General features: G+C 66.4%; 102 protein-coding genes (2 of these 102 cut by a window edge). 54 read left to right on the top strand and 48 right to left on the bottom strand.

Features of this window, described 5'->3' with window-relative positions:
• Both KW836_RS16870 and KW836_RS16865 read left to right on the top strand, forming a co-directional pair.
• A protein-coding gene (locus KW836_RS16870) for a LysR substrate-binding domain-containing protein (protein ID WP_218344120.1) crosses the window boundary here: on the top strand, positions 1–116 show its 3' end. The gene continues 802 nt to the left of window position 1, outside the view; the window shows 116 of its 918 coding nt (coding positions 803–918); the start codon falls outside the window, past its left edge; its stop codon occupies positions 114–116.
• Between the two features lie 78 nt (positions 117–194).
• Positions 195–989 carry a DUF169 domain-containing protein gene (locus tag KW836_RS16865; RefSeq protein ID WP_218344119.1) on the top strand — a complete coding sequence of 265 codons (795 nt, stop codon included), beginning with the start codon at positions 195–197 and terminating at the stop codon, positions 987–989.
• Here the strand turns inward: KW836_RS16865 and KW836_RS16860 are convergent.
• A complete protein-coding gene (locus KW836_RS16860) occupies positions 986–1,897 on the bottom strand; it encodes a LysR family transcriptional regulator (protein WP_218344118.1) in 912 nt (303 codons plus the stop codon). The two genes, KW836_RS16865 and KW836_RS16860, sit on opposite strands and share 4 nt — an antisense overlap.
• A 106-nt stretch (positions 1,898–2,003) precedes the next feature.
• Here KW836_RS16860 and KW836_RS16855 point away from each other — a divergent pair, with 106 nt between their 5' ends.
• Both KW836_RS16855 and KW836_RS16850 read left to right on the top strand, forming a co-directional pair.
• Positions 2,004–3,206, top strand: coding sequence for a CynX/NimT family MFS transporter (locus tag KW836_RS16855; RefSeq protein WP_218344117.1), 1,203 nt, complete (start codon positions 2,004–2,006; stop codon positions 3,204–3,206).
• Positions 3,207–3,315: 109 nt separating this feature from the next.
• Positions 3,316–3,984 carry an HAD family phosphatase gene (locus tag KW836_RS16850; protein WP_218344116.1) on the top strand — a complete coding sequence of 223 codons (669 nt, stop codon included), beginning with the start codon at positions 3,316–3,318 and terminating at the stop codon, positions 3,982–3,984.
• 14 nt (positions 3,985–3,998) lie between these two features.
• Here KW836_RS16850 and KW836_RS16845 read toward each other — a convergent pair whose 3' ends face one another.
• The 4 genes from KW836_RS16845 to KW836_RS16830 all read right to left on the bottom strand — a co-directional run bounded on the left by KW836_RS16845 (position 3,999) and on the right by KW836_RS16830 (position 8,515).
• Positions 3,999–5,156 (bottom strand): nitronate monooxygenase family protein, encoded by a 1,158-nt coding sequence (locus KW836_RS16845; protein WP_218344115.1) that lies wholly within the window; start codon positions 5,154–5,156, stop codon positions 3,999–4,001.
• Between the two features lie 126 nt (positions 5,157–5,282).
• A complete protein-coding gene (locus KW836_RS16840; RefSeq protein WP_218344114.1) occupies positions 5,283–6,668 on the bottom strand; it encodes a tripartite tricarboxylate transporter permease in 1,386 nt (461 codons plus the stop codon).
• On the bottom strand, positions 6,665–7,156 hold the full coding sequence (locus KW836_RS16835; protein WP_218344113.1) for a hypothetical protein: 492 nt from the start codon (positions 7,154–7,156) through the stop codon (positions 6,665–6,667). Before KW836_RS16835 ends, KW836_RS16840 begins: the two co-directional genes overlap by 4 nt.
• A 69-nt stretch (positions 7,157–7,225) precedes the next feature.
• Entirely contained in the window at positions 7,226–8,515 is a 1,290-nt protein-coding gene (locus tag KW836_RS16830; RefSeq protein ID WP_218344306.1) for a hydroxymethylglutaryl-CoA reductase, degradative, read from the bottom strand.
• 130 nt (positions 8,516–8,645) lie between these two features.
• On the opposite strand from KW836_RS16830, the gene KW836_RS16825 reads away from it, so the two are divergent.
• Complete coding sequence (locus KW836_RS16825) at positions 8,646–10,064, top strand: PLP-dependent aminotransferase family protein (protein ID WP_218344112.1); 1,419 nt, start codon at positions 8,646–8,648, stop codon at positions 10,062–10,064.
• Here KW836_RS16825 and KW836_RS16820 read toward each other — a convergent pair.
• The 4 genes from KW836_RS16820 to KW836_RS16805 form a co-directional block, all read right to left on the bottom strand.
• Entirely contained in the window at positions 10,055–10,882 is an 828-nt protein-coding gene (locus KW836_RS16820; protein WP_218344111.1) for an anaerobic ribonucleoside-triphosphate reductase activating protein, read from the bottom strand. The two genes, KW836_RS16825 and KW836_RS16820, sit on opposite strands and share 10 nt — an antisense overlap.
• Positions 10,848–11,030 (bottom strand): anaerobic ribonucleoside-triphosphate reductase, encoded by a 183-nt coding sequence (gene nrdD / locus KW836_RS16815; protein ID WP_175121277.1) that lies wholly within the window; start codon positions 11,028–11,030, stop codon positions 10,848–10,850. The genes KW836_RS16820 and nrdD overlap by 35 nt, the downstream gene beginning before the upstream one ends.
• Before the next feature lie 94 nt (positions 11,031–11,124).
• Entirely contained in the window at positions 11,125–13,119 is a 1,995-nt protein-coding gene (locus tag KW836_RS16810; protein WP_218344110.1) for a ribonucleoside triphosphate reductase, read from the bottom strand.
• Between the two features lie 216 nt (positions 13,120–13,335).
• Positions 13,336–13,686, bottom strand: a complete 351-nt coding sequence (locus KW836_RS16805) for a DUF3325 domain-containing protein (protein ID WP_175121279.1) — start codon at positions 13,684–13,686, stop codon at positions 13,336–13,338.
• Between the two features lie 284 nt (positions 13,687–13,970).
• Here KW836_RS16805 and KW836_RS16800 point away from each other — a divergent pair, with 284 nt between their 5' ends.
• The 3 genes from KW836_RS16800 (at position 13,971) to KW836_RS16790 (ending at position 17,661) form a co-directional block, all read left to right on the top strand.
• A complete protein-coding gene (locus KW836_RS16800; protein WP_175136306.1) occupies positions 13,971–14,585 on the top strand; it encodes a hypothetical protein in 615 nt (204 codons plus the stop codon).
• 13 nt (positions 14,586–14,598) lie between these two features.
• Positions 14,599–16,965 carry a catalase gene (locus KW836_RS16795; protein WP_218344109.1) on the top strand — a complete coding sequence of 789 codons (2,367 nt, stop codon included), beginning with the start codon at positions 14,599–14,601 and terminating at the stop codon, positions 16,963–16,965.
• 117 nt (positions 16,966–17,082) lie between these two features.
• Complete coding sequence (locus KW836_RS16790) at positions 17,083–17,661, top strand: YSC84-related protein (RefSeq protein ID WP_175121282.1); 579 nt, start codon at positions 17,083–17,085, stop codon at positions 17,659–17,661.
• Between the two features lie 49 nt (positions 17,662–17,710).
• On the opposite strand, the gene KW836_RS16785 is transcribed toward KW836_RS16790, so the two are convergent.
• Positions 17,711–18,679: a tripartite tricarboxylate transporter substrate binding protein gene (locus tag KW836_RS16785; RefSeq protein WP_218344108.1), complete on the bottom strand. Its 969-nt coding sequence runs from the start codon at positions 18,677–18,679 to the stop codon at positions 17,711–17,713.
• Between the two features lie 17 nt (positions 18,680–18,696).
• Positions 18,697–20,118, bottom strand: coding sequence for a M20 family metallopeptidase (locus tag KW836_RS16780; RefSeq protein ID WP_218344107.1), 1,422 nt, complete (start codon positions 20,116–20,118; stop codon positions 18,697–18,699).
• A gap of 113 nt (positions 20,119–20,231) precedes the next feature.
• Here KW836_RS16780 and KW836_RS16775 point away from each other — a divergent pair, with 113 nt between their 5' ends.
• Positions 20,232–21,158, top strand: a complete 927-nt coding sequence (locus tag KW836_RS16775) for a LysR family transcriptional regulator (protein WP_175136309.1) — start codon at positions 20,232–20,234, stop codon at positions 21,156–21,158.
• 10 nt (positions 21,159–21,168) lie between these two features.
• On the opposite strand, the gene KW836_RS16770 is transcribed toward KW836_RS16775, so the two are convergent.
• From KW836_RS16770 to KW836_RS16740, 7 genes are all read right to left on the bottom strand, one after another.
• A complete protein-coding gene (locus KW836_RS16770; RefSeq protein ID WP_175136310.1) occupies positions 21,169–21,666 on the bottom strand; it encodes a transporter suffix domain-containing protein in 498 nt (165 codons plus the stop codon).
• A gap of 55 nt (positions 21,667–21,721) precedes the next feature.
• The gene (locus KW836_RS16765) at positions 21,722–22,795 is read right to left on the bottom strand and encodes a DUF2955 domain-containing protein (protein ID WP_218344106.1); all 1,074 of its coding nucleotides are present in this window, start codon (positions 22,793–22,795) and stop codon (positions 21,722–21,724) included.
• On the bottom strand, positions 22,785–23,993 hold the full coding sequence (locus KW836_RS16760; protein ID WP_218344105.1) for an HlyD family secretion protein: 1,209 nt from the start codon (positions 23,991–23,993) through the stop codon (positions 22,785–22,787). The genes KW836_RS16765 and KW836_RS16760 overlap by 11 nt, the downstream gene beginning before the upstream one ends.
• Positions 23,986–25,539, bottom strand: coding sequence for an efflux transporter outer membrane subunit (locus KW836_RS16755; RefSeq protein WP_218344104.1), 1,554 nt, complete (start codon positions 25,537–25,539; stop codon positions 23,986–23,988). Before KW836_RS16755 ends, KW836_RS16760 begins: the two co-directional genes overlap by 8 nt.
• Before the next feature lie 264 nt (positions 25,540–25,803).
• Entirely contained in the window at positions 25,804–28,866 is a 3,063-nt protein-coding gene (locus tag KW836_RS16750) for an efflux RND transporter permease subunit (RefSeq protein ID WP_218344103.1), read from the bottom strand.
• Positions 28,863–31,943 carry a multidrug efflux RND transporter permease subunit gene (locus KW836_RS16745; protein ID WP_218344102.1) on the bottom strand — a complete coding sequence of 1,027 codons (3,081 nt, stop codon included), beginning with the start codon at positions 31,941–31,943 and terminating at the stop codon, positions 28,863–28,865. The genes KW836_RS16750 and KW836_RS16745 overlap by 4 nt, the downstream gene beginning before the upstream one ends.
• Positions 31,940–33,127, bottom strand: a complete 1,188-nt coding sequence (locus KW836_RS16740) for an efflux RND transporter periplasmic adaptor subunit (protein ID WP_218344101.1) — start codon at positions 33,125–33,127, stop codon at positions 31,940–31,942. The genes KW836_RS16745 and KW836_RS16740 overlap by 4 nt, the downstream gene beginning before the upstream one ends.
• A gap of 151 nt (positions 33,128–33,278) precedes the next feature.
• Here KW836_RS16740 and KW836_RS16735 point away from each other — a divergent pair, with 151 nt between their 5' ends.
• Positions 33,279–34,235: a molecular chaperone DnaJ gene (locus KW836_RS16735; RefSeq protein ID WP_218344100.1), complete on the top strand. Its 957-nt coding sequence runs from the start codon at positions 33,279–33,281 to the stop codon at positions 34,233–34,235.
• A gap of 6 nt (positions 34,236–34,241) precedes the next feature.
• On the opposite strand, the gene KW836_RS16730 is transcribed toward KW836_RS16735, so the two are convergent.
• The gene (locus tag KW836_RS16730; RefSeq protein WP_218344099.1) at positions 34,242–35,492 is read right to left on the bottom strand and encodes an NnrS family protein; all 1,251 of its coding nucleotides are present in this window, start codon (positions 35,490–35,492) and stop codon (positions 34,242–34,244) included.
• A 242-nt stretch (positions 35,493–35,734) separates the two neighbouring features.
• Here KW836_RS16730 and KW836_RS16725 point away from each other — a divergent pair, with 242 nt between their 5' ends.
• From KW836_RS16725 to KW836_RS16655, 15 genes are all read left to right on the top strand, one after another.
• Positions 35,735–36,994 carry a nitrate/nitrite transporter gene (locus KW836_RS16725; protein ID WP_239212686.1) on the top strand — a complete coding sequence of 420 codons (1,260 nt, stop codon included), beginning with the start codon at positions 35,735–35,737 and terminating at the stop codon, positions 36,992–36,994.
• A 26-nt stretch (positions 36,995–37,020) separates the two neighbouring features.
• Entirely contained in the window at positions 37,021–38,406 is a 1,386-nt protein-coding gene (locus KW836_RS16720; RefSeq protein ID WP_175136319.1) for a NarK family nitrate/nitrite MFS transporter, read from the top strand.
• A gap of 208 nt (positions 38,407–38,614) precedes the next feature.
• Positions 38,615–42,358, top strand: coding sequence for a nitrate reductase subunit alpha (locus KW836_RS16715; RefSeq protein ID WP_175136320.1), 3,744 nt, complete (start codon positions 38,615–38,617; stop codon positions 42,356–42,358).
• Complete coding sequence (narH, locus tag KW836_RS16710; protein WP_218344098.1) at positions 42,355–43,920, top strand: nitrate reductase subunit beta; 1,566 nt, start codon at positions 42,355–42,357, stop codon at positions 43,918–43,920. Before KW836_RS16715 ends, narH begins: the two co-directional genes overlap by 4 nt.
• Positions 43,921–43,935: 15 nt before the next feature.
• On the top strand, positions 43,936–44,583 hold the full coding sequence (gene narJ / locus KW836_RS16705) for a nitrate reductase molybdenum cofactor assembly chaperone (protein WP_175121298.1): 648 nt from the start codon (positions 43,936–43,938) through the stop codon (positions 44,581–44,583).
• An 18-nt stretch (positions 44,584–44,601) separates the two neighbouring features.
• Positions 44,602–45,285, top strand: coding sequence for a respiratory nitrate reductase subunit gamma (gene narI / locus KW836_RS16700; RefSeq protein ID WP_175121299.1), 684 nt, complete (start codon positions 44,602–44,604; stop codon positions 45,283–45,285).
• A gap of 22 nt (positions 45,286–45,307) precedes the next feature.
• Positions 45,308–46,069: a peptidylprolyl isomerase gene (locus KW836_RS16695; protein WP_218344097.1), complete on the top strand. Its 762-nt coding sequence runs from the start codon at positions 45,308–45,310 to the stop codon at positions 46,067–46,069.
• Complete coding sequence (gene moaA, locus KW836_RS16690) at positions 46,066–47,064, top strand: GTP 3',8-cyclase MoaA (RefSeq protein ID WP_218344096.1); 999 nt, start codon at positions 46,066–46,068, stop codon at positions 47,062–47,064. The genes KW836_RS16695 and moaA overlap by 4 nt, the downstream gene beginning before the upstream one ends.
• Before the next feature lies 1 nt (position 47,065).
• Positions 47,066–47,731 carry a carbonic anhydrase gene (locus KW836_RS16685; protein WP_175121302.1) on the top strand — a complete coding sequence of 222 codons (666 nt, stop codon included), beginning with the start codon at positions 47,066–47,068 and terminating at the stop codon, positions 47,729–47,731.
• A complete protein-coding gene (gene mobB / locus KW836_RS16680; protein ID WP_218344095.1) occupies positions 47,728–48,225 on the top strand; it encodes a molybdopterin-guanine dinucleotide biosynthesis protein B in 498 nt (165 codons plus the stop codon). The genes KW836_RS16685 and mobB overlap by 4 nt, the downstream gene beginning before the upstream one ends.
• 93 nt (positions 48,226–48,318) lie before the next feature.
• Entirely contained in the window at positions 48,319–50,256 is a 1,938-nt protein-coding gene (locus KW836_RS16675) for a type IV pili methyl-accepting chemotaxis transducer N-terminal domain-containing protein (RefSeq protein ID WP_175136325.1), read from the top strand.
• A 14-nt stretch (positions 50,257–50,270) separates the two neighbouring features.
• A complete protein-coding gene (locus KW836_RS16670; protein ID WP_175121305.1) occupies positions 50,271–50,933 on the top strand; it encodes a response regulator transcription factor in 663 nt (220 codons plus the stop codon).
• 81 nt (positions 50,934–51,014) lie between these two features.
• Positions 51,015–52,031 (top strand): peptidase U32 family protein, encoded by a 1,017-nt coding sequence (locus KW836_RS16665; RefSeq protein ID WP_218344094.1) that lies wholly within the window; start codon positions 51,015–51,017, stop codon positions 52,029–52,031.
• Positions 52,022–52,921 (top strand): U32 family peptidase, encoded by a 900-nt coding sequence (locus KW836_RS16660; RefSeq protein WP_255595817.1) that lies wholly within the window; start codon positions 52,022–52,024, stop codon positions 52,919–52,921. Before KW836_RS16665 ends, KW836_RS16660 begins: the two co-directional genes overlap by 10 nt.
• Positions 52,918–53,385 (top strand): SCP2 domain-containing protein, encoded by a 468-nt coding sequence (locus KW836_RS16655; RefSeq protein WP_218344093.1) that lies wholly within the window; start codon positions 52,918–52,920, stop codon positions 53,383–53,385. The genes KW836_RS16660 and KW836_RS16655 overlap by 4 nt, the downstream gene beginning before the upstream one ends.
• A gap of 42 nt (positions 53,386–53,427) precedes the next feature.
• On the opposite strand, the gene KW836_RS16650 is transcribed toward KW836_RS16655, so the two are convergent.
• Both KW836_RS16650 and KW836_RS16645 read right to left on the bottom strand, forming a co-directional pair.
• Positions 53,428–55,539: an ABC transporter permease subunit gene (locus KW836_RS16650; protein WP_255595813.1), complete on the bottom strand. Its 2,112-nt coding sequence runs from the start codon at positions 55,537–55,539 to the stop codon at positions 53,428–53,430.
• A 262-nt stretch (positions 55,540–55,801) separates the two neighbouring features.
• On the bottom strand, positions 55,802–56,824 hold the full coding sequence (locus KW836_RS16645) for an amino acid ABC transporter substrate-binding protein (protein WP_218344091.1): 1,023 nt from the start codon (positions 56,822–56,824) through the stop codon (positions 55,802–55,804).
• A 168-nt stretch (positions 56,825–56,992) separates the two neighbouring features.
• On the opposite strand from KW836_RS16645, the gene KW836_RS16640 reads away from it, so the two are divergent.
• Together KW836_RS16640 and KW836_RS16635 are read left to right on the top strand one after the other, a co-directional pair.
• Entirely contained in the window at positions 56,993–58,132 is a 1,140-nt protein-coding gene (locus tag KW836_RS16640; RefSeq protein WP_218344090.1) for an aminotransferase class V-fold PLP-dependent enzyme, read from the top strand.
• 36 nt (positions 58,133–58,168) lie between these two features.
• Positions 58,169–59,464 (top strand): O-acetylhomoserine aminocarboxypropyltransferase/cysteine synthase family protein, encoded by a 1,296-nt coding sequence (locus tag KW836_RS16635; RefSeq protein ID WP_175121311.1) that lies wholly within the window; start codon positions 58,169–58,171, stop codon positions 59,462–59,464.
• Between the two features lie 37 nt (positions 59,465–59,501).
• On the opposite strand, the gene KW836_RS16630 is transcribed toward KW836_RS16635, so the two are convergent.
• Positions 59,502–60,431: an AraC family transcriptional regulator gene (locus KW836_RS16630; protein ID WP_218344089.1), complete on the bottom strand. Its 930-nt coding sequence runs from the start codon at positions 60,429–60,431 to the stop codon at positions 59,502–59,504.
• A gap of 134 nt (positions 60,432–60,565) precedes the next feature.
• Here KW836_RS16630 and KW836_RS16625 point away from each other — a divergent pair, with 134 nt between their 5' ends.
• The 5 genes from KW836_RS16625 to KW836_RS16605 are packed head-to-tail and all read left to right on the top strand — an operon-like array spanning position 60,566 to position 65,109.
• Positions 60,566–61,123 carry a carboxymuconolactone decarboxylase family protein gene (locus KW836_RS16625; RefSeq protein WP_175121313.1) on the top strand — a complete coding sequence of 186 codons (558 nt, stop codon included), beginning with the start codon at positions 60,566–60,568 and terminating at the stop codon, positions 61,121–61,123.
• A 53-nt stretch (positions 61,124–61,176) separates the two neighbouring features.
• On the top strand, positions 61,177–62,265 hold the full coding sequence (locus KW836_RS16620) for an acyl-CoA dehydrogenase family protein (protein WP_370633044.1): 1,089 nt from the start codon (positions 61,177–61,179) through the stop codon (positions 62,263–62,265).
• Positions 62,262–63,059, top strand: a complete 798-nt coding sequence (locus KW836_RS16615) for an ABC transporter ATP-binding protein (protein ID WP_218344088.1) — start codon at positions 62,262–62,264, stop codon at positions 63,057–63,059. Before KW836_RS16620 ends, KW836_RS16615 begins: the two co-directional genes overlap by 4 nt.
• Positions 63,060–63,082: 23 nt before the next feature.
• Positions 63,083–64,273 carry an ABC transporter substrate-binding protein gene (locus KW836_RS16610; protein ID WP_175183628.1) on the top strand — a complete coding sequence of 397 codons (1,191 nt, stop codon included), beginning with the start codon at positions 63,083–63,085 and terminating at the stop codon, positions 64,271–64,273.
• Entirely contained in the window at positions 64,270–65,109 is an 840-nt protein-coding gene (locus KW836_RS16605; RefSeq protein ID WP_370633036.1) for an ABC transporter permease, read from the top strand. The genes KW836_RS16610 and KW836_RS16605 overlap by 4 nt, the downstream gene beginning before the upstream one ends.
• A gap of 31 nt (positions 65,110–65,140) precedes the next feature.
• On the opposite strand, the gene KW836_RS16600 is transcribed toward KW836_RS16605, so the two are convergent.
• Entirely contained in the window at positions 65,141–65,602 is a 462-nt protein-coding gene (locus KW836_RS16600; protein ID WP_255595811.1) for a surface-adhesin E family protein, read from the bottom strand.
• A 150-nt stretch (positions 65,603–65,752) separates the two neighbouring features.
• On the opposite strand from KW836_RS16600, the gene KW836_RS16595 reads away from it, so the two are divergent.
• Positions 65,753–67,171, top strand: coding sequence for a hypothetical protein (locus KW836_RS16595; protein ID WP_218344087.1), 1,419 nt, complete (start codon positions 65,753–65,755; stop codon positions 67,169–67,171).
• 88 nt (positions 67,172–67,259) lie between these two features.
• Here the strand turns inward: KW836_RS16595 and KW836_RS16590 are convergent, their stop codons facing one another.
• A complete protein-coding gene (locus KW836_RS16590) occupies positions 67,260–67,949 on the bottom strand; it encodes a GntR family transcriptional regulator (RefSeq protein WP_175121319.1) in 690 nt (229 codons plus the stop codon).
• Between the two features lie 137 nt (positions 67,950–68,086).
• Between KW836_RS16590 and araD the strand changes: the two genes are divergently transcribed.
• From araD to KW836_RS16570, 4 genes are all read left to right on the top strand, one after another.
• A complete protein-coding gene (gene araD / locus KW836_RS16585) occupies positions 68,087–69,820 on the top strand; it encodes an L-arabinonate dehydratase (protein WP_175183625.1) in 1,734 nt (577 codons plus the stop codon).
• Positions 69,821–69,871: 51 nt separating this feature from the next.
• Positions 69,872–70,582: a ribonuclease activity regulator RraA gene (locus tag KW836_RS16580; RefSeq protein ID WP_218344304.1), complete on the top strand. Its 711-nt coding sequence runs from the start codon at positions 69,872–69,874 to the stop codon at positions 70,580–70,582.
• Positions 70,583–70,644: 62 nt separating this feature from the next.
• Positions 70,645–71,634: a tripartite tricarboxylate transporter substrate binding protein gene (locus KW836_RS16575; protein ID WP_105239161.1), complete on the top strand. Its 990-nt coding sequence runs from the start codon at positions 70,645–70,647 to the stop codon at positions 71,632–71,634.
• Between the two features lie 145 nt (positions 71,635–71,779).
• On the top strand, positions 71,780–72,592 hold the full coding sequence (locus KW836_RS16570) for a class I SAM-dependent methyltransferase (protein ID WP_218344086.1): 813 nt from the start codon (positions 71,780–71,782) through the stop codon (positions 72,590–72,592).
• 13 nt (positions 72,593–72,605) lie between these two features.
• Here the strand turns inward: KW836_RS16570 and KW836_RS16565 are convergent, their stop codons facing one another.
• Both KW836_RS16565 and KW836_RS16560 read right to left on the bottom strand, forming a co-directional pair.
• Entirely contained in the window at positions 72,606–73,217 is a 612-nt protein-coding gene (locus KW836_RS16565; protein WP_218344085.1) for a TetR/AcrR family transcriptional regulator, read from the bottom strand.
• Between the two features lie 23 nt (positions 73,218–73,240).
• Positions 73,241–73,849 carry an NAD(P)H-dependent oxidoreductase gene (locus KW836_RS16560; protein ID WP_218344084.1) on the bottom strand — a complete coding sequence of 203 codons (609 nt, stop codon included), beginning with the start codon at positions 73,847–73,849 and terminating at the stop codon, positions 73,241–73,243.
• 181 nt (positions 73,850–74,030) lie between these two features.
• On the opposite strand from KW836_RS16560, the gene KW836_RS16555 reads away from it, so the two are divergent.
• Entirely contained in the window at positions 74,031–74,984 is a 954-nt protein-coding gene (locus tag KW836_RS16555; protein WP_218344083.1) for a cation diffusion facilitator family transporter, read from the top strand.
• Between the two features lie 21 nt (positions 74,985–75,005).
• On the opposite strand, the gene KW836_RS16550 is transcribed toward KW836_RS16555, so the two are convergent.
• The 3 genes from KW836_RS16550 to KW836_RS16540 are packed head-to-tail and all read right to left on the bottom strand — an operon-like array spanning position 75,006 to position 78,844.
• A complete protein-coding gene (locus KW836_RS16550) occupies positions 75,006–75,347 on the bottom strand; it encodes a hypothetical protein (protein ID WP_218344082.1) in 342 nt (113 codons plus the stop codon).
• Between the two features lie 3 nt (positions 75,348–75,350).
• The gene (locus KW836_RS16545; protein ID WP_370633035.1) at positions 75,351–77,885 is read right to left on the bottom strand and encodes a cbb3-type cytochrome c oxidase subunit I; all 2,535 of its coding nucleotides are present in this window, start codon (positions 77,883–77,885) and stop codon (positions 75,351–75,353) included.
• Complete coding sequence (locus KW836_RS16540; RefSeq protein ID WP_218344080.1) at positions 77,882–78,844, bottom strand: c-type cytochrome; 963 nt, start codon at positions 78,842–78,844, stop codon at positions 77,882–77,884. The genes KW836_RS16545 and KW836_RS16540 overlap by 4 nt, the downstream gene beginning before the upstream one ends.
• Before the next feature lie 171 nt (positions 78,845–79,015).
• On the opposite strand from KW836_RS16540, the gene KW836_RS16535 reads away from it, so the two are divergent.
• The 4 genes from KW836_RS16535 (at position 79,016) to KW836_RS16520 (ending at position 80,824) form a co-directional block, all read left to right on the top strand.
• Entirely contained in the window at positions 79,016–79,441 is a 426-nt protein-coding gene (locus KW836_RS16535) for a cytochrome c family protein (protein ID WP_218344079.1), read from the top strand.
• Entirely contained in the window at positions 79,438–80,286 is an 849-nt protein-coding gene (locus KW836_RS16530; protein WP_218344078.1) for a c-type cytochrome, read from the top strand. The genes KW836_RS16535 and KW836_RS16530 overlap by 4 nt, the downstream gene beginning before the upstream one ends.
• A gap of 83 nt (positions 80,287–80,369) precedes the next feature.
• Complete coding sequence (locus KW836_RS16525; protein ID WP_218344077.1) at positions 80,370–80,630, top strand: hypothetical protein; 261 nt, start codon at positions 80,370–80,372, stop codon at positions 80,628–80,630.
• On the top strand, positions 80,627–80,824 hold the full coding sequence (locus KW836_RS16520) for a hypothetical protein (RefSeq protein ID WP_218344076.1): 198 nt from the start codon (positions 80,627–80,629) through the stop codon (positions 80,822–80,824). The genes KW836_RS16525 and KW836_RS16520 overlap by 4 nt, the downstream gene beginning before the upstream one ends.
• Positions 80,825–80,871: 47 nt before the next feature.
• Here the strand turns inward: KW836_RS16520 and KW836_RS16515 are convergent, their stop codons facing one another.
• From KW836_RS16515 to KW836_RS16500, 4 genes are all read right to left on the bottom strand, one after another.
• Positions 80,872–81,348, bottom strand: a complete 477-nt coding sequence (locus KW836_RS16515) for a hypothetical protein (RefSeq protein WP_218344075.1) — start codon at positions 81,346–81,348, stop codon at positions 80,872–80,874.
• A 32-nt stretch (positions 81,349–81,380) separates the two neighbouring features.
• Complete coding sequence (locus tag KW836_RS16510) at positions 81,381–82,859, bottom strand: PepSY-associated TM helix domain-containing protein (RefSeq protein WP_218344074.1); 1,479 nt, start codon at positions 82,857–82,859, stop codon at positions 81,381–81,383.
• Between the two features lie 13 nt (positions 82,860–82,872).
• The gene (locus tag KW836_RS16505) at positions 82,873–84,984 is read right to left on the bottom strand and encodes a TonB-dependent siderophore receptor (RefSeq protein ID WP_218344073.1); all 2,112 of its coding nucleotides are present in this window, start codon (positions 84,982–84,984) and stop codon (positions 82,873–82,875) included.
• A 180-nt stretch (positions 84,985–85,164) separates the two neighbouring features.
• Positions 85,165–85,569, bottom strand: a complete 405-nt coding sequence (locus KW836_RS16500; RefSeq protein ID WP_218344072.1) for a DUF2946 family protein — start codon at positions 85,567–85,569, stop codon at positions 85,165–85,167.
• Between the two features lie 124 nt (positions 85,570–85,693).
• On the opposite strand from KW836_RS16500, the gene KW836_RS16495 reads away from it, so the two are divergent.
• Positions 85,694–86,401: an acetoacetate decarboxylase family protein gene (locus tag KW836_RS16495; protein WP_218344071.1), complete on the top strand. Its 708-nt coding sequence runs from the start codon at positions 85,694–85,696 to the stop codon at positions 86,399–86,401.
• Between the two features lie 7 nt (positions 86,402–86,408).
• Here the strand turns inward: KW836_RS16495 and KW836_RS16490 are convergent, their stop codons facing one another.
• The 4 genes from KW836_RS16490 to KW836_RS16475 form a co-directional block, all read right to left on the bottom strand.
• Entirely contained in the window at positions 86,409–86,948 is a 540-nt protein-coding gene (locus KW836_RS16490) for a PaaI family thioesterase (protein ID WP_218344070.1), read from the bottom strand.
• 57 nt (positions 86,949–87,005) lie between these two features.
• A complete protein-coding gene (locus KW836_RS16485) occupies positions 87,006–90,110 on the bottom strand; it encodes an efflux RND transporter permease subunit (RefSeq protein ID WP_218344069.1) in 3,105 nt (1,034 codons plus the stop codon).
• Positions 90,110–91,216 carry an efflux RND transporter periplasmic adaptor subunit gene (locus tag KW836_RS16480; RefSeq protein ID WP_218344068.1) on the bottom strand — a complete coding sequence of 369 codons (1,107 nt, stop codon included), beginning with the start codon at positions 91,214–91,216 and terminating at the stop codon, positions 90,110–90,112. The genes KW836_RS16485 and KW836_RS16480 overlap by 1 nt, the downstream gene beginning before the upstream one ends.
• A 74-nt stretch (positions 91,217–91,290) precedes the next feature.
• A complete protein-coding gene (locus KW836_RS16475; protein ID WP_218344067.1) occupies positions 91,291–91,908 on the bottom strand; it encodes a TetR/AcrR family transcriptional regulator in 618 nt (205 codons plus the stop codon).
• A gap of 89 nt (positions 91,909–91,997) precedes the next feature.
• Between KW836_RS16475 and KW836_RS16470 the strand changes: the two genes are divergently transcribed.
• The 4 genes from KW836_RS16470 (at position 91,998) to KW836_RS16455 (ending at position 95,941) form a co-directional block, all read left to right on the top strand.
• On the top strand, positions 91,998–93,452 hold the full coding sequence (locus KW836_RS16470) for an efflux transporter outer membrane subunit (RefSeq protein ID WP_218344066.1): 1,455 nt from the start codon (positions 91,998–92,000) through the stop codon (positions 93,450–93,452).
• Between the two features lie 98 nt (positions 93,453–93,550).
• A complete protein-coding gene (locus tag KW836_RS16465; protein ID WP_218344065.1) occupies positions 93,551–93,979 on the top strand; it encodes a DUF2231 domain-containing protein in 429 nt (142 codons plus the stop codon).
• Positions 93,976–95,307 (top strand): sorbosone dehydrogenase family protein, encoded by a 1,332-nt coding sequence (locus tag KW836_RS16460; RefSeq protein WP_218344064.1) that lies wholly within the window; start codon positions 93,976–93,978, stop codon positions 95,305–95,307. The genes KW836_RS16465 and KW836_RS16460 overlap by 4 nt, the downstream gene beginning before the upstream one ends.
• Before the next feature lie 67 nt (positions 95,308–95,374).
• Positions 95,375–95,941 carry a type 1 glutamine amidotransferase domain-containing protein gene (locus KW836_RS16455; RefSeq protein WP_175121343.1) on the top strand — a complete coding sequence of 189 codons (567 nt, stop codon included), beginning with the start codon at positions 95,375–95,377 and terminating at the stop codon, positions 95,939–95,941.
• Between the two features lie 101 nt (positions 95,942–96,042).
• On the opposite strand, the gene KW836_RS16450 is transcribed toward KW836_RS16455, so the two are convergent.
• A complete protein-coding gene (locus KW836_RS16450) occupies positions 96,043–96,375 on the bottom strand; it encodes a cupin domain-containing protein (RefSeq protein WP_218344063.1) in 333 nt (110 codons plus the stop codon).
• Between the two features lie 64 nt (positions 96,376–96,439).
• Entirely contained in the window at positions 96,440–97,426 is a 987-nt protein-coding gene (locus tag KW836_RS16445; protein ID WP_175183602.1) for a tripartite tricarboxylate transporter substrate binding protein, read from the bottom strand.
• Positions 97,427–97,582: 156 nt separating this feature from the next.
• Between KW836_RS16445 and KW836_RS16440 the strand changes: the two genes are divergently transcribed.
• A complete protein-coding gene (locus KW836_RS16440; RefSeq protein WP_218344062.1) occupies positions 97,583–98,467 on the top strand; it encodes a LysR family transcriptional regulator in 885 nt (294 codons plus the stop codon).
• A gap of 36 nt (positions 98,468–98,503) precedes the next feature.
• Positions 98,504–99,394 (top strand): LysR family transcriptional regulator, encoded by an 891-nt coding sequence (locus tag KW836_RS16435; protein WP_218344061.1) that lies wholly within the window; start codon positions 98,504–98,506, stop codon positions 99,392–99,394.
• A 112-nt stretch (positions 99,395–99,506) separates the two neighbouring features.
• Here KW836_RS16435 and KW836_RS16430 read toward each other — a convergent pair whose 3' ends face one another.
• The 7 genes from KW836_RS16430 to KW836_RS16400 form a co-directional block, all read right to left on the bottom strand.
• The gene (locus KW836_RS16430) at positions 99,507–100,376 is read right to left on the bottom strand and encodes an alpha/beta fold hydrolase (RefSeq protein WP_218344060.1); all 870 of its coding nucleotides are present in this window, start codon (positions 100,374–100,376) and stop codon (positions 99,507–99,509) included.
• Positions 100,373–100,759, bottom strand: coding sequence for a hypothetical protein (locus tag KW836_RS16425; RefSeq protein WP_218344059.1), 387 nt, complete (start codon positions 100,757–100,759; stop codon positions 100,373–100,375). The genes KW836_RS16430 and KW836_RS16425 overlap by 4 nt, the downstream gene beginning before the upstream one ends.
• Before the next feature lie 13 nt (positions 100,760–100,772).
• Positions 100,773–101,606, bottom strand: coding sequence for an N-acyl homoserine lactonase family protein (locus KW836_RS16420; RefSeq protein ID WP_239212744.1), 834 nt, complete (start codon positions 101,604–101,606; stop codon positions 100,773–100,775).
• Positions 101,585–102,796 carry an ABC transporter substrate-binding protein gene (locus KW836_RS16415; RefSeq protein WP_218344058.1) on the bottom strand — a complete coding sequence of 404 codons (1,212 nt, stop codon included), beginning with the start codon at positions 102,794–102,796 and terminating at the stop codon, positions 101,585–101,587. The genes KW836_RS16420 and KW836_RS16415 overlap by 22 nt, the downstream gene beginning before the upstream one ends.
• A 67-nt stretch (positions 102,797–102,863) precedes the next feature.
• The gene (locus tag KW836_RS16410) at positions 102,864–104,294 is read right to left on the bottom strand and encodes an NAD-dependent succinate-semialdehyde dehydrogenase (RefSeq protein ID WP_218344057.1); all 1,431 of its coding nucleotides are present in this window, start codon (positions 104,292–104,294) and stop codon (positions 102,864–102,866) included.
• Positions 104,295–105,272: a tripartite tricarboxylate transporter substrate binding protein gene (locus KW836_RS16405; protein ID WP_218344056.1), complete on the bottom strand. Its 978-nt coding sequence runs from the start codon at positions 105,270–105,272 to the stop codon at positions 104,295–104,297.
• Between the two features lie 45 nt (positions 105,273–105,317).
• Positions 105,318–106,211 carry an NAD(P)-dependent oxidoreductase gene (locus KW836_RS16400; protein ID WP_218344055.1) on the bottom strand — a complete coding sequence of 298 codons (894 nt, stop codon included), beginning with the start codon at positions 106,209–106,211 and terminating at the stop codon, positions 105,318–105,320.
• Between the two features lie 228 nt (positions 106,212–106,439).
• On the opposite strand from KW836_RS16400, the gene KW836_RS16395 reads away from it, so the two are divergent.
• Genes KW836_RS16395 through KW836_RS16385 form a run of 3 tightly spaced genes read left to right on the top strand, consistent with a single transcriptional unit; the run spans position 106,440 to position 111,105 of the window.
• A complete protein-coding gene (locus tag KW836_RS16395; RefSeq protein ID WP_218344054.1) occupies positions 106,440–107,795 on the top strand; it encodes an MmgE/PrpD family protein in 1,356 nt (451 codons plus the stop codon).
• Positions 107,796–107,830: 35 nt separating this feature from the next.
• Entirely contained in the window at positions 107,831–109,912 is a 2,082-nt protein-coding gene (locus KW836_RS16390) for an acetate--CoA ligase family protein (RefSeq protein ID WP_255595809.1), read from the top strand.
• Positions 109,913–109,953: 41 nt separating this feature from the next.
• Positions 109,954–111,105 carry an acyl-CoA dehydrogenase family protein gene (locus tag KW836_RS16385; protein WP_218344052.1) on the top strand — a complete coding sequence of 384 codons (1,152 nt, stop codon included), beginning with the start codon at positions 109,954–109,956 and terminating at the stop codon, positions 111,103–111,105.
• A gap of 43 nt (positions 111,106–111,148) precedes the next feature.
• Here KW836_RS16385 and KW836_RS16380 read toward each other — a convergent pair whose 3' ends face one another.
• A complete protein-coding gene (locus KW836_RS16380) occupies positions 111,149–112,066 on the bottom strand; it encodes a LysR family transcriptional regulator (RefSeq protein ID WP_191577415.1) in 918 nt (305 codons plus the stop codon).
• A 143-nt stretch (positions 112,067–112,209) separates the two neighbouring features.
• Here KW836_RS16380 and KW836_RS16375 point away from each other — a divergent pair, with 143 nt between their 5' ends.
• Entirely contained in the window at positions 112,210–112,614 is a 405-nt protein-coding gene (locus KW836_RS16375; protein ID WP_175121348.1) for a RidA family protein, read from the top strand.
• 58 nt (positions 112,615–112,672) lie between these two features.
• Here the strand turns inward: KW836_RS16375 and KW836_RS16370 are convergent, their stop codons facing one another.
• Entirely contained in the window at positions 112,673–113,131 is a 459-nt protein-coding gene (locus KW836_RS16370) for a MaoC family dehydratase (RefSeq protein ID WP_218344051.1), read from the bottom strand.
• A 133-nt stretch (positions 113,132–113,264) separates the two neighbouring features.
• Between KW836_RS16370 and proP the strand changes: the two genes are divergently transcribed.
• On the top strand, positions 113,265–114,246 hold the 5' portion of the coding sequence (gene proP / locus KW836_RS16365) for a glycine betaine/L-proline transporter ProP (protein WP_175136364.1). The gene runs 551 nt beyond the window's last position; 982 of the gene's 1,533 nt are visible here — the first part of the coding sequence; the start codon lies at positions 113,265–113,267; its stop codon lies beyond the right edge, outside the window.

Genomic DNA, 114,246 nt, shown 5'->3' with positions numbered 1-114,246 from the left:
TGTACCTAGCCTGGCGCGGCGATCACGACGGGCGGGCGCTGCGCTGGTGGCTGGACCAGTTGCGCCAGCCGCGCATGGCGGCGGCGCTGATGCGGGGCATCGACGGGTTCGCCTGACGCGTTGTAGTCTTGACCCCGTGCGGCAGCGCGGGCCTCCGGCGCGCCAGACCGCGAACAACAGTCCAAAGGACGAACATGGAAGAGACAAGGCAGGAAACCGCGCTCGATTGGGCGTCGCTGGTTGACGACCTGAACCGGCTGCTGCGGCTGAAGACCACCGTCATCGGCATGAAGCTTTACGAGCACGAAGCCGACATGGCGGGGGTGAAGGGCCTGCGCCGGCCCAAGGCCACGCACACCACGGACCAGATCGTGGGCATGGCGGCAAGGCTGGGCTGGACGGTTGGCATCACGGGCGACGATCTGGTCGGCGCGCAATGCCGCGCGGTCATCGGGCTGGGGCCACAGGACGAAGCATGGAAGCGCGGCAAGGAGTATGTGGGGGTCTGGCACGCGACCGAAGCCGATGCACGGGCGCGCCAGGAGGCGCTGACCTGTGTGCCGGCGGACAAGTACCGAGCCATGGTCGTGTCGCCGCTGGCATCGGGGCGCCTGGATCCGCCGGACATCTGCCTCGTGTACGCCACGCCGGGTCAGATGATCATCCTGATCAACGGCTTGCAATGGAAGAACTACCGGCGCTTTGACTGGAGCGTCGTCGGAGAAACCGCCTGTGCGGATTCCTGGGGCAGGGCGCTTGCCACCGGCGAGCCCAGCCTGTCCTTGCCCTGTTTCGCCGAGCGCCGCTATGGCGGCGTGCCCGACGAAGAAATGCTGATGGCGCTGCCTCCCCGCTATCTGCCGATTGCCATCGAGGGCATGAAGGCGCTGGCAGCCAATGGCCTGCGCTATCCCATCGCGCCCTATGGCATCCAGAACGACGTGCGCGCCGGCATGGGGGTGAGCTACGCGCAGCCGCCCAAGACTTAGGGGTGAATGCCGGCGTGCAGCGCCGCGGCCAGCGCGCGCGCGGCCGGTCCCAGCGGCCGGTCGATGCGGTGCGCAAGATACGTTTCGGTGGTGATCTGGCTGTCGCGGCCCAGGCTGGCGGTGGGCACGCGCAGCAGGCGGCCCTCGGCCAGGTCGCGCTCGACCTGCCACAGCGGCAGTCGGCCCCAGCCGAGCCCGGACAGGATCAGCGCGTGCTTGGTGTCCTGGCCGCTGACGCGGCAGGTCTGCGGCGACAGCACGGCAAAGTCGCGGCCCTCCGACAGCGACGAGGGATCGGACTGCACGATCTGAAGGTGATCCGCCAGCTCCGCCGCGGTAAGCGCGCGGCCGGCGCGCGCAGTCTGCGCCAGGGGATGCGAAGCGCCGACCACGGCCACCATCTGGATGGCGCCAAGCGCCTGCACCGCAATGCGCGGATGCCGGAAATGCTCGCCTGCAAGAATGCCCAATGTGTGCGTGCCGGCCAACAGCGCGTCGACCGGTCCGCCCAAGGGCAGCACCGAGACACGCATCGCCACCGAGGGATACGCCGCGCGCATGTGGTTCAGCGCCGCACCAGCCCGTTCGATCGGAAAGAGCGTATCCACCACCAGCGAAAGCTCCAGCTCGACGCCTTCGCCCAGGCCTTGCGCGCGGGCGCGCATCGCATCGACCCGCAGCAGGATGTCGCGGGCATTGGCAAGCAGCGCCTGGCCCTGCGGCGTCATGACGGGACGATGGCCGGTGCGGTCGAACAGCGGTACGCCCAGTTGCGCCTCCATGTTGGCAATGGCGTGGCTGACGGCGGACTGCACGCGGGACAAGCGGCGGGCGGCCGCGCGAAAGCTGCCGGTATCTGCGACGGCGGCGAACACACGCAGTTGGTCCAGGGTCAGCGCGTCAATCATGGGAAGGGTGATCTATTTGTTCGATCAAGATCGTCGAAAGGTTATCACTTCGCGGAATCAATTTTGCGAGGCATGATGCCGGAATCTTGGTGAAAGCGAGGGTGGGATGGACAAGGTCGAAGGGGCGGAACGTGCCATCGGGCACCCGCATTGGGGCGCGGTGCTGGCCATCGTTGGCGCGGGCGTCGTGGCGGCGTTGCAGGTGGGCAAGGTCATCATCGCCGCGCCGCTGCTGCGCAAGGACATGGGGCTGGACCTCGCGTCCATTGGCACGCTGACGGCGGTGTTTTCGATATTGGGCATGGTGGGCGGCATCGCGGCGGGCGGGGTGATCGCGCGCTTTGGCGCCCGGCGCATGCTGATCCTGGGCCTGGCGGCGACCGCGGCGGGCACGGCGGTGGGCGCGCTGGCGCCCGGCTATGGCGTGCTGCTGGGCTCCCGGGTGATCGAGGGACTGGGTTTCCTGATGATTACGGTGGCGGGGCCTGCCGCGCTGCAGCGCATCGTCACCGGCGGCAGGCGCGATTTCGCCTTTGCACTCTGGAGCTGCTACATGCCGGCCGGGATGGCAATCGCGATGCTCGCCTCGCAGGCGTTCGACGACTGGCACGCCTATTGGTGGTGCGCGGGCATCGCTGCAGGCGTGGCGCTTGCCAGCATCGCCGTGCTGGCGCCGCCCACGCCTCGCGGCGCGGCCCTGTCGTGGCAGGGGCTACGACAGGACACGGTCGACACCATGGGCGCGGCCGGCCCGATGTTGCTGGCGCTGTCATTCACGCTCTACAGCCTGATGTTCTTCGCGCTGTTCACCTTCCTGCCGGTGCTGCTCATGGAGCAACTGGGGCTGACGCTGGCGGCGGCCGGGCTGTACAGCGCCATCGCCAGCGCCGCCAACGTGGTGGGCAATCTGGGGGCGGGCGTACTGCTTGCACGCGGCTGGCGGCGGTCCACGTTGATCGCCTGCGCCAGCGCAGTGATGGCGGGCGTGTCGCTGCTGATCTTCGGTTCCGCACTGCCGGCCATGACCACCTTTCTGCTGTGCGTGCTGTTTTCGGCCGTGGGCGGGCTGATCCCGGCGACGCTGCTTGGCACCGCGCCGCAGGTGGCGCCACGTCCGGCGTTGACCGCGGCGTCGGTGGGGCTGGTCATGCAGGGCAGCAATCTGGGGCAGGTCATCGGACCAGTGGCGGTGGGCGGCGCGATCGACCGTTTTGGCTGGTCCTCCGCGTCGTTCATCGTGGCGGCGGCAGGACTGGCGGGTGTGGCCGTCGCCTGGCGCCTGCGGCGCGTCGGGGGCACCAATCTTTGACGAGGCTTGGCAGCGCGCGCCGTCGGTCACTCGGTGCCGGTCATGAGGCGGGCGCTTCGCTGTAACCGGGCTGGCCTATCATGGAGCGGCCGAACACGTTGGAGGTTACATGCACACGCCCGCCCCGCGCCTGGTCATCTTTGATTGCGATGGCGTCCTGATCGACAGCGAAATCATCGCCGCGCGCGCCCAATCCAGCGCCCTGGCCGAGCACGGCATCGCCATCACGCCCGAAGAGGCCGCGCTGCGCTTTGCCGGCATTCCGGATGCGGACATGTGGCGCACGTTGCAGGCCGAGCACGCCTGCGCGTTGCCCGAAGGCTTCGCGCGCCAGTATGCCGACCGGCTGGATCGCACGTTCCGCACCGAACTGCGCCCCTTGCCGCACGTGCACGAGACGCTGAATGTATTGAAGGAACGCGGGCTGGACCTGTGCGTCGCGTCCAGCAGCATGCCGGCCAAGCTGGAGGCGGCGCTCAAGATGGTGGGTCTGTGGGAGACGTTTGCACCGCATGTGTTCAGCACGGCGCAGGTGGCCAAGGGCAAGCCGGCGCCGGACGTTTTTCTGTACGCGGCGCGGCAGATGCGGGCCGCGGTGCTGGATTGCGTCGTGGTCGAGGACAGCGTGCCGGGTGTGCGCGCTGCCCGTGCGGCGCGCATGCGGGCAGTGGGGTTTGTGGGCGCCTCGCACAACGGACCGCAACAGCGGCAGCGGTTGCTGGACGAGGGCGCCTTTGAAGTGATCGATGATCTGCGGCGGCTGCCGGAGATCATCTGAGAGGGGCTGCCGACCTATGCCGCGGCGGGCATCTCGCCGTGCAGCAGGTAATCCATCAGTTCGCGCACGGAACGCATGGCATTGCCGAATGGCAGTTTGGACGCGCCGCGGAAGAAAAGACCGCGGCTGACTTCGCCACGCATGGCGGCCGCGAGCTTCAGGTCGATGCAGAATTGGCCGAACTTGGCGATGCCGTCGCGCAGGCCGCATTGCGTCAGGCAGTCCATACGCTGGCTGCAGCGGCGCGGATCGGCACGGGTGTTGGCTTGCAGCGTGCCTTCCTGGCGAAGGTAGCGCGTCAGCCACGGCGTGGCGACCGCACGTGCCGGCAGGCCGGCCACGCTGGTGAATTCCGCCAGTTCGGCGGGGTCGGCGTCGATCAGGACGCGCTTGAAGTTTTCGTGGGCGTCGCCTTCGTGGGTGACGGCGAACGCGGTGCCGACCTGCACGCCATCGGCGCCGTTGCTGAGCCAGTGGCGGACCTGTTCGTGGCTGCCGACGCCGCCCGCGACGATCAGGCGGGGGGCGTCACGGCCCAGTTGCAGTTCAGTGAAAAGGGCGTGGCAATCTGCCAGCACCTTTTTGAAATCGAAGCGTTCGCTGTGCAGGTCGTCGATTCGTGCCGCGCCCAGGTGGCCGCCCGCGTAACCCGGGTGTTCGATGACGACGGCGTCGGCCAGACGGCCCTTTTTCATCCACTTCTTCAGCACGGCTGCAACGCCGCGCGCTTCGGAGAGAATGGGCACCAGCGCCACTTTGGGGAAGTCGGCCGTCATTTCAGGCAGGTCGAGCGGCAGGCCCGCACCCATGACGATGGCCTCGGCGCCGCTTTCGCAGGCCTGGCGCACCAGCGCGGGATGGTCGCGCACGGCTTTCATGACGTTTACCGCCACCAGGCCGCGCCCTTGCGCCGTATCGAGCGCGGCGCGGACCTCCCGATGCAGGGCCTCGCGGTTTGCGGTGTCGATCGTGTCGCGGTCATTGCATTTTTCGGTTTTTTCCACGAGATCGGCGTGGTGATGGCGCAAATCGACGCTGGCAATGGTGCCCACGGCGTTCTGGCTGGCAACCGCGCCGGCCAGGCGATGGGCGGATACGCCAACGCCCATGCCGCCCTGCACGATGGGCAGCAACTCGCGTCCGGCGAGGGTGAGTGATTTGAACCACGTCATGATATGAGTCTTTCCTCTGGTCAAGAGAGCAGAGGCTAGAGCAACGTGGGGAGCGCCGCCTTGCGAAGGATCAAGTGGTGCGGCAATGGGCGGGGGCCAGACAGCTCCCGCCCATCCGTCACGTTTTTATCCCAGCAGCTTGATCATCGCCGGCACGGACAGCACGGCGGTGTAGTAGCCCTTGAACTGCACGCCGGTATTGAAGCCGAACAGGCGCGACAGCAGGCCGCCGATGAGGCCCATGGTCAGGATGACGAGCAGGCCCAGGAATTGGCCTTCCCAGACGCTGATCACGATGATCAGGCCGACAAACGTGGCGATGATGGCCTCGTGGCTGACGCGGCGCGACACGAACAGCGCGGCGCGGCGCGCGAAGTTCATGGCGAAGGGATAGGACACCACTGCCGCCAGCAGCACCGCCAGCATGCCGTAACCCAGGAATTCCCAATGGTTCAGCAGGTTGTGCAGGTTGTGCGTCTGGCCCGTTGCCGAATCCACCGTGAAGCGGGGCGGGGCGTTGAAGAGCGGCGCGGCCGGTCCCGCCGCCACGGGGCTCAGGGGCAGGCCGAAGGCGATCAGCGGAATCAGGGCCTCGGCGATGTAGGTGGCCTCGGTCACGCCGTTGCGCGCGCTCAGCACCGTCGTCAGCCGGTGATAGGCGTGCTTGACGCGCGAGCCCACCAGTTCGCCCAGCACGACGGTCATGGCGACCGGGCTGAACACGAAGGTGGCGCTGGACACGGCTGCGGTGGCAAGCGTCCAGCGCGTCTGCACCCGGTCCATGACTTTCAGCGGGTTCGGAAAGTAGCCCGACCAGCCTTTTACGTCAGGCGCCAGCGAGAACGTGCGCACCTTGTCGCGCATCATCTTGCCGCGGCCTTGCGGCGACAGCACGGTGAACAGGTCGGCGATCAGCGGTCCGATGGCGATGCCCAGGAAGTAGCTGATGCTGAGCTTGACGCCGTACTTGGCCGTCAGGCTTTGCAGCGCAATGATCACCATGACGAACGGCACCAGCAGCGCCACCGCCGCCCAGCGTCCCGCGGAAAAATACGCGATCAGCAATGCGGCCGCCAGGAAGATCCATGGGGCGGACTTGGTGATGGCGGCGCCGAACGGCGCCAGCAGCACGGCGAACAGCACCGCCAGCGGCACCGCGACAAAGGCGGCGACGATGGCGCCGGACACCATCTTGCGCAGCGCAATGTGCGGCACGCCCAGCTTGCGCAGCATGTTCGCGTCCTGCAGCAGCGGCGTGGCCAGGGTGTCGCCCGGGATGCCCAGCAGCGCGGTCGGCACGGCGTGCGTCATGTGCTTGGCCACCGCGCCCGCTAGAAAGAACGTAAAGACGCCGGCGGGCGGCACGCCCAGCAGCACGACCAGCAGCGTCAGCGGCGCGAGCGTCGTGGTTTCATCGGTGCCGGACACCAGGCCGATGGCCGCAAACACGACCGCGCCCAGCAGGCCCATGCCCGCGGCCACCATGATTTGTTCAAGCAGTTCGGGGCTCATGCCAAGGCCTCCTTGGCGACGCCGCGCCGGGGGTCGGCAACATCGGCGGCAGCGGCAGAGATGGCGGGCGCCGCGGGCTGCGCGAACAGGTCGTACAGGTCCAGTTCCTTCAGCTCGCGCACCACGGCCTCGGGTAGGTCCGCCAGCGTGCCGAGGCCGCCGGGCTGTTCGGCCAACTCGGCCAGCACTTCGGCGCGCCAGGCAGGATCGTGCGTGGCGCTGTGCTCGACGACCTCGCGTTTGGGCGGGAACAGTCGGGCGCAGATCACGCCAGCCAGCACGCAGCCGGCCAGTCCGGCCAGCATCGCGTATGCGTGCGCGAGCTCGGGTGACGCCACCACGCCGCGCAGCCAGCGGCTGGCGGCAAAGAAGCCGGCCACGCTGACCGAGATCCCAATGCCGATGGCCCAGGCCAGATGCCTGAGATCCACGGTGTCGCTCCAGACTTCAGCCAGGCGCGTGGACGGCGCCTGAGGGCTTTGTTTCATGTCTCTCTCCTGTGTTTATCGGACGGCGCGCGGGGTGACCGGCGCCGCCTCGGGTACTCGCCGTGCGGGTTATCGGGACGCGCGCAGCTCCTCCAGCAAGGCCAGCGCGCGGTCGGTGCGGACGTCTTTTTCCGCGGCCATGCGCTTGGCGACCTCGTCGATCTCCGCGCCCGTGGCGCCGGCCACCAGCGCGATGTTGCGGGCGTGCAGCGCCATGTGGCCGCGCTGGATGCCTTCGGTGGCCAGCGCCCGCAGCGCGCCCAGATTCTGCGCCAGACCGACGGCCACGGCGACTTCGCCCAACTCCTGCGCGGAGCGTACGTCCATGATCTTGAGCGCAAGCCGCGCCAGCGGATGGGTCTTGGTGGCGCCGCCGACCAGGCCCACGGGCATGGGCATCTCGATGCTGCCGACCAGTGCGCCCGACGTGTCCTTTTCCCAGTGGGTCAGCGACGTGTAGCGGCCCGACCGGGCGGCGTAGGCGTGCGCGCCGGCCTCGACCGCGCGCCAATCGTTGCCGGTGGCGACGATGACCGGGTCGATGCCGTTCATGATGCCCTTGTTGTGCGTCGCGGCGCGGTACGGGTCGATGGCGGCGAACGTGTACGCGTCCAGCACGCCTTCGATGATCTCGGCGCCGCTGCGCTCCCTGGTGTCCAGCGTCTGCGGCGTCAGGCGCACGCGGGCGCGGGCCAGCCGCAGGTCGGCCAGGTTGGACAGGATGCGCAGGCGGACCGAGCCGCCGACAATTTCCTCGACCAGCGGGGCCACGGCCTCGGCCATGGTGTTGACGGTGTTGGCGCCCATGGCGTCGCGCACGTCGACAATCAGGTGCATCACGATCATCGGGCCGCGCGGCGTGTCCGGGAACACGTGGACCTCGATGTCCTGGCAGCCGCCGCCCAGTTCGATCAGCACCTTGTCGCGGCTGTTGGCCAGCGTCAGGATGCGTTCGCGTTCGCGCAGCAGAGCAAGGCGCGCGCCATGCGGGTCGGTCAGGCCCAGGACCTGCACCTGTGCGCGCATGAGCGGGCGGGTGCTGGACGTCTCGAAGCCGCCGCCTTCTCGCGCCAGCTTGGCCATGAACGAGGCGGCCGCCACCACGGACGGCTCTTCCACGGCCATCGGCACGAGCACGTCGCGGCCATTGACCTGGAAGTTGCCCGCCACGCCCAGCGGCAGCTCGAACGTCCCCAGGACGTTTTCGATCATGCCGTCGGCGCGGGCCAGGTTCAGCGCGCCGGGCTCGGCCAGCATTTGGCGCTCTTCATCGGTAAGCGAGGCGGCGTCGGCAATGAAGGCCAGGCGTTGGGCGGGGGTGAGGGCCCGGAAGTTGGGCAGGCGTGAATCGGCCACGATGGCGTGTCTCCGTATAAGAATCGAGTGGCCTGATTCTAGGTAAACTGTACCGCTATTCAGAGGTACAGTTTGGGCAAACAGTACCATTGCACTGCACCAATTTTGGCAACGACAAGACGGGGATCGCAACGTGGATGACGCCAATTCGCCGGGCAGGCCGCAGCGCGCGGCGCCCATCGCCGAGAGCCTGGCTAACCTGATCGGCCAGCAGATCGCCGACGGCGTCTACCGCGCGGGCGACAAGCTGCCGTCCTTGCGCGAGCTGGCGCAACTGCACCGCTACGCCAAGAACACAGTCGTGGTGGCGTTTGAAATGCTGGTGGCGCGCGGGCTGGTCGAACCGCGGCGCGGCTCGGGCTTCTATGTGCTGGACGTCGATCACGCGCGCCCGGCCGCGGACGAAGAGCCGGGGCAATTGAGCCGGGCGATGGACATCGTGTGGCTGATGCGCGAACAGCTCAAGACCCAACCAGATGCGGTCGCCGTGGGCGACGGCTTTCCGCCGGTGGAGTGGCTGGCGGACATGCGCATGGATCGGTATCACCAGAAGGTGGTGCGCACGGGTTTGGGCGCGCTGTTCCGCTACGGCAGCCGCTTTGGCTATGCGCCGCTGCGCGAAAGCCTGGTCCGCAAGCTGGGCGACGTGGGCATCAACACCGCGCCGTCGCAACTGGTGCTGACGCATGGCGCCAACGAGGCAATGGATCTGGTGATCCGCTACTTCCTGCCGCCGGGGTCGACGGTGCTGGTGGACAATCCCGGCTACTACCCGCTCTTTGGCAAGCTGAAGCTGGCCGGCGTGCGAATGCTGGGCGTGCCGCGCCTGCCTGACGGGCCGGACGTCGTTGCACTGGAATCGTTGCTGCAGCGCGAAAAGCCGCGCCTCTTCTTTACGCAGTCGATCGCGCACAATCCCACCGGCTCGGACATGTCGCCGGCCAAGGCCTACAAGATCCTGCAACTGTCAGAGCGCTACAACCTGATGGTGGTCGAAAACGACCCGCTGGCGGACTTCAAGCCCACGTCGTCGGTCAGGCTGTCGGCGCTGGATCAGCTTGAGCGCACCATCTACATCGGCAGCTTCTCGAAGTCTTTCTCGGCGGCGTTGCGCGTGGGTTTCATCGCGTGCAACGCCGCGCTGGCAAGCGACCTGGCCGATCTCAAGGCGCTGGTGCACGTCAGCAGTTCTGAATATTGCGAGCGCATGGTGGACGTGATGCTGCGCGAGGGCCATTACGAGCGGCATCTGGTGCGGCTGCGGCAGCGGCTGGAAGCTGCGACCGGCCAGGCGTTGCAGGTGCTGGATTCGCTGGGCGCGCAGGTGTTCACGCGGCCGACCAGTTCGTTGTATCTGTGGGCTGCGTTTCCCGGCGTGGCGGATTCGCTGACGCTGGCCGCGGCGCTGATGCCCGAGAAGGTCATCATGGCGCCGGGTCGCGTGTTCAGCGTGGATCCCACGGCGGTGTCGCCGTGGTCCCGCTGCAATGTGGGCGCCGTGGTGTCGCCGCGCTTCCACGCCACCCTGGCTGCGCATCTGAATCAGCGATAGGCGAATTCCTGAAAGGCCTGCCGCAGCTCGGCCTGCGCCTGGTTGCTGAGCGCCCGCGCGACGGGCGTGCCGGGTGCGGCGCGCGCGGCCTGCACCGCAAAGCGACGCACGCCTCGGCGGGCCAGTTCCCGCGCCAGCGCCATCAGCCGCGATTCGTCCAGCCAGTCGGGATGCCACGTGATGCGGCATTCGAAATCCAGTCCGGCGGACAGCAACTGCGTCAGGCACGCCAGCGCCGGTCGCTGGGAATCGCGCCGGCCCGTGATGTCGTCGTAACCCTTGGCGTCCGCCTTGATGTCCATGCCCACCCAGTCCAGATGACGCAGCACGTCGGCAAGCCGTAGCGGGTAGATGCCCGCGGTGTGCAGGCCCACGCGGTAGCCCATGCGCTTGACGTCCCGGATCATGGCGGGCAGGCGCGGCTCGCTCAGCGGCTCTCCGCCTGAGAACACAACGGCGTCCAGGAGGCCCTTGCGGGTTTCGAGGAAGGCGCGGACCTCGCGCCAGTCATAGCGGGCGGCGCGCGTCTGGAGTTCGACGTTGTGGCAATAGTGACAGCGCCACGGGCAGCCCGAAATGAACACGACCGCGGCCAGTTGGCCGGGCCAGTCGACGGTGGAAAAAGGCACCAGCCCGCCCACGGCGGGCGAGTGCCGGGGCAGGGGCTGGATAACCGGCTGCGGCGGTGCGGCATAGGCCGGCCGATCCGCCAGCAGGCGAATGGCCTGGGCGGCGGGCCGGCCGGCGCCGCCGGCCTGCGAGTTGCCCTGGGGCGATCCGCCTTCAGGCACTGCGTTCGACGAAGAAGCGGCGCTCATTGAATTCGCCCTGTTTGCCGGTGTTGAAGGAAGAAACCGGGCGGTGGTAGCCCATCACCCGGGTCCAGACTTCGCAGCGCACGCGCTGGCTGTCGTCCAGTTGGACAGCGGGAGCGGACGCGGCGACGGGAGCGGTCAAGGTTTGCATAGGTTTTCCTCGGAAAGTGATGCCGGACGCTTGCCCGGCGGGTAAAGGACGGCGCGCGCCGGAAGGTTGCGCACCGCCCCGGATTCCGGCAACGCTAGGCCGGGGTGCAGCAAGACGATTGCTTGGCCAGCAGTTCCGCGTCGCACTTGGGGCAGAACTCGTGGTGCCCGGCCAGGTAGCCGTGATTCGGGCAGATGGAGAACGTGGGCGTGACCGTGATGTAAGGCAGGCGGAAGTTGGTGAGCGCGCGGCGCACGAGCTGCTTGCAGGCCTCGGCGGTGGACACGGCCTCGTTCATGTATAGGTGCAGCACGGTGCCGCCCGTGTACTTGCTTTGCAGCGTTTCCTGCAGTTGCAGCGCGTGGAAGGGATCGTCCGTGTAGCCCACCGGCAACTGGCTGGAGTTGGTGTAGTAGGGCTGGGCGTCCGTGCCCGCTTGCAGGATGCCGGGGTAGCGCTTGCGGTCTTCGCGGGCGAAGCGGTAGGTCGTGCCTTCGGCCGGCGTGGCCTCCAGGTTGTAGAGGTGGCCGGTTTCTTCCTGGAATTCGGTCATGCGCTGGCGCACGCGGTCCAGGAGGCGCACAGCAAACGCGTGGCCGGCGGGCGTGGTCACGTCTTCGGCGTCGTCCGTGAAGTTGCGGATCATCTCGTTGATGCCGTTCACGCCCAGCGTGCTGAAGTGATTGCGCAGCGTGCCCAGGTAGCGGCGGGTGTAGGGGTAGAGGCCCTGGTCGATGTAGCGCTGCACTACCTTGCGCTTGGTTTCCAGCACGTCGCGGCCCAGCGCCAGCAGGTGGTCCAGGCGCGCCATCAGCCGCTCCTCGTCGCCGCGGCAGGTATGGCCCAGACGGGCGCAGTTCACAGTCACCACGCCGACCGAACCGGTCTGCTCGGCCGAACCGAAGAGGCCGTTGCCGCGCTTCAGGAGTTCGCGCAGGTCGAGCTGCAGGCGGCAGCACATGGAGCGCACCATGTGCGGCTCCAGGTCGGAGTTCAGGAAGTTCTGGAAGTACGGCAATCCGTAGCGCGCCGTCATTTCAAAGAGGCGCTCGGTATTGGGATGGTCCCAGTCGAAATCGGGCGTGATGTTGTACGTGGGGATGGGGAACGTGAACACGCGGCCCTTCGCGTCGCCGGCCATCATGACCTCGATGTACGCGCGGTTGATCATGTCCATCTCGGCCTGCAGGTCGCCGTAGGAGAACGGCATTTCCTCGCCGCCCACGTAAGGGATCTGGTCCTTCAGGTCGGCCGGGCAGGTCCAGTCGAACGTGAGGTTGGTGAAGGGCGTTTGTGTGCCCCAGCGGCTGGGCACGTTCAGGTTGAAGATGAGTTCCTGGATGGATTGCTTGACGTCCGCGTAGGTCATCGCGTCGCGGCGGATGAAGGGCGCCATGTAGGTGTCGAACGAGCTGAACGCCTGCGCGCCGGCCCATTCGTTCTGCAGCGTGCCCAGGAAGTTGACGATTTGGCCGATGGCGGCCGACATGTGTTTGGGCGGCGTGGATTCGACCTTGCCGGGAATGCCGTTGAAGCCTTCGGTCAGCAACTGGCGCAGCGACCAGCCGGCGCAGTAGCCGCTGAGCATGTCCAGGTCGTGGATGTGGATGTCGCCTTCGCGGTGGGCATGGCCGGCTTCCGGCGTGAAGACGTTGGACAGCCAATAGTTGGCAGTGACCTTGCCGGCGACGTTCAGGATGAGGCCGCCCAGGCTGTAGCCCTGATTGGCGTTGGCGTTGACGCGCCAATCGCGCTGTTCCAGATACTCTTCCATGGCGCTTTCGACATCGACCAGCGTATGGCGCAGCGAACGCAGGCGGGCGTGCTGCTCGCGGTGGACGATGTAGGCGCGCGCCGTGCGCCAGTGGCCTGCCTGGACCAGCACGTCTTCGACGCGGTTCTGGATGGTTTCGACGCCGGGGCAGACGTTGCCGTCCAGCTTTGCGATGACGGTGCCGGTCAGCGCGCGCGCGCCTTGCAGGTCCAACTCCCCGGTGCTTTGGCCCGCCGCCGCCATGGCTTGCGCGATCTTCTCGCTATCGAATGCAACGACGCGGCCGTCGCGCTTGAGGATGTGTTGGATTTCCATTATTGGCACCATATGTAGTGGAGTGCGAAGACTCTATCACCACATATGGTGCTGGAACCGCTGGATGTGGATGCCGGTTGACCCGCATCAAATGGCCGAAAACCGTCGTGAATTTGCGCAATGCGGCGATCGGTCGCACCCGGCGCCTGCCGCCGGCCTGGTACCTGGCGCCTGCGGCCGGCCTGGTACCTGGCGGCCGCGGCCGGCCCGGCCGGATCAGAAGCCGATACTCACGCCCAGCAGGGAAATCGCCACCGCGACCGCCGCCGTGCCGGCGGCCGGCCGCGGGGCCCATGACAGCAGGCCGAACCACAGCAGCGCGCCTGCGGACAGCCAGCCCAGCCAGACCACCATCCCCAGCACGTCGCCCCACAGGCCCACGCAGGGAAGGATGGCCAGCCCCATCAACAGGACCCCGGCGCCGCGCAGGACGCGCGTGTGGCCGGCGTGCGGATTGCGCGTCCAGACCTGGTGATAGTGACGGGGGGTGGCGAGCGCCAGGCAAGCCATGCCGGCGTAGGTCAGCAGCAAGGCCATCGCGATGGCGCAGAGGTCGTTCATGGTCATGCGGCTGCTTTGTTGCGCGGGTCGCTGTGCCTGCCGGGTGGCGCGACGCCCTTGCGCTGTTGTGGGTAATGCCCCCGATTCTACGGGAATCGGCGCGGCGTCCGGCTTTGGAGCGCTTTGTATTTTCTGCACAGCTTCCGGGCCGCCACTGCTCTCAAGGCGGCAATCGCCTGTGCGGTTCGGCGGACGCAGCCTCGGGAACGCGAATTGCTGTGTTCGCGCCTCCATCGGAAGCGATCGCCCGCCGTGCGCATCGTTGATGACCTACGACAAGGAGCCCAACCATGAAACGCAAAGCCGGAAACGCCCGCCAGATCAAGGAGCTGCTGTACCAGGCGCTGGAAACCGAGATCGGCGGCCTTGCCATTTACGAGACTGCGGTCAGCTGTGCCATCAATGAAGACCTGAAGAAAGAATGGCTGGGCTATCTGGAAGAAACCCGCACCCATCGCCGTGTGTTGCTGACGGTGTTCGAACAACTGAAGCTGGACCCGCAGGCCAAGTCGCCGGGCCGCGACGTGGTGCGTCACCTGGGCGAATCGCTGGTGCGGGCGATGAAGATGGCCATCAACGCCGGCGACCCGGCCGCGGCTCAGCTGGTGGCGACCGAATGCGTGGTGCTGGCCGAGACCAAGGACCACGCCAACTGGTCGCTGATCGGGCTGATTGCCGAGCAGCAATCGGGCGAAGAAGCCAAGATCCTGAAGCAGGCCTATGACGCCGTGGCCACCGATGAGGACCATCACCTGTATCACACGCAAGGTTGGTCGCGCGAGTTGTGGATCGAGTCGCTGGGATTCCCGGCCGTGCTGCCGCCGCCCGAAGAGGTAAAGAAGGTGGAAACCGCCATTGGTGCGTCCCGCGCCGAGCAGGCGCGCGAAACGATGCTGACCCATTAAGGAGAAAAAAATCATGGCAAGCAAGAAGCCAGCAAAGGGCGGCGCGCTCGACACCGCCTACATGAATACCGACAGCGGTCCGGCCACCGGTCCCGCCGGCAAGCCGACCCACCCCGCGCTCCAGCGCGCGGCTGCCGTGGGCGCCACCACAGGCGCCATCCCCCATAACGCCAACAAGGAAGCGGAGTACGGCGAGCAGGCCGCGCGCTGTCCCTACGCTGGCGCACACGTGGGCACGGTGGACCCCGCCGTGGGCGCAAGCTCGCTGTCCGAGAAGGAAGTCTCGGACAAGACGGGCGATGCCGCCACGCCGGGCGTAAACCAGAACGACGGTACGTTGCCCCGCGTGCGCGCGGACGGCGGCGGCCAAGCCCTGACCACCAACCAGGGCGTGCGCATCAGCGACAACCAGCACTCGCTGAAAGCAGGGCTGCGCGGGCCGGCGCTGCTGAAGGACTTCATCCTGCGTGAAAAGATCACGCATTTCGACCACGAGCGCATCCCCGAGCGCATCGTGCACGCGCGCGGCTCGGCTGCCCACGGCTACTTCGAGTGCTACAAGCCGCTGACGGACCTGACCGCTGCGTCGCTGTTTGCCGAGGCCGGCAAGCGGACCCCGGTCTTCGTGCGCTTTTCGACCGTGGCTGGTGAGCGCGGGTCCAAGGATACGGCGCGCGACGTGCGCGGCTTTGCCGTGAAGTTCTACACGGACGAGGGCAACTGGGACCTGGTCGGCAACAACATGCCGGTGTTCTTCATCCAGGACGCAATGAAGTTCCCGGACCTGGTTCACGCGGTCAAGCCCGAACCGCACCATGGCATGCCGCAGGCGGCTTCCGCGCACGACACCTTCTGGGACTTCGTGTCGCTCATGCCCGAATCGACGCACATGCTGATGTGGGCGATGTCGGACCGCGCCATTCCGCGCAGCTACCGGATGATGCAGGGCTTTGGCGTGCACACGTTCCGCTTCGTCAACGCGCAGGGCGAATCGCGGCTGGTGAAATTCCACTGGAACCCGATCCTGGGCACGCATTCGCAGGTGTGGAACGAAGCGGTCAAGGTGTCGGGCGCGGACCCGGACTATCACCGGCGCGATCTGTGGGAAGCGATCGACGCGGGCCATGGCCCCGAATGGGAACTGGGTGTGCAGGTCTTCACCGAGGATCAGGCCGAAGGGTTCAGCTTCGACGTGCTGGACGCCACCAAGATCGTGCCCGAGGAACTGGTGCCGGTCGTGCCGATTGGCCGCATGGTGCTGGACCGCAACCCCGACAACTTTTTTGCCGAGACCGAGCAGGTGGCGTTCTGCGCCGCGCACGTGGTGCCCGGCGTGGACTTCACGAATGACCCTCTGCTGGCTGGCCGCATCCATTCCTACGTCGACACGCAGATCTCGCGTTTGGGCGGCCCGAACTTCCACGAGATTCCCATCAACGCGCCGCTGGCGCCGGTGCACAACAACCAGCGCGACGGCATGCACCGCCAGGCCATCCATCGCGGCCGGGTGGCCTATGAGCCCAATTCGCTGGCCGGCGGCTGCCCGTTCCAGGCGGGCATGGACGGCTTCGTGTCGTTCCCGGAACCGGTGACGAGCGATGAATTGCGCGGGCATCCCGAAAAGTTTGCCGAGCACTACAACCAGGCCACGCTGTTCTACGACAGCCAGACCGCCTGGGAGCGCAAGCACATCGTCGATGCCTTCGCGTTCGAGCTCAGCAAGGTGACCGTGCCGCAGATCCGCCAGCGCATGGTGGCGTCCCTGCGCAACGTGTCCGACGAGTTGGCCCAAGGGGTGGCCGATCAGCTCGGCATGGCGCTGCCGGACCCGTTGCCGCGCGCCATAAAGAACCCGCCCAAGCCCGAAGTGCAGGTGTCGCCATCGCTGTCCCTGACCGCGCGGCCGGGCGACGGCAGCGTAGCTACGCGCAAGGTCGCGATCCTGGTGGCTGAAGGCGTGGATGGCAAATCCGTATCCGCGGTGGCCGACGCACTGATTCAGGCGGGCGCCGTCGTGCGGCTGGTGGGTCAGCGCATTGGTCCCGTCCAGACCGTCGACGGCGGCGCGTTCGATGCGGATGCGTCGCTGGACAACCATCCGTCCGGCGTGTTCGACGGGGCGGTGGTGGCGGGCGGCGCGGATGCCGCGGCGCTCCTGGCTGCCGACGGTCGGGCGCTTGAGTTCCTGCGTGATGCCTACCGGCACGGCAAGACGCTGATGGGCATCGGCGACGGCGTGCAGGTCTACGCGGCCGCAGGCATCGATCCCGATCCGAACGATGGCGGTCTGCTGCTGGGCGGGGAAGATCCGCAGGCGTTCATCGCGGCGCTGGGCAAACACCGCCATCCGGAGCGGGAGACCACGCCACCGAAGGTATGAGGACGCGCCCGCACGGGTAAGAACGGATCATTGACACGTGCGGGGCGGCTGCGAATACTGAGCCGGCAGGTCGGACGCGCGCAATGGGCGCGCGTCCTTCTTAACCGGGGAGGCCGTATGAATCGCGCGTCCGTGTTGCCTGTGAAGTTCCTTGGCTGGCTCTGCGCCAGCCTTTTGACTTTTTCCGCCCTGGTCAGCGTCTCGCCGTCCGCGCGGGCCGCGTCGGCGGCGGAGATCGGCGCCGACGCGATGGCGGCGCTGGAGCAGCTTTACTCCCAGGATCCGCGCATGCGTGAACTGGGCAAGCAGGCTGTCGCGGTGCTGGTGTTTCCCGACATCATCAAGGGCGGCTTCCTGGTCGGCGGCGAGCGCGGCTCGGGCGCATTGATCCGCCGCGGGCAGGTCGAAGGGTTTTATTCGATATCTGCACTGTCTTTCGGGTTCCAGGCCGGCGCCCAGCAGTTTTCGTACGCGCTGTTCTTCATGAATGAGCCGGCGCTGGCGTACCTGGATCAGAGCGACGGTTGGAGTCTGGGGGCGGGGCCCAGCCTGGTCGTGGTGGATCAGGGCTACGCCGCCAGCATCTCGACCACCACCTTGACGCAAGACGTGTACGCGGTGCCGTTTGGCGAGCAGGGCCTGATGGCGGGGATGGGTCTGCAAGGATCGAAGATCAGCCGCATGGATCCGAACTGAGTCATTTGCAGAAATGGGGGCGGGACCCCGGTTGGCGTCCCGCCGGCCGTCATTCCAGCGTTATGCCGGCACGCTGGGCGATGGCGCTGAAAGTGGCGATTTCTATCGCAATCTGCTCGCGGAAAGCCTGCCCTGGCAGGAAGACCGGATTCAGTGACAGTTCCGATACGCGCTTGCGCACCTGAGTGTCCTGCATGATTTCCGCCATTACCCGGTTCAAGGTGTGCATGACCGGAGTCGGCGTGTTCGCCGGCGCGACCAATCCGTACCAGCCCACGAACGACACCTCCGGCATGCCCGCTTCGGCGAAGGTCGGCACGTCCGGCAATTGCAGCATGCGTTGCTCGCCGGTGACGGCCAGTGCGCGGATCTTGCCGGCGCGCACGTGGGCGGCGGACGCCGACACCGTATCGACGGCCAGCGCGATCTCGCCGCTGATCAGCGCGGTCATGAGTTGCGCGCTGCCCTTGTAGGGCACTGGCGTCATCTTGGCGCCGGCAGCCTGCGCGAACATCTCGCCGGTGAGGTGGGGGGCGGACCCGGAGCCGAACGTGCCGTACATCAGTCCGCCTTTGGCGCTTTCCTGTCGGGCGAGCTCCGCCGCCTGTTGTGGCGTCGCCGCGGGCAGCGCGTTTTGCGCCAGCAGCACGACGGGCGCCATGGCGACGATGCCAATGTGCTCGAAGCTGCGCACGGGATCGTAGGGCAGCGAGGGTTTGAGTGCGGGCAGGACGCTGTACGTGGTGCTGCCCGACAGCATGAGCGTGTAGCCGTCGGGCGCTGCGCGGGCGACGGCCTCGGCGCCGATAAGCGTGGAGGCGCCGGGGCGATTCTCGACGATGACGGGCTGACCCAGCTTGCCCGACAACTTGGTGGCGAGCAGGCGCGCCACCGCGTCGGTGGCGCCGCCCGGCGTGAACGGGACGACGATCTTGATGGCCTGGTCCGGATACGCGGCGTGGGCATTCGCGGCGGCAAGTGTCAACGCCAACAGGGCGGTGCGAAGTCTGGCGGTCATGATGGGGCTCGGTCGGATCAGGCGTAGGTGGACGATTGGGAGCAGGCTTGTTCGAGCAAGTCGGCGCCCTGGGTGCCGAGGTCCCAGAAAAGGCCGGCCATGATGGCCAGGCCTTCCCGGGCGACGCTGCCCAGCAGATGTTCATTGGGCGCGTGCTGCGCGCAGGCGGGGTAGGAGTGCGGCACCCACAGGGTGGGAAGGCCAAGCTGGTCGGCAAAAATGTCGTTGGGCAGGGAGCCGCCCAGGTTGGGCAAGAGGGCCGGCCGTTTGCCGGTGGTGCGCTCCAGCGAGGCGGCGGCCCAGCGCACCCACGGGGTGTCGGGCGACAGGCGCGTCGCGCCCGCCTGCATGCCGACACGAACCTCGACGTCGTCGAAGCCGCCCTGATGCAGGTGTTCGACCACGTGTTCCTGCAGGGCACGCCAGTCGGTGCCGACCACGAAGCGCAACTGGCACCATGCCGACGCTTCCGGAGGAATGGCGTTCACGGGCTTGGCGGGGTCGCCGGCGCCGAATGTCAGGACGTCGAGACTGTTCCAGCCAAACACCTTTTCCGGCGAGGTCAAGCCGGGTTCGCCCCACCAGTCGTTGATGTCCGGATCGTCGTCGCCACCACCGACTTCCAGGTCTGCCAGCGCCAATGCAACCGCATCGGGGATGGGCGGGGGGCGCAACCCGGGCACGGCGATGCGGCCGTTCGCGTCCACCAGCGAACTGATCGCATGTGTCAGCCGGATGGCCGGGTTGGAAAGCAGTCCGCCCCAGTTGCCGGAATGGTAGCCGCGTTCCCGAGCCCGTACCTTGAGTTCGAAATTGACCGCGCCGCGCGAGCCCATGAACAGCGTGGGCCGCGCGGCGTTCAGGCGCGGCCCGTCGCTGGCGATGAAGACGTCGGCGGCCAGAAGATTGCGGTGTGTCTTGCAGAACGCAGCCAGGCCGGGCGAGCCCGCTTCTTCGCCGGTTTCGATGAGCCAGATCGTATTGAACCCCAGCACGCCGCCGCGGACGGCGATGACGCGCGACAGCGCTTCAAGGTTGATGGAGTGCTGGCCCTTGTTGTCGGCCGTGCCGCGCCCGTACCAGCGGTCGCCCTCGACCTGCAGGCGCCAGGGGTCCCGGCCGGCGTCCCATTTTGGGGCGTTGCCTCGCACCACGTCGCCGTGACCGTACATGAGGACGGTCGGCAACTCGGCCGCTTCGATGCGGCGTGCGACCAGGATCGGCAGGTCCACCCCGGCAGGGTTGCGATGCACTTCACAGGAAAAGCCCAGTGCCGACAGGCGCGGGACCAGTTCGATCGACAGGTAGGCATGCTGCGCCGGGCCCTGGGTGGAGACTTCGCTTTCGGTGGTGTACGCGATGCGGCGCGCGAGGGTGTCCTGAAGGACGCCGCTGTCATACGCTTCTGTCGCGTGGAGAATGGCTTGTTCGCGGGTCATGGCGGTTCTCGGGGCAGTACGGAAAAACAAAAGTATTACGGTTCTACCCGTGCCACAATTAGATATTTCGCACCTTTGCGTTGCCATAAAGGCATCTCATCCAGGAGCCATCCATGATCTCCCTCGGACTCAGATATTTCCTGGAAGTCGCGCGCTGCGGATCGATCGCAGGCGCGGCGGCCAGCCTGCACGTGGCGGCATCCGCCGTCAGCCGGCAGATCGCCAAGCTGGAAGACAGCCTGGGCATCGTGCTGTTCGAACGCCAGGCGCGCGGCATGGCGCTCAGCGAGGCCGGGCTTCAACTCGCGGCATACGCCCGGGCGGCCGCGCTGGAGGCCGAACGCGTCACCAAGGAGATCCGGCGGCGCAGCGCGCTAGGCGACGTCACGATCCGGCTGGCCTGTAGCGAGGGATTCGCACACCGATTCCTGCCGCTATGCATGGCCGACTTCAAGCAGGTCCGGCCCGAGACGCGTTTTCATCTTCAGGTGGACCGGCCGGAGGAGGTGATTCGCCGGATTCTCGAGGGAATGTCCCAGATCGCGCTGCACTACACGGTGGCGCAGGACGATCGCCTGAAGACCGAACTGCTGACGCGCGCGCCGGTTTACGCGGTGATGTGCCGGCAGCATCCGCTTGCCGCGCGCCGTGCGATCAGCTTGCGTGACCTGGCCGACGTGCCGGTATCGGTTGGCGATAAGGGCACGACCGTGCGGCAACTTTTCGATACCGCGTGCGCCAATGCCGGCTTGCATATCGAGCCGGCCTACGTGTCCAACAATTCGGCGGCCTTCCTGCCCATGCTGCCGGGCAGCCGGATCGTGGCGCTGACGGGCTACCTGACGTTGATGGGGGATCCGCAGGGCACCGCGCTGGCCGCAGTGCCGTTCAGCAACCCGGAAATGCGCCAGCGCAGCATCCAGGCCGTGACGCTGCAAGGGCGCACCTTGCCGCCGCTGGCCAAGGAGTTTCTGGAATTCATGGCGGCGCGGCTCACTGCGGCGCCGCGCGCGCCGGATCTGGACAAGGGCGGCGCGTGACGGCTGATGACTAGACCGACCGCACGAACAGGGCGCGCAGCTTGTTCCAGAAATCGCCGCCCAACACGAAGAAGCTGGCCACCAGCATGACGTCGCCCAGCAGTTGCGCCTGCCACAGCCGCGGCCGGAAACCGGGCCAGATCTGGTCGACATAGGGTTCCAGCATCGACGTCAGTAGGGGCAGGATGAACATCACCATGCCGATGGCGTGGCGCACGGGGCCGACCTTCTGCACGGGCGCCAGTTTCTTCGCGTGGCCGCCGATGATGGCCTTGAGTTGCTGGAATCCCTCTTTGCCCATAACGGCGATGCAGGTAATGAGCAGCACCTTGTTGGCGATGAAGATGGCGCCGGTCAGTGCCGCGATGCGCGATCCGGGGATGTCCATCGCGGCGCCGATGGGAATCAGGAACCAGAGCGCGAAGGCCAGGATGAAAATTCCGATTCCGCACTTGAAGCGCCAGCCCATTGCCGGCGCGGGTTGGGTTGGCAGGTCTTGGACACTCATGGCGGTCTCCTTGCAAGGGGTGGAATATGAGGCGGGGGAATTCAAGGCATGTGAATCAAGTTCCGGAAATACGGCGGCGTGAGGAAAATACGCCCGGCTTGCGGGGCGCACGCGGCCGGGGTTCAAGCAACTGCAGCATCAGGCAGGCATACAGGGTGACGGCGATGAACAGCCCCATGCGCACGGCGAAGGCGGTGTAGACGTCCTTGCCCGCCACGCTGTCCTGCACCGACTGGCCCAGCAGGATGATGAGCGTGATCAGGGTGTTCAGCCAGAAAGTGGGCGCATGCGGCGTGGGACTCAGCCGATACAGCTTTCTGGCCATCATCAGCCCGAACAGCAGCATCCACAGGAAGTACATCCACAGGCTGGGAAAGGGCCGCAGGGCGATCCAGAAGCCCACCGCAAGCACGCCGGCCAGCAGCGTCGATCCCAGGATCTCGCGCGCCGCGCCATGCGCCGCTGTGACGCAGCTCTGGCGGCCCAGGCTGACCGCCTTCAGGATGATGGGCATGTAGCCCAGCGGATCGGTCATCGCCAGCAGAAAGGCCGGCAGCACGACCAGCGCCGCGCGCAGGGCCATGCGGCTTGCCTCGGCGGCCGGCAAAACAGGCGGGGGCGGTGGCGCGGGCAGGCCAGGCGGTTCGGGAAACAGCGCGTGGCAGACGCCCAGCACCAGGGCGGCCAGCAGCAGCGCTTTGACCAGGGCCTCGATCACCGTTACCGCCAGGCCGAAGTCCAGTGTGCCTGCCGCAGAAATCATGGTCAGGCCGATGATCAGGAACGTCGACACCAGATTATTGCCGCCGCGCAGCCCGTGGCGAAACGCCAGAAACAGGCACAGGCCGACGATCAGCACCCCGCCGGCCGGGTAGTAGCGAAGCAGCGGAATCAGCAACAGCCCACTGCCCGTGGTGAACATCGCCACCAGGGCCAGGCCCAGGCCGGCTTTCAACGAAAGCGGCCGGTTCATCTGCGCCAGCAGGAACACCCCGAGCACCGGCGCGATCATCGGGATCGGCATGTCCAGCCCGAAGCTGATGGCCAGGCACAGCGCCGTCCCCACGCCCAGGCGCAGGGCGCGCTGGCCGCGGGGGTCGCGAGGGGCGGGGGGCGTGTCAGTAAGCATAGGACAGCCAGCTCATCAGCCGCAGGTACAGGCGGCCCAGGGGGTTGAGCGGATTGCCGGGGTTGGGAAAGGCCATGACTTCGGCCTGGCCGCCCACCCGGATACCGCGAAGGGACGGAAGCTGTCCGGGATCGAGGTCGATGGCGACCGGGAAACGTTGGGCGGGCCGCAGCCAGTCGCGGCTGTTCTGCACTGTGGGTAGGCTGCCGGGCTGCGTGGGCGTGCCGACGCTCACGCCATAGCCCACGCTGCGCACGCGGCCCTCGAACACCTGCCCGGGCAGCGCGTCCAGGATGATGGCGACCGGCGTGCCGGGGTCGACGTGCCCCAGGTTGTTCTCGGTCATTTCCGCGTTGATCCACACGTCGTGAATGGCGATCAGCGTCATCACGGGCTTTCCCGCCGCGGCGAATTGGCCGGCGTCGGTCCGCAGGTCGGTGACGAGGCCTGCGGCGGGGGCGCGCACCTGCGTGTTGGCCAGGTCCAGTTCAGCCTTTTCCACGGCGGCGGCGGCGCTGCGCAGCTTGGCGTTGTCTTCCTCGCTGCCGCCTTCCTGTTCGCGAGCCCGCTGCACCTCGGCACGCGCGGCCGCCACCTGGCTGACCGCCTGCGCCAGATTGGCCCGCGCAATCTCCAGCCGGCGCAGTGATATCGTGCCCTGGTCGTCGCGGTACAGGCGCTCGAGCCGGGTGCTGTCCTGGCGCGCGCGGACTTCATTGGCTTGCGCCGCGCGCAGGGACGCCTGCGCCGCATCGATGCCGGCGGTGCTGGCGCCAATCTGCCGGCGCGTGGCGTCCAGATCGGCCCGGGCGCGGTCGAGCGCAATCCGGTAATGCTCCGGGTCGATGTCGAACAGCACGGCGCCCGACTTCACGTCCTGGTTGTTGCGCACATGTACCTGCGTCACCCGGCCCGCCACTTCGGACGCCACGGGCACCACAAAGGCCTCCACCCGCGCCTGCTGCGTGTACGGCGTGTAGCGGTCCGCCAGCAGATACCAGACCAGGCTGATGACGATGACGACGAGGACCCAGCGGACCCCCTTTTTGGCGGGATCCGCGGGGGGCGGTGGGGCGGCCGGCGGGGCGGGCGGCGGCTCGGACGGCGCGGGGCGTGCCGGCGTATCGCGGGCAGGCGAGCCAGGGCTCGCCGCGGGCGCAGCGCTGGCCGTCGGGGGCGCGGGCCTGGGACTAGTCATCGGATCGCCTCGTGGTCTTGGGAAGCGCCGGCGCGGGCCGCCCGGCCTCGGACAGCAGGTCGCCCCAATTGGTGCGCCGCTGCATCTGTTCTTGCGTGGCCGGATCGATGACCGGCTGGTCGCTGTACCAGCCGCCGCCCACTGCCTTGTACAGGGCGATCAGGTCGCGCACGGCATTGCCCCGGTTCACCAGATAGGTGTCCTGCTGCGTTGCCAGCGCGCGCTGCGCATCCAGCACCCGCTGAAAGTCGGAATAGCCCTCGCGGTAGAGCGCAGTGGCCAGCGTCAACGAGCGCTTGGCCGCCAGCGCCGAGTCGTAGAGGATCCCGTCGCGTTCCAGCGCCTTGACCAGTCCCGTGGCGGCGTCGTCGGCCTCGCGCGCGGCCTGGCGCACGGCGTCCTGGTAGATGACGATAAGCTGCTGCAGCCGCGCGTCCTGCAGGCGCACCGTGTTGGTGATCCGGCCGTGGTCGAACACGTTCCAGGTCAGGCTAGGGCCGGCAAGCAGGGCTGCGCCGCCGGACGTGCCGGCCAGCGACGTGGCGGTCCAGGCGATGCTGCCCAGCAGCGTCAACGAAGGGTAAAGATCCGCCTTGGCTACGCCCACCTGCGCGGACTGCGCCGCGATCCGCAGCTCGGCGGCACGGATGTCCGGTCGCCGCAGCAGCAGGTTGGCCGGCACGTCCTGCAGCACCGCCCGGTCGATCAGCGGAATCACGGCCTCCCGTGTCGCCAGGTCGGGCAGCTCCGGCATCGGGCCCGGCGGCTTGCCGACCAGCACCGCCAGCGCGTTGCGGGTGCGCGCGATCTGGCTTTCGAACTCCGGAATGGTGCTGAGCGTTCCAAGGTATTGCGTGCGCGCCTGCTGCAGGTCCAGTTCGTCGGTCTCGCCGCTTTGGAAAAGGCGCTCGGTGATCTCGTAGCTGCGCTTCTGGATGGCCGCATTGTCGCGGGCGATGCGCAGCCGGGCTTCGGCCGTGCGCAGCGCGTAATAGCTTTCGGCGACCTGCGCGTGTAGCAGCACCAGCACGTCTTCGCGGTTGGCCTCGGCCGAGAAGTAGGCGGCATCCGCGGATTCGATGGCGCGGCTGAAACGGCCCCAGAAGTCCAGTTCCCAGCCGATGCTGAACCCCGCGCTGTATTGCCAGAAGCTGCTGGGCCGCGGATTGCCTTCCGAGGAGCGCGATGACCGATGCTGATAAAGCGCGTCCGCGCCGACGACCTGCGATTGCGGATACAGCCCGCTGCGGGCAATGCCAAGCTGGGCCCGCGCCTCCATGATCTGCAGGCCGGCCACCTGCACGCCGGGATTGTGCGCGTCGGCCTGGGCGATCAGGGATTCAAGAACGGGGTCGTCAAAGATACGCCACCACTGCCGGGCGTCCGGCTGCGAGGCTTCCACGGTGGCTTGTTGCAGCGCCGGCGTGTCCCATTGGCTGGACCAGTCGACACGCTGGGGCTCGAAGTCGGGTCCCACTTGCACGCAACCGGCCAGGCACAGCACGCCGGTCAGCAGCAGTCGATTCAAACAAGTCATCGGCCACATTGGGCACCAGGTCTGTCAGAGGCCAAACTGCAAGTCCCCGGTGACGGCCCGATGGTGCCCGCACCGCGAACGCCGGAAAGCTCGGCAGCGACAACGTGTTGTGTGGTCGCGCCGGCATCGCGGGCAGCAGTCGCGTTCCCGGCGGCGCGAAAAAGCGCCGGACCGGATCGGGCGGTTTGCGTCAGCGTGCCAACCGATTCTATTGAGCTTTTTATTTTCCGGCTAGCGGGAAGATACGGGGGGCGGCCCGGCAGGCCGCGCCGGTCAGGCGGTGCGGCGGCGCCAGCCCAGGCGGCGCAACCGCTCCAGCGCCAGATACACGATCGGCGTCGTATACAGCGTCAGGAACTGGCTGATCATCAACCCGCCGACAATGGCGACACCCAGCGGGCGGCGCAATTCCGACCCTTCGCCCATTCCAAGCACCAAGGGCAGGGCGCCCAGAAGACCCGCCAGGTTGGTCATGACAATGGGCCGCAGGCGCAGCATGGCGGCGCGGTGGATGGCCTGCTCGGGCGTCAGGTTCTCGCGCCGCTCCAGACTCAGGGCGAAGTCGATCATGAGGATGGCGTTCTTCATGACGATGCCCACCAGCAGGAACAGCCCCAGCAGCGCGATCAGCGTGAACTCGATGCCGGCCAGCCGCAGCGCCAGCAGCGCCCCGACGCCGGCCGACGGCAGCGTGGACAGGATAGTCAGCGGATGCAGCGCGCTTTCGTACAGGATGCCCAGCACCAGGTAGATGGCGACCAGGACCCCCAGGATCAGCCAGGGCTGGTCCTGCAGGCTCTGCTGGAAGTTGCGCGCATCGCCGCCCAGGCGGGTCTGGATGTAAGACGGCACCATCAGCTTGGCCGTTGCCGCGTCGATGGCGGCCAGCCCCTGTTCCAGCGACACGCCGGGCGCCAGCGAGAAGCCGACCCACACCGCGGCAAACAGGCCATCGTGAAACACCCGGTCGTTGACCAGCCCGTTGTCGTAGGTGGCAAATGCGGTCAGCGGAACGCGGTTGCCATCGGCAGCCACGACGTGCACCTGTTCCAGGACTTCCGGGTCTTCGGTGTAGCGCGGGTCCAGTTCCAGCACGACGCGGTACTGGTTCATGGCGTCGTACAACGTGGCGACCTGGCGCTGGCTGAACGAATTGCTCAGCACGCTGCTGATGGTGTCCATGTCGACGCCCAGCCGCTGCGCCGCGCTGCGGTCGATGTCGATCACGACCTGCTGCGTCGCGCCGTCGCCTTGCGCGTCGACGTCGCGCAGCTCGGGGATCTCCTGCATCGCCTTGGAGATCTTGCGCGACCATTCCCGCAGCGCCGGCACGTCGCTGGCCATGATGGCCAGTTCATGGTCGCCGGAATTGCCGAAGCCGCCGGGCATGCGCAGGTCCTGGTCCACGTTCAGAAAGAACATGCCGCCCGGCACCGCCGGCGCGTTCGTGCGCATCCAGTTGATGACCTCGGTGGACGACGCCTCGCGTTCGGCGGCGGGTTTCAAGCGGATGAGGAACAGCGAATTGCTGATGCCCAGGCCGCCGCCGTTGTAGCCGATGACGTCATCGACGGCCGGGTGCTTGAGGACAAGTTGCCGGTACTGGTCGATCTTGGGCTGCATGACCTGAAACGAGAACCCGTCGTCGCCGCGCACGAAGCCCATGAGCTGGCCGGTGTCCTGCACCGGCAGAAATCCCTTGGGCGCCTGGACATACAGGTAGACGTTCAGCCCGACGACGCCGGCCAGCAGCAGCAACGTCAGGCGCGCGTGGCCAAGCACGCGCGCCAGCGACACGCCATACCAGTCGTGGATGCGGGCAAACACCGCCTGCATCCGCGAGGGCTTGGCCGCAACATGGCTGACGGGCCGCAGCCAGCGCGCGCACAGTGCCGGAATGATGGCCACCGACACGACCAGCGAGATGACGGTGGCCGCCACCAGCGTGATCGAAAATTCGCGGAACAGCCGCTCCACCAGACCGCCCATGAACAGGATCGACACGAACACGACGCTCAGTGCCACGGTCATGGCCACCAGCGTAAAGCCCACCTCGCGCACGCCGCGCAGCGCGGCCTTGACCGGCGTGAGGCCGCGCTCCAGATGGCGCGAGATGTTCTCCAGTACGACGATGGCGTCGTCCACCACCAGTCCGGCGGCTACTATCAGCGCCATGAGCGACAGGTTGTTCAGCGAAAAGCCCCACGCGTACATGACGGCAAAGGTGGCGATCAGGCAGACCGGAATCGCCACGCTGGGGATCGCGGCGGCACGCGCATTGCCCAGAAACAGCCACACCACCAGGATGACCAGCCCGGCGGCCAGCGCCAGGGTGATGTGCGCCTCACGCAGCGTCGCCTTGATGCCCGGCGAGCGGTCCAGTGCGACGGTCAGGTCCACGTCGGCGGGCATCAACTGGCGCAGGCCCGGGAGGGCCTGGTTGATGGCGTCGATGGTTTCGATGATGTTAGAGCCCGGCTGCCGGCTGATGGTCAACACCACCGCCGGATTGCGGTTGTGAAAGCCGCTGCTGTAGCGGTTTTCGACCGAATCGGTGACGCGCGCCACCTGCGACAGCCGGATCACGGCGCCATCCTGGTAGCGCACGATGAGACTGTCGTAGTCCTGCGCGCGGCGCGGCTGCTCTGGCGTGCCGACCTCCCAGCGCTGGCCGGCCGAATCGAGCTGCCCTTGCGGGCCCATCGGAGCGGCGTTCGAAATTGCCTCGCGCACGTCGTCCAGCGCCACGCCGTAGTGCGCCAGCGCGTTGGGATTGACCTGGACCCGCACGGCCGGCAGTGAACTGCCGCCCATCGTCACCTCGCCCACGCCGCTGATCTGCGAGAGCTTCTGCGCCAGCACGGTGGAACCCAGGTCGTAAAGCTGACCAGCTGGCCGCGTGGCGGAACTGAGCGCCAGCGCCATGATGGGCGCCTGCGACGGATTGACCTTGCGATAGCTGGGATTGCCCGGCATGCCGGCGGGCAGTTCGGCGCGTGCGGCGTTGATGGCGGCCTGCACGTCGCGGGCGGCCTCGTCGATGTTGCGATCCAGTTCAAACTGGAGCTGCACGCGGGTCGAACCCTGGTTGCTGGACGAGCTCATCGAGCTGACGCCCGCAATGCTGCCCAGCGCCCGTTCCAGCGGCGCGGCGACTGTGCTGGCCATGCTTTCGGGGCTGGCGCCGGGTAGATCGGCGCGCACTTCGATGGTCGGAAAATCCACCTGCGGCAACGGCGCCACTGGCAGCAGGCGCCACGCCACCGCGCCCAGCAGCGTCAGCGCCAGCGCCAGAAAAATGCAGGCGACCGGCCGGTGCAGCAACGCCCGGATCATTTCACCGGGCCTTCGGCGTTGGGCGCCGGTGCGGCATCAGCGCGGCGGTGGCCCAGCCGGTGAAAGAACAGGTACACGGCCGGCGTGGTGAACAGCGTCAGCACCTGGCTGACCAGCAGCCCGCCAACCATGACCCAGCCCAGCGGCTGTCGCAGTTCGGCGCCCGAGCCGGTCGCCAGCATCAACGGCAGCGCGCCAAACAGTGCGGCCAGCGTCGTCATCAGGATGGGGCGCAGGCGCAGCAGCGCGGCCTCGCGGATGGCGGCTTGCGGGTCAAGGCCGCGCGTGCGCTCAGCCTCCAGCGCAAAGTCGACCATCATGATGCCGTTCTTCTTGACCAGCCCGATCAGTAGAATGATGCCGATCACGGCAATCAGGTCCAGCGGTCGGCCGGTGATCAGCAGCGCAAGCAGAGCGCCGACCGTGGCCGAGGGCAGCGTGGACAGGATGGTGACCGGGTGAATGGCGCTTTCGTACAGCATGCCCAGCACCAGGTACATCGTCACCACCGCGGCCAGCATCAGCCACAACGTGTTGGACAGCGACGCCTCGAACGCCGACGCCGCGCCTTGCAGCCGCAGCTCGACGCTTTCGGGCATGCCGATTTCCTGCTTGGCCGCTTCGATGGCAGCGATGGCTTCGCCCAGCGAACCGCCCGGCGGCAGGTTGAAAGACAGATTCACCGCGGGGAACTGCGACAGGTGATTCACCGCCAGCGGTGCGGCGCGTTCACTGACCGTGGCCAGTGCGGACAGCGGAATGGCCTGCCCGTTTTCCGTCTGCAGATGAACGCGCTCCAGCGCCTCGGGGCTGGTCGCCATTGTCCGGTCCACCTCCAGCACTACACGGTACTGGTTGGATTGCGTGAACAGCGTGGCGACCTGACGCTGGCCGAATGCGTTGTACAGGGCCTGTGCCACGTCGTCCATCGTGACGCCCAGACGCGCGGCGGCGTCGCGCGAGACTTCCAGATAGGCCTGGCGCCCGCCGCCCTGCAAGTCGGAAGACACGTCGGCAAGCTGGGGCGCCTGCGCCAGCTGCTGCATCAGCGCGGTGGTCCAACGCGTCAGCAGGGCGCTGTCGGGCGAAGTCAGGCTGAACTGATATTGGCCGCGGCTGACGCGGTCTTCGATGTTCAGTTCCTGCACGGGTTGCAGGTAAAGCGAGATGCCGTTCACCTCGCGCGCCCGCGCGTCCAGCCGCGCCATGATGTCCGCCAGCGGCGCGCTGCGTTCGTTCCAGGGCTTCAGATTGATCAGCAGACGCCCCGTGTTCAGCGTGGCGTTCATGCCGTCGATGCCGATGAAGGACGACAGGGTGGCGACGTCGGGATCGGCCAGCAGGCTTTCCGCCACGGCCTGCTGACGACGCGACATGGCGTCAAACGACGTGCTCTGCGCGGACTGCGTCACGCCTTGCAGGACGCCGCCGTCCTGCGCTGGAAAGAAGCCCTTGGGCACCAACAGATACAGCAGGCCGGTCAGCACCACGGTGGCCACCATCGCCAGCAGCGTCAGCCGCTGGTGGCGAAGGGTCACGTCCAGCCAGCCGGCGTAGCGCACTTGCAGGCGGTCCAGCAACCCGGGGCGCGACGGCTCGTGCGCCGGCAGCAGGCGCGCGCACATCATGGGCGTCAGCGTCAGCGAAACGGCCAGCGATATGAGGATGGCGACGGCCAACGTAATGGCGAACTCGCGGAACAACCGGCCGACCACGTCTTCCATGAAAAGCAGCGGGATCAGCACCGCGATCAGCGACAGCGTTAGCGACACCAGCGTGAAGCCGATCTGCCCCGCGCCCTTGAGCGCGGCCGCCATCGGGCTGTGGCCTTGTTCGCGGTAGCGCGCAATGTTCTCCAGCATGACGATGGCGTCGTCCACCACGAAACCTGCGCCTATGGTCAGTGCCATCAGCGTCAGGTTGTTGGTGGAGAAACCGGCCAGGTACATGAAGCCGAACGTGCCGATCAGGGACAACGGCACGGCCAGACTTGGGATCAGCGTAGCGGGCAGGTTGCGCAGGAACAGAAAGGTCACTAGGACGACCAGCCCCACGGCGAAGGCCAGCTCCCATTGCACGCCGCGCACCGAGGCGCGGATGCTCTCTGTCCGATCGGTCAGGATGCGTACCTGCACGGCGGCGGGCAGGCTGGCCGTCAGTTGCGGCAGCAGCGCCTTGACCTGGTCCGCCACCGCAATGACGTTGGCGCCCGGCTGGCGCTGGATATTCACCAGCACCGCGGGCTGCTTGTCCACCCACGCGGCCAGATAGCGGTCTTCGGCGCCGTCCTCCACCGTCGCGATCTGACCCAGCCGCACCGGCGCGCCATTCTTCCAGGCGACGATCAGGTCGCGGTATTCCTCGGCGCTCTGCAATTGGTCATTGGCGTCCATGATGACGGACCGCACGGGGCCATCAAAGCTGCCTTTAGGCTGATTGGAGTTGGCCTTGGCAATCGCCTCCTGCACGTGCGACAACTGCAGGCCGCGCGCGGCCAGCGCCATCGGGTTGACCTGCACGCGCACGGCGGGGCGCTGCCCCCCCGCCAGGCTGACCATGCCCACGCCCGAGAGCTGCGACAGCCGCTGCGTCATCCGCGTATCCACCAGATCGTAGACCTTGGGCAGCGGCAGGGAATCCGACGTGACGGCCAGCGTCAGGATCGGCACGTCCGCGGGGTTGACCTTGCGGTAGACGGGCGGGGTGGGCAGATCGTTCGGCAGGAGCGAATCGCTGGCGCTGATGGCTGCCTGCACCTCCTGTTCGGCCACGCCCAGCGGCACGTCCAGCGCAAACTGCAGCGTGATGACCGAGATGCCGCTGCCGCTGGTGGACGACATCTGCTTTAAGCCCGGTATCTGCCCGAAGCGCCGCTCCAGCGGTGCGGTGACCGCGCGCGCCGTCACGTTGGGACTGGCGCCCGGATACTGCGTGGTGACCTGGATGATGGGATAGTCGACCTGAGGCAATGCGGCCACGGGCAGCAGGCGCCACGCCAGGATGCCCGACAACAGCAGGGCGATCATCAGGAATGATGTGGCGACCGGGCGCAAGATGAAGGGGCGTGACAGGCTCATGCGGGCTCCTTGTCCTGATCGTGCTGCTCCACGATCTGCACATCGCGTCCGTCATGCAGCCGGTCCACGCCCTCGACCACGACGCGCTCGTCCTCGGCCAGGCCCGCCAGCACGACGATGCGACCCGCGTTGGCCGGACCCAGTTCCAGCACGCGGCGGGTGGCGCGATTGTCGTCGCCGATGACGAAGACGAACGATCCTTCAGAACCGAACTGCACGGCGGCGGTGGGTATGGTCACGACATCATCCTGCTGCACGACGGCCAGCCGGATGTTCACGAACTGGTTGGGAAACAACGACTCGTCGGCATTGTCGAAGCGCGCGCGCAGCCGCACCGTGCCGCTGGCCGCCTGGATGCGGTTGTCCAGCGCTTCGAGCGTGCCTTCGGCCAGAATGCGGCGCTCGTCGGCGTCCCAGGCCTGCACGCGCAACACGGGCGTCTTCGCCTGCGCCTGACGCAGGATGTCCAGGCGGGTCTCCGAGATGCTGAACAGGGCCGACGTGGGCGCCATCTGCACCAGCGTGGTCAGCCCGTCTGCGTCTGTCGTGCGCACGTGGTTGCCGGCATCCACGCGCCGCAAGCCCACGCGGCCGGCGTGGGGCGCCACGATACGCGTAAGACTGAGCAGGCGGCGGGCGTCGGCGACCTGCGCCTGGTTCTTCTGGCGCTGCGCGGTGTACATCCGCACCTGCGCCTCGGCGGTATCGAGCTGCTGCCCGGCCACGGCCTCCTGCCGCGCCAGCTTCCGATAGCGGCGCAGGTCCGCTTCGGCGTTGTCCAGCAGCGCCTGCGTTTGCGCCAGCTCGCCTTCGGCGGACGCCAGCGCAGCCTGGAAGGGGCGCGGGTCTATTTCGGCAAGCAACTGACCCTGCGAGACCGCCTGGCCTTCGGTGTAGTGCAGCCTCACCAACTGGCCATCGACCTGGCTGCGCACGGTCACCTGAGCCAGCGGCGTGATGGTGCCCAACGCATGCAGGTCCCGCTGCAGCGGGCCAGTGCGCGCGGCGGCGACGCTCACTGCGACGGGAAGCTTCCCGTAGTTGGGGGGAGGAGGGGCGGCCGGGCCTTTATTGCCCGCCAGCCAGACCGCCGCACCGATCAGCAGGGCCAGCGCCAGGGCGGCCGCGATCAGGATCAGGCGTTTGCGTGAGGGGGTGGGGCCCGCAAGGAAGCGCAGGGACATCAGGGCTGCCAGGCAAGGAATAGCGGACAGCCGAGATTCTATATTAATAATAATGATTAGCGTTATTGACGCGGTTTTTCAAGAAGGGTTTGCGCGTATCGTTTAGAGTGGCGGTTGTTTTCAATACCCCGGTTTGCAAGAGGAGTGGGTCATGAGCAAAGAATCCTTCGAAAGTCAGCGGGAATTATTCGAGCGCCTGCAGGAACGGCTGGCGTCCGAACGCGACCGCTTGGCGCAGTGGCAGTCGATCGAAGCCGATTACCAGCGCAAATACACCGAGACGCTGCGGCCCCTCGAAGAAAAGCTCAACCAGCTTCGTTACAAGCTGGTGCTGTGCTTTGATCATGCTTACAAGGAAATGGGCCTGTCCAAGGCCGAGCGCGAATTCGTTTCCGAACTGGTCACGGAGTTTTCGGAAGAACTGCTGGTCCTGGCAACCAAGAGCGAGCTGCCTGCCGGTTGCGACACCGCGCGCCTCAAGACGCTTTACAAGAAGCACCGCGGGTCGGATTACGACGCCAACCTGGCCGAACTGACGGAAAGCGCGGGCCAGGAACTGGCCGATGCGCTGGATCTGGACGTTGCCGATCTGGCCTCGATGTCGCCCATGCAGTTGCTGCAGATCATCCAGGACCAGTATGACGACGAGGACGCGGAAGAACTGCTGGAGTACGCGCGCGTCGTCAAGATTCCGGCCGTGACGAACGACGTCGCGTGGCAGGCCTTGCAAGAGGCCGAGCGCGCGCGCCAGGCCCAGTCCGCCCAGAATCCCGCCCTGCGTACCGAGGTCCAGGCCGTTGCCGACATCCCGGACGATCGGCTGCAAGAGACCAACACGGTGCTCGCCGCCCAACTCGACGAAGTGCTGAGCCAGCTTCAGTTCGCGGAAGAAGGCTTCAAGCTGCGCTACGAACTGGACGTGTTCGCCACGTTCGATCCCGATACGGTAATGGGCGAACTGGACGACGACATCAAGGACATTCAGGAGTACATCCAGGAACTGGAGCACGAGATCATGCAGTTCTCGGATGAATCCCTGCTCAAGGCGTGGATCAAGGCGATGCGCCGGGAAGTGGCCGCGATGGAGCGGCGCGAAGATCGGTCCTGACGCGTCTCAGCCTTTCGGCCGCGACACCGGCATCACCCGCATGACCGGCGCGGCCTGCTTGGCCGCCGCATCCGCGCGCGGCCGGATCATCATCGGGAAGAACCGCCACAGGTACAGTCCCAGCGCCAGCGCCCACGCGGTGGCGGACGCATGCAGCAAGCCCAGCGTCGCGGCGGTCGGCAACAGCGCCGCCAGCCGTAGCAATGCCGCCAGGATCATCAGCGCGTAGCTCACGACCATGCTGCGGTCCGTGTGCAGCGGCCGGCCAAGGTGGCCCAGCGCGGTGCGCGTCACCATGCCCAGGATCAGCACGGAGAACCCTGCCACGCCAATCACGTGCGCCGGCCACGCCTGCCGGACGACGAAGCCCGCCAATTGCGCCGCGCCGACCAGCAGCCCGATGCCCAGGCCCAGATACCCGGCATAGAGAATCCACAGAAGCGGCACGCGCCGCACGGCCCACGGCTTCCAGGACACCCACTGCACCAGCGCGATCACGCCGCTGGCCGCCAACGCCGCCGCGGCCACTTGCTGCACCCCGGCCAGCAGGCAGGCGATGGCAATGACGCCGAACCCAAGCTGCCAATGGCCGCTCTTGGTATGGGGAGGGATGTCCAGGCCCGCGACGGCGCGCTTGGCGAAGAAGGGCATGACCCGCCGGGCGATCAGCAACGTCAGCACGGCCATCGACAGCAGGCCGGCATTGAAAAAGCGCATCAGCGTGACGTAATCGCCCTGTACCGTCGCCCACAGATACAGCCCGTTGGTCGCGCCGAGCGCCAGCAGCAGCAAGGGAACGCCATAGTTGCGCTGGTTGCGTGTCACGGCGACGGCGCGTCCCAGCGCCCCAGCCGCCCACAGAAAGAAGAGCAGATCGGCAGCCGCCGCAACGGCGAATGCCGGGCGGCCCGGCACCAGATAGCCCACCCGCGCGACGATCCATAACCCGCACAGGGCCGCCAGCGGGTTGCCTCGCAGCGGATTCTTGCCCGTCCAGTTGGCGCCCGCCGTCAGCAGAAACCCTACTGCAATGGTGGCGACATAGCCCCACAGCATTTCATGCGCGTGCCAGAACATGCCGTTCAGCACGCCGGTCAGGCGCGCCGGCGCATGCACCCACAGCAGCACGGAGAACAGGGCCCAAAAACAGCCCGCCAGGTACAGCGGGCGAAATCCCATTTCGGTGAAAGCGCGCCATTCGGGCGGTGCCGGCCGCGGCTTCTTTGCGGGTTCTTCAATGGAAAGCAGGGTGCTCATGATGTAGCCAGTGCGCGCAGGATGCGCCGCGTTGCGGATTTGAACGTGTATTTGAAATACATATTACTGCTGGCGGCATCCGGGCGCGACTTGCTTGCTTGATCCAGCGCAAGGCTATCCGGAACACCCGCATGACTAGGCACTTCGGAAATGGCCCTTTGGTCGGCTGGGGAATGGTGAGTGAAGGGCGGCCTCCTTAGGCTACCCACATACGTATTTGTCAGCAAAAAGCGAGACCAACCATGGCAGCACATCAATCCTCGGCCGGCGCGCCGATGCGGGTCCTGATATCCAGTACGTTTGCCTTCACCATCTGTTTCGCGGTGTGGATGATCTTCGCCGTGCTGGGCATTCCCATAAAAACCCAGCTCGGCCTGTCTGAAACGCAATTCGGCCTGCTGGCCGCCATGCCGGTCCTGACCGGTTCCCTCGTGCGCGTGCCGCTGGGCATCTGGACCGACCGCTACGGCGGCCGTCCCGTGTTCTTCGTGCTGATGTTGTTGGCAGTGGTGCCGATCTGGCTGCTGTCGTACGCCACGGAATACTGGCAGTTCCTGGTTCTGGCGCTGTTCGTCGGCCTCACCGGCGGCTCGTTCTCGGTGGGCACGCCCTATGTGGCGCGCTGGTTCCCGCGCAACAAGCAGGGCCTGGCCATGGGTGTCTTTGGCGCCGGCAACTCGGGTTCGGCCATCACCAAGTTCGTGGCGCCCGCACTGATCGCCGCGGCCGCCGGATCCTGGGTCATCGTGCCGCAGGTGTACGCCGTGGCGCTGCTGGTCACCGCGATCCTGTTCTGGATGTTCTCGTCGTCCGATCCCTCGCACCGCGTTGCAGGCGGCGCATCCTTGTCGGCCCAGTTCGCCATGCTGAAAGACCCGCGCGTTTGGCGCTATTGCCAGTACTACTCGGTCGTGTTCGGCGGCTACGTTGCCCTGGCGCTGTGGATGACCAAGTACTACATCGGCGAATACGGCTTCGACATGAAGCTGGCCGCGCTGTTGGCCGCATGTTTCTCGCTGCCCGGCGGCGTGCTGCGCGCGGTCGGCGGCTGGATCTCCGACCGCTACGGCGCCTACAAGACCACGTGGTGGGTGATGTGGGTGTGCTGGGTCGCGTTCTTCCTGCTGAGCTACCCGCAAACCGAATTCACCGTCATGACCGCCGGCGGCCCGCGTTCCTTCGGCATCGCGCTCGGTCCGGTCACCTTCACCATCCTGCTGTTCATCGTCGGCATCGCCATGGCGATCGGCAAGGCCTCCGTCTTCAAGTTCATTTCTGACGAGTTCAGCGACAACATCGGCGCCGTGTCCGGCATCGTCGGGCTGGCCGGCGGCCTGGGCGGCTTCATTCTTCCCATCATGTTCGGCGTCCTGCTCGACCTGACCGGCATCCGCTCCAGCGCCTTCATGCTGCTGTACGGCACGGTCTGCGTCTCGCTCATCTTCATGCACTTCAGTTTCCGGCCCGAAAGCGCGGCCATCGCGCGGCAGCAGGCCGCCTGACCCACCCACCATCCTGAGAGAACCTCATGTCCACTCAAGTCCTTGCGCGCTGGGAGCCGGATAACCCCGGCTTCTGGAAACAGACCGGCGCGCGCGTCGCCAACCGCAATCTGTGGATCTCGATCCCGGCGCTGATGCTCGCGTTCAGCATCTGGATGCTGTGGAGCGTGGTCGTGGTCAACCTGGACCGCGCCGGCTTCATGCTGTCCAAGAACCAGCTGTTCTGGCTGACGGCGCTGCCCGCGCTGTCCGGCGCCACGCTGCGCATCTTCTACTCGTTCCTCGTGCCCGTCTTCGGCGGGCGCAAGTGGACGGCCATCTCCACCGCCTCGCTGCTGATTCCGGCGCTGGGCATGGGCTTCGCGCTGCGCGACCCGACCACCTCGTTCCCCACGCTCCTGATCCTGGCGCTGCTGTGCGGCCTGGGCGGCGGCAACTTCAGCTCCAGCATGGCCAACATCAGCTTCTTCTTCCCCAAGGAAAAGAAGGGCCTGGCCACGGGCCTGAATGCCGGCATCGGCAACCTGGGCGTGTCGCTGGTGCAGTTCGTGGTGCCGGTTGTCATCACGATGGGCGTGTTTGGCGTCGCCGGCGGCGAACCCCAGGTCATCAACGCCAATGGCACGCAGCAGAACCTGTGGCTGCAGAACGCGGGCTTCATCTGGGTGATCCCCATCGCGCTGGCGTCCATCGCCGCGTGGTTCGGCATGAACGACATCGCCGACGCGCGCGCCTCGTTCGCCGATCAGGCCGTCATCTTCAAGCGCAAGCACAACTGGCTGATGTGCTGGCTGTACGTGGGCACGTTCGGGTCGTTCATCGGCTTCTCGGCGGGCTTCGCCATGCTGACCAAGACGCTGTTTCCCACGGTCAATCCCATGGCATACGCCTTCCTGGGACCGCTGGTCGGATCGCTGACGCGTCCCGTGGGCGGCTGGATCTCCGACAAGCTGGGCGGCGCCCGGGTCACGCTCTTCACCTTCGCGGCCATGATCGCCGCGGTGGCGGGCGTCATGGTGTTCCTGCCTGGCGAAGGCCGCCTGGGCGACTTCAACGGCTTCCTCGCCATGTTCATCGTGCTGTTCGCGCTGACCGGCCTGGGCAACGGCTCGACGTTCCGCATGATCCCCGTGATCTTCCTGCGTGAGCGCACGCAGGCCGCGCAGGGCAAGGGCCCGGCCGCGCAAAAGCAGGCCATGACGGAAGCGGCCAAGGAATCGGCCGCCGTGCTGGGTTTTTCCGGCGCCATCGGGGCCTACGGCGGCTTTTTCATTCCGCGCAGCTTCGGCACGTCGCTCGACATGACGGGCAGCGTCCAGACCGCGTTGGTTTGCTTCATCGGCTTTTACGCCACCTGCATGCTGATCACCTGGTGGTTCTACGCGCGCCGCAATGCGCCCGTGCCGTGCTGATCTGCCCGATACGCCGGCCGGTCCGTGCTTTGCGCGCGGTGCGGCCGGCGGCGCGCGACTAGTTCGGTCTACGCGGATAACTAGTCACTCTGCCGAACTCGGGTTGTGCCACCGGCGAATGGTCCGCCAGACAGCCCAGTCCTAAAGTTGCTTCATCAGCATTGATCGCAGTACGCGCCGGCCAGGCCGGCGTTCTTGGAGAAACACAATGAGTCATTTTCTGGACCGGTTGAAGTTCATGTCGCGGGTGAAGTCCACCTTCGCGAACGGTCACGGCGAAACCGTCAACGAGGACCGCAAGTGGGAAAACGCGTACCGCGCCCGCTGGCAGCACGACAAGGTGGTGCGTTCCACCCACGGGGTGAACTGCACCGGCTCCTGCTCCTGGAAGGTCTATGTCAAGAACGGCCTGATCACCTGGGAAACCCAGCAGACCGACTACCCCCGCACCCGTCCCGATCTGCCCAATCATGAGCCGCGTGGCTGTCCGCGCGGCGCCTCGTACAGCTGGTATGTGTACTCGGCGCAACGCGTGAAGTACCCCATGATCCGCGGCCGCCTGATCGAAATGTGGCGCGAAGCCCGCAAGACCATGGATCCCATCGCCGCCTGGGAATGGATCAGCCAGGATCCCAAGCGGGCCAAGCGCTACAAGTCGGTGCGCGGCCTGGGCGGCTTTGTCCGCGCCGATTGGGACACCGCCACCGAAATCATTGCTGCCGCCAACGCGCTCACCATCAAGAAGTACGGTCCCGACCGCGTGATCGGCTTCTCGCCGATTCCCGCCATGTCGATGGTCAGCTACGCCGCCGGCGCCCGCTACCTGAGCCTCCTGGGTGGCGCCTGCCTCAGCTTCTACGACTGGTACTGCGATCTTCCCCCCGCCAGCCCCCAGATCTGGGGCGAACAAACTGACGTGCCCGAATCGGCCGACTGGTACAACTCCACCTACCTGATGGTCTGGGGCTCGAACGTCCCGCAGACCCGCACCCCCGACGCGCACTTCTACACCGAAGTCCGCTACAAGGGCACCAAGACCGTGGCCGTGTCCAGCGACTTCGGCGAAATGGTCAAGTTCGGCGACATCTGGCTGGCGCCCAAGCAGGGCACCGACGCCGCGCTCGCCATGGCCATGGGCCACGTCATCCTCAAGGAATTCCACCTCTCGGGCAAGTCGGCCTACTTCACGGACTACGTGCGCCGCTACACCGACATGCCGATGCTGGTGCAGCTCAAGGAACGCGACGGCTTCTACGCCCCTGACCACTTCCTGCGCGCCTCGCAGCTCGACAACGCGCTCGGCGAACAGAACAACCCCGACTGGAAGACGCTGGTCCTGGACGAGTCCACCGGCGATCTGGTCGCGCCCAACGGCAGCATCGGTTTCCGCTGGGGCGAGGGCGCCGTCAACGACGGTGAAAAGGTTGGCCGCTGGAACCTCGAATCCAAGGACGGCGGTTCGGGCCGCGAAATCGTCCCGACGCTGACCCTCCTGGGCCAGTCGGACGACGTGGTCGGCGTGGGTTTCCCGTACTTCGGCAGCGAACACGACGAACTCCTCGTGCGCAACGTGCCCGCCCGCCGCATCCGCCTGGCCGACGGCACCGAGGCGCTGGTCGCCACGGTGTATGACCTGCAAATGGCCAACTACGGCCTCGATCGCGGCCTGGGCGGCGGCAACGTCGCAACTTCGTACGACGACGACGTTCCCTACACGCCCGCCTGGCAGGAAAAGCACACTAGCGTGCCGCGCGCGCAGGTCATCCAGGTGGCGCGCGAATTCGCCCAGAACGCGCACGACACCGAAGGCAAGTCCATGGTCATCGTCGGCGCCGGCCTGAACCACTGGTACCACATGGACATGATCTACCGCGGCATCATCAACATGCTGATGATGTGCGGTTGCGTCGGCAAGAGCGGCGGCGGCTGGGCGCACTATGTGGGCCAGGAAAAGCTGCGTCCGCAGTTCGGCTGGGCGCCCCTGGCGTTCGCCGCGGACTGGGTCCGCCCGCCGCGCCAGATGAACGGCACCTCGTTCTTCTACGCCCACACCAGCCAATGGCGCCACGAAAAGCTGAATGTGCAGGAAGTGCTCGGCCCCACCGCCGACCGCGCCAAGTACGGCGAACTCAGCATGATCGACCTGAACGCCCGCGCCGAGCGCATGGGCTGGCTGCCGTCGGCGCCGCAGCTGCGCACCAATCCGCTGGACGTGGTGGCGCAGGCCGACAGCCTGGGCAAGGATCCCATCGCCCACGCGGTCGAACAGATGAAGTCGGGCGACCTTCGCATGTCCTGCGAAAACCCGGACGATCCCGCCAACTTCCCGCGCAACATGTTCGTGTGGCGCTCCAACATCCTCGGCTCCAGCGGCAAGGGCCACGAGTATTTCCTGAAGTACCTGCTGGGCACGCAGAACGCGGTGTTCGGCGATGAAGGCGATGCCATCAAGCCCACCGAAGTCACCTACGAGGAAGACGCGGCCGAAGGCAAGCTGGACCTGCTGACGGTGCTGGACTTCCGCATGAGCACCACGTGCCTGTACGGCGACATCGTGCTGCCCACGGCCACCTGGTACGAAAAGGACGACCTCAACACGTCCGACATGCACCCGTTCATCCACCCGCTCAGCGAAGCCGTGCAGCCGCTCTGGGAAAGCAAGACCGACTGGGAAATCTACAAGCTGCTCGCCAAGAAGTTCACCGACATCGGCGGCCCGTATCTCGGCAAGCGCCGCGATCTGGTGCTGACCCCGCTGATGCACGACACCCCGGGAGAACTCGGCCAGGCCTTCGAACCCAAGGACTGGAAGCTGGGCGAATGCGACCTGATCCCCGGCAAGACCGCGCCGTCCATGACGGTGGTTGAACGCGATTACAACGACATCTACCGCAAGTTCACGTCGGTGGGTCCGTTGCTGGACAAGCTGGGCAACGGCGGCAAGGGCATCAACTGGAACACGCAGCACGAGGTCCACGAGCTGGCCGGCATCAACGACAGCGTCACCGAAGCCGGCGTCAGCCAGGGCCGTCCGCGTCTGGACACGGCCATCGACGCCGCTGAAATGATCCTGACCTTCGCACCGGAAACCAACGGCCACGTGTCGGTCAAGGCGTGGGAAGCGCTGGGCAAGATCACCGGACGCGACCACACGCACCTTGCCGTCGGCCGCGAGCACGACAAGATCCGCTTCCGCGACATCCAGGCGCAGCCGCGCAAGATCATTTCGGCGCCCACCTGGTCTGGCCTGGAAAGCGAAGAGGTCAGCTACAACGCCGGCTATACCAACGTCCATGAACTGATCCCATGGCGCACCCTGACGGGCCGTCAGCAGTTCTACCAGGATCACCGCTGGATGCTGGACTTTGGCGAAGGCTCGTGCGTGTACAAGCCCGCCATCGACACCAAGACGGTTGCGCCCATGCTGGGCAAGTACCCCAACGGCGAAAAGGAACTGGTCCTGAACTGGATCACGCCGCACCAGAAGTGGGGCATCCACAGCACGTACTCGGACAACCTGCGCATGCTGACCCTCAGCCGCGGCGGCCCCCACGTGTGGGTGTCCGAAGCCGAGGCCAAGCAGGCCGGTCTGGTCGACAACGACTGGGTCGAAGTGTTCAACGTCAACGGCACGCTGACCGCCCGGGTGGTCGTGAGCCAGCGCGTGCCGGTCGGCATGTGCCTGATGTACCACGCCCAGGAAAAGATCGTGAACGTGCCGGGCGCTGAAACCAGCGGCAAGCGCGGCGGCATCCACAACTCGGTCACGCGCACGGTGCTCAAGCCCACGCACATGATCGGCGGCTACGCCCAGCAGGCGTACGGTTTCAACTACTACGGCACCGTGGGCGCCAACCGCGACGAATTCGTGGTCGTGCGCAAGATGAAGAAGGTGGACTGGCTGGAAGGCCCGCTCGTCGAAGAACTGCAACAAGAAGAGAAGCAATCATGAGGATACGCGCCCAAATCGGCATGGTGCTGAACCTGGACAAGTGCATTGGCTGCCACACTTGCTCGGTCACCTGCAAGAACGTCTGGACCAGCCGCGACGGTGTCGAGTATGCCTGGTTCAACAACGTGGAAACCAAGCCCGGCATCGGCTATCCGAAGGAATGGGAAAACCAGGAAAAGTGGAAGGGCGGCTGGAGCCGCACGGCCGCCGGCAAGCTGGAACCGCGTCAAGGCGGCAAGCTGCGCATCCTGGCCAACCTGTTCGCCAACCCGAACCTGCCCGCCATTGACGACTACTACGAGCCGTTCACCTACGACTACGAGCACCTGAAGAACGCGCCGCTGTCGCAAACGCCGCCCACCGCGCGTCCGGTGTCGGTGCTGACGGGCAAGAAGATGGAGAAGATCCATTGGGGCCCCAACTGGGAAGACGACCTGGGCGGCGAATTCAGCTCGCGCAGCCGCGACGCCCTGTTTGAAGGCGTGCAGAAGGAGATGTACTCGACCTTCGAGAACACCTTCATGATGTACCTGCCGCGCCTGTGCGAACACTGCCTGAACCCGGCCTGTGTCGCCAGCTGCCCGTCCGGCTCCATCTACAAGCGTGAAGACGACGGCATCGTCCTGGTCGACCAGGACAAGTGCCGCGGCTGGCGCATGTGCATCTCGGGCTGCCCGTACAAGAAGATCTACTACAACTGGAACAGCGGCAAGGCCGAGAAGTGCACGTTCTGCTACCCGCGCATCGAGGCCGGCCAGCCGACCGTGTGCTCGGAAACCTGCGTGGGCCGCATCCGCTACCTGGGCGTGCTGCTGTACGACGCCGACCAGATCGAGAACGCCGCATCCACCGCGAACGAGCAAGACCTCTACCAGTCGCAGCTCGACCTGTTCCTGGACCCGCACTCGCCCGAGGTGATCGCCGCGGCCCGCGAGCAGGGCATCCCGGAATCGTGGCTGGAAGCCGCGCGCAATTCGCCCGTCTACAAGATGGCCGTCGATTGGAAGGTCGCTTTCCCGCTACACCCGGAATACCGCACGCTGCCGATGGTCTGGTACATCCCGCCGCTGTCGCCCATCCAGACGGCCGCTGAATCGGGCAAGATGCCCCAGCGCACCGTCGGCAAGAGCGGCATGATCCCCGATGTGTCCACGCTGCGCATCCCCGTGCGCTACCTGGCCAACCTGCTGACCGCCGGCAATGAAGCGCCGGTGCTGCAAGCGCTGGAACGCATGCTGGCCATGCGCGCGTTCAAGCGGTCCGAGACCGTTCACGGCGAACGCGACACGGCCCTGCTGGACCAGGTGGGCCTGAGCGAGGAAACGGTGCAGGACATGTACCGCATCATGGCCATCGCCAACTACGAAGACCGCTTCGTCGTGCCCAGCAGCCACAAGGAAGTGGTCGAGGACAGCTTCAACGAGAAGGGAAGCTGCGGCTTCACGTTTGGCAACGGCTGCTCGGGCGGCGTGTCGGAAGGCACTCTGTTCGGTCGCAAGCCCCAGGGCAGCGAAATCTTCATCGAGATGCCCAAGTCGCGCAAGAAGGCCGTTTCGGCTTAAGGAAAGGAAAACATCATGAGCCTGTACCGACTGCTTTCCGCCATGCTGTGCTACCCCGAGCCGGAGCTGCTGGACTACCTGGGCGAACTGGAAGAGGCCCTCGCGGCCTATCCGGACGCCGAAGAGACCCTGCAGCCCCTGGTGAGCTACCTGGCCTCGAACGACCTGATTCCCTTGCAAGAGAACTACGTCGCCACCTTTGACCGCAACCGCTCGCATTCCCTGCACCTGTTCGAACACGTGCACGGCGAAAGCCGCGACCGCGGCCAGGCCATGGTGGACTTGCTGGAGACCTACCGCCAGCACGGTTTCGAACCCGTCGTGTCCGAACTGCCGGATCACGTACCGCTTTTCCTGGAATTCCTGGGCGTCATCGACCCCGACACGGCCCAGGAACTGCTGGACGAAGCCATCCACGTGCTGGCAGCAATTGGCGCGCGCCTGGCCAAGAGCGAAAGCTCCTATGCCTGCATCTTTGCCGTGCTGCGCGCCCAGTCCCGCGTGATTCCGCGCGTGCAGACCGAGGCGCCCGTGCGCGACATGGACGAGGCGATGGAGGCCTTCGGGGCCGGCCCGGACGGCGTGGAACCGCTGCTACGGCCGTTCTCGGGAGGCGGCGCACAGCCCGTGCACTTCCATCCCCGTTCCGCCGCGACTCATTAATGCTCAGGACGACGCATCATGAACTCCCTGAATCAGTTTCTTTTCGGCATCTATCCGTACATCGCGCTGACCATCTTCCTGCTCGGCAGCCTGGCGCGCTTTGAACGCGAGCAATACACCTGGAAGTCCGACAGCTCGCAACTGCTGCACCGCGGCCAGCTGCGGCTGGGCAACATCCTCTTTCACATCGGCATCATCGGCCTGTTCTTCGGGCATCTGGCCGGCCTGCTGACTCCGGTCGTCGTGTGGGACACGCTGGGCGTCTCGCACTCGCTCAAGCAGATGGTCGCCATGGTGGCCGGCGGCGTGATGGGCGGGCTGTGCCTGATCGGCCTCCTGATCCTGATCCACCGCCGCCTGACCGATCCGCGCATTGCACACGCCACGCGGCCGGGCGACAAGATCCTGCTGCTCTGGATCCTCGTGACCCTGCTGCTGGGCCTGTCCACGATCGTGCTGTCGGCCGGCCACATGGACGGCGAAATGATGGTGCACCTGATGACCTGGGCGCAGCACATCGTCACGTTCCAGGGCGATGCCGCCAGCTACATCGCCGGCGTGCCGCTGCTCTTCAAGGCGCACCTGTTCATGGGTCTCACGCTGTTCGTGATCTTCCCGTTCACCCGCCTGGTGCACGTCTGGAGCGGCTTTGCGTCGATCGGCTACCTGGGCCGCGCCTGGCAACTCGTCCGTCCGCGCTGATCCACTGTCTCAGGAGCCGAACATGCCTGTCATCGTCAATGGTGTCGAACTGAACGACGCGGATCTGGAACGTGAACTTCCCTTGCACGCCGAGGCCGGCAATCCCATGCGCGAGGCCGTCACGGCCCTGGTGCTGCGGCGCGTGCTGCTGGACGAGGCCGGCCGGCAAGGTCTGGACTTGTCCGACGAGGAAAGCGCGATCGGCGCGCTGCTCGCCAGCCAGGCGCCGGCGCCCGATGCCGACGACCAGGCGTGCCGGCGCTTTTATCAGATGCACCCCGAGCGCTTCATGGTGGGTGAACTGGTCGAGGCGGACCACATCCTGTTCCAGGTCACGCCCGACGTGAACCTGGACATGTTGAAGGCGCATGCCAACGTGGTGCTGACCGAGCTGCTGGCCGATCCCTCCCGGTTCGCGGAGGTTGCCCGCGAGCAGTCCAATTGCCCGTCCGCTGCGGTGGGCGGCAACCTGGGTCAACTCGGCCGCGGCGACACCGTGCCCGAGTTCGAACGCGCGGTGTTTGCGTTGCCCTCGGGCGGGCTGCTGCCGCAGTTGCTGCAAACGCGGCATGGCCTGCACATCGTGCGCGTCACGCGCCGCGTTGAAGGCCGCCTCTTGCCTTACGAGCACGTCGCAAAGCAGATTGCGACGGCGCTCACCACCATGAGCCGCGACACCGCCTGGCGGCAATACACCAAGCTGCTGGTCGGGCGCGCCAAGATCTCCGGCATTGACCTGGACGACGGCGAACCCGAACGGGTCTTCGCCGGGAGCGCCGCATGATGCACGAGCCAGCCCCTGCCGTATTGGCGGACGGCTTCGGCCGCCGCATCGACTACCTGCGCGTCTCCGTCACCGATCGCTGCGATCTGCGTTGCAGCTATTGCCTGCCCAAGGACTTCAAGGGCTTTGAGACGCCAGCCAACTGGATGTCCCACGACGAAATGGCGCGGCTGGTCGGGTTGTTCGTGGGCCTGGGCGTGGCCAAGGTCAGGCTCACCGGCGGCGAACCGCTGCTGCGCAAGGGCGTGGCCGGGCTGGCCGCCACCATCGCCGACATGCCCGGACTGCGCGACCTGTCCATGTCCACCAACGCCACCCAGCTTGTGCGCCATGCCCAGTCGCTGCGCGCAGCCGGCGTGAGCCGCCTGAACATCAGCCTGGACACATTGGACGCCGCGGCGTTCTCGCAGATCACCGGGCGCGACTGTCTGGATTCCGTGCTGGCCGGGCTGGCGGCCGCGCGGCAAGCCGGCTTTTCGCCGATCAAGCTCAATAGCGTGGTGCATGCGGCCACGCCGGAATCCGAAGTCCGCCGCCTGCTGTCGTATGCCGTGGAGCAGGGCTTCGTGCTGCGGCTGATCGAACCCATGCCCATGGGCGAATGCGGTCGCGGCTATACGCATACCGATCTGAACGCGATGGGCGCCCGTCTTGCGGCCGATGCTGGCCTGGTGCCGTCGTTGTCCGAATCCCGCAACGGCCCGGCGCGCTACTGGACAAGCGGGCAGGGCGCGCCGGTGCTGGGCGTCATCACACCCATGTCGCGCCATTTCTGCGCCACCTGCAACCGCGTGCGGCTGGGCGTGGATGGCACCTTGTATCTGTGCCTGGGCCAGGAAGACCAGGTGCCGCTTGGACACCTGCTGCGCGCGGGCGCCAGCGACGCCGAGCTCATCCAGGCCATCCGGGTAGGCATCGCGGCCAAGCCGGAGCGCCATGACTTCAACGCCCGGCCCGAACGCATCGTGCGCTTCATGGCGCAAACGGGAGGCTGATATGCAAGACCTTGAACGACTCGTCGGCGGCTTCCAGCGCTTTCAGCAGCAATACTACGAAGACGCACCAATGCTGTACCGCAATTTGCGCGATGGCCAGCATCCCAGCACGCTATTGATCGGCTGTTGCGATTCCCGGGTGGATCCGGCCATGCTGCTGGGGTGTGACCCCGGCGACATCTTCACCGTGCGCAATGTGGCGAATCTGGTGCCGCCGTGCAGCAAGGACCGCGGCCTGCAGGGCGTGCTGGCGGCCATCCAGTTTGCGGTCGAGCAATTGCAGGTCAGCCGCATCATCGTGCTGGGCCATGCGCAATGCGGCGGCATCCGCGCCCTGATGGAACGGCGCATCCGCCGCGACGGTGAAACCGACTATTTGGGACGCTGGATGGACATCGCAGAACCGGCGCGCGAGCAGGTGTTGCGGCAGATGCCGGATGCCTCGAAAGAAGAGCGCCGGCGCGCCTGCGAACAGGCGTCCATCCTGATTTCCCTTCGCAATCTTGAAGACCTGCCTTTCGTGCGGCGGGCGGTCGACGCGGGCAGCCTGTCACTGCATGGCTGGTACTTCGACCTGGTGGCGGGCGCTTTGCTGGCATACTCCCCGCGGGCAGACACGTTTTTGCCCATCGTGTGCCCCTTGCTGACGGAACCTGCCCTCGTATGACTCCTGTATTCGGTATCGCCGGCCGCTCCGGCAGCGGCAAAACCACCCTGATCGAAGCGATGCTGCCGCTGCTTGGCGCCCGCGGCCTGCGCGTGAACGTCATCAAGCACAGCCATCACGACTTCCAGATGGAGCCGCCGGGCAAGGACAGCGCGCGATTCCGCACCGCCGGCGCGCAGGAGGTCATGATCGCTTCGCCGTACCGGTATGCCATCGTGCACGAGCTGCGCGACGCGCCGGAACCCACCCTGGAGGCGCAACTGGCGCGCCTGTCGCCCGCCGATCTGGTGTTGGTCGAAGGCTTCAAGCAGGCCGCGATCCCGCGCATGGAGGTCTACCGCCCGGCGTTGGGCAAACCGCCCCTGCACACGGAAGACCCTGCATTTCTGGCGGTCGTGACCGACGCGCCGCTGGACATCGACGTGCCATGCCTGCCGCTGAACGATCCTGCCCAGGTGGCGGATTTTCTGTGCCGCACGCTTGGACTGCGTTGAGCGCGTGAGTGACGCAATGGGCACGCGTGCGCCGGATTGCTGGCGGGAAGCGACTACACTGACACCCGAACTGCGCTTCCAGCCCTGACATTCATGAAGTCCACCGATACCGCCGCCCAACCCGACGCGCTGCCTTCGCCCCGGCACCGCCTGTCCACGCGCATCGTGGCAAGTTCACTGCTGGCGCTGATCGTCGTGCTGTCCATGGTCAGCTGGACGCTATGGCTGTCCTGGCAACTGGAAGGCGCGGGCGCGGCCATCAACGATACCGGCAGCCTGCGCATGCGGGCCAACCGCGTCGCCGTCGAGCTGATGCGGCCGCAAGCCGGGCGCGAAGTGCGCACCACAGAACAGATCGCGATCCTGGACGAGACCATCGCGCGGCTGGCGCGGGGCAATCCCGCGCGGCCGCTTTTCATTCCCAACGACAACGCCATCCGCGCCCAGTGGCACGACGTGGCTGCATACTGGCGCGACATCATGAAGCCGGCGGCCCTGCGTTCCATCGGCCAGCCGGATGCGTCAAGCTACCTGGAAACGCTGCCCGAGTTCGTGGCCCGCGCCGATACGCTGGTGCGCATGATCGAACAGGACAACGCCGGCAAGACCACGTCGCTGCGCCTGTCGCAGGGCGTGCTGGCGGCAATTGCCAGCGCGGGCACGCTTGCCATGATCTACCTGCTGTATCTGTGGATCATTTCACCCGTGTTGCGCCTGCGCGACGGCCTGCAGCGCATGGCCGACCGCGAATTCAGCACCCGCCTGCCGGTGGAAAGCCAGGACGAGTTCGGCGTACTGGCGCGCGGCTACAACCGCATGGCTGACGAGCTTCAAGACCTGTACACCAGCCTGGAACAGCGGGTGGAACAGAAGACGGCGCAGCTTGCCGCGCAGAACCGCGACATCGGTGCGCTCTACGACATGGCCGCGTTCCTGAACCAGCCCAATGAAATCGAGGCCATGTGCGATGGCTTTCTGCGCCGCGTCATGCTGCAGTTCGATGCGGAAGCGGGCAGCATCCGCGCGCTGGACCCTAACAACGAAAAGCTCAACCTCGTGGTGTCGGTGGGCCTGTCCGACGATCTGGTCGAATCCGAACACTGCATGAAGGTCGACGACTGCTATTGCGGCGTCGCCACCCGCCAGGCTGGCGTCATCGTCATCCAGGACTTCCGCCAGTCGCCGCCCGACATGGATCTGAACTGTCAGCGCGACGGCTTTGCCAGCGTGGCGGTGTTCCGTATCGTCACGCGCGACGAAGTCCTGGGGTCGTATTCGCTGCATTTCCGCACGCAGCGCCGCCTGCTGGCGTCGGAGTCGCAGCTGCTGGAAACGCTGGGGCAGCACCTGGGGGTGGCGCTGGACAACCGCCGCCTCAGCGCGCAGGCGCGCCAATTGGCCGTGGTGCAAGAGCGCGGGCTGGTGGCGCAGGGCCTGCATGACAGCCTGGCGCAAGGGCTGAACTTCCTGAATCTGCAATTGCAGATGCTCGATGCCGCCATCAAGCGCGGCGACGAAGAAGAAGTCAGCGAAATCCTGCCGCTGCTGCGCACCGGCGTAGACGAAAGCTATCAGGACGTGCGCGAACTCCTGACCAACTTCCGCAGCAAGCTGTCACAGGGCGACCTGCAGGCGGCCATTGAAGACACGGTGGCGCGTTTCCGCCGCCAGACCGCCATCGACACGGATCTGACATTCAGCCAAGGCGAAGGCGCGCCGCTGCAGCCCGAGCAGCAACTGCAGGTGCTGTTCATCCTGCAGGAAGCGCTGTCCAACGTGCGCAAGCATTCCGAGGCCAGCCGCGTGCGCATCGCCGTGGAAAACGGCCGGGATTTCACTCTGCTGATTGCCGACGACGGGCAGGGGTATGATCCCGCCGACGTCGCCGAGCGCGGCGAATCCCACGTTGGCCTGCACATCATGCGCGAGCGCGCCGCTCGTATGCGCGCCGTGATAAAACTCGAATCGCAGCCCGGCGCCGGCACGCGCGTGGCGCTCACCTTGCCCGGCGCCGAGCGCCAGGCCGCCTGACATCCTTGCCCATCATGACCATCCGCATCCTGCTCATCGACGACCACACCCTGTTCCGTTCCGGTGTCCGCCTGCTGCTGCAGCGCCAGCCCGACTTCGAGGTCGTGGCCGAGGCCGGGGACGGCGTCGAGGGCCTGAAGCGCGCGAAGGAACTCAAACCCGACGTCGTGCTGCTGGACCTGAACCTGCCCGGCTTGTCGGGGCTGGAAACGCTGCAGCTCCTGACGCAGGATCTGCCCACGTGCGCGGTCATCATCCTGACCGTGTCCGAAGAAGCCGACGAGCTTGGACAGGCGCTGCGCGACGGCGCCCGCGGCTACCTCGTCAAGAACATCGACGCGGACGCCCTGGTGTCCGCCATCCGGCGCGCCGCCAACGGCGAAGCCGTCATTGCGGACAGCATGACGGCCAAGCTGGTCGAGCAGTTCCGGGGACAGGCCAGCCAGACGCCGCCGCCACCCGGCACCGCGGAACGTCACCGCCTTACCGCACGCGAAACGCAGATCGTGCAATGGCTGGCGCGCGGGGCCAGCAACAAGGTCATTGCGCGCGAACTGGATGTCAGCGAAAGCACCGTCAAGATCCATGTGCAGAACGTGCTGAAAAAGCTCAATCTGACCAGCCGCGTGCAGGTTGCGGTGTATGCGGTCGAGCGCGGCCTGTACACCGAGGAATAGTCCTATAAAAGCCGCCGCGCGCGCCGCGCGGTTTGATTTTCGACAAGGCCCGGGGGACGGGCGGCCCATAGACTGGCCGTCATGCAAACTCGAACCTCTCCCATAGATCTCGTGGCCCCGGCAGGCAGTCTGGCCGCCTTGAAAGCGGCGATTGAAGCGGGCGCCGACACCGTCTATCTCGGGCTCAAGAACGCCACCAACGCCCGCAACTTTGCCGGGCTCAATTTCACCGAAGCCGACATCCGCGCAGGCGTCGAACTGGCGCATCGCCACAACCGGCACGTGCTGTTCGCCATCAATACGTTTGTGCAGGCCGGCCGCATGGCCGAATGGCAAGCCGCCGTCGATGCCGCCCACGACCTCGGCGCCGACGCCGTCATCATGGCCGATCCGGGCCTTCTGGCCTACGCCAGCGACCGCTATCCGGACCTGCGCCTGCATCTGTCTGTACAGGGCTCGGCCACCCACACCGACGCCATCGAACTCATGAAGGAACAGTTCGGCATCCGCCGCGTGGTGTTGCCGCGTGTGCTGACACTGACGGAAATCGCGCGCATCTGCGCCAATGTTAGTGTCGAGGTCGAGGTGTTTGGTTTTGGCAGCCTGTGCGTCATGGCCGAAGGCCGCTGCCTGCTGTCGTCATACGCCACCGGCGACTCTCCCAACAACAAGGGCGTCTGTTCGCCCGCGCACGCGGTGCGCTGGGTCGAAGAAGACGGCCGCATGGATGCGCGCCTGTCCGGCATTCTCATCGACCGCTACGAACCCGGCGAACCGGCCGCGTACCCCACGCTGTGCAAGGGCCGGTTCGAAGTGGACGGCCAAGCCGACCACGCACTGGAAGAACCCACCAGTCTGAACGCCATCGGCCTGTTGCCCAAGCTGGCCGAAATGGGCGTATCCGCCATCAAGATCGAAGGACGCCAGCGCAGCCCGGCGTATGTCACGCAGGTGGTGTCCACGCTGCGCGCCGCGCTGGACAGCGTGCATGCGGACGCGTCGCGCTTTTCTCCGCGCCCCGAATGGAACGCCATGCTGGCGCGCCATGCCGAGGGTTCACAAGTCACACAAGGCGCTTTCGAACGTCCATGGAAATGACCCAAATCCCCTTTCAGATTTCCGTCGGCCCCTTGCTGTACTACTGGCCGCGCCAGCGCACCATGGACTTCTACGCCGCCGTCGCCGAAAGCCCGGCGGACATCGTCTACATCGGCGAAACCGTCTGTAGCCGGCGGCACGAGCTGCGCGCCGACGACTGGCTTGAACTGGCGCGTGATCTGCGCGCGGTGGGCAAGACCGTGGTGCTGTCGGGCCGCACGCTGATCGAGACCGGCGCCGAGGCCAGCGCCTTGAAGAAGCTATGCGAACAGCAGGACTTCATGGTCGAGGCCGGCGAACTGGGCGCAGTGCGCCATCTGAGCGGCCGCGGCTTTGTTGCCGGCCCGCACGTCAATGCCTATCACGGCGGCACGCTGACCTGGCTGGCGAACCGCGGCGCCGTGCGCTTTGTCGCGCCACTTGAAATGGACGGTCCTACGTTGGAACAACTGCTGCGCGAGCGTCCCGCCGGCATGCAGGCCGAAGTCATGGTGTGGGGCAGGATGGCGCTGGCGTTTTCGGCACGCTGCTTCACGGCGCGGCACTTCCGCCTGAAGAAGGACGACTGCGGCTTTCGCTGTATCGAGCATCCTGATGGCCTGGATATGCGCACCCGCGAATCGCGCGAATTTCTTGGCATCAATGGCATCCAGGTGCAATCGGCCGCATGCCTGGACCTGTTGGCCGAAGCGCCGGAATTGGCGGGCATGGGCGTCGACGTCCTGCGTGTCAGCCCGCAATCGGCCGGCACACTCGAAGCGATCGCCGCGCTTGACGCCACGCGCCGCGGCGTCAAGCCCGATGCGGTTTCGCCGCCCGCGGGCATCGGCCGCTGCAATGGTTACTACTACGGGCACGCCGGTATTGGCCTGCAGGAGGCCGCCGCATGAGCGCACCCCTGACTCTACCGCCCATGCTGGCCAAGCTGGGCAAGCGCGTACCGGGACCTTTCGTGTCCCTGCATTTTGTCGCGGGGCTTGAACTGGCCCGCCGTCTCAAGTGGCTCGAGCCGCCCGCCGAACTGAACGGACGCACCTTCGCCATCACCGTCGAAGACCTGGGGCTGCGCAGCAGCTTTGTGGTGCGCGACGGCGCCTTCCGGCCGCTGTGGAACAAGGGGCCGCAAGCCGCCGCGGCTGAACTGGAACTTGGCGCGAAGCTGGCCGATTTTCTGGCGCTCATGCGCGCTGAAACCGATGCCGATACCTTGTTCTTTCAGCGCCGCCTGCGTATCGCTGGCGATACGGAACTGGGATTGATCGTCAAGAACTGGCTTGATGCCGCGCCGCGGCCGGCATGGCTTCAGCGCATTAGCGTGGTGCATGGGGGGATCGGGAGCGGGGCGGGCGGCTGATCTTTCTGCCGAGCCGGTTTCTCTGCCCGGCTCGGCATCCCGTCATTTTCCAGCGCGCCCCTCCATGTGGCGCGCGACGCGCGACAGCGCCAGGCTGGCGGCCAGATACAACAGCGCCACCGCCAGATACACCTCGACGTGATAAGGCCGCCAATCGGTGCCCGCGACCACCGCCTTGGCCGCGCCCAGCACGTCGAACACGCCGATGATGCTGACCAGCGATGTGTCCTTAACCGCGCCGACAAAGACGCCCAGCGCGGCTGGCGCGGCGATGCGACGGGCCTGCGGCCAGATCACGCAGGCATAGGCCAGCGCGGGCCGCATGCCCAAGGCGCGTGCGGCCATCATCTGGCCGGGCGGAATCGCCTGCAACGCGCCGCGCAGCACTTCGGCCAGCACACACGCGGTATGCAGCGTCAGCGCCGCCAGCGCCATGCTGAATTTGGAGACGCCGCCGCCAAGCAACATGGGCAGCACAAACGATGCGAACAGCAGCTGGGTCACCAGCGGCACGCCGCGCACCGCTTCGATCAGACCGGCTGCGGCCAATGAACCTCCGGGGCTGCCGGACCGGCGAAGCAGGGCCAGCGCGAAAGCCAGCGGCACGGCCGCCACCAGCGCGGCGATCGCCAGGACCAACGTGACGAGAAGTCCGCCCCAGCGTTGCGGTCCGATGAAATCGCCGCCCCACGGCCAGCCGGTCAGCGCGGCCACGGCAATGGCAAACAGCGCGGTCAACAAGACGATATGCATGCGCGCCGGTACGCGACGCGCGCCCAGGGCGACAGCGATGACGGCCAGAAGGGCCAGGGACGCGATCAGCGCGGGCCCGCGGTGCACGTCGGACATGGTGCCGTAGAACAACAACGGCAGGTTCTCGCTCACGGCGGCCCAGCAGGCGCCCGCCGCATTTGCGCAGGTCATCGGGTCGCCTGACCACACGGCACGAAGCACCGCCCAATCAAGCAGTGACCAGGCCACGGCGGCCAGCAGCAACGTCAGCACGGCCGACATCGCTTTGCGCCGAAGGGTCCTGGCCTTACGAACAGCGCCATCCCGGAATGCGCGGTCACCCAGGCGCGCGCCGTGCGTGTCGCCGGGGCCGTGCCGCGTATTTCGCGCGTTCCACGCGGAGAGCCCGCCGCCCAGGCAGAGCGCCAGCGTCAGGTAAATGCTTACGGCAAGCGCAATGCCTTCCAGCGCCAGCCCGGTTTGCGTGATGGCCGTGTTGATGACGGCCATCAGCTCCTGGTAGCCGATTGCGATGGCGAGCGTGCTGTTCTTGATGAGCGCCAGGCATTGGTTGGCGTAGGGCGGCAATGCGACGCGCGTGGCGTAGGGCGCGATCACCAGCCGCAGCACCTTGACGGGCGTCAGGCCCAAGGCCTGGCCGGCTTCGACCAGGCCCACTGGAGCAACACGGACCGCGCCGCGCACGATGTCGGCGATGTAGGCGGCGTGAAAGACGACGAGACCGAGGGTCAACGCGGCAAATTCGATGCTGGGTTGCCAGCCGCCATGCAAACCGAGCCCGCGCTTGACGGGCAGGTCGATCTGCATGGGGGGCAACAGCGCCCAGGTGATAGTCGCGGCGGCCAGTGTTGCAGCCAATACTGCGGCCAATGCTGCGGCAGACGAAGCGGGCAACGCGGTGCTGCGCCAACGGCGGCGGGCGTACCAGGCCACCGCCAGCGCAGCAACCGCCACGCCCGCATAAGGCAGCCACCCATGCAAGGCAGGCAAGGCCAACCCGCGATTGGACAGCAGCACGGAAGGCAGCGGCGACCAGGCTTGACGCAGATCCGGCAGCCGCAGCAGCAAGCCATACCAGACGAAAAGCTGCAACAGCACCGGCGTGTTGCGCAGCGGTGCGATGACCAAGGCGGCAGCGCGGGCCGCCAGCGGGTTTGACGACAACCCCAGGAATCCCAGCCCCACGCCCAGGACAGTGGCCAGCGGTATTGCCACGAAGGCGACGGTCAGCGTATTGACCAGTCCCGCGGCCAGGGACATCCAGTAAGGATCTTCCGGCGTGACGTTGAGCAGGCTCTCAGAGATACGGAACCCCGCCGGCTGAAAGAGAAAGCCGAATCCGCCCTGGATACCGCGGGCGGCCTGCACCGATTCGATGTGCAGCACCAGAAGGGCTGCCATGCCGCCCAATCCCAGGATCCAAGCCAGCGCAGGCAGCCAGCGGCGCCACGGGGCAGTCAACGGGAAAGGAAGCGAGGTGGCAGTCATGGCGGGCCGTGCGGCATCAATCAAAAAGAAGAAGGGCGGACACGGTGGCCCGCCCGCGATTCATTGAGAAATGCGCATCAGACGATGCGCATCAATCGATCTGCTTCGAGCGATCTGCACTAAGCGATTCGCATCAAACGATTTTCACCAAGCGATTCCCACCAAGCGCAACGCATCACTGAAACGGCGGCGAATACAACAAACCGCCCTTGTTCCATTGCGCGTTCAAGCCGCGTTCCAGCTTGAGCGGCGTGGCGGCGCCCAGGTTGCGGTCCCACACCTCGCCGTAGTTGCCCACGGCCTTGATGGCCTGCCTGGCCCACGTTTCATCCAGGCCGAAGCTCTTGCCGATGCCGGGGTCCACGCCCAGCAGGCGGCGCACCTGTGCGTCGGCGCTTTGCGCCTGGCTGTCGGCATTCTGGGCGGTGATGCCCAACTCTTCCGGGGCGACCAGCGCGTTAACCGTCCAGCGCACGATGGCGGCCCAGTTCGGGTCGTCCTGGCGTACGAAGGGGCCGAGCGGCGACTTGTTGATGCGCTCGGGCAGGATGACGAAGTCGTCGGGCTTGCTGGCGCGGGCGGCGCGGCTGGCGGCGAGGGTGGACGCGTCCGACAGATACACGTCGCAGCGGCCGGCGTAGAAGGCCTGCTCCAGCTCGACCAGGTTTTCGATGACGACCGGGCGATAGCTGAGCTTGTTCTTCTTGAAATAGTCGACCAGGTTCTGTTCATTCACCGTGCCGGGCTGCACGCAGACCTGCGCGCCTTCCAGTTCGGTGGCGCTCTTGACGCCCAGCTTGCGCGGCACCAGGAAACCTTGGCCGTCGTAGAACACGATGCCGGCGGACGCGATGCCCAATCCTGCGTCGCGGCCCGAGGTGATGGTGGTGTTGCGGTTCAGCACGTCGATCTCGCCGGACTGCAGCGCCGGAAAGCGTTGCTGCGAGCTCAGCGGCACGAAGCGGGTCTTTTCCGGATCGCCCAGCACGGCGGCGGCCAGTGCGCGGCACAGGTCGGCGTCAAGGCCGGTCCAGCGGCCTTGCTTGTCTGCAATCGACAACCCTGCCGAGCCCTGGCTGACACCGCACACCAGTTCACCGCGCTTCTTGATGGTGTCCACCGTGCCGGCCTGCGATGCGCCGGCAAGCGCCATCGCGGCGGCAATGCCCGCGGCCTTGAATAGATGATTCAAACGCATGCTGTTCCCATGATTGTTGTGTGCAAGAGAGGCACGAATTCTATGGGCGCGTCGTGGTTTGCCGAGCGACTTAATACTCATATCAATATGAAAACTAAGCCTTATCCAGATGCGCGTCATATACCTAGAATGCCCGCATGCCGGATGGTCTGGCGGAGTAGGTTGCGCATGGCTTGGCAGGACGAATTCAGACAGCTGTTTCCCATCACGTGCGATAAGGCTTACGCCAACATCGCGTACACCAGCCCCTTGTCGCCGCATGTGTCATCCGCGGTGTCGGGCTTTTTCGACAGCATCACGTATGCGCGCAGCGACAAGCCGCAATGGCTGCGCGATGCCGACGCCCTGCGCGTGCGGCTGGCCCGTTTGATCGGCGGCGACGCGCGCCGGCTGGCGTTCACCAAGAACACCACCGAAGGGTTGAACACGGTCGCGCAGGGGCTGGCCTGGAAGGAGGGCGACAACCTCATCGTCGACGATCAGGAACATCCCTCGAACGCCTTGCCGTGGCTCAATCTGCGCCGGCGTGGCGTACAGGTGCGCGTGGCGCAGGCGCGCGCGCATCGCTTCACGATCGATGACCTCTGGCAACACGTGGATGCGCGCACGCGATTGATCGCCGTGTCCTGGGTGCAGTACGGCACGGGGCTGCGCACCGACATCCAGGAGCTGGGGCGGCGCTGCGCGGAACGCGGCATCTGGCTTGTCGTCGACGGCATCCAGGGCGCGGGCTTGCTGCGCGCCCAGGTGGATGACTGGCACGTCGACGCCTTTGCGTGCGGCGCGCACAAGGGCATGCTGGGCCCGCTTGGCGTGGGGCTGCTGCACGTGTCGCCGCGGCTGCTCAATGCGCTTGACCCGTTCTACATCGGTCCGTCTGGCGTGACCACGCTGGACAAGTCCGGCCTGCAATGGCAGACCGCGGTGGCAGACGCCAGCGACGCGCGGCGGCTGGAGACCGGCAACCTGAACTATCCCGGCATCGCCGGCTGGGCGGGCGCGCTGGATCTGATCGAACAGGCGCGGCCCGAGCGCATCGAGCCCTGGGTGCTGGAACTGTCGCAGGCGCTGAGCGACGGACTGCGCAGCCTGGGCGCGCAAGTCGTGTCGCCGCCGGGCGATGACGTGCGCAGCACCACCACGGCGCTGCGCGTGGCGGATCCTGCGGCCGCGCTGGCGCATTTGACGCAGGCCGGTGTCGTGGCAAGCGTCGTGGAGTATGGTTACGTGCGCCTGTCCGTGGGCGCCTATAACAACCATGAAGACATCGAACGCATTCTGCGCGCCACGCGCGCATTTGCGGCCTGATCTGAATTTTCAATCACGTATTGACCGGAGAGACTGATGACTGAAGCGAAGAAGCCCAACTGGCGCCTGGAAACCGTGGCCGTTCATGGCGGCTACCGCCCCGATCCGACCACACGCGCGGTGGCGGTGCCCATCTACCAGACGGTGGCCTACGCGTTCGATGACACGCAGCACGGCGCGGACCTCTTCGATCTGAAGGTTGCGGGCAACATCTACACCCGCATCATGAATCCGACCACCGACGTGCTGGAGCAGCGCGTGGCGGCCCTGGAAGGCGGCATCGCCGCATTGGCGCTGGCGTCGGGCCAGGCCGCCGTCACGTACGCGATCCTCACCATCGCCGAAGCGGGCGACAACATCATTTCGTCCAGCACGCTGTACGGCGGCACCTACAACCTGTTCGCGCACACGCTGCCGCAGTACGGCATCACCACGCGTTTCGCCGACCCGTCCGATCTGGCCGCCTTCGAGGCGCAGATCGACGACCGCACCAAGGCCATCTTCGCGGAATCGGTCGGCAATCCTCTGGGCAATATCACCGACATCGGCGCGTTGGCCGAGATCGCGCATCGCCACGGCCTGCCGCTGATCGTCGACAACACCGTGCCGTCGCCGTACCTGCTGCGCCCCATCGAGCACGGCGCCGACATCGTGGTGCAGTCGCTGACCAAGTATCTGGGCGGACACGGCACCAGCCTGGGCGGCGCCATCATCGACTCGGGCAAGTTCCCGTGGGCCGAGCACAAGGCCCGCTTCAAGCGCCTGAACGAGCCGGACGTCAGCTACCACGGCGTGGTCTATACCGAAGCCTTCGGTCCCGCCGCGTACATCGGCCGTGCCCGCGTGGTGCCGCTGCGCAACACCGGCGCGGCGATCTCGCCGTTCAATTCATTCCAGATCCTGCAAGGCATCGAGACGCTGGCGCTGCGCGTGGACCGCATCGTGGAAAACGCAGTCAAGATCGCCAGCTACCTGCGCGAGCACCCGAAGGTGGAATGGGTGAATTACGCGGGCCTGCCGAATCATCCGGACCATGCGCTGGCCAAGAAGTACCTGGGCGGCAAGGTGCCGGGACTCTTTACGTTCGGCGTGAAGGGCGGCCGCGACGCGGGCGCGCGCTTCCAGGACGCGCTGCAGCTCTTCACGCGTCTCGTCAACATCGGCGACTCCAAGTCTTTGGCAACGCACCCGGCATCCACCACGCACCGCCAATTGAACGCCGAGGAACTGAAAAAGGCCGGCGTGCGCGAGGAAACCGTGCGCCTGTCCATCGGCATCGAGCACATCGACGACCTGATCGCCGATCTGGAGCAGGCGCTGGCACAGGTGTAAGCGCGCGGGCCGACGGCCGCACCGGGCTGGAATCCGATCAGACCGATGCGGGCCGGCGCCGTCGCAAGGCGGACGGCGCCATGCCTTCCGTGCGCTGGAACACCCGGCTGAAGGCGGCCTGGGACTGGTAACCCACGCGTTCGGCGGCCTCCTGGATGCCCATGCCCTGATCCAGCAGCCGTCGCGCCACGCGCATGCGCAGCAATTGCAATAGCTGCGCGGGCGTGGTGCCGCTTTGCAGCGTGAAGCGGCGGTGGAAGGTGGCCTTGGACATGTGGACGCGGTCCGCCATGTCCTGCATGCTCCAGGGCGCGGCGGGCTCGGCCAATATCGCCTGCAGCAGTCCGGCCATTGCCGGATCGCGCGCCAGCACGAAAAGGCCGTGCGCCTGGCGGTCCTGAATCGCCAGGTGGCGCAGCATGAAGAAGATCAGCAGGTCCGTCAGCCGCTCCAGCACGACGGGCGAGGCGGATGGCTCCCTTGTGGTTTCGTCCAGGATCAGGTCGAACACACCGCGTGCGGCGCGAAAGCGGTCGTCGTCCGCGCGCAGCAGCAGATAGTCGGGCAGGGTGTCGGCCAGCAAATCGGCGAGCCCCGGGCGAAACTGGAAGAACCCGCAGGCGAGGCCCGTGCCGTCAGGCTGACGCGGCGATAGCGGTTGCATCGGGCCGCACACGGCGCCGATGCTGGCGGACGGCTGCAGGGGCGTCAACACATGGGCGATGTCTCGCAGGAAGAAGATGCCGTCGCCCGCCGCCAATGTGTGCGATTCCTGGCGCGATGCAATGTCCGCGCGGCAACGGCCGTGCAGGATCAGGTGAAAACTGGCGCGGGCGCGCCCGCTGGTGCTGGCGGTCCAGTTGCCGCAGTATTGGCCCAGATGATAAAGACTGGATTGCACCTCCAGGCTGGAGAGCAGCACGGCGTCCACGGCGGCTTGATCGGTGAGGGCGGAATCGAGGGTCAAGGTGGCGTTCGGTTATAAGCGCATAGCTGAAAGTCGATAAGATCTAGCATCAAGTTGCGATCCTCGTGCATTGTCGCTTGCGGGGCGCTGCACGCAAAATGGTGTTTTCAATCGATAGCCCAATGGAGATCTTCATGGCCCGTCTGACCGTGCACACCGCGCAAAGCGCGCCCGAACCCACCCAGGCGGCGTTGGCCGCAGCCGAGAAGGGCGCAGGGTATCTGTCCAACCTGCTGGGCGTGCTGGCCAGCGCGCCCGCCGCGCTCGAGGCCTACCAGACGCTGTCGCAGATCAACGCGCGCGCCGGCCTGACGCTGCAGGAGCGCGAGGTCGTGCAACTGGTTGCCGGCACGCTGCACGGCTGCACTTTCTGCGTGGCGGGCCACACCGCGCTGGCGCGCAACAAGGCCAAGCTGTCTCCCGAAGTCGTGGACGCGCTGCGCGCGCAGGGCACGCTGCCCGACGCGCGTTTGCAGGCGCTGGCGGCATTTACGCAAGCGGTGATCCGCACGCGCGGCCGCGTCGACGATGCGGAACTCAAGGCCTTGCGCGATGCGGGCTTCACCGAGGGCAATGCGCTCGAGGTGATTCTGGGCGTGGGCCTGGCCACGATCTGCAACTTTGCCAACAACCTGGCGCAGACCCCCTTGAACGAACAACTTAGCGAATACGCCTGGAGCGGCGCGCAATGACGGCGCGGACCGCGACCCGGCATTCTGACGCGACCGACCTGGCCGGCGGCGCGATCCTGCCGCAGGACCTGCAAGATTGGCTTACGCAACATGCCGAGGCGCTGGACGACGGCAGCCTTGACGCCGCCACGGTGCTGCCGCGGCTGGCGTCGGCGGGGCTGTTCCGCATCGGCGTGCCCGAGGCGCAGGGCGGCCTGGCCGGCACCGATATCGGCGATGCGATCGAGGCGGTGTCGCAGGTGGCTGAACGCTCGGTCGCCAGCGCGTTCGTCGCGTGGGGCCAGCGCGTCTTCATCGAGTATCTGCTGACCAGCCCCAATGCGGCGCTGGCCGAGCGCTGGCTCGCGCCGTTGCTTGCCGGCGAACTGGCGGGCGCCACCGCGCTGTCCAACGCCATGAAGTTCCTGAGCGGCATCGAGTCGCTGCAGATCGCGGCACGCGATGTCGACGGACAGTGGACGCTGGACGGCCGCATGCCCTGGGTGACGAATCTGCGGCCGCAGGGCTTTCTCGTCGCGGCGGCCGTCACTGCGCCCGACGGCACGCCCGCGGTTGTCGCGCTGCCGCACGATATTGCCGGACTGGAACGCAGTGCGGACCTGTCGCTGCTGGCGCTGCAGTCCAGCAACACTGCTGCGCTGGATGTGAGCGGCGTGCGCATCGGTCCTGAATGGCTGATCCACGCCGACGCGCGGCAGTATCTGCCGGGCGCGCGTCCGGCGTTCGCCGGCCTGCAATGCGGCCTGTCAATTGGCCTCGCCCGCCGGGCCTTGCAGGCGGCCGGGCAAGCGGGGCAGGGCCAGGCGTCGCGCGGGATCCTGGGCCAACCGTTGCAGGCCCTGTCCGCGCAACTCGAGGACCTGACGGCCGGCCTGATCGCAGGCGTGCGCAGTCAGCGTTTTGTAGCCGAACCGTGGGCCTTGTTCGAAATCCGCATTGCGCTTGCAGAAGTGGCGAACGCGGCGGTGCAGCTTGAACTGCAAGCCAGCGGCGGCGCGGCCTACCTGAAGCCTGGTGGCGCCGGCTTCGCGCGGCGCTGGCGCGAGGCGGCGTTCCTGCCCATCGTCACGCCGAGCCTGGTGCAGTTGAAGACCGAACTGGCCAAGCGCCAGGCCCGGCTCGCCGCGCAGGCCGCCTCATGACGGCGGTGCCGCTGCCGGTGTTGCAGGCCCGGGGCCTGGCGCTGCGCTACCCCGGCGCGGACGGCGCCGTCTTTGACGGCGTCGACCTGGATCTGGCGCGCGGCGAAGTGGTCGCGGTGCTGGGCGCCAGCGGTGCGGGCAAATCCAGCCTGCTGCGCGTCCTGGCCGGCCTGCAGCCCGCCACCGCCGGGACGCTGCTGATGGAAGGCGCGCCGCTCACCGGCGTGCACCCGCGCGTGGCGGTGGCGTTTCAGGATCCGAGCCTGTTGCCCTGGCTGTCGCTGGAACGCAATGTTTCCTTCGGACTGGAATTCAAGCATCAGCCGGCGCTGACGGATGCGCAGCGCCGCGCGCGCGTGGCGCAGGCCATCGACGAAGTGGGACTGGCCCATGCGCGGCATCTGCGTCCGGCGCAATTGTCGGGCGGCATGGCGCAGCGCACGGCGCTGGCGCGATGCCTGGCGCGCCAGCCGTCGGTGCTGCTGCTGGACGAACCCTTTGGCGCGCTGGACGAGGTCACGCGCGGCGACATGCAGGAACTGCTGCGCAAGGTGGTCGCCGACTTCGAGACGGCGGCCGTCCTGATCACGCATGACATCGATGAAGCGCTGCTGCTGGCCGACCGCATCGTGCTGCTGGGCGGCACGCCAGGGCGCATCCTGGGCGTGTGGCAGGTGGATCTGCCCCAGCCGCGCGCCGATCTGCTGCCGGAAATGGGCGCGCTGCGCCTGGAGATCCTTACCCGCCTGCGCGCCGCGCTGCGGACCTCGCGCGGCGCTGCCGTGCCTGCCTGACCCACCTCGCTAGGAGCTTTCTGATGTGCCTTGAACACATGTCGCGTCGCGACTGGTTGAAACTCTCGGCCCTGCTGACCGCTGGCGGCGCCGCATCTTTGCTGTCGGCCTTCAATGCCCGTGCCCAGTCCGAGCCGGACGCGCCCGTGCGCATCGGCTACCTGCCCATCACCGACGCTGCGCCGCTGCTTGTGGCGCACAACAATGGCTTGTTCGACAAGGCGGGCGTCAAGGCCGAAAAGCCCGTGCTGCTGCGCAGTTGGGCGCAGGTGATCGAAGCCTTCATCTCGGGCCAGGTGAACGTGGTGCATCTGCTGTCGCCGATGACGGTGTGGGCGCGCTTTGGCAGCAAGGTGCCTGCCAAGGTGGTGGCCTGGAATCACGTTGGCGGCTCCGGCCTGACCGTCGCGCCCGCCGTCAACAGCGTGAAGGAACTGGGCGGCAAGACGGTGGCAATCCCGTTCTGGTATTCCATCCACAACGTCATGCTGCAGTACCTGCTGCGCGAAAACGGCCTGACGCCGGTGGCGCGCAAGGACGGCGCGCCGGCCGCCAACGAAGTGAACCTGGTCGTCATGGCGCCCGCGGACATGCCGCCCGCTTTGGCGCAGCAGCGCATTGCGGGCTACATCGTGGCCGAGCCGTTCAACGCGGCGGCTGAAACCCTGGGCGTGGGCAAGGTGCTGCGCTTCACCGGCGACATCTGGCGCAACCATGCTTGCTGCGTCGTCTTCATGCACGAGCGGGACCTGACGCAGCGGCCGGAATGGTCGCAGAAGGTGGTGGATGCCATCGTGCAGGCGCAGCTCTGGATCCGCGACAACCGGGCCGAGACGGCGCGGCTGCTCTCCAAGGAGGGCATCAACCGCTATACCCCGCACACGCTGCCTGCGTTGTCCAAGGTGCTGGCGCCGCCGCCCGAGGACCGCGAGCAGTACCTGGCCAGCGGCGCGATCCGGCATGCCGATTGGGACGAACGCCGCATCGACTTCCAGCCGTATCCGTTTCCCAGCTACACCGAGGAACTGGTGCGGCGGCTGCGCGACACGCTGATCGAGGCGGACCGCGGATTCCTGGCTGACCTGGATCCGGCGCGCGCGGCGGCCGAACTGGTGGACGATCGCTATGTCCGGCGGGCAATCGAGTCGGCCGGTGGCCTGACGCGTTTCGGCTTTCCCGACGCGTACAGCCGGACCGAGCTGGTGCAGGCGTGACGGGGCGCGAGTCCGTGGCACAGGCGCCGCCCGACGTGCAGCGGCAGGCGGCGGCGCCTGCCCGTCGCACAAGGGCGTCTGGCCTGGGTCTGGGCGCGCGCTACGCGCTCGGCCTGGGCGGGTTGGGGCTCCTGCTGGCGCTGTGGTGGCTGGGCACGGAAGTCCTGGCGCCGGCGGGCGGCATGGCCCGGCGCTTTGCGCCCGGACCCACCTTCGTCAGCCTGGGCGAATTGCTGTCCGGCTCGGACCTGCCGCACCACATCCTGGTCAGCCTGCGGCGCATCGCGGTGGGCTTGGGGCTGGCCTTGGCGATCGGCGTGCCGCTGGGCCTGGCGATCGGCAGCTGGCGCCGGCTAGAGGCGGCCGCATCGCCCGCCATGCAATTCCTGCGCATGATCTCGCCGCTGTCGTGGATGCCGATCGCGGTCATGGTGTTTGGCGTCGGGGACGATCCCGTTTACTTCCTGCTGGCGTTCGCGGCGGTCTGGCCGATCGTGCTGAACACGGCTGCCGGCGTGCAGCAGCTTGATCCGCGCTGGCTGCAATTGGCGCAGAGCGTGGCAGCGACCCGCTGGGAGACGCTGCGCAGCGTCATCCTGCCCGGCGTGATGGGCCACATCCTGACCGGCGTGCGGTTGGCGATCGGCATCCTGTGGATCGTGCTGGTCCCGTGCGAAATGCTGGGCGTGTCGGCCGGCATGGGGTATTTCATCCTGGACACGCGCGACCGGCTGGCGTATTCGGAACTGATGGCGATGGTGCTGATGATCGGCGTGCTGGGGTTCCTGCTGGACGCCGGCGCCCGGGCGTTGTACCGCTACTGGCGCGGCCAGTAGCGACCCGGGGTGGCTACCCCTTTGCCACCCGCTACTTGCGCGCGCTTTTGCCGTTTGCCGCGCACACCAGGTCCCGCAGCCGCCGCTGCACCGGGTCGCGGGTGACGGGCGCGTTGCGGATGCCCGCCACCGGGATGGACTCCACGATCGCCCCGGTGGCGTCGTTGCCCGCGTGGTGCAGAACCTGGGTGACGGTATAGGTGTCGGCCGCGCAGTTCAGCGTCACCGGCTGGGTCACCGAGCCGTAGGGTTGGCCATTGGCCTCGGAGATGCGCGGCTGCGCATAGAACCAGGCCACCGTCACCGCGCGTACCGTTGGGCTTTCGGACACGGTGCGGATGGAATTGCTGTCGTAGAACACGCCCGGCATCGTCTGCGGGTCGACCGGCACCCAGGCCGGATCGTTGGCGGCGGCGCTATGCGCCATCGGGCCGCCGCTCGCCCCGACAAACAGGGCCAGGGCGAGGAGGGCAGAAGGGGGCCTTGCGGTCATGGGCGATTCCGTGGTGTCGGGGCAGGGGCGCGCGTCCGGTAAGACGTGAGCATGCGTTACGCCAGTATAGAGAACCGGGCGCAACGCGCTATAGTTCCGTCCGTTCGATAAATGTGGCTGGCGGCGTGGGGGGCTGGCATTATGCCCGGCATGCCTGGACCCAAGACCATCAGACTCGTGGCCGCTGGCCTGGCGGTCATCACCGCCGCCGTGCTGGCGCGCGGCATCTACCAGATCATCCCGATGGGCGATCCGCTGCCGCGCAGCGAGGTCGTGGGTGAACTCAATGGCCCGGCGCTGGCGTCTTACTCGCGCGTTGCCATCCAGCGTTACGGCGAACGCCAATTGCTGACCGGCCAGCTTCTGGTCACCGCCAAGGACATTGACGGCCTGGCGCAGGCGCCCGTGCTGGACACGCAGATCCCGGCGCTGAAAGACAGGCTGCAAAAGCAGCGGATCCAGCTCGCGCAGACCGGCGCCATCACCGCCATGGCGCATGGCCACGGCGATCTGGCCCTGACCATGCTGCAGACCGGCCGGTCCACCACCGATACGCGCAACCTGATCTACGGAGGACGGGGCACCGGTGTATTCGAGCTGCTGGGCTCCATCAGCGGCGATACCGGCGTAACGTTGATCGGTGCGCCCGGCGGCGAGCCGCTGTTTCTGATCACCAGCACCCTGCGCAGTCCGGGCGAAGGCGACCAGCCCGCGGCCTGGGACGCGCTGCGTTCCGACGACCTGGGCGTCACGTGGACGTACGATCCCGACGTGACGCTGGGCGTGCCGCAGTTGCACACGGCCTTTCTCACCGACCGGCTGGCGATTGCCCTGGAAAACCACGAGACCGGCGTGCGCCTGCTGCATAGCTGCGACGGCGCCAAGCACTGGTCGGCGACGCGGCTGAAAGAGCAGGTGTGGCCGGATTCGGCCGCGTTCGAGCGCAAGTTCGCCGAGCTAGCGGAGCGGGATCGCAAGGCGTACGGCACGGAGCAATTGGGCTATGGCTGGTCGCTCTACCCGCTGGACGACACGCGCGCGGTGGGCTGGAGCTGGCGCACCCGCGTGCGGCCGGAAGGCCAGGACGCGCCCGAATTGATCGAGACGCGCCGCTTCGAAGTGCAATTCCAGGAAGGCGCGTCGCCCGCGTTCCGCATTACGCCGGACGTTGCCCGGGTGCCCGCCCAGGACGCCCATGCGCTGCTGACGCGCGATCAACCCGTCTTCGAAACCGAAGGCGACACCATCTACCAACTGGACAAGACCGGCATGGCCTGGGTGAAGCGATCACGCTCGCCGAACGTGCGCGGCGCGGCGTCGTGGATCGGGCAGGCGTGGTTTGGGCGCAATGCGTGGGTCATCAAGACCTACGCCGAACAGCTGTTCTCGGGCAACGAATACACGAAGACCTACTTCTACAGCCGCGACAAGGGCAGGTCCTGGCGGCCATTCCAGTTGTCCCACGAGCAGGAGCGCGGGCTGCTGGGCCTGGACCAGACCGGCGACGCCTTGCTGTCGCTTGCGGAACGCAACGGCAAGACCGTCATTCAGCGGTATCCGCTGGATTGAGTCCGCGATAGCGGCATGCCACCGCGTTCGCCAGCAGGCGCCCGCCAATCGGCCGTCGGTTCATCCTTCAGCCGCAGCGCGCCCTCGGCTAGTCGGTCACCACATATTCCGGATAACGCTTGCAGATTTCAGCCACCTGGCTGAGCGTGCCCGACAGGTGCTCGCGCAGCACCTGTTGCGCCCTGGCAGGATCCTGCGCGGCGATGGCGTCCACCAGCCGCTGATGATCGTCCAGGATGCGTTCCGCCTTGCCGGCTTCCGGCAGATGCAACCGCCGCAGCCGATCCAGGTGGCCGCTGTAGCGCTGCGCCATTTCCCACAGGCTGGCCACGCCGGCGGCTTCATGCATGTCGCGGTGAAACGCCTGGTCGGCGTTGATGAATTGCTGGTATTCGCCGGTGGCGTGGGCGGCGCGCTGCAGGTCGATGGAGGCCTGCAGGCGCTGGAGCAGCATCGGATCGGGCCGCTGCGCCAGCAGATGGACGATTTCCAGTTCCAGCGAGCGGCGCAGGAAATGCGCCTGCCGGGCGGCCGCGATGTCGACGCGGCTGACCACCGTGGTGTGCTGCGGATAGATTTCGACCAGGGCTTCCTCGGCCAGCCGCATGAGCGCATCGCGGATGGGCGTCTGGCTCAGACCGTAGCATTCGGCCAGGGTGACGCGCGATAGCGGTGCGCCAGGTACGAGTTCGAGCGAAATGATCTGGCGCCGCAGGTGTTCGAAAACCTGTGGGGCCGCGTGGCGGGAGCGATCCAGTCTGAGCTTCTGGCTTTGCATCGAGTAAACATGTCGAGGTTCCGCGCAGGAATGGGCGGATGGCGAATGCCGCAGTGTAGCGGGTTTTCACCTAGCTGACGCACTAATGTATTAGTGTTTAAATGCTTTGACTCTTACTCCGCATCCCTCGTATCCCCATGAAACGCACCTACGAAAGCTTGCGCAGCGCTGCCTGGATGGCCAAGGACGATCTGCGCTCCTTCGGCCACCGTTCCCGCATGATGCAGATGGGCTACGGCCCCGACGATTGGGCCGGTCGCCCCGTCATTGCCATCATCAACACCTGGTCCGACCTGAACCCCTGTCACAGCCATTTCAAGCAGCGCGTCGAAGACGTAAAGCGCGGTGTGTTCCAGGCGGGCGGATTTCCGGTGGAGCTGCCGGCGATTTCCGTGTCGGAGTCCTTCGTCAAACCGACCACCATGCTGTACCGCAACTTCCTGGCCATGGAGACCGAGGAGCTGTTGCGCAGCCACCCGGTGGACGGGGCCGTCTTGATGGGCGGCTGCGACAAGACCACGCCCGGGCTCATCATGGGCGCCATCAGCGCCGGCCTGCCGTGCGTCTACGTGCCCGCCGGCCCCATGCTGCGCGGCAACTGGAAGGGCAAGATCCTGGGTTCCGGGTCGGACGCCTGGAAGCTCTGGGACGAACGCCGCGCCGGCAAGATCACGCAGGAACAGTGGACGGAAGTGGAGGGCGGCATCGCCCGCAGCTACGGCACGTGCATGACGATGGGCACCGCCAGCACCATGACCGCCATCGCCGAGGCCATTGGCATGACGCTGCCCGGCGCCTCATCCATCCCTGCTGCGGATGTGAACCACATGCGCATGTCGGCCGAGTGCGGCCGGCGTGTGGTCGAGATGGTCTGGGACGACCTGACACCGCAGCGCATCCTGAGCGTGGCGTCGTTCAAGAACGCCATCAACGTCGCCATGGCGATGGGCTGTTCCACCAACGCCATCATCCACCTGGTCGCCATGTCGCGCCGGGCGGGCTGCGCGGTGGGCCTGGACGACTTCGACGCGGCCAGCCGCAAGGTGCCCGTCATCGCCAACATCCGGCCCAGCGGCGACACCTACCTGATGGAAGACTTCTACTACGCGGGCGGCCTGCCGGCGCTGATGTCGCGGTTGCAGGATGCCCACCTGGACCTGTCTGCCATGACGGTTACCGGCAAGACGCTGGGCGAGAACATTGCGGGCGCCGAGGTCTACAACGACGACGTCATCCGCAAGCTTGACGAGGCGATCTACGACGAAGGTGCGTTGGCCGTACTGCGCGGCAACATCGCGCCCGACGGCTGCGTGATCAAGCCCAGCGCGTGCGCTCCGCAATACCTGCGGCACACCGGCCCCGCGCTGGTCTTTGACGACTATCCCAGCATGAAGGCCGCCGTCGAGGACGAGAACCTGGACGTCACCGCCGACCACATCATGATCCTGCGCAATGCCGGTCCGCAGGGCGGTCCCGGCATGCCGGAGTGGGGCATGCTGCCGATCCCGACCAAGCTGGTCAAGCAGGGCGTGCGTGACATGCTGCGCCTGTCGGATGCCCGCATGAGCGGCACCAGCTACGGCGCCTGCATCCTGCACGTCGCGCCCGAAAGCTACATCGGCGGCCCGCTGGCGCTGGTCAAGACCGGCGACACGATCACCGTGGACGTGCCCGCCCGCACCATCAACCTGAACATCAGCGACGAGGAAATGGCCGCGCGCCGCGCCGCCTGGACGCCGCCGCCCAAGCGCTACGAGCGTGGTTACGGATGGATGTATTCCAAGCACATCCTGCAGGCCAACGACGGCTGCGACCTGGACTTCCTGGAAACGGAATTCGGCGCGCCCGTGCCCGAGCCCGCCATCTTCTGAATCCGCCATTTTTAGATCACCGATCCAATACCCGGAGCCATCGTGTCCCAAATGAATCCCGAAACCCGCGCCCGGCTGGCCGGCGTCAGCACCGCCACCCTGTGCACGGCCCTGTTCAAACGCGGCCTGCGCAACCAGTTCATCCAGGACGTGCGCCCGTTGAACGCCAACCTGCCCAACATGGTCGGCCCGGCCTTCACGCTGCGGTACATCCCCGCGCGCGAAGACCTGAACACGATCAAGGTGTTTGAAGACCGCGCGCATCCGCAGCGCGCCGCGGTCGAGACATGCCCGGAAGGCGCGGTCTTCGTCATCGACAGCCGCAAGGATGCACGCGCCGCGTCCGCAGGCTCCATTCTGGTCACCCGCCTGATGAAGCGTGGCGTGGCGGGCGTGGTCACCGACGGGGGCTTTCGCGATTCACCCGAAATTGCCGAGATGGGCTTTCCCGCCTATCACCATCGTCCGTCCGCACCCACCAATCTCACGTTGCATCAGGCGCTGGACATCAATGCGCCCATCGGCTGCGGCGACGTGGCCGTGTGGCCGGGCGACATCGTCGTGGGCGACCGGGAAGGCGTGGTGGTGATTCCGGCGCACCTGGCTGACGAGATCGCCCTGGAAGCCGTCGAGATGACCGCGTTCGAGGATTTCGTGACCAGCCAGGTGCAAGGGGGCGCGTCCATCCTGGGCCTGTACCCGCCGACCGATCCGGGCACGAAGGACAAATTCGCCGCCTGGCGCAAAGAACAGGGCCGCTGAGCCTTGCCGCCGGCACGACCGGCACCCCACACATACCTATAAAACAAGGCAGGAGACAACTCATGAACACGCAACGACGTGGCGCGCTTGCCGCGCTTCTGGCCGGCGCGGTCTTCGGGACGCTGGCGTTGCCCGCCAGCGCCGCCGACTGGCCCACGCAAAAGCCGATTTCCTATGTGGTGCCGTTCACCGTGGGCGGTTCGACCGACGTGGTGGGCCGGGTGCTGGCCCAGAAGTTGGGCGACCGCCTGAAACAGAATGTCGTCGTGGAAAACAAGCCGGGCGCCGCCGGCGGCATCGGCGCCACCTACGTCGCCAAGGCGCCGCCCGATGGCTACACCTTGTTCGGCGGCACGATCAGCACCCATGCCATCAACGCCAGCCTGTACAAGAACCTGAAGTACGACCCGGTTAAAGACTTCGAGCCGGTGTCGCTGATCGCCTTCCTGCCCAACGTGTTGCTGGTGGATCCGAATCTGGGCGTGAACTCGGTGGCCGACCTGATCGCGCTGCTCAAGCGCGACCCCACCAAGCGCACGTTCGCGTCCTCGGGGGCCGGAACCTCGACGCACCTGGCCGGTGAGCTGTTCGCCGGCATGATCGGCGTGCCGCTCACGCACGTGCCGTACAAGGGCACGCCGCCCGCCATGGTGGATGTCTCGTCCGGCGCGGTGACGTTCATGTTCGACCAGATGACGGCGGCGCTGCCGCTGCTGCAGACCGGCAAGCTCAAGCTGCTGGCCGTCACCACCAAGGACCGCATCGCCCTCGCGCCCGAGGTCCCGACCATGCAGGAAGCAGGCGTGCCGGGCTTCCAGATGGCGTCCTGGCAGGCGGTGTACGCGCCCAAGGGCACGCCCAAGCCCATTCTGGACAAGCTGGCCGCCGAGATCGCCCTGATCCTGAAAGAACCCGACGTGCAGGAAAAGCTGGGCAAGACCATGGGCATGGAACTGGTTGGCAGCACGCCCGACGAGCTTCGGGAGCTGATGGCGACCGAGATTCCGCGCTGGGCGGAAGTGGTGAAGAAGTCGGGGGCGTCGGTCGAGTAACACGCCGTTTGCCGAAGGCGCGCGGGGTTCTGGCGCGCGCCTTCGGCGCCTGGTTCATGTGTCACTCGCGCGGGATATGCAGCTAGTGCGCGCGGGGCCGCGCAGCGCTAAGCTTAAGAGTCGACGGTGTTAAAGGAGTAGCACCATGACCGCCTTCGACAAGGCATTCATCGGTTCGATTCCGAAGCTTTACGACTCCCTGATGGTCCCCATGATCTTCGCGCCCTATGCGGCGGGCATGGCGGAGCGGGTAGCAGGGTTTTCGCCGCGCGCGGTGCTGGAAACGGCGGCGGGCAGCGGTGCGGTTACACGGGCGCTGGCGCCGCGGCTGGGCGCCGGGACGCGCTATGTGGCCACTGACCTCAATCAGCCCATGCTCGATTACGCAGCCGCCCGCCAGGCAGACGGCGACCGTATCGAATGGCGGCAGGCGGATGCCATGCACCTGCCGTTCGAGGACGAAACCTTCGACGTCGTGTGCTGCCAGTTTGGCGCGATGTTTTTTCCTGACCGAATAGGCGCCTATGCCGAGGCGCGCCGGGTCCTGCAGCCGGGCGGGCGCTTTGTCTTCAGTGTGTGGGACAGCGTTCAAGAGAATGAATTTGCTGCCGTTGTCGCACAGGCGGTCGCCGAGATGTTTCCGGAGAACCCACCGGTCTTTATCGCGCGCACGCCTCATGGTTACTACGACAAGGCGCGAATCCAGGATGACCTGCGCCGGGCGGGCTTTGAAGACGTGCAAATCGAGACGCACGAGGAAGTCAGCCGTGCGCAATCCGCGCAGGAAGCGGCAACCGCCTACTGTCAGGGCACGCCCCTGCGCAACGAAATCGAAGCGCGCGACGCGAGTCTGCTGATGCCCGCCACGGAGCGAGCGGCGCAGGCCTTGACCGACCGCTACGGCGCCGGTCCGATCACAGGCAAGATCCAGGCGCACGTGGTCACCGCAACAAAATAGGGCAGCCCAAACCCTATTTGTCCGGGGGGCGCGCGTGTTTCACCATGTTTACGATGATCCGGAACAACTCGTCCCGCGCGGCTTGCTGCGTGATCTCGCCTGCGACCGCTGCCTGCGAGAGCGCGTCGGCCGCGCCCAGCATGCCCCACAGACTGGCCAAGGAAACGCCTTGGGAGCCGGCGAACGGCGCCAGGATGTCATGGCATTTCCTGATGAACGCGTGCTGATATTGCGTCTTTACCGCGGCCAGTTCCGGTGAGCCATTCAACGCAGCCAGCACGCCCGGGATTTCACGCCCCTGCGCCGACACGCATTCCACGTACCGGGTGGCGATGACGTCTGCCTTGTCTTGCAGCGTGGATTTGCTGGCGGCGATGGCGTCGTCGATGATCGCCGTCTGGCGTTGGTCGAAATCCTGATACAGCGCCGCCAGCAGCCCGTTGCGGGTGCCGAAGTGGTCATAGACGACCGGCTTGGATACGCCGGCCTGTTCAGCAAGCCGGCCCAGCGTCAGGGAGTCCGTGCCTTCGTCGCGGATCAGCGCCCAGGACACGTCGATGAGCTGGCGTTGCCGCGCGTCTTTGGACAACCGGCGGCGGGGAGAGGGGGCGGATGGGGACGTCATCAAGGGTCTCTTCGAGGTCAAACTCACAACTGCGGGGCAAAGATCCGCTGGCCGATGGCCTGCGCGGCGGTCAGGTGCGCTTCGGGGTATCCCGCGTCGGACGCGACCAGCAGATCGGATGTTGCCACGCGCGCGCCGCAGTAGCCGAAGATGCCGTGATCAATTTGCGTCTTCATTGCACCGAAATAGCCGTGCCGGGCATAGGTGCGCATATCGGCGCCGCCGCTGGCGACCAGATGCACCTGCAGCCGCTGCAGGCGTTTGACGACCTTGCCGTCGGGCGGGGCGTCGTAGGCCCAGCCATTGGTGAAGACGCGGTCGATCCAGCCCTTCATCAAGGCGGGAAACGACCACCAATGAACGGGATACACCAGCACCAGCGCATCGGCGCGGTCCAGGCGCGCGTGTTCGGCGGTCACGTCCGCGGGCGGGTTGGAACGGGTCAGGTGCAGGTCGACGTCGGCCTGAGTGAAGCGCGGGTCGAAGCCTTCGGCGGCCAGATCCGCCACCTCGAAAGAATGCGGCGGCCCCGACTGCGGGCCTGCCTGCGCAACCCCTTGCGCGACCTGCTTGGCGATGGCGTGCGTCAGGGACGCCGGGTCGGGATGAGCAACAACGATGAGCGCATGCATGGCGAATTCCTTTGATCGGAAGTTTTAACCTACTAAACGTAGACTACGAATCGTAGACTACGTTTAGTAGGTAACGCCAGAAGAATCTTCCGCTCCCATAGGTGTCGTCGAACCCAGCCATTCACCGCCCGCGGATCTATACGGTTATCGTGTCGCCAGATCAGTCCCCCACGGAGGAAGCATGACCTCACGAACGGCATTGTTCGACCTGCGCTCGGAGCAGGGCGTGTTGCGGATATCCATCGCGGTCACACTGTGCATCGCCGCCATCGGCATCGGCTTTGGCGTGGCCTCGGGATCGTTTTCCATCGTCTTCGATGGTGTCTATTCGCTGGTCGACGCCAGCATGAGCGCGCTGTCGCTGGTTGTCGTGCGGCTGATTACCTCTTACGCCACGTCCCGCCAACTGCCGCGCAAGCTGCGAGAGCGCTTCACGATGGGGTTCTGGCATCTGGAACCCATGGTGCTGGCCCTGAACGGCATTTTGCTCAGCGGCGTGGCGATCTACGCCCTCATCAACGCGATCAGCAGTCTGCTGAAAGGCGGGCGCGATCTGGAGTTTGGCCTGGCGCTTGTCTATGCCGTGCTTACACTGACCGCCTGCGTGGCAATCGCGCTGGCCGAGGCGCGCGCAAACCGGCGGATCCGGTCGGCATTCCTGCACATGGACCTGAAGGGCTGGATCATGTCGGCCAGCATCACGGCCGCGCTGCTGGTGGCGTTCTGCATCGGGTTTGGCGTGCAGGGCACCCGCTGGGAATGGATTTCGCCCTACATCGACCCGGCCGTGCTGGCCGTGGTGTGCGCGGTGATCATCCCCTTGCCGCTGTCGGTCATCCGCCAGGCGTTGTCCGAGATGCTGCTGGTCACGCCGGCAGACCTGAAACAGCACGTGGACTCGGTGGCGCAGGCCTTCGTGCAGCGCCATGGCTTCGCGTCGTACCGCGCGTACGTGGCAAAGGTCGGCCGGTCGCAGGAAATCGAGCTGTATTTCATCGTGCCGGCCGACACGCCGGCGCGCGGCATTGAAGCGTGGGACAGCCTGCGTGATGAGATCGGGGAGGCGCTTGGCGCGGACAGCCCGGATCGCTGGCTGACGGTGGTCTTTACGGGTGACCCGGAGTGGGCGGAATAGCGTCAGCGGCCGTGTGTCGTTTCAAAGACACGCCGCCATCAGGAACACCGGCAGCGTTTCCCAGACGACGGCCACGGCCGACAGCCCGCACAGCGCGGCACAAAGCCAGGCATGAAATGGCGGCGCATGCTGCGCCCGCACCCGCGCATGCTGGCGCCACGCGGCCAGCGCCATTCCGGCCAGTGCGGCCACGCTACCGGCCACGATGATCCACGACGACGCCGGCAGTCCAAGCCACAGGCCGGTCAGCGCCGAACGCGCGCAGGCCAGCGCGTTGACGATGTAGATGAACAGAAAGTGCACCAGCCAGATCAGCGGGCCGGCGATAAGGTACAGCAGTTCTACCGAGAAGCGCGTCTGCATGCCTTACCCCGTCAGCCGCGGAAAGGCGTGCAGCAGCGCCAGCGCGATCAGCCCCTGCGCCACGGTGTAGAACAACATCGCCCGGGTGGTGTCGAACGCCGCGCGGCGCGTGGGGCTGAGCCGTCCGGCCAGCGACCGCGCTACCGTAAATATGGCCATCACGGCCGAAATTCCGCCAAAGAGCGCCTGCAAGCCCGCGACGGCGTAGGTCGCCGCCGTGTAGGCGGAGGTTTGCGGGCGGAGCCCCGCCTGCCATTGCGCGGTCAGGTCAAGCGCGGGCGCTGCCGTCAGCAACAGCGCCGCGCCTGCGACGCACCAACGCAGCGCGGCCTGCCGGTCCTGCGTCATCAACCGTCCGGCGGCCGCTGCAACGGCGCCGGCCGCCAACAGCATGACGGTCGACAGCATCGGCCACCCAGCCGAGGGCAGCGCGCGGGCAGAGGGCCAGGCCTGCGGATTCGTGGTCCACAGGAACAGATAGCTGAACAGCAACGAGCCAAAAATGCTGGCGCAGACGATCAGCAGCAGCACCATCGCCCACGACGCATGCGACGCGCTGCCCGAACACATCATGGGCAGCCGCAGGCCGCCGCCGATCTCAACCGGGGGGTAATCCGGCCCGGTATCCGCGTCCCACAGCCAGCGCCACAGCGAGACGAGGGCCAGCACACCAAAGGCGGCCGCCAGCGGCATGAGCTTGAAGGTCAGCAGCAGGAAGAATCCCGCAGTGCCCACGGCCGCCAGCAGCGGCGACCACGCGGGGCCGGGCAGCGGCAGCACATAGTCGGGCCGGGCGTCCAGCGCGCTGGTCACCAGCGTGGTGCGCAGGCCAGCCGGCGAATTGGGCAGGTAATGCTGGCCATCGGTGACCTGCCGCGCGAGGCCGGGCTGGTCCCACAACGGCTCGCGGCTGGTGACCGTAGGCACGCTGCGCAGCCCGTAGCTGCCGCTGGGCAGCCACTCCAGCGTGCCGGCGTCCCAGACGTTGCCCGCATTGTTGTCGATGGTCGGCCGGAAGTTGCGCGCCAGATCGATCAGGAAGACGAGCACCCCGGCGGCGATCAGGTAGGCGCCCACGGTCGACAGCAGGTTCAGCGGACCCAGGCCCTGGCTCTCGGCATAGGTGTAAACGCGGCGCGGCATGCCGGCCAGCCCCGTGAAGTGCATCGGAAAGAACGCGACGTTAAAGCCCACGAACATCAGCCAGAAGGCCCAGCGGCCCAGCCGTTCCGACAGCCGCCGCGCGCTGATGAAGGGCGTCCAGTAGTAGAACGCCGCAAATAGCGGGAACACCATCCCGCCGAACAGCACGTAATGCAGGTGCGCAACGACGAAGTAGGTATCGTGCGCCTGCAGGTCGAACGGAATCACGGCCACCATCACACCCGTCAGCCCGCCGATCACGAACACGAAGAAGAATCCCAGGATGAACAGCGTCGGCGTCCTGAGCGGGCGCAGCCGGACGGCGGCGCCAATGGTGGCGATCCACGCGAAGATCTGGATGGCGGTCGGGACCGACACCGCCATGCTGGCGGCCGACGCGAAGCTGAGCGACAGCTGCGGAATGCCGGTCGCAAACATGTGGTGCACCCACAGGCCGAAGCTGAGGAACCCCGTGGACACGACCGCCAGCACCACCAGGCGATAGCCGACCAGCGGTGTGCCGGTCATCGCGGGAATCATCATCGACACCATGCCGGCGGCGGGCAGGAAGATGATGTAGACCTCCGGGTGACCGAAGAACCAGAACAGGTGCTGCCAAAGCAGTGGATCGCCGCCGCGCCCCGCAATGAAGAACGGCATGTCGAAGGCGCGCTCGAGCTCAAGCAGGGCCGTGGCCACGATGACCGCAGGAAACGCAATGATCACCATGCCGCAGAACACCAGCATCACCCAGGCGAACACCGGGATCTTGTCGAGTGTCATGCCGGGCGCGCGCGTGCGCAGGATGCCGACGGCCAGCTCGATGGCGCCCGCAATTGCCGAGATCTCAATGAAGCCGATGCCCAGCAGCCACAGATCGGCGTTCACCGCGGGCGAGTATTGGGTGCTGGTCAGCGGCGGATACATGAACCAGCCGCCATCGGGCGCCAACCCCACGAAGATGCTGCAGAAGAACACCAGCCCGCCGATCGCATAGGCCCAGTAGGCGTAGGCCGACAACCGTGGAAACGGCAGGTCGCGCGCGCCCAGCATGTTGGGCAGCAGCAGCACGGCCACGGCTTCGACGGCCGGCACCGCGAACAGGAACATCATCACCGTGCCGTGCATGGTGAAGAGCTGGTTATAGAGTTCGTGGCCGATCAGGTTGCTGTCTGGCGCAGCCAACTGCGTGCGCATCATCAGCCCCAGGACGCCGGCCAGGATGAAAAAAAGCAGCGCGGTGGCGATGTACAGCAGGCCGATGGACGTGTTGTTCACGACCGTGAGTGCGCGCCATCCGGTGGGACGCTTCCAGGCGCGTTCAAGCTGCTCGAGTTCGCCTTCGGGCCGCGGCAACGCGTTGGGAAGCTCGGTCGGGGATGTCGGGCGCGTCACTTCAGGCCTTCCAGGTAACGGGCCACGGCGCGCAAGTCCTCGCCCGGCCATTGGTCAAAGGACGGCATGCCATTGCCGGGCTTGATCTGCTGGCTGCCGGCGATCCACCCGCCCATCGCGCCCACGTTGTTCGGCAATACGCCCGCCGCAAGGGACGGGCGGCTGCCCACATGGGTGAGGTCCGGTCCCAGCGTGCCGCGTGCCTCTGTTCCGCGCACCGTGTGGCATTGCGCACAGGCCTGATTGAATAGCTCGGCCGCCGGTTTCAGCGCGGCGTCGGGCGCGGCTGCCGGCTGCCGTTGCGCCTGCACCCAGGCGTCGAAGGCCTCGGCGTCCACCGCCTGCACGTCGAACAGCATCTGCGCGTGTTGCGCGCCGCAATATTCGGCGCAGTGGCCGCGAAATGTGCCCGGGGTCCGAGCCAGCGCGCGCATCCGGTTCACGCGGCCGGGGACCATGTCGAGCTTGCCGCCCAGTTCGGGAATCCAGAAGCTGTGGATCACGTTGTCGGACTTGAGCAGGAATTGCACGGGCTTGCCCGTGGGGATGCGGATCTCGTTGGCAGTCTCGAAGATCACGCCGCCGGACGCATCCAGATAGCGCACGCGCCACCACCACAATTCGCCGGTGACTTCGATGCGCGCGGCAAACGATGCAGCGTCCCGGGCCGCCGATGGGGAAGGCGTCAGCACGTAGACGAGCAGGGCGGTCAACGCCACGACGGGAAACGCGATGCCCGCACCGATGATGAGCCCGGGCCGGGACAGCCGGCGGCGCAGCGTCACCGGACCGAACATCGCGAGCGCCAGCAGCGCGGCCACTACGACGAAGATCGCCGCCGCACCCACGTAAAGGACCCAGCCGATCTCGGCGATGCGCGCGGCGTCCTCGCCGCTGGGTTGAGCCGATGCGGCAAAGGGCAACGCGGCGGCGAGCACGATAAGAAGGATTTTCGCCATGTTCTTGTAGTGGATGACCCGGCGCGCGTTGGCCGACAAGGCCGACGGGCCGCCGGCCCGCGAGAGGCATCGTCAGCATCTTTCGTGCCCGCGTCCGCAGCCGAAGCGCAGGCACAGGAGTTGCTGGCAAGTCCAGGTTCTGCGCCAATCAGCGCGATTCAGGAGACGGCATTGCGCCGGCTAGCCCGACCCAACCGCCTGCTACCAGCCCTGGCTGCGATGTTGCTGCTGGGCGCGTGTCAGGAAGACAAGCCGCCGCTCTTTCCTGCGGACGCGGCGGGCGGGTTGCGCGAACGGGCTGACCCAGACCGAGGCCGCCGGTTGATTGCCGAGCACGGCTGCACCGCGTGTCATACCGTGCCCGGCGTCAGCGGTCCGGCGTCCCGCGTCGGGCCGCCGCTGGGCAACATGGCGCGGCAGGCGTACGTTGCCGGTCTGCTGCCCAATACGCCTGAAAATCTGGTGCGCTGGCTGATGGATCCGCCTGTCGTGAATCCCCGTACGGCCATGCCCGACACCGGCCTGCAACAGGCCGACGCCGAGGACATTGCCGCCTATCTGATGCAGCGCGCGGACCGCAAGGCGAGGGCGCCATGAAGCGCTGGAAGCGCACTGCCGCACTTACGCTCGTTGCCGCTGCCGCCACCGCAGGCGCGGTTGGCGGCGGTGTGGTGTATTTCGGCATGTACGACGTGACGGCCACGTCGCCGCACACCACGCCGGTGCACCACCTGCTGGATGTCGCGTTGACGCGGGCCGTGAAGATGCGGTCAGCGGATATCGTGCCGCCTGAGCTGGACGCCGCCGAGCGCATCCAGAACGGTTCACGTCTGTACCGCGCCCACTGCGCCCAGTGCCACGGCGGGCCGGGGGTGGCGCCGCAGCCCTACGCGCTGGGGCTGAATCCGGCGCCCGCCGCGCTCGTCGCCACCGCACGCGCGCGCACGGCGGCCGAAATTTTCTGGGTCACGCGACAGGGCATCAAGATGACCGGCATGCCGGCGTGGCAGTATCGGCTGACCGACGACGAGATCTGGGACGTGGTGGCGTTTCTGCGCGTGTTGCCGGGCCTGTCCGCCGACGCCTATCGGCGTGGCGGCGATGGACAACCGCCGGAAAAGCCGCAGGCAAACGCGCAGCCGTCGGCCCGTGTGGGAGACGCGCGGGCTGGGCGCGATGCGCTGCAACAGTATCTTTGCGTGACGTGCCATGCAATCCCGGGCGTGCCTGGCGCCTGGAACTACGTGGGCCCGGCGCTGGATCAGATGGGCGAGCGGCCGTACATCGCGGGCGTCTTGCCCAATACGCCCGCCAACATGGAGCGATGGCTGCGCAACCCGCCGGCCGTCAAACCGGGCACGGCCATGCCCGACCTGGGCGTCAGCGAACAGGATGCAAGGGATATCGCGGCGTTCCTGCGCACATTGAACGAGGGGCCGTGAAGCGTTTGCCCCGTCATGGGGCGCCGCATGCAGGAACGGCACTTGCTCGCCTACCAATCACCTTGATGCACCGGAGCTTTTCCATGACGCAACCGAAATCCGACAACGCCCGAGAATCCATTCCCGGCCAGCCCGACGTCAACAAAGGCGCGTTGCGCCCGTCCGGCCATGCCACCACGCCGGAGCGCGTGCCCGACGTTGACCACCCGCCGCGCGCGCGCAACCACGACCAGCCGGGCTTCGATCAGGCCGTGGCGCAGGAAGAAGCCGAGGCGCGAAGCGGCACGCTGCCTGGCAGCAACGACACGCGTCCCGCGCCGGACCGCGACGAGGAAGAGAAATGATCGTTGAAGTCTTTCAACGCGCGGATGGCCATTGGGGCTTTCGGGGCATCGCCTTGCTGGGCGTCCAGGAGGATGCCGGCTCCTATCCGACGCGCGACGACGCCGCGGCAGCCGCCCGCGTCGCCTACCCGGACGAGACGATCTCCGAGGTCGATGCCTCGATGGACACGCCGCCTCAGCCACACTCGGATTGACGCCGCGCCAATAACGTGGGGCCCGCGTCCGTACCGCGCGCCCCGCGTCAATATCGCCCGGCGGCCAGCATGTCGTGCAGATATCCGTCCGCGTCTGGCCGTTCGGTAAGCATGTGCCGCACCCACGCGTCGCGTTCATGCGCGATCACGGCCAGTTCCCACACACAAGCCAGCGCGGGCGCGTTGACCGGCGCAAACGCGTCCGGCCGGGCCAACGGTGCGGAGAGCATGCGCTGGCACACGATGCCGCCGGAGATCCACCAGTCCACGAGCAGCCACACGGCCTCCTCGCCTACGTGCGCAATGCAGTAGCCAAGACCATGGGTGCGCGGACCGCCAGCGTGTTCGTCCAGGACGTCGCGCACGGCGGCGCGGACTGAGGCGCTGACGGGATCGGACAGGATCGGACCCGCAGCGTTCGGGTCTCGATGGATGCCGTACGCCTTGATCGAATGATCTGCCTCGCGCCACACGCCCAGCGTGGCAATGCGGCGGGGGGAATAGGGTTCTGGAGGAAGCGTCATCTCGTGCGTTGCGGTCGGAAGATTGCGCAATTCTACTGGCGCCCGCGCGTCCAGCCCAACCGCCGCGCGCCCAGCACGATGCCGGTGGCGGACACGGCCAGCCCGCCGAGGCTCAAGAGGATAAGCGCCAGGTCCCGGCCCACCCCGGCATTCAGCAGGGCGGGGGTGTCCCAGCTATGCAGGAAGTAAAAGAGCCAGCGCCCGACCCGTTGCGCGCGGGACAGGCTCAGCGCCACCTCGCCCGTGCGCAGGTCCACGTAGACGCGGTCACTGGCCGGGGTGTCGAAATCCATTCGCAGGACTGGCAGGCCCCGTGGTGCGCCGCCGTTCATTGCTTCGGCGTGGCGCGCGTAGTAATAGGCGTCGTAGTGATCGAGCAACGTCGCCTGAACGGCCGCGCCGGGAAACAACGCGCGCGCGGCGTCAAGCACCGCATCAGGCTGCCACATCGACTGCACCAGCAATGCACCATCCTCCCGGCGAACGATGCGGCTGCCGGCCGTCGCGTCGCGGGCCAGCACGTACGGCTGGCCTGCCATCCGCCGCCATTCGAGCTGAACCGGTTCAAAGCCCGCGGCGTGCAACGCCTGTAATACCGGCTGCGGGTCCGCAATCGGCGCGGCGAGCTGCGCACCCGCCATGGCTTGCCGGTCGGGGCCGGGATCGGAGCCGGCGAATAGCCCGCCCGGGTTCATCGACATCAGCCCGCTGAAGATCCACGTGCAGACAAACGCGCTGAAGGCGAGACCGATGATGTGGTGCCAGCGCATCCAGGCCTCACGGTAGGGCGTGCGCGCGCCCGTCTTGTAGCGGCCGCGAAAGCGCCAGCGCCAGACGCCGACGACCGTGCCGCTGACAGCCAGCACGGTGCAGACGGCCGACAGTGCGATCACCATCCAGCTCCACACCGGATCGACGGAGCGGTCGCGCGCCATGTACAGCCAGTGCAGCCACGCGCCGACGTAGTTCCAGCGCTGTTGCGCGATCGGCGCGTCCAGCACGACTTCGCCCGTCGCCGAAGACACATACAGCGTGCCCGGCGCGTCGCCTTCCATGCTCACCTTGTGCAGGGGGCGATGGCGGTCCAGCCCGCGCGAATGCGTCCAGCGGTCCTCGTCAATCAGGCCCGCATACAGGGCCGTGCCCGCAGGCCAGAGCGCGTGCGCCGCGGCCACGGCCATGTCCGCTGTCACCACGCCGTCAGGCCGGCCGGTGCGCGCGGACCAGGCGCGAGTGCCGTCCGGGGTTGGGACGATGTAGGTCGGCTCGCCGCGCACCGACGTCAGGACGGCAAGCGCGCCGCCGGGGCGCGCTGCGTCCAGCGGCAGATACGCGTCTGCGGCCAGCACGGGCAGGCTGGCAAACCGCTCTTCGGGCGTCAGCTTCGGGTAGCCGACATACAGCATGACGATGCCGCTGAGAAACCACACCAGCATCAGCAGGCAGCCGCCGACCCCCAGCCAGCGATGGGCCAGGTAGGTCAGCCTGCGCAGGCGCGCCTTGGCGTCCATGGTCGCGCCCGCCTCAGAAGCGGTGGTTCAACGTCAGCTCGAACCGGCGGCTCGGCCCATACATCCATTGCGTGTTGGTGTAGTAGGCCGTGGTGAAGTACGCGCGGTCAAAGATGTTGAAGCCCCGGGCCGTGATGGCGGTGTCCTTGTTCACGTCCCAGCGCAGCGCCAGGTCGGTCGTGGTGTAGGACGGCAGTTCGATGGTGTTGGCGCTGTCCGCATAGCGTTTGCCCACGTAGCGCATCCCGCCCATCGCGGTCCAGCCCGGCTGGAAGTTCCAGCTCAACCACAGATTCGCCAGGCGTTGCGGCACGTTGGGCGGCACATTGCCCGCGCGCGAGACGGCCGCCCCGCCCACTGATTCGGAGAAATCGTCGTACTTGGCGCGCAGCACGGTGGCATTGGCGTCGATCGTCCAGCCGGGCGCAACCGCCAGCGACAGCGACGTTTCCAGGCCGCGCGACGATTGTTCGCCGACCTGCACCCGCAGGCTCGGGTCGTCGGCGTCGCGCGACAGCAGATTGGTCTTGCGGATTTCGTACGCCGCCAGCGTCCACTCGCCGCGTCCATCCATGAAGTTCTGCTTCAGGCCGACCTCGAGCTGCTTGCCGCGCGACAAGTCGAACGACGCGTTGGACGGGCTGATCATCAGCAGCCCGCTGACCGGATCGGCGGCCTGCGCGTACTGCGCGTAGACGGCCAGATCCGGCGTCACGTCGTACACGGTGCCGATGCGCCAGCCCACGTCGGAAAACGTCTTGGACAAGGCGCGCTGATCGGTTACCAGGTCGTCGCGCGTGACCTTCGCGTGGTCGTAGCGCAGGCCGCCGATGATCGACCACTTGCTGGTCAGCGCCAGGCGGTCTTCCATGAACAGGGCAAACTGATCCGCCTTGTTGCGGTAACGCGGAATGAACGGCACGTCGCTCTGGTATTGGCCGTGATCCGGGTCATACGGATCCACCGACCCCGAACTGCCTGTGTAGGTGTTGTTGATGTGCTTGAACGTGGCGTGGTTGACGTCAAAGCCCACCGATACCGTGTTCTCCAGGCCGGCCAGCGTGCCTTTGAAGACGGCGCTGGTGGTCAGGCCGGTCTGGGTCTGGTCATGCGTGATCTGCGTGTTGTCGGATCGGTCGATCAGGCTGGTTGCGGGGTTGTATACGTAGCGCTCGGCGTTGCGCCAGTCGCGGTCGCTCTGCACGTGATAAAGGCGTGCCCGCACGGTGGTGGCGTCGTTCGGCGTCCAGACGGTGTCCAACTGGGTCCACTGGTCGCGAAAGCGCATGAAGCTGTCGGCGACGTTGTAGTTCTGCTTGCGCACGGCGTCGTCCTGCTCGCCGTTGATCATCGGGGTGCCGAAGTACCGCATCGGGCGCTGGTAGCCGTAGGCGTAACTCAACGTCATGTTCAGGTCCGGCGTGGCGTCCCAGCGCAACGCGCCCGAAAACGTCGCATCGCCCGACTGGCCGCGGTCGACATAACCGTCCGTGTAGTTGCCGCTGACATCCAGGCGATACGACAAGGTGTCGCTCAGCGCGCCGCCGCTGCCCATTCCCAGCCGCGCCGTATCCTGCGTGCCGATCGTGGCCTGCACTTCGTTCTGGATTGGCCCGCGAGTGGGACGCTTGGGGATCACGTTGACGACGCCGCCGATCGCGCCGTCGCCATAGATGACGGACGCGGGTCCGCGCAGCACCTCGATGCGCTCGACCGACCACGTGTCGAACGGAAACGTCAGGCCGACGCCGCCATATTGGCGCAGCCCGTCGTACAGCCGCATGACCGACGTGCTGTCGGTGAAGCCGCGCACCGACAGGGCGCTATTGCCGTTGCCAGGGTGGGGCGCGGCCGAAAAACCGGGCGCGCGGGTAATCGCTTCGATCACGCTGGCGCCGCCGCGGGACTCGATCTGTTCCCGCGAAATGATGTCGACGCTGGCGGGCGTCTGCATGGGCGTGAGGCCAAGGTTGGAGCCGGTGGACGCCTCGGTGGTAAGCGCCGTCTCGGAGCCGCCGACCACGGTGATGGGGGCGAGGGTGGCGGGAGCGGTTTGGGCGACGGCGTTGAAAGCGGCCAGGATCAGCGTCGTGCCGAGGCACGCGTGCGTACGAACGATGGTCAAGATGACCCCTCTTCTTTTGTCTTCGACTGAATCTGCCGCCGGCCTGAAGGCCGGTCGGCAAAGCGCGGGCGAAGAGGGGATGGCCGTGCAGGCAGCGCCGATGCGATGGCGCCATGAAGCTGGTCTACGGGGTTCCCGCTCTTCGCTGCCGTGCGCGGCGTCAGGCGCGCGCGCGGCGGATCAGGAAGACAGGGAAGGCGGGGCGCGTGACCCTAGCGGCGGCCCAAGAGCCGGCAGCGGCGGCGTGGCGCGGTAGACGGGAGTGTCGGGCGCGGCGTAGGCGGCGCGCGCCGACAACACAGGTGCGAGCCCGGTGTCCGGCAGAATCGCGTGCGCGGCGAGGGCGCCGAAGGCGCAGGCCTCCGCGGCACCGTGCTTGGCGTCCGGCTCGGCCGGCAGGTCGAACGTCACGTTCATCGTGCCGCCGGCTTCGCACAGCGTCAGCATCAGCGAGGTCGTGGACGGCCCCGCCATGTAGCCGGTCGGGATGTAAGCGCGCAGCACAAAGGCGGCCATTGCCAGGCAGACGAGCAAGCGCCAAGGCAGGCCGCGGGGCTGAAACGCAGAGTCCCGATGAGTCGACATGGGCGGGATTCTATTACAGAACCTCACGCATTCTGTCCGAATGGAAACGCATGCGGCGTTCGGTCGCAGGGCGCTTACTATCGATCGGGTGTGTGCATTGGAAACCCGACAGGAGTTCGCCAGGATGATGCTCCCATCGAACGACAGCCCGACCGGCACGCCGGATGGCAGGACGCAGTCAGGCTACCCGTCTCCTTATCCGCAGGCCCCCTGGAAACTGCACGGCCATGCGCTCCTGAGTGCATGGCGGGTGCCGCTGGCCGATCTGCCGCAGCAGGCGCCCGGTGATGCCCGCGTGGTCACGTTGGGATGCCATGCCATCTGCACCACGGTCTGGACCGCTTACGAGCCGGGCGGCACGCTCGCCTACAACGAGCTGCTCTTTGCGACGGCGGTGCGTCACGCGGGATTGCTGGCGCCCGCGTGTACGGTGGGGCCGATCTGGGTGGACGACGAGGCGGCCGCAGAAGGTGGCCGCAAGCTGTGGGGCATCCCGAAGCGCATCGGCGATTTCGAGCCGCTGCCCGCCTTGGGCGGGCCAGGTGAGCCGGCCGCGTTGGCGCAAGCGTCGCTCGTCGCGGAAGGCCGGCCCGCCGCCAGCGTGCAATTCCGACCCGGCCTGCGCGTTGCCTTACCGCTACGTTTCGCGGTCTGGACGGTCCAGGACGGGCCGGCAGGGCTGATCCGCACGCGCTGCACGCTGCGAGGAACGCTGCGTTTCGGGACCGCGCACTGGCGCATGGCCGAAGCGGGTCCGCTGGGATTTCTGGCACGGCGTCAACCGGTGGCCAGCGCGTGGTTGGAACGGATGTCGGTGTCATTCGGGGTGTAGCCTTGCGCTACGCACGCCGGTCGAACACCACGCACGTGGTGGTGGCGTGCGCATACAGCTTGCCGTTCTCGTCCTCCACCCGCGCCTGCGCGGTGGCGATCTGCTTGCCGCTATGTATCAGCGTGGCGGCGGCGCGAAGCGGGCCACTGGATGGCGCCGCCGCACGCACGATGTTGACACTGAGTTCGACCGTCGTGTAGCTCCTGCCTTCCGGAAGCGCACTCTGGATCGCGCAACCCAATGCCGAATCCAGCAGCGTCGAGAACCAGCCGCCGTGGACGGTGCCGAACGGATTGCAATGCCGCAGTTCGGGGATGCCGAGGAACACGGCCCAGCCCGAGTCCGCTTCCACCAACGTCATGTTCGCGGTGTCGTTCATGGGCGGGTAGGGCAGCTCGCCGGCCATCATCGCGTGCAGGATCTGCAAGCCTGTCATGCCTGCGATCTGATCCGGACTGGCGATATCGGGCTTGCCCCCGCCCGTGCGCAGCCGCGCCAGTGCAGTCTGGTGCTGGACCGTCCAGCACGACTGTTGATTTCTGTACATACGACCCCCTCGTTGTGAAGCCCCGGCGGGCGAGTGCCACGCCGCAGGCGGCGTGAATCAACCCGTCGTTACCCGGGCCGCAACAGGTTGGGAAGCGTCCTGCGCGACGGCAGGCCGGATCTTGAACCAGATGGCGTACATGGCTGGCAGGAAGACCAGCGTGATGATCGTGCCGGCGAACGTGCCGCCGATCAGGGTGTAGGCCAGCGTCCCCCAGAACACCGAGTGCGTCAACGGGATGAAAGCCAGTATCGCGGCCAGCGCAGTCAGAATCACCGGCCGCGCCCGCTGCACCGTCGCCTCGACCACCGCGTCATAGGGCGCCAGGCCTTCCTGTTCGTTGTGGTGGATCTGGCCGATCAGAATCAGCGTATTGCGCATCAGGATGCCGGACAGGGCAATCAGCCCGACCAGCGCGTTGATGCCGAACGGCTGCTGGAACAGGAGCAGTGTCGGCACAACACCGATCAGGCCGAGCGGGCTGGTCGCAAAAACCATCACCATGGCGGCGATGGATCGCACCTGCAGGATGATGATCAGCAGGGTGATGGCAATCATGATCGGAAACAGCGGCAGCATGGCAGTGCTTGCCTTCCCAGATTCCTCGATGGAGCCGGCCTGTTCGATGCGGTATCCCGCTGGCAGGTCGTTGATGACCGGTTGCAGTTGCTTGAAGATCGCGGCGGAAACGTCAGGCGGCTGAAGGCCTTCCGCGATGTCGCCGCGCACCGTGATTGTCGGCGTGCGGTCACGGCGCCGCAGGATCGGATCCTCCATTTGCACATCCACCGTGCCAACCTGCGACAGCGGCACGCGTTGGCCGTCGGCCCCCACCAGCGTCAGGCCGGCGATCTTGGCTGGATCCAGGCGGACGTCACCGGCCGCTCGGCCGACCACTTCAACCGAGCGGATGTCCTCGCGAACGTTGGTGAGGGGTACGCCACTCAACAGGAACTGCAACTGTAGGGCGACCGAGCTGGAGGTCAGTCCCACCGCCTGAAGCCGGTCCTGGTCCAGCGTAAAGTGCAGGGCGGGAACCCGCGCGCCCCAATCGGTGTTTACGGTGCGCATCATGGGATCGGCGTGCATGATCGACTGGACGCGCGCGGCAATCGCGCGCAACTGGCCGGCATCAGGCCCCATGACGCGATAGGCCACCGGGAACGGCGAGGGCGGTCCGAACACGATCTGAGTGACGCGGACCTGCGCCTGCGGCGCCAGGCCGTCGGCGATGGCCTGGCGAAGCCGGAACTTGAGCGCTTCACGTTCCTTGTCGTTGCCCGTCAGCACGACGATCTTGGCGAATGACGGGTCCGGCAGCTCGGGCGCCATGGCCAGAAAGAAGCGCGGCGCGCCTTGTCCGATGTACGCGGTGACGATCCTGGCTTCCGCCTGCTTGGCCAGCCACGCTTCGACTGTCGCAGCGGCCTCGCTGGTTTGTTCAATGGACGTGCCGTACGGCATCTGCACTTCAACGAGCACCTCGGGCCGATCCGAAGTGGGAAAGAACTGTTTGTTGACCAGACCCATGCCAACCACGGCCAGCGCAAAGACCGCGACCACCGTGCCCGCCACCAGCCATTTGCGGCCGATGACGTGCCCCAGCAGACGCCGGAACCGGTTGTAGTGGCGGGTGTCGTAGATGGCGTGGTGTCCGCCTTCGACCTTCTTGATGTCCGGCAGCATCTTTACGCCCAGATACGGCGTGAAGAACACCGCCACCACCCAGGACGCGATCAGCGCAATGCCGACGATCCAGAACATGTTGCTGGTGTACTCGCCCGCGGTGGAACGCGCGAAACCGTTCGGCATGAAGCCAACTGCGGTGACGAGCGTGCCGGACAGCATGGGGGCGGCCGTGTGGCTCCACGCATACGCCGACGCTGCGATCCGGCTGTAGCCTTCTTCCATCTTGACCACCATCATTTCGATGGCAATGATGGCGTCGTCCACCAGCAGGCCGAGCGCCAGAATCAACGAGCCAAGCGTGATGCGGTCGAAATTCTTGCCCGAGGCCGCCATGATCACGAACACCGCCGCAAGGGTCAGGGGCACGGCGGCGGCCACCACGATCCCGACGCGCCACCCCATGCTGACAAAGCACACCAGCATCACGACTAGCAGTGCGACGAAGAACTTGACCATGAACTCGTCCACCGCCGCGCTGATGTTCACGGCCTGGTCGGTGACCTTGGTCAGGCTCATCCCGAGCGGCAATGCGGTGTTGATCTTGCCGACCTCCTTCTCGAGCGCGCTGCCCAGATCCAGCCCATTCCATTCGTCGCGCATGACCACGCCCAAGAGCAACGCGGGCTCGCCGTTATTTCGCACCAGAAACGTGGCCGGGTCTTCATAGCCGCGCTCCACGGTCGCCACGTCGGCAAGCTTCAGCGTGCGTCCCCGGGCGGTGATGGGCGTCTGGCGGATCTTGTCCAGGCTGTCGAACGCGCCGTCCACGCGCAGGAACACCTGGGGACCCTTGGTCTCGATCGACCCGGCAGGCGTCAGGACGTTCTGCGCGTTGAGCGCGGCAAAAATGGCCTGTGGATCGACGCCGAGCGTAGCCAGGCGGTCATGGGAGAACGACACGAAGATGCGCTCGGGCTGCTCGCCGATGATGTTCACTTTCTTGACGCCCGGCACGTGCAGCAGTTGCTGGCGCAGGGCTTCGGCATCGCGGGCGAGCAGACGCTGGGGCTCGCCTTTTGCCTTGAGCGCGTACAGCGCAAACGTGACGTCCGCGTACTCGTCATTGACCATGGGCCCGACTACGCCGGGCGGCAGGCGTCCGGCCTCGTCGGCAAGCTTCTTGCGCGCCTGATAGAACTCTTCCTGCACCGCCTGGGGCGGTGTGCTGTCCAGCAGCGACACCATGGTGAATGCCAGGCCGGGCCGCGTGAAGGTTTCGGTCCGGTCGTACCACCGCAACTCCTGCAGCCGCTTCTCCAGCGGTTCGGCGACCTGGTCCTGCATCTCCTGTGCGGTCGCCCCGGGCCATGCGGTGACGACGGTCATCTGCTTGATGGTGAAGGGCGGATCTTCAGCACGGCCCAATTGGAAGAACGCGAGGATTCCGGCGACAGAGACCAGAAGAATCAGGAACAGCGTGATCGAGCGCTCGCGCACGGCGAGCGCAGACAGATTGAAGCGGCCTTCGCTCATCAACGCGCTCCCACGAGGGCGGCAGCGTTCTGCTCCCCGAGCCTGACCGGCTCGCCTTCATGCAGCAGATGCGCACCCAGGGACACGACACGTTCGCCGGGCTTGAGGTCGCCGGCGACACGCGCCACATCGTCGCTCAGGCCGTGCACCTGGACGGGCCGCCGCGCCACCAGGGCCGGGGCGCCATCCACCACCACCCAGACGCCCGGGCCAGCGCCGGTGTCGAAGACCGCGCCTATCGGCACCTGCAGCAGGGGCGTGCCGTCCGGCGACTGTGGAATGTCGATCGTGACGGTGGCCCCCAACGGGGCGCGGGCCAGCGCGCCCTCCAGCACATACCTGGCCTCGAACGTCCGCGTGACGCGATCCGCCGCGTCCGACAGTTGCCGCAGCGTGGCCGGGGCGGGGGACTGGCGGTCCCCATACAACATTGCCCGGGCGGCGGAGCCCACGGATGGCCGTAGTGTTTCGGGAAGGTGCACGATGGCTTCGCGCTGGCCGGCGCGCGCCAGCCGCACGACGGATTGCCCGGCGGCAACGACCTGTCCGGGTTCGGCCAGCGTGTCCACGACGACGCCGTCCGCGTCCGCCACCAGCACCGCATAGCTCGACGCGTTTTTCGCGACGTCGGCCCGCGCTTCGGCCGCCTTCAGATCGGCACGCGCCGTGTCCGCCGCGGCCTTGATCTGCGCATAGGCCGACGCGGACACGGCGCCTTCTGCCACCAGGCCGCGATAGCGGGCATCGTCGTCGACAGCCTGTTTTGCGCGCGCACGCGCCGAGGCCACGGCTTCAATCTGCGCACGGGCCTGCAGGCCCAGATCTTCCGGATCCAGCCGCATGAGCGGCTGGCCGCGGGTCACCGATTGACCGGTGTCGACCAGTCGCTCCAGCACTTTCCCGGACACGCGGAATCCCAGGTCGCTTTGAACGCGCGCCGCCACGACCCCCGAAAAGGAGCGTGCGGGCGCGGATGCGGTTTGCGCCACGCCGACTCTGACAAGGGGCGGGTCGACGCGGGTATCTGACGGGGGGCTGTCGCCGCATGCCGCAAGGGCGACAGACAACAGGCAGAGGGCAAAGGGGGCAAGCGGACGCCGAAGCATGGGAGACCATCCTCACAAAGAAGGTCCCCATTCTATACAAGTGACCAATAAGGTCAATGGTCACAAAAGAAAATTTACGGCGCCAGACTACGCAGGATCAGGTTCGACAACTGCACCGTGGCTTCCGCGCCATTGGCCAGGTTGTGCTGCAGGAGCAAAGGATTGATATACGGCCGCATGACGAGATAGATGGCGTCGGCCGTTTCATCGAGGGGCGTCTTGCGTTCGAAGTCGCCGGCTTCCCGACCTTCGCGGATTACCTGCAGGATGAGGCCCTTGATGTGCGCCTCATAGGCTTGCGCGGAAGGCCACGACTCGCTGGCCGAGGTTCGCGCAATGTCGTACAGCTTGCTGTCGTGGAAGAAGAGCTGGCTGCCGGCTTCCACCAGGGCCTTGAACATGCGCCGCAGCCGGTCCGGCGCGGACCGCGCGTCGGCGATGGCCGCGTCGACGGCCACCATGATCGTGTTCAGGCGGTTGGCGCAGATGACCTCGCCGATCGCCTGCTTGGAGTCGAAGAACTTGTAGATATAGGCCTTGGAGAATCCGATGGCCTTGGCCAGGTCCGAGACGGTGGTCTTGTCGAAACCGTACAGGCCGAAGTATTCGGTGGCGGCTTCGACGATCTGATCGCGGACGTCGTGATCGGAGGGGCCTCGCGGCTGAAGGGCGGGGGATGTTGCTTTCGTCATGGGTGCAGCTTAACCCGGCGCACTTTTGTTGACAACGAGTGACCAAAACGTATTATAGTCACCCAAAATTAATAGCCTGAAGGATTCCCATGCTCGCCCGTCATTCCTTTGTCTTGCTCTGCGCCGGCGTGCTGGCCGGGTGCGCGGCAGGCCCTGATTACCACCGGCCGGAGGCGCCGCTTCCCAGCCACTACTCGCAGGCCCCCGGCCGGCAAGCCGGATCCGGGGCCGTGCAAGGCCTCGATACGTGGTGGCGCCAGTTTGACGACCCGATGCTGGCGCGATACGTGTCGTTGGCAATCGCGCAGAACCTGGACCTGGCGCAGGCGGCGGCGCGCGTGACGCAGGCGCGTGCGGGGCTGGGCGCGGCCAACGCGGCCTTGCTGCCGTCGGCTTCGGTGCGCGGCCTGGCTGCGCGGTCGCATCAGTCGCGTGAGACGCCACTGGGGCAAGTGGCCAGCACGATGCCTGGTTACGACCGCTGGGGCAACCAGTACGAAGCCAATCTTGAGGCCAGCTGGGAAGTCGATCTGTTCGGCGGCCTGCGGCGTGGCCGTGAGGCGGCCATCGCCGATTTTCAGGCCTCGGAAGCGGCAGCGATGGCCACGCAGCTCGCGGTGGCCGCGCAAACCGCGGACACATACATTGTGATCCGCAGCCTCCAGGCGCGTTTGGACATCGCACAGCGGCAGGTCAGAACGCAGCAGGATCTTGTCGCCAAGGTCGCGCTGCTGCACGAACGCGGGCTGGCTGCGCAATACCAGGTGCGTCAGGCGGATGGCGCGCTGTCGCAAGTACAGGCAATCGTTCCGGTATTGCAGAGTGGGCTCGATGCGGCCATGAACGCCTTGGACGTCATGCTGGGGGCCGCGCCCGGCACGCATCGCGCCGAACTGGCGGCGCACGCACCGATACCCGCCGCGCCTCGGATCGAGGAAATGGGCGCTCCCGCGGATCTGCTCCAGCGCCGGCCCGATCTGATCGCGGCCGAACGCCGGCTGGCGGCCGCCAACGCCCGTATCGGCGAGGCCATCTCCGAGTTCTACCCGAAGTTCTCGTTGAGCGGCTTGCTGGGCAGCGCCACGGCCGTGTCCAGCGGGAATCTGGTCTCCGCCGGCGCAAGCCAGTCCGCGGGCGTGTTGGGACTGCGTTGGCGGCTGTTCGACTTTGGCCGCATCAACGCGCAGATCGACGGGGCAAAGGGCCAAGAGGCCGAGGCGCTGGCGGCGTATCGCCTGGCGGTCCTGCATGCCACGGAAGATGTCGAGAACGCGTTTTCCGCGCTGATCCACCGTGCCGAACAGTCGGCGGTGCTGACCCGCGGCGAAGACGCGCTGACGCAGGCGCGAGCGTCGTCGTTCGCGGCCTACCAGCGCGGCGCGGCCAGTCTGGTCGACGTGCTGTATGCGGACGCCTCGCTCCTGCAGGCTTCTGACGACCGGGCGCAGGCCCAAGCGGAAACCGCTCGCGCAGCGGTGGCGGCATACAAGGCGCTGGGCGGAGGCTGGCGTCCGGACGCACCGGCGCAGATCGCCACGCGCTGAACCGAAGCGCGCGGGCCTCGGCACGCACACAGGAACACGACTTGCTGCGTTGCGCTTCTCGGGCATCTGCTCGGGCCCGCAACTCACGAGGCGATCCAGTGACCCAACTCATCGAAAATCGGTACGCCCTTACCGTGCGCCCCATGCCGGCGGTATTCCTGGCCGGGATGTTTCCCCTGTTTCTCGGCGCGGCACTCGCGGATGCTGCCTATGCGCAGACTTTTCACATCCAATGGAACAATTTCGCGTCCTGGCTGCTGGTCGGCGGACTGCTGTTTGGCGCGATCGCGCTGCTGATTGCCATCGTGGACCTGTTCAGGGCTACGCAGCGCGCGCGCGGAATCGTTCCTTATGCCGTCGTGCTGCTGGCAGCCTGGCTGGTAGGCCTGTTCAATGCGTTTATGCACGCCCGCGACGCTTGGGCAAGCATGCCCACCGCACTGATTCTGTCTGCAGTCGGCACCGTGCTGGCGCTTGTGGCGCTCTGGCTGGGCTTCCGCACCCCGCACATCAGGGGGCCGCTATGAATCACCTACGACTGATTGCCGGAATTCCGTTGCTGGTGGTGGCAGGGGTGTGCAGCGCGCAGGCCGGCGGCCAATATGGACCTTCGCCTGATCTGCCCAAACCCGAACGCGGCCTGCTGCCCGATATGGTCATCGCCAAGCCTGCCCCGTGGGGCGACAAGGTGCCGACCGTGCCCGAGGGCTACAAGATTTCGGCCATCGCCACGGATCTGAAAATTCCGCGGCAGACGCTCGTGCTGCCCAATGGCGACATCCTGGTGGCCGAGGGACGCGGCGGCAGCGCGCCCGACCTCAAGCCCAAAGACGTGATCGCGGCCGTCATCAAGGCCCGCGGCACCAGCCCGGTCAAGGGCGGCAACCGCCTGACGCTGCTGCGCGACCCGGAAGGCGATGGCACCTACGAGGCCTCCGTCTTTGCGGAGAATCTCAACGCGCCGTATGGGCTGGCGCTGGTCGGGAACCAACTGTATGTCGCCAATCAGGACGCATTGGTGCGGTTCGACTATCAGCCTGGGCAGACCAAGGCAAGCGGGCCGCCCGAAGTCGTCACGCCGCTGCCGTCGGAGATCAACCATCACTGGACGAAGGCGCTGACCGCCAGCGCCGATGGGCAGTATCTGTACGTGGGCATCGGCTCGAACAGCAACATCACCGAACGCGGCATGACGGCTGAGGCCGATCGCGCGCGGATCTGGCGCGTGAATGCCAGCACGGGTGAGTACAAGACGTATGCGACCGGCCTGCGCAACCCGACCGCGCTTACGATCCAGCCCGATACCGGCCAATTGTGGGCCGTGGTCAACGAGCGCGACGAAATCGGTCCCGACCTGGTGCCCGACTATCTGACCACGGTCAAGGAAGGCGCCTTCTACGGCTGGCCTTATAGCTATTGGGGCAAGAACGTGGATGATCGCGTCCGGCCGCAGGATCCTGCCAAGGTCGCGTCGGCCATCGCGCCGGATTACGCCTTGGGCTCGCACGTCGCAGCGCTTGGCGTCGATTTCTCAGACGCTTCGATGGGGGATCGTTTTGCCAACGGCGTCTTCGTCGGCGAGCACGGAAGCTGGAACCGCAAGGACCCCGTTGGCTACAAGGTGGTCTTCGTGCCGTTCACGGACGGCCGGCCCTCTGGCCCACCTGTGGACTTCGTCGCAGGCTTTCGCGACAGCGACGGCACGACGCGCGGCCGTCCGGTTGGCGTGACAGTCGATCCGAAGGGCGCGCTTATCGTGGCCGACGACCTGTCGAACACGATCTGGCGGGTTACCCCGGCGCAGCCGGCGCAACCTGCGCAGCCGCCCAAGCCGGTCGCTGCGGCGCGGCCCTGACAAATCATCCCCCAGGCCTCCCGCGCGACGCATCGCATCGTCGGGAGGCCACGCAACAGGAGCACACATGGCAACACTTCAAGACGTCAACATCGCCATTCTGGCCGTCGATGGATTCGAGCAGGTCGAACTCACCGGCCCGCGTCACCGTCTGCACGAGGAGGGCGCGCGTACGGTGCTCGTGTCCGCCCGCACCGATCCGATCCAGGGCTTTCATCACGACAAGCCGGGCGACCGGTTTCCGGTGGATCTGACCTTTCTGCAGGCCGCCTCCGAGCCGGAGGTCTTTGACGCCTTGCTGTTGCCCGGCGGCGTGGTCAATGCCGATGAAATCCGCATGCAGCCCAAGGCGCAGGAGCTGGTGCGCGCTTGCTTTGACGCGGGCAAGCCGGTCGCCGTCATTTGCCACGGCGCCTGGCTGCTGATTTCCGCTGGCGTGGTCAAGGGTCGCAAGATGACCAGTTGGCCATCGCTGCAGGACGACCTGCGCAATGCGGGCGTTGAGTGGGTGGATGAAGAGGCCGTCGTCGACGGCGTATTGGTGTCCAGCCGCAAACCTGACGATATTCCCGCGTTCAACGAAGCCTTCATCGGCGTGCTGCGCAAAGCGGTCGAAGGGCGTGATCGCAAATAGGCTGGCCGGTGGCGAGCGCGCGGGGTTAACAGAAGACGCATCGGGAAGCGCCTCGAAAGGGGCCCTCGAAGCCGCCCCGTAAGCTGCCGCGGCGGATGAGGCTACGTACGCTTCAACGCAACGGTCACCAGGACCGACGCGTTCTCCAGCGCAAAGAGCGAATGCGGCGCTCGGCCGGGCAGGTACATCAGGCGGCCGGCGTCCAGGATGTGCGTGGCGCCGGCGGTCGAGACCTCTACGCTGCCCTCCAGGCATTGAAGGGTGATTTCGCCCTCGACGTCATGCGAGGGCATTGTCTTGCCCGCCAGCAGCACCAGGCGCATGACCTCCAGATCCTCGGACTTGAAAAGCGCGACCGACTGCTTCTGCGCAAGCGCCGCGCCATAGGGCTTCAGATCGATGACCTGTCCGGGATCCGCGTGTTTCAGGGCCATGATGACTTCCTTCGCTGGGAGATGGATGGACCAACGATACCCCAGGCGAGCGCAGCGCAGCCGATCAGTTGATCTTGATGCCGCGTTCCTTGACCAGGTCCTTCCATTGCGCCGTTTCCTTGGCCAGGTGGTCGCGCAGTGCGTCCGGCGTGCTGCCGATGGACTCGGCCCCGATCGAATCGAGCGTCGCCTTCACCTTGGGATCCGCCAACGCGGCGCGCATGGCATCGTTCAGCTTGGCCACCACATCCGGTGGCGTGCCCGCAGGCGCGAAGGCGGCGAACCAGGGCATCAGCTCATAGCCTGGCACGCCCGCTTCCTGCAGGGTCGGCACGTCGGGCAGGGCGGCCGAGCGCTTGGTGGTGGTGACGCCCAACGCACGCAGCTTGCCGGTCGCGATGTGCGGCTTGGCGGACGTGATGCTGTCGAACATGTAGTCCACCTGCCCGCCCAACAGGTCCGCGACGGCCGGGCCGCTGCCCTTGTACGGCACGTGCAGCATGTCCACGCCCGTCATCGATACGAACATTTCACCGGCCAGATGGATCGACGTGCCGACCCCGGCGGAGGCGTACGTGTAGTGCTTGGGCTGCGCCTTTGCCTTGGCGATCACGTCCTGCACGCTCGTCGCGCCGGTGCGTTCAGGATTGGTGACCAGCACGTTCGGCACCACGGCCAGCAGCGAGATCGGCGCGAAGTCCTTGATGGGGTCGTAATTCAGGTCCTGGTACAGCGCGGGATTCACGGCCATGCCGTTGGCCACGATCAGGATGGTGTAGCCGTCCGGCTTGGCGCGCGCGACGGCAGCCGCGCCGATATTGCCGCCCGCGCCCGCGCGGTTTTCCACGATGAACGACGTATTCAGCTGCTTGCCCATGGATTCGCCCAGCGTGCGCGCGATGCTGTCCATGGCGCCGCCCGGCGGGAAGGGCACGATCCACTTCACCGGGTGGTCCGGATAGGCATCGGCGTGCGCCGCCGCCGCGCCAGCCAGTAGCGACGCGGCCAGCAAGGCGCGGGCGAAGGGTTTGAAGGCGGGGCGCAGGCGCATGAAAGTCTCCGTGTTCTTGATTTATGGGCGGCGATGCGGAACCGATTCATACTCTGGCCGACCGCGCTTGAACGATGGAGGCAGTATCGCTTGCCTTTTTTCAAGGCGTCCAAGACTATATGGGTTTCAATTGATACCTTCAGGGTCTTAATCGTCATGGAACTCAGGCACTTGCGCTATTTCCAGGCCGTGGCCGAGGCCGGCAGTTTCACGCAGGCGGCCGCGCGGCTGCACATCGCGCAGCCGCCGCTCAGCCGCCAGATCAAGCAACTGGAGGAGGAACTGGGCGTGCTCCTGTTCGAACGCACCACGCGCGCCCTACGCCTGACCGAGGCGGGCCGCTTTCTGCTCGAGCAATCGCGCCTGTTGACCGCGCGGCTGGATGAAGTGCTGGAAGGCACGCGCCGGTTGGGTCAAACGGAGCGCCGCTGGTTCGGCATCGGCTTCGTGCCGTCCACGCTGTACGGCTTTGTGCCGGAACTGATCCGGCTGCTGCGCGGCGCGGACGAACGGGTCGAAGTGGGCCTGATGGAAATGAACACGTTGCCGCAGCTCGAAGCGCTGAAGGCAGGCCGCATCGACCTGGGCATCGGCCGCATCCTGCTGGACGACCCGGCGATCGAACGCCGCGTGCTGATGACGGAACCCTTGATGGCCGCCGTGCCGCTGCATCACCCGCTGGCGGGCCAGGGCAGCGTCTCGGTCGACCGGCTGGCGCACGAGCCCTTCGTCCTGTATCCGGCGCGTCCGCGGCCCAACTACGCGGATCACGTGCTGGGACTCTTTCGCGCCGCCGGCCATTCGCTGCAGGTCGCGCAAGAGGCCAACGAGCTGCAGACCGCCATCGGGCTGGTTGCGGCGGGGCTGGGCGTCACGGTCGTGCCCGCGTCCGTGCAGCGCCTGCAACGCCAGGACGTGGCGCATGTGCGGATCGAAGCCGACGCGTTTGTGTCGCCCGTGATCGTCAGTTATCGCAAGGATGATGCGTCGGTGTTCCTGGCGCGGGCGCTGGAACTGGCGGGGGAGCTTGCAAAGGGGTAGGGGCCCGAATCCTGTACGCCACTGTATATTGCCCCCATGAAAAAACTAGACATCCCAGCGTTGGAAATCTTCGTCGCGGCCGTCGAGGAGAAGAGCCTGTCCAAAGCGGCCGAACGGGAAAACCTGGTGACGTCCGCCGCCAGCAAGCGCGTGGCCGAACTGGAGCGCCACCTGGGACGCACGCTCCTGCACCGCCATGGACGCGGCGTCGAGCCTACGTCGGCGGGCGCCTTGTTGTATCAGCGGGCGAAGGCCATTCTTCGCAGCGTGCAACTGACCGAGCAGGCCATCAACGGCTATTCGCTTAATGGCCAGGCCAAGATCCGGCTGGCGTCAAATCCCTCGACCATCCTGCAGTTCCTGCCCGGCGTGATGGGCCGGTTCCTGGCGGGGCGCAGCGATGTCAGCGTAGATTTGCTGGAAGGCCACAGCTACGACATTCCGCACATGGTGTCTGAGGCTTCGGTGGACATTGGCATTTATCACGCCGATCATCCGGTGCCCGGCGTGGCCTCGTTTCCGTTCCGGCGCGATCGCGTGGGGCTGGTGGTGCCAGTGGGGCACGCGCTCGCGGACCGCGCCGAACTGTATCTGGAAGAGGCGCTCGACTACGACTTGCTCGGTTACTTCCCGCGCCATTCGCTCGACCAGTTCCTGGCGTATGCCGGGCAGACGCTATCGCGGCCGCCCAACGTGAAGCTGCAGGTGTCGAACTTTGAGACGCGCTGCCGCATGATCCGCGAGGGACTGGGCATCGGTGTGGTGCCGGAAGGTATCGCGCGGCACTATCTGGCCTCCATGGGCCTCGTCCTGCTGCGGTTGCGCGATGACTGGGCGGAGCGCCAGTTCTATGTGTGCGTTCGCGACACAAGTCAGCTGGCGAGACCCGTGGACGAACTGCTGAAGGCGTTGACACAGGCGGAATAAACGGTCGCCTGGCGTCTTGCCGACGCAATGCAGTGCACTGCCTGTCGCCACAGGCAACGCAAAATGACGGCCACGCGCGCATTCCGGCGCGGGACCGTCAAGTGTCAACGGCTTACCTGCCGCGCCGCGCCTGCGCCGCTTGCGCCAGCACCGGCCGCAAGTAACTGAGGAAGCGGTCCGGATCCTCGCTCATGGGAAAGTGCCCCATGCCCTCCATGATCTGCCATTGCGATCCCGCAATGCGGCCTGCCAGGAATTCGGTGTCCTGCGGCGTGCAGGAATAGTCGTATTCGCCGGTCAGCAGCCACAAGGGGCAGCGCTGCGTGTCGATGCCGGCGACGCGATCGCGGATGTCGCCGTCCGCAGTGTAGAAATGCAGGTCTCCCTTGAACACGCCGGGCCCTCCCTGCATGTAATGCCACAGGGTTTCCCACCGATGCCTGTCGGGACTGGCCGGACCGACCAGTCCGGACACGATGCCCGCGCAGACTTCGCCGCCGTGCACGTCGGGCCGGTTCAGCCATTCAAGGTCATAGTAGGGGTCGACATGCGCGCCGGATTGCAGCCCGATGGCGCCACCAAAGCGGTCTGCATGCTCCAGTGCAAGATGCAATACGATGCGCCCGCCGATCGAGCAGCCCATCACCAGCGGCCGGTCGAGGTCAAGCGCGTCCGCCACGGCGATGATGGCGCGCGCGTAATCCTGAGATGTCAAGCGGTAGGTCTCCTCCTGCCAGCCTTCCGGTGGCGACGACTTGCCGTGCCACGGCAGGTCAAAGGCGATGACCCGAAATGATTCCAGAATGGCCTGGTCGTTCATCACCGCGCGGTATTGGCGCGAGTCCGCGCCTGCCGTATGCAGGCATAGCAGGGGTGTGCCGCTGCCGGCCTCCTCGACATAGACGCGGTGCTGGCGCCCGCCCAACGGCAGTTGAAGATAGCGGCCGACGATCGGCTCGAAGACGGCGTGGCTGGTGGTCACAGGGACGCTCCTTCGGCGCGCGGGCAGGCCAGCACGTCCTTGAAGTACAGCAGGTGGGACATCAAGGGATAAAGATCCCCCTCGACGCGCAGGCGGCGGAATTTCACGAGCGCCATCAGGTCGTGAAAGCCGGGCGGCGGCTTGGGGCTCCAGAACTGCGCCCAATCGGCGGCAGCGGCGCGCAGGGCGAACTGCCAGCGCGGCATGACAAAGGGGCCGCGGCACACGCCGGTGATGCGGCCCGCCTGCACGGTGATGAGATAGGCAGCCTCGCCGCATTCCAGCAGGAACACCGTGTCCAGATGGCGGCCGCGCCACACCAGCCGTTCCTGCCGGTTTACGGCGTCGGCCAGTTTGTGGAGGATGAAGTCGTCTTCTTGCATTGCAAGGTCCTTGTCACAAAGGCGGAACGTCCAGGCGGAAAATGCCGTCTCCGTCGTCGGCGCGCGGGTAGCGCTCGGCGACGGCCGGGTCGTGGCCGGGCACGATGTGCGCCTCGGAATCCGCCAGAGTCCGGATGCGTGCGTAGCCCTCGAGCATATCGCCAAGATGGAAGATCGCGGGAAATGGGTTGTTGTCCCGAAAATTGCGGTAATAGTGCAGGGCGTCCGAGGCCAGCACCACCCAGCCACGTGCCGTGTGCACGCGCACGACCTGCAGGCCTTGTGTGTGGCCGCCGACGCGATAGACCTCCAGCCCGGGCGCCAGCCGCGCATCGCCATCGTGAAACTGCACACGGCCCGCATACACCTGCCGCACGACGGCCTGCACGTCGTCCACCGAGAAGAAATGCCGCATCGATTCAAAGCACATGTATCGGCCGGTGGCGTATTGCATTTCGGCGTCTTGCAGATGCACCCGGGCGTTTGGGTAGCCCTCGACGTCGCCCGCGTGGTCGTAATGCAGGTGGGTGAGGACGAGGTCGTTGATGTCCGCGGGCGTCAGCCCCAGACGCGCCAGCGCCGCCTCGGGATGCAGCGTGAAAGCGCGCTTGCGGGCCCGCGCCGAGCAGTTGCTGAAGCCCGTATCGACAAGCACGTTGCTCGCCGGGCCACGCAGCAACCAGCAATAGAAGTCCAGCGGCATCGGTCCGTCATGCACGTCCGCGCGCGAAAGGAAATTGTCGACCGCGCGCCGCGTCACGCTGGCGTAACGGATTGCGTAGACCTCGTAGACCGGTAGGCCTGCCATTTCAAGCCGCGTCTCGGTCATTGCTTGACCAGCTTGCATTGGCTTTCGGACAAGGGCATGAACGCTTGGTCGCCCGGCACCGTGCGCACGATCTTGTAGTAATCCCATGGCGCTTTGGAGTCCTTGGGGGACTTGACCTCCACCACGTACGTGTCGTGGATCAGCTTGCCGTCTTCGCGCAGGTGTGCGTTGCGTGCGAAGGCGTCATGGATGGGCATCGCGCGCAGCGTCTTCATAACGATGTCGACGTTGTCCGAGCCGGACTTCTCGACAGCGCGCAGGTAATTGAGCACCGCGGAATATTGGCCTGCCTGCAGCGCCGTGGGCATCTTGCCGGACGCTTTGTGGAACCGCTGGGCGAATGCACGGGTCTCGTCGTCCATGTCCCAGTAGAAGGTTTCTGCGAAGGTCATGCCCTGGCCTGCGTCCAGACCCACGCCATGTACGTCGGTAATGCTCATCAACATGGCTACCAGCTTCTGCTTGCCGGCCAGGCCGAACTCGCGCGCCTGCTTGATCTCGTTCTGCAGGTCGGCACCGGCGCTGGCGAATGCCACGGCGTCGGCCTTGCTGGATTGCGCCGAAAGCAGGAACGACGCGAAGTCGTTGCCGGGGAACGGGTAGCGCGCCGATCCCGCAACCGTGCCGCCGCCTTCCTTCACGAACCGCATGCCATCGCTTTCCAACGAGTGGCCGAAGGCATAGTCGGCGGTCACGAAGAACCACTTCTTCGCGCCGGCCTCGACTAGTGGCAGCGTGCCGACCTTGGCGAGCGCGTAGGTGTCGTAGACCCATTGGACGTTGTTGGGTGAGCAGTCCTCGCCCGTGATGCGGGTGGCGCCGGCGCCAGTCACCATCGTCATGCGGCCTTTCTCGCGCGCAATATTCATCACCGCCAGCGCGACGGCGCTATTGCCCAGCTCCGTCACGACATCGACCTTCTCGCGGTCCATCCATTCCCGCGCTCGGCTGGCGGCGACGTCGGTCTTGTTCAGATGATCGGCCGACAGCATTTCAACGGGCTTGCCCAGCACCTTGCCGCCGAACTCCTCGATGGCCAGACGCGTAGCGAGCACCGAGCCCGGTCCGACGTTGCCGGAATAAGCGCCCGACATGTCGGTCAGCACGCCGATGCGCACAATGCCGTCCGAGATGCCATCGGACGGCTGGGCGTGCGCCGCGCCGGCCAGAGCTGCAACGGCGATTGCGGCGGTGATGTTCTTGTGCATGGTTTTCTCCTTTGGTTGGGATGGCGGCGCGGTCTATCGCCACGCCGCTCGCGTAAGCGCAGGCGGACTACACCTGACTCACGTACTTGACCTGCATGAACTCCTGCAGGCCTTCCACGCCGCCTTCCTTGCCCAGGCCGCTGTCCTTGAAGCCCCCGAAAGGCGTTTCGGGCAACGAGGCTTGGCAGTGGTTGATGCAGACGACGCCACTTTCGATGCGTTCGGAGGCGATGCGCGCGGTGGCGGCATCGCGGGTGAAGACGTAGGACGCCAATCCGAAGGGCAGGCGGTTGGCCTGTTCCAGCGCCTCGTCCATGCCGGTGAACGGCTGCACCAGCGCCATGGGCCCGAATGGCTCCGTGTTCGCGGCCAAGCATTCGGTGGTGACATCGCTCAGCACGGTCGGTTCCCAGAACCAGCCGGGTAGGTCCAGCCGTTGGCCGCCGGCCGCCAGCCGCGCGCCATGATCGAGGGCATCGGCCACCATCGTCTCCATCGCGGCGAGCCGCCGGGGATTGGCGAGCGGTCCCATCTGCACGCCGGCTTCCAGCCCGTTGCCCACGCGCCAGCCGCGTGCACGTTCGGCCAGCCGCTCGACGAAGCGTTCGTACACGCTCTCATGCACCATCATGCGGGTGGGCGACGTGCAGATCTGGCCAGAGTTGCGCAGCTTGGCGGCCAGGATGGTGTCGGCTGCGTGCAGGGGATCGGCATCGCCGAACACCAGCACGGGGGCGTGGCCGCCCAGCTCCAGCGTTGCGCGCTTCAGGCTGGCGGCAGCCATCGTCGCCAGTTGCCGACCGATGGCGGTCGAGCCGGTGAAGGTCACCATGCGCGTGATCGGCGATTCGATCAGTTGCCGGGAGATTTCGCCCGGGTCACCGAACACCATGTTGAGTACGCCCGCAGGCAAGCCGGCATCGCTGAGCGCTCGGCCGATCTCCAGGGCGATCGCCGGCGTCTCTTCGGACGGTTTGATGACGATGGAGCATCCCGCCGCCAGCGCGCCGGCGATCTTGCGCGATGGGGTGATGGCCGGCGCGTTCCAACCCGAGAACGCCGCAACGGGGCCGATGGGTTCAGGGATAGCCATCTGCCGGATGCCCCCCGTGCGGCCCGGAATCAGCCGGCCGTAGGTGCGTCGGGCTTCCTCCGCTCCCCATTCGAACATCTCGGCGGCGGTCGCCACTTCCTTTTCGGATTCCGCCAGGGGCTTGCCCAGTTCGCGAGTGATCAGCCACGCCAGCCGGGGCGTACGCTCGCGCATGAAGGTGGCGGCGCGGCGCAGTATCGCGGCGCGCTCCATCGGCGCCGTGTCGCGCCAGCTGGGAAAGCTGCGGCGTGCGGCTTCCAAGGCCTCGTCGACATCTTCCGCCGAGGCCATCGGCAACTGGCCAAGCACTGCCTGCGTGGCGGGGTCGATCACTTCCAGGCCCGAGCGTTGGCCGGCGGCGACGGCGCGTCCGCCGATGAGCAGAGTCAGTTCGGGGTATTCCATCTAGTCCGCCTTTGCAATGTGGCTGGTCTGCATGACCTGCGCCCAGCGTTCGGTTTGCGAGCCGATGTGCCGGGCGAAATCTTCCGAGGTGCCGGTCATCGGGAACTGGCCCAGCTTGAGCAGCGCGTCGCGCGCGTCGCTGGCGCTCATCACCTTGTTGATTGCGGCGTTCAGGCGTTGTGTGACTGCGGGTGGGACGCCAGCCGGCGCCAGGACGCCGTTCCAGGGTTCGGCCGTGAAGCCGGGGATACTCGCGGCCTGAGCCACCGTGGGCACGCCTGGCGCCACCGCTGACGGCTGCGACGCGGCGATTCCCAACGCGCGCAGTTTGCCGGCCTGAACCTGCGGCATGGCGGCGATGGCGCTCAGGAAGGCCATGTCCACGCGCCCCGCGACGAGATCGGCAATGGCGGCCGAATCGCCCTTGTAAGGAACGTGCGTTATGTCGACATGGGTGGCGCTCTTGAACCATTCGCCCGCAAGGTGGTTCACCGCGCCGCTGCCGGCAGACGCAAAGGTCAGCGCCCCGGGCTTGGCGCGCGCCCCGGCGATCAATGCCTGCACGCTGTCAAACGGCGAGTTTGCCGGCACCACCAGCAGGTACGGATAGCTGGCGACCAACGCGACAGGCTGAAAGTCCTTTAGGACCTGGTAGTCCACCTTCTGCTTGTAGACGGGTTCGATAGACAGTGTGCCGCTGCTGCCCAGCATCAGGGTGTAGCCGTCGGCCGGCGCGCGCTTGACCGCCTGGACGGCCACGACGCCGTTGGCGCCTGCGCGGTTCTCCACGACGACGGGTTGGCCCAGTTCGGCCTCCAGGTGGCGGGCCAGGTAGCGGCCAACGGCATCGGTTGGGCCGCCGGCGGTAAAGCCAATCACAAGCGTGATGGGCTTGGTCGGATAGTCCGCGGCGGTGGCATTGAAGCCGATCGCGGCGGCGAGCAGGGGCAGGGCCCATCTGCGTAGCAGGGGTGTCATGAAAACCTCGAGTATCAGGAGGCGGCGCGGAGCGCCGCGGGCGGGTTACGCGTAGCCGCGCTCAATCAGCTTGACCATCACCGGGTAATACTCCTTGACGAAGCCGGCGGCGCGTGTGCGCTCCAGAAGGTCGTGCGTCAGTTTGGCGGCGCGGGCGTCCACGTCGCCTTGATTCGCCAACTCGAGCGCCAGCAGAATGTCCTTGATGGCGTATTCAGTGGGAAACGTCTTTTCCGGAAAGGCTTGCGGCGCCAATGCCTTCTGGCCTGGGTTACGCAGCACGAAGCTATCGGCCGAGCCCTTGCTGAGCGCGTCAAGCAGCAGAGTGCCGTCCACGCCCGCGCTGCGGCCGATGGTGATGGCCTCGGCTAGCGCATGCACCGTCATGAAGACCACCATGTTGTTCATGATCTTGACGACCTGGCCATTGCCGATGCCGCCGCACAGGAGCACGTCGCTGCCCATGCAGGACAGGTAAGGCAGGACAGCGTCGTAGTCTTCCCGCGTGGCGCCAACGGTGATCATCAGCGTGCCAAGCCGGGCGGCCTCGCGCATGCGCGCCACCGGCGCGTCGATCAGCAGGATGCCGTGGCCGCGCAGCACTTCGGCCAAGCGGCGGGTCCGCGTGACGTCGCTGGTGCTCATGTCCACCACGATGCGCACGCGGCCTGCCGCCTCGACAAGGCCACCCGGTCCGGTGCACACCTGTTCCACCTGCACGATGCTGGGCAACGACAGGAAGACGATTTCGGCGCTTTGCGCCACTTCCACCACCGACGCGCAGGCATGTGCTCCCAGTGCGCCGATGCGCGCCACCGGATCGGCGCTGATATCGGTCACGTAAACCGGATGCCCGGATTTACGGACCAGATTGACGCACATGGGCTCTCCCATCACGCCCAGGCCGATGAAGCCCAGCGGGGTCTTGGTCTCGCTCATTACTTCCTCCTTGGTCATGCGTTGTTTTTCTCGTCTTGCCCTGCAGCTTACGGACGGCGCCGGCGCGGCGGTATGAAAAATTGGCAAAGCAACTTTCACGAATTCCGGCCCTTCCCAATCAAGAAAGCTCGTGTTCCTTTTTATCAACACTCGAGCGCGGGGCCCGCCTAGAGTGATCGGCAGAAGCGAACGGCGCGGCTGTTGCGCCGCAATAACCGCGGAGACCCCATGCTGCTACACAACATTGCCGCTTATGGCGCGACAGACGCCGTAGCCCGGCTGCCCGATGAAGTCATCCATTTCGCCAAGCGGGCATTCCTGGACTGGCTGTCGGCGCTGTATCCCGGCACGCGTACCGCGCCATGCCAGCAACTCCTTGGCGCGCACGGTGCGGAACTGGGGTCGGGCGCGTCCAGCCTGCCAGGTTGCGCGACCACCGCATTTGCCGCCACGGCGGCCTGGATCAATGGCAGCGTGTCGCATGCGGTCGAGTTCGATGACATCTTTCGTGATGCGGTCTATCACCCGGGCTGCCCGACCATTGCCGCGGCCTTGGCATTGGCCGAAGAGCACGACGCCAGCGGCCTGGCACTACTGCAGGCGATCGTCGTAGGCTACGAGATATCGACCCGGATCGGCGCGGCGGTGCAGCCGACGCATTACCGCTATTTCCATACGACAGGCACGGTCGGCTGTTTCGGCGGTGCGGCCGCCGCCGCAGCCCTGTGCGCGCCCGGGGATGCACACGTCATGCTGCACGCGCTTGCCACTGCCGGCACGCTGGCCAGCGGCCTGCAGCAGGCCTTCCGCTCCGACGCCATGAGCAAGGCGTTGCACGCGGGCCATGCAGCCGAAGTCGGCGTGCGTGCCGGCCAGGGCGCCGCGCATGGCATCACGGGCGTGTCTGACATCCTCGAGGGCGCGGTTGGCTTTGGCGCCGCATTGGCAAGCGATCCGGACTGGTCCGTGGCAGTCTCCGGACTGGGCGAACGCTACAACATCCTGTCGATCACGCAGAAGAACCACGGCTGCTGCGGGCACACCTTTGCCGCAATCGACGCGGCGCTGGTGCTGCGCGAACGCGGACTGCGGCCGGACGACATCGCCACCGTGTGCGTTGAGGCATACCAGACCGCGCTGGACGTGACCGGCAACTTCCAGCCCGCGACCGCGTTCGAGGCGAAGTTCAGCCTGCCGTATGTCGTGGCCCACGCGCTGGTGCACGGGTCGGTGCGCCTGGACGCATTTGGCGAGGAACGCCTGCGCGATGCGCGCGTGCGCGCGCTGATGCAGCGCGTGGACCTGCGCTCCGCGCCCGACCTGACGGCGGGCTTTCCAAAGATGCGCGCCGCGCGCCTGACCGCCACGACGCATGGCGGCGAGGTGCTGGAACACCACGCCCCGTATCGCAAGGGAGATCCCGAAGCGCCACTGTCGGACGCAGAACTGAACGACAAGTTCGCGGAACTGGCCGGCCCGGTGCTGGGCAACGCGCGCATGCAGACGCTTCGCGACGCCGTCTGGCGCCTGGACGCCATGCCGGTGCGTGCGCTGCGCCTGGCGGCGGACATGCCTCAGCCCTGAAGGCTCACCTTTCCCATATGACAACAGCCAACTCCATGCCTTCTTCTTCCTTTGCGGACGCATTGCTGTCTCCCCGTTCGGTCGCCCTGGTGGGCGCCTCGGGCGACACACGCAAGAACACGGCGCGCCCGCTGCGGTTCATGCGCAAGCACGGCTACACCGGCGCCGTCTATCCCATCAACGCGGGCCGCGCCGAAATCCTGGGTGAACCTGCTTATCCGTCGCTCAGCGCGCTGCCCGGTCCAGTGGATCATGTCTTCATCATGATCCCCGGCGACGGCGTGGCCGCCTTGCTGCCCGAGTGCGCGCGGGCGGGCGCGCGGGTGGTCACGATCTACTCCGACGGTTTTGGTGAGGCCGGGCCCGAAGGCAGGGCGCGTCAGACCGAACTGGTGCGGCAGGCCCGAGAATTGGGGCTTCGACTGCTCGGTCCCAACAGTATTGGCCTGGCGGACCTGCACAGCGGCGGCATCCTTTCCGTGAACGCGGCCTTCGAGGCCGACACATTGCTGCCCGGCGGGATCAGCCTGGTGTCCCAAAGCGGCTCGATGATGGGATCGCTGCTGTCGCGTGCCGCCGCTCGCGGCTTCGGCTTCGCCAAGTCGGTATCGGTGGGAAATGAAAGCGACATTAGCGTGGGTGAGGTGGTGGACGCGCTGGTGGACGATCCGCAGACCGAAGTTATCCTGCTCTTCCTGGAAACACTGCGCGCCGCGCCGACGCTGGCCCGCGCGCTGCTCCGGGCGCAGGCCGCGCGCAAACCGGTCGTGGCCTACAAGCTGGGACGGTCAGAACAGGGCGATGCCCTCGCGCAATCCCACACCGGCGCCATGGCGGGCAACGACGTGGCGGTAGACGCGTTCCTTAAGGCGCACGGCGCGCTGCGCGTTCACAACCTGGAAACCCTGTTCGAGATCGCGCCGCTGGCGGCGCGCTATGCACGGGGCGGGGGGAGCGGGCGGCCAGGAGAGCCGAGGGCGCGGGTCGCGGTCATCACGACAACCGGAGGCGGCGCGGCTACGGTGGTTGATAACCTGGGTCTGCGGGGGCTGGCTGCCGTGGCGCCACCGGCGGATTTCGTGCGCAAGATCGCGCAAGGCGGTTTGAAGATCCGCGAGACACCGGTCATCGACTTGACTTTGGCGGCGAGCAGCGACCAGTACAAGATGTTGCTCGAGGAGCTGCTGCACGCGGACTGGTGCGACGCAGTGCTGAGCGTCGTCGGGTCGTCGGCGCAGTTCCATGCAGGGCTGGCGGTACAGCCCTTGCTTCAGGCCGTCAAGCCCGCCGGCAAGCCGCTCGCGGTATTTCTGGCGCCCGAGGCGCCGACGTCGCTGGCGCTGCTGCAAGCGGCCGGAATCGCGGCGTTTCGCACGCCGGAATCCTGCGCTGACGCGCTGGCCGAGTTCTTCGGCCCGGAAGGCCGTCCGCCTTGTGGGCGCGAACCGCTGCCGTGGCCGGACGAACTGCCGCGCAGCGGCATGCTTAGCGAATTTGAAGCAGGATCGCTGTTCCGCGGGCTGGGGGTACCAGTTGCGCAAGGACAGTTGCTGGCGCCGGGACGGCTGGATCATGGCATCCCATACCCGCTTGCCGCCAAGGTTTGCTCCCGAGACCTCGCACACAAGACCGAGCTGGGCGCGGTCCGCATCAACATCCGTGACGCGCCGGGCCTGGAAGCCGCCGTGCACGAGATGTTGGACGCGGTCCGGCGGCACGCGCCGCACGCCGAGGTAGACGGCATCCTCGTGCAGCCCATGGAGGAGCGCCTGATCGAGCTGATCCTGGGCTATCGAAACGATCCGCTGGTGGGGCCGACCGTGCTGCTGGGCGCTGGCGGCATTGCAGCCGAACTGGCGCCAGATTTTGCGCTGCGGCTGGCGCCCGTGGACGTCGACGAGGCCCGCCGCATGATCTTGGAGGTGCGTCAGACGCGCCTCATCCGCGGCTTTCGCGGCCTGCCCGAAGGCGATTGCGAGGCGCTGGCCTGTGCAGTTGCCGCATTTTCGCGACTGGCGCAGTGCGCCGACGTGCGCGTTGAGGAAGCCGAGATCAATCCGTTGTTCGTCCGCGCCGATGGCGTGGTCGCCGTGGATGGCCTGGTCCGCCTTGGCTGACCGGACGTTCGCTTTCCAACATTTGTCTTAGGAACCATAAGATGGACTTCAAACTTACTCCCGAACAACAGGACTTCCAGTCGGCCGTGCGCCGCTTTGCTGAGCGCGAATTGCGGGCCGGCGCCGTGGAGCGCGCGCATTCCGACGACTACCCGTGGGAAATCGCCCGGTTGATGGCTGGGCAAGGCCTCCTGGGGATCACGGTCGCGCAGGAAGACGGCGGTATCGGCGGGTCGCTGATGGATGCGGTCATTGCCATCGAGACCGTGGCCTCGGTGTGTCCGCGCAGCGCGGACGTGGTGCAGGCGGGCAACTTTGGCGCGATCCGCGTCCTCGCCGAATACGGCAGTCCCTTGCAAAAGCAGAAGTACCTGACGGGTCTGCTGGCGGGAGAAGGGCTTATCTCCGTCGGCATGACCGAACCGGACGCAGGCTCCGCCGTGACGGAATTGAAGACCAGCGCGACGCGCGCTGACGGCGGATGGCGCATCAATGGCACGAAGATCTTCACGACGCACGGCCCGCATGCCAGCGTCATCCTGGCTTACGTGCGCTTCGGCCCGGGCACGGGCGGAATCGGCTCTGTTCTGGTCGGCACGCGCGACGAGGGGGTGAAGCTGGGCAAGCGGTCCGCGTTCATGTCTGGGGAGGAGTGGGTCGAGATCTTCTTTGACAACGTCTTTGTGCCGGACGACATGGTGGTCCTTGGGGAAGGTGGGTTCAAAAAGCAAATTGCCGGCTTCAATGTCGAGCGTATCGGCAACACCGCGCGGTCGCTTGCGCTGGGCCGTTATGCGTACGAAGAGGCGCGCAACTGGGCCATGCAGCGCAAGCAGTTCGGCCGGCTTCTCTGCGAATTCCAGGGTTTGCAGTGGAAGTTCGCGGACATGCGGATCAAGCTGGATGCGGCCCAGCTCCTGCTGTATCGCGCCGCAACCGGCGCGGACACCGGCTTTCCGTCCGCCACTGAGACGGCCATCGCCAAGGCCTACTGCAACCAGGTGGGGTTCGACGTGGCCAACGATGCCTTGCAGGTGTTGGGCGGGCTGGGCTACAGCCGCGAGTCGCTGGTGGAATACTGCGTACGCCGATGCCGGGGCTGGATGATAGCGGGGGGATCCATCGAAATCTTGAAGAACCGCATTGCCGAGGGAATCTTCGAGCGCAGCTTCCCGCAACGCCCGCCGCGCTGAACCGGAGGAATGTCCGAGGATAGAACCGCCGGAACTTTACTGGCTATTTCCCCGCCGCAGGCGAATACGCGCCCACCAGTTCGATGATCCAGTCAATAAAGGCGCGCAGTTTGGCGCTGACGTGGCGGTTGGGCGGGAACGCCACGTACATCGGCATTGGGTCCATCCGCCAGTCCTCGAACACCGGCACCAATTCGCCCTGTGCAAGATGCGGCGCGGACATGTAATCCGGCAGCCACATCACGCCCATGCCGGCCAGACCGGCCGCCAGGTAGGCATTGCCGTCGTCCACGGCCAGCACGTAACGGCCGTGCACGTTGACGACTTCGTTGCCGCGGCGCATGGCGTAGGGCAGCGCGCGGCCCGTGCGTTGCCACAGAAAGCCGACGATGCGATGGTGTGTGTCCTCAAGCTCGCGCGGGTGTGCAGGCTTGCCGGCCAGTTTCAGATAAGAGGGCGCGGCATAGACGCCCAATCGTAGGTCACCGACACGGCGGGCCATCAAGGATTGATCGGTCAGCTCGCCGCCGCGCACCACGCAGTCGACGTTTTCGCCGATCAGGTCGACGATGCGGTCGCTGACGCCCATGTCGAGCTGGATGTCGGGATAGCGCGCGTGAAAGGCCGGCAATGCCGGCACCAGCACCATGCGCGCCAGCGGGCTGGGCACGTCTACGCGCAGGCGGCCACGCGGCGCTTCGGCGGCGCTGGACAGGCTGGTCTCGGCGTCGTCCATGTCGGCCAGCAGCTTGATCACACGCTCGTAGTACGCCGCGCCGTCGGCCGTGACGTTGACCTTGCGCGTGGTGCGGTTCAACAGGCGCACGCGCAGCCGCGCTTCCAGCTGCTGCACAAGCTGCGTGACGCTGGTCTTGCTCATGTGCAGGGTTTCGGCCGCCTTGGTGAAGCTGCCGGTCTCCACCACGCGCGCAAACGCGGTCATTGCGTCAAATCGGTCCATGGCTGCTCCGCAGGGTGTTGGGGATTGTTTGGATTCTACAAATAGTGATGGATGAAGTTGGCCGTTTATCCGCGCGGCGGGCGCTTTTACAGTTTGCCTATGTCAACGCGGGCGGTCCGAAGCCCCTTCACTTGGAAAATCCCATGAACAACCGTGACGTCGTGTTTCCTCCTCATCGCCACGCGCTTTACGAGCGCAACCGTTATTCGCCGGCCGTGCGTTCCAACGGCTTTCTGTTCGTTTCCGGCCAGGTCGGCAGCCGCGACGACGGCTCGCCCGAGCCCGATCTGCGGCAGCAGGTGCGGCTGGCGTTCCAGAACCTGAACGCCATCCTGCACGCGGCGGGCGCGTCGTTCGACGACGTGGTCGACGTGACGGTCTTCATGGTCGATCCGCAGTCGCAGTTCGAGACCATGTGGGAAGTGGTGCCCGAGTTCTGGGGCGAGGCGCCGTTTCCGAACATCACGGCGGTGGGGGTGACCTGGCTTTATGGATTCCAGTTCGAGATCAAGGTCATCGCCAAACTGCCGGAGGGCGCGACGGCTTGAGCGTGCGGCCGGCAGGCGGCCGGACCGATGGCCGGATAATGACCGGCCCATGACGGGATTATGACCGCCGGAAGACGACGACCTTGCTGGTCAGCCTCTGCAGCGGTTCATCCCGCTGGTTCGACGTGACGGATTCCACGACCACGATGGCGCGATCGGGTTTGGAACGGGACGGCGTGATGCTCAGCACCGTGCTCGTCACCTTCACTACGTCGTCGGGGCGGGTGGGCTGCGGCCAGACCACTTCGGCCCCAGCGCCAATCACGCCTCGCGCCACGGGAAAGCTTTCGACCAGCAGCTTCATGGTCAGCGCCGCCGTGTGCCAGCCGCTGGCCGCCAGGCCCTGGAATAGCGTGTCACGCGCGGCGTCCGGATCCAGATGAAAGGGCTGCGGGTCGAATTGCGAGGCAAAGGCAATGATCTGCGCCGCGTCCAGGGCGTGGCTCTTGCTGACGAAGATGTCCCCGACGGACAGGTCTTCAAGATAGATCAGTGGCGGCTTGCGGGTATCGGTCATGAACAGCTCCGGCGGTCGACAGGTGGGTGGGGCATTATGGGCGCGCGCCCGCCACTCCCGCAATGCCGCGGGCGATGACCGTTGCCAAAATCGGGTCCATAATCGGCATGTCCCGTTTTATGGATGTCGCACCATGGCAGAAACCCCCACGTCGTCGCAAGAAATCCGTCCGCTGGAGATCGGCGACATCACCGTCATCGACAACACCAAGCTCAAGAAGGCCGTGACCGCCGCGGCGCTTGGCAATGCGATGGAATGGTTTGACTTCGGCGTCTACGGCTTTGTTGCCTTCGCACTGGGCAAGGTGTTCTTTCCCGACGCCTCGCCCGCCGTGCAGACCATTGCCGCCCTGGGCACGTTTTCCGTGCCGTTCCTGGTCCGGCCGCTGGGCGGCGTCTTCTTCGGCATCATGGGCGATCGCTTCGGACGCCAGAAGGTGCTGTCGCTCACCATCATCATCATGGCCATCAGCACGTTCTGCATCGGCCTGATTCCCGCCTATGCCACGATCGGCATCTGGGCGCCGATTCTTCTGTTGGCGTGCAAACTGGCGCAGGGCTTCTCCGTGGGGGGCGAATACACCGGCGCGGCCGTGTTCGTGGCCGAATATGCGCCAGACAGGCAGCGCGGCTTCCTGGGAAGCTGGCTGGACTTCGGCTCGATCGCCGGATTCGTCGTAGGGGCGGGCATGGTCGTGCTGCTGCAGACCATGCTGGGCGAGCAGACCTTCCTTGACTGGGGCTGGCGCATCCCGTTCTTCGTGGCCGGACCGCTGGGCCTGCTGGGCTTGTATCTGCGCCACGCGGCCGAGGAAACGCCCGCCTTCACGCAACAGCTTGAACGGATGGAAAAGGAAGACCGCGACGCCGTGCAGGAAAAGCCGACGGTGTCATTCCGCGAGATCTTCAGCAAGTACCGCCGTGCATTGCTGGTCAGCATCGGCATGGTGCTCGTGACCAATGTCACCTACTACATGCTGCTCACCTACATGCCCACGTATCTGTCGGGCAGCCTGGGCTATACCGAAGGGCATGGCGTGCTCATCATCGTCGTTGTGATGGTGGGCATGCTGTTCGTGCAGCCGGTGGTGGGGTTCATCAGCGACAAGATCGGGC

Source organism: Achromobacter sp. ACM05 (assembly GCF_019218915.1).
Taxonomy (GTDB): Bacteria; Pseudomonadota; Gammaproteobacteria; order Burkholderiales; family Burkholderiaceae_B; genus Achromobacter; species Achromobacter animicus.
Note: the sequence above shows the minus strand (reverse complement) of the source record. Positions and strands in the feature narration are given on the sequence as shown.

Bases quoted from the DNA above. Each gene is read 5' to 3' on its own strand.
- KW836_RS16425 (WP_218344059.1), bottom strand. From the start codon at position 100,759: ATGCAAGAAGACGACTTCATCCTCCACAAACTGGCCGACGCCGTAAAC.
- KW836_RS16845 (WP_218344115.1), bottom strand. From the start codon at position 5,156: ATGACGTGGTTCAAATCACTCACCCTCGCCGGACGCGAGTTGCTGCCC.
- KW836_RS16790 (WP_175121282.1), top strand. From the start codon at position 17,083: ATGAATCGCGCGTCCGTGTTGCCTGTGAAGTTCCTTGGCTGGCTCTGC.
- KW836_RS16410 (WP_218344057.1), bottom strand. From the start codon at position 104,294: ATGGAATACCCCGAACTGACTCTGCTCATCGGCGGACGCGCCGTCGCC.
- KW836_RS16540 (WP_218344080.1), bottom strand. From the start codon at position 78,844: ATGGCGAAAATCCTTCTTATCGTGCTCGCCGCCGCGTTGCCCTTTGCC.
- KW836_RS16405 (WP_218344056.1), bottom strand. From the start codon at position 105,272: ATGACACCCCTGCTACGCAGATGGGCCCTGCCCCTGCTCGCCGCCGCG.
- KW836_RS16530 (WP_218344078.1), top strand. From the start codon at position 79,438: ATGAAGCGCTGGAAGCGCACTGCCGCACTTACGCTCGTTGCCGCTGCC.
- KW836_RS16675 (WP_175136325.1), top strand. From the start codon at position 48,319: ATGAAGTCCACCGATACCGCCGCCCAACCCGACGCGCTGCCTTCGCCC.
- KW836_RS16460 (WP_218344064.1), top strand. From the start codon at position 93,976: ATGAATCACCTACGACTGATTGCCGGAATTCCGTTGCTGGTGGTGGCA.
- KW836_RS16650 (WP_255595813.1), bottom strand. From the start codon at position 55,539: ATGGCAGCCCTTCTGGTGCTGCACATCGAATCGGTGCAGGCCGCCCGC.
- KW836_RS16685 (WP_175121302.1), top strand. From the start codon at position 47,066: ATGCAAGACCTTGAACGACTCGTCGGCGGCTTCCAGCGCTTTCAGCAG.
- KW836_RS16395 (WP_218344054.1), top strand. From the start codon at position 106,440: ATGCTGCTACACAACATTGCCGCTTATGGCGCGACAGACGCCGTAGCC.
- KW836_RS16840 (WP_218344114.1), bottom strand. From the start codon at position 6,668: ATGAGCCCCGAACTGCTTGAACAAATCATGGTGGCCGCGGGCATGGGC.
- KW836_RS16415 (WP_218344058.1), bottom strand. From the start codon at position 102,796: ATGCACAAGAACATCACCGCCGCAATCGCCGTTGCAGCTCTGGCCGGC.
- KW836_RS16760 (WP_218344105.1), bottom strand. From the start codon at position 23,993: ATGACTAGTCCCAGGCCCGCGCCCCCGACGGCCAGCGCTGCGCCCGCG.
- KW836_RS16835 (WP_218344113.1), bottom strand. From the start codon at position 7,156: ATGAAACAAAGCCCTCAGGCGCCGTCCACGCGCCTGGCTGAAGTCTGG.
- KW836_RS16480 (WP_218344068.1), bottom strand. From the start codon at position 91,216: ATGCTTCGGCGTCCGCTTGCCCCCTTTGCCCTCTGCCTGTTGTCTGTC.
- KW836_RS16865 (WP_218344119.1), top strand. From the start codon at position 195: ATGGAAGAGACAAGGCAGGAAACCGCGCTCGATTGGGCGTCGCTGGTT.
- KW836_RS16820 (WP_218344111.1), bottom strand. From the start codon at position 10,882: ATGAGCGCCGCTTCTTCGTCGAACGCAGTGCCTGAAGGCGGATCGCCC.
- KW836_RS16435 (WP_218344061.1), top strand. From the start codon at position 98,504: ATGAAAAAACTAGACATCCCAGCGTTGGAAATCTTCGTCGCGGCCGTC.
- KW836_RS16810 (WP_218344110.1), bottom strand. From the start codon at position 13,119: ATGGAAATCCAACACATCCTCAAGCGCGACGGCCGCGTCGTTGCATTC.
- moaA (WP_218344096.1), top strand. From the start codon at position 46,066: ATGATGCACGAGCCAGCCCCTGCCGTATTGGCGGACGGCTTCGGCCGC.
- KW836_RS16730 (WP_218344099.1), bottom strand. From the start codon at position 35,492: ATGAGCACCCTGCTTTCCATTGAAGAACCCGCAAAGAAGCCGCGGCCG.
- KW836_RS16385 (WP_218344052.1), top strand. From the start codon at position 109,954: ATGGACTTCAAACTTACTCCCGAACAACAGGACTTCCAGTCGGCCGTG.
- KW836_RS16665 (WP_218344094.1), top strand. From the start codon at position 51,015: ATGCAAACTCGAACCTCTCCCATAGATCTCGTGGCCCCGGCAGGCAGT.
- KW836_RS16780 (WP_218344107.1), bottom strand. From the start codon at position 20,118: ATGACCCGCGAACAAGCCATTCTCCACGCGACAGAAGCGTATGACAGC.
- KW836_RS16800 (WP_175136306.1), top strand. From the start codon at position 13,971: ATGAAACGCAAAGCCGGAAACGCCCGCCAGATCAAGGAGCTGCTGTAC.
- KW836_RS16660 (WP_255595817.1), top strand. From the start codon at position 52,022: ATGGAAATGACCCAAATCCCCTTTCAGATTTCCGTCGGCCCCTTGCTG.
- KW836_RS16860 (WP_218344118.1), bottom strand. From the start codon at position 1,897: ATGATTGACGCGCTGACCCTGGACCAACTGCGTGTGTTCGCCGCCGTC.
- KW836_RS16450 (WP_218344063.1), bottom strand. From the start codon at position 96,375: ATGGCCCTGAAACACGCGGATCCCGGACAGGTCATCGATCTGAAGCCC.
- narH (WP_218344098.1), top strand. From the start codon at position 42,355: ATGAGGATACGCGCCCAAATCGGCATGGTGCTGAACCTGGACAAGTGC.
- KW836_RS16590 (WP_175121319.1), bottom strand. From the start codon at position 67,949: ATGCAAAGCCAGAAGCTCAGACTGGATCGCTCCCGCCACGCGGCCCCA.
- KW836_RS16695 (WP_218344097.1), top strand. From the start codon at position 45,308: ATGCCTGTCATCGTCAATGGTGTCGAACTGAACGACGCGGATCTGGAA.
- KW836_RS16740 (WP_218344101.1), bottom strand. From the start codon at position 33,127: ATGTCCCTGCGCTTCCTTGCGGGCCCCACCCCCTCACGCAAACGCCTG.
- KW836_RS16855 (WP_218344117.1), top strand. From the start codon at position 2,004: ATGGACAAGGTCGAAGGGGCGGAACGTGCCATCGGGCACCCGCATTGG.
- KW836_RS16500 (WP_218344072.1), bottom strand. From the start codon at position 85,569: ATGTCGACTCATCGGGACTCTGCGTTTCAGCCCCGCGGCCTGCCTTGG.
- KW836_RS16470 (WP_218344066.1), top strand. From the start codon at position 91,998: ATGCTCGCCCGTCATTCCTTTGTCTTGCTCTGCGCCGGCGTGCTGGCC.
- KW836_RS16400 (WP_218344055.1), bottom strand. From the start codon at position 106,211: ATGAGCGAGACCAAGACCCCGCTGGGCTTCATCGGCCTGGGCGTGATG.
- KW836_RS16720 (WP_175136319.1), top strand. From the start codon at position 37,021: ATGTCCACTCAAGTCCTTGCGCGCTGGGAGCCGGATAACCCCGGCTTC.
- KW836_RS16565 (WP_218344085.1), bottom strand. From the start codon at position 73,217: ATGACGTCCCCATCCGCCCCCTCTCCCCGCCGCCGGTTGTCCAAAGAC.
- KW836_RS16755 (WP_218344104.1), bottom strand. From the start codon at position 25,539: ATGTGGCCGATGACTTGTTTGAATCGACTGCTGCTGACCGGCGTGCTG.
- KW836_RS16420 (WP_239212744.1), bottom strand. From the start codon at position 101,606: ATGCAAGCTGGTCAAGCAATGACCGAGACGCGGCTTGAAATGGCAGGC.
- KW836_RS16615 (WP_218344088.1), top strand. From the start codon at position 62,262: ATGACGGCGGTGCCGCTGCCGGTGTTGCAGGCCCGGGGCCTGGCGCTG.
- KW836_RS16520 (WP_218344076.1), top strand. From the start codon at position 80,627: ATGATCGTTGAAGTCTTTCAACGCGCGGATGGCCATTGGGGCTTTCGG.
- KW836_RS16625 (WP_175121313.1), top strand. From the start codon at position 60,566: ATGGCCCGTCTGACCGTGCACACCGCGCAAAGCGCGCCCGAACCCACC.
- KW836_RS16375 (WP_175121348.1), top strand. From the start codon at position 112,210: ATGAACAACCGTGACGTCGTGTTTCCTCCTCATCGCCACGCGCTTTAC.
- KW836_RS16515 (WP_218344075.1), bottom strand. From the start codon at position 81,348: ATGACGCTTCCTCCAGAACCCTATTCCCCCCGCCGCATTGCCACGCTG.
- KW836_RS16610 (WP_175183628.1), top strand. From the start codon at position 63,083: ATGTGCCTTGAACACATGTCGCGTCGCGACTGGTTGAAACTCTCGGCC.
- KW836_RS16655 (WP_218344093.1), top strand. From the start codon at position 52,918: ATGAGCGCACCCCTGACTCTACCGCCCATGCTGGCCAAGCTGGGCAAG.
- KW836_RS16600 (WP_255595811.1), bottom strand. From the start codon at position 65,602: ATGACCGCAAGGCCCCCTTCTGCCCTCCTCGCCCTGGCCCTGTTTGTC.
- mobB (WP_218344095.1), top strand. From the start codon at position 47,728: ATGACTCCTGTATTCGGTATCGCCGGCCGCTCCGGCAGCGGCAAAACC.
- KW836_RS16645 (WP_218344091.1), bottom strand. From the start codon at position 56,824: ATGCGTTTGAATCATCTATTCAAGGCCGCGGGCATTGCCGCCGCGATG.
- KW836_RS16485 (WP_218344069.1), bottom strand. From the start codon at position 90,110: ATGAGCGAAGGCCGCTTCAATCTGTCTGCGCTCGCCGTGCGCGAGCGC.
- KW836_RS16555 (WP_218344083.1), top strand. From the start codon at position 74,031: ATGACCTCACGAACGGCATTGTTCGACCTGCGCTCGGAGCAGGGCGTG.
- KW836_RS16715 (WP_175136320.1), top strand. From the start codon at position 38,615: ATGAGTCATTTTCTGGACCGGTTGAAGTTCATGTCGCGGGTGAAGTCC.
- KW836_RS16570 (WP_218344086.1), top strand. From the start codon at position 71,780: ATGACCGCCTTCGACAAGGCATTCATCGGTTCGATTCCGAAGCTTTAC.
- KW836_RS16370 (WP_218344051.1), bottom strand. From the start codon at position 113,131: ATGACCGATACCCGCAAGCCGCCACTGATCTATCTTGAAGACCTGTCC.
- araD (WP_175183625.1), top strand. From the start codon at position 68,087: ATGAAACGCACCTACGAAAGCTTGCGCAGCGCTGCCTGGATGGCCAAG.
- KW836_RS16635 (WP_175121311.1), top strand. From the start codon at position 58,169: ATGACTGAAGCGAAGAAGCCCAACTGGCGCCTGGAAACCGTGGCCGTT.
- KW836_RS16750 (WP_218344103.1), bottom strand. From the start codon at position 28,866: ATGATCCGGGCGTTGCTGCACCGGCCGGTCGCCTGCATTTTTCTGGCG.
- KW836_RS16580 (WP_218344304.1), top strand. From the start codon at position 69,872: ATGAATCCCGAAACCCGCGCCCGGCTGGCCGGCGTCAGCACCGCCACC.
- KW836_RS16770 (WP_175136310.1), bottom strand. From the start codon at position 21,666: ATGAGTGTCCAAGACCTGCCAACCCAACCCGCGCCGGCAATGGGCTGG.
- nrdD (WP_175121277.1), bottom strand. From the start codon at position 11,030: ATGCAAACCTTGACCGCTCCCGTCGCCGCGTCCGCTCCCGCTGTCCAA.
- KW836_RS16595 (WP_218344087.1), top strand. From the start codon at position 65,753: ATGCCTGGACCCAAGACCATCAGACTCGTGGCCGCTGGCCTGGCGGTC.
- narJ (WP_175121298.1), top strand. From the start codon at position 43,936: ATGAGCCTGTACCGACTGCTTTCCGCCATGCTGTGCTACCCCGAGCCG.
- KW836_RS16745 (WP_218344102.1), bottom strand. From the start codon at position 31,943: ATGAGCCTGTCACGCCCCTTCATCTTGCGCCCGGTCGCCACATCATTC.
- KW836_RS16445 (WP_175183602.1), bottom strand. From the start codon at position 97,426: ATGCGCCTGCGCCCCGCCTTCAAACCCTTCGCCCGCGCCTTGCTGGCC.
- KW836_RS16550 (WP_218344082.1), bottom strand. From the start codon at position 75,347: ATGCAGACGCGCTTCTCGGTAGAACTGCTGTACCTTATCGCCGGCCCG.
- KW836_RS16455 (WP_175121343.1), top strand. From the start codon at position 95,375: ATGGCAACACTTCAAGACGTCAACATCGCCATTCTGGCCGTCGATGGA.
- KW836_RS16775 (WP_175136309.1), top strand. From the start codon at position 20,232: ATGATCTCCCTCGGACTCAGATATTTCCTGGAAGTCGCGCGCTGCGGA.
- KW836_RS16640 (WP_218344090.1), top strand. From the start codon at position 56,993: ATGGCTTGGCAGGACGAATTCAGACAGCTGTTTCCCATCACGTGCGAT.
- KW836_RS16765 (WP_218344106.1), bottom strand. From the start codon at position 22,795: ATGCTTACTGACACGCCCCCCGCCCCTCGCGACCCCCGCGGCCAGCGC.
- KW836_RS16490 (WP_218344070.1), bottom strand. From the start codon at position 86,948: ATGTACAGAAATCAACAGTCGTGCTGGACGGTCCAGCACCAGACTGCA.
- KW836_RS16510 (WP_218344074.1), bottom strand. From the start codon at position 82,859: ATGGACGCCAAGGCGCGCCTGCGCAGGCTGACCTACCTGGCCCATCGC.
- KW836_RS16805 (WP_175121279.1), bottom strand. From the start codon at position 13,686: ATGACCATGAACGACCTCTGCGCCATCGCGATGGCCTTGCTGCTGACC.
- KW836_RS16725 (WP_239212686.1), top strand. From the start codon at position 35,735: ATGGCAGCACATCAATCCTCGGCCGGCGCGCCGATGCGGGTCCTGATA.
- narI (WP_175121299.1), top strand. From the start codon at position 44,602: ATGAACTCCCTGAATCAGTTTCTTTTCGGCATCTATCCGTACATCGCG.
- KW836_RS16440 (WP_218344062.1), top strand. From the start codon at position 97,583: ATGGAACTCAGGCACTTGCGCTATTTCCAGGCCGTGGCCGAGGCCGGC.
- KW836_RS16575 (WP_105239161.1), top strand. From the start codon at position 70,645: ATGAACACGCAACGACGTGGCGCGCTTGCCGCGCTTCTGGCCGGCGCG.
- KW836_RS16495 (WP_218344071.1), top strand. From the start codon at position 85,694: ATGATGCTCCCATCGAACGACAGCCCGACCGGCACGCCGGATGGCAGG.
- KW836_RS16785 (WP_218344108.1), bottom strand. From the start codon at position 18,679: ATGACCGCCAGACTTCGCACCGCCCTGTTGGCGTTGACACTTGCCGCC.
- KW836_RS16795 (WP_218344109.1), top strand. From the start codon at position 14,599: ATGGCAAGCAAGAAGCCAGCAAAGGGCGGCGCGCTCGACACCGCCTAC.
- KW836_RS16670 (WP_175121305.1), top strand. From the start codon at position 50,271: ATGACCATCCGCATCCTGCTCATCGACGACCACACCCTGTTCCGTTCC.
- KW836_RS16560 (WP_218344084.1), bottom strand. From the start codon at position 73,849: ATGCATGCGCTCATCGTTGTTGCTCATCCCGACCCGGCGTCCCTGACG.
- KW836_RS16390 (WP_255595809.1), top strand. From the start codon at position 107,831: ATGCCTTCTTCTTCCTTTGCGGACGCATTGCTGTCTCCCCGTTCGGTC.
- KW836_RS16475 (WP_218344067.1), bottom strand. From the start codon at position 91,908: ATGACGAAAGCAACATCCCCCGCCCTTCAGCCGCGAGGCCCCTCCGAT.
- KW836_RS16525 (WP_218344077.1), top strand. From the start codon at position 80,370: ATGACGCAACCGAAATCCGACAACGCCCGAGAATCCATTCCCGGCCAG.
- KW836_RS16735 (WP_218344100.1), top strand. From the start codon at position 33,279: ATGAGCAAAGAATCCTTCGAAAGTCAGCGGGAATTATTCGAGCGCCTG.
- KW836_RS16380 (WP_191577415.1), bottom strand. From the start codon at position 112,066: ATGGACCGATTTGACGCAATGACCGCGTTTGCGCGCGTGGTGGAGACC.
- KW836_RS16850 (WP_218344116.1), top strand. From the start codon at position 3,316: ATGCACACGCCCGCCCCGCGCCTGGTCATCTTTGATTGCGATGGCGTC.